The organism is Exiguobacterium sp. SH3S1 (assembly GCF_004337105.1).
In the GTDB taxonomy this organism is placed as follows: domain Bacteria; phylum Bacillota; class Bacilli; order Exiguobacteriales; family Exiguobacteriaceae; genus Exiguobacterium; species Exiguobacterium aurantiacum_A.
In genome coordinates this window covers 1-114133 of record NZ_SJUW01000008.1, presented here as the reverse complement: position 1 = coordinate 114133, position 114133 = coordinate 1, and the positions used below count along the sequence as shown (strand labels likewise).

General features: G+C 52.0%; 121 protein-coding genes, 3 tRNA genes and 1 other annotated feature (1 of these 125 cut by a window edge). Of the genes, 75 read left to right on the top strand and 49 right to left on the bottom strand.

Annotated elements, in window-relative coordinates; all coding sequences use genetic code 11:
- Both EVJ26_RS10595 and EVJ26_RS10590 read right to left on the bottom strand, forming a co-directional pair.
- Window positions 1-67, bottom strand: partial view of a YitT family protein gene (locus EVJ26_RS10595; protein WP_131456755.1) — the beginning only. The gene continues 800 nt to the left of window position 1, outside the view; the window shows 67 of its 867 coding nt (coding positions 1-67); the start codon lies at window positions 65-67; the stop codon falls past the left edge of the window.
- 86 nt (window positions 68-153) lie between these two features.
- The gene (locus EVJ26_RS10590; protein ID WP_131456757.1) at window positions 154-561 is read right to left on the bottom strand and encodes a YkvA family protein; all 408 of its coding nucleotides are present in this window, start codon (window positions 559-561) and stop codon (window positions 154-156) included.
- 114 nt (window positions 562-675) lie between these two features.
- On the opposite strand from EVJ26_RS10590, the gene EVJ26_RS10585 reads away from it, so the two are divergent.
- On the top strand, window positions 676-1914 hold the full coding sequence (locus EVJ26_RS10585) for an aminopeptidase (protein WP_131456759.1): 1239 nt from the start codon (window positions 676-678) through the stop codon (window positions 1912-1914).
- A gap of 52 nt (window positions 1915-1966) precedes the next feature.
- On the opposite strand, the gene EVJ26_RS10580 is transcribed toward EVJ26_RS10585, so the two are convergent.
- A complete protein-coding gene (locus tag EVJ26_RS10580) occupies window positions 1967-2749 on the bottom strand; it encodes an alpha/beta hydrolase (RefSeq protein WP_131456761.1) in 783 nt (260 codons plus the stop codon).
- Window positions 2750-2880: 131 nt separating this feature from the next.
- Between EVJ26_RS10580 and EVJ26_RS10575 the strand changes: the two genes are divergently transcribed.
- The 6 genes from EVJ26_RS10575 (at window position 2881) to EVJ26_RS10550 (ending at window position 5758) form a co-directional block, all read left to right on the top strand.
- Entirely contained in the window at window positions 2881-3459 is a 579-nt protein-coding gene (locus EVJ26_RS10575) for a TetR/AcrR family transcriptional regulator (protein WP_131456763.1), read from the top strand.
- An 11-nt stretch (window positions 3460-3470) separates the two neighbouring features.
- Window positions 3471-3800 (top strand): DMT family transporter, encoded by a 330-nt coding sequence (locus EVJ26_RS10570; RefSeq protein WP_236634113.1) that lies wholly within the window; start codon window positions 3471-3473, stop codon window positions 3798-3800.
- Window positions 3797-4111: a DMT family transporter gene (locus EVJ26_RS10565; protein WP_131456767.1), complete on the top strand. Its 315-nt coding sequence runs from the start codon at window positions 3797-3799 to the stop codon at window positions 4109-4111. The genes EVJ26_RS10570 and EVJ26_RS10565 overlap by 4 nt, the downstream gene beginning before the upstream one ends.
- A 67-nt stretch (window positions 4112-4178) precedes the next feature.
- Window positions 4179-4736: a GNAT family N-acetyltransferase gene (locus tag EVJ26_RS10560; protein WP_131456769.1), complete on the top strand. Its 558-nt coding sequence runs from the start codon at window positions 4179-4181 to the stop codon at window positions 4734-4736.
- An 86-nt stretch (window positions 4737-4822) separates the two neighbouring features.
- A tRNA-Val gene (locus tag EVJ26_RS10555) sits at window positions 4823-4895 on the top strand.
- A gap of 158 nt (window positions 4896-5053) precedes the next feature.
- Window positions 5054-5758, top strand: a complete 705-nt coding sequence (locus tag EVJ26_RS10550) for a DUF554 domain-containing protein (protein WP_131456771.1) — start codon at window positions 5054-5056, stop codon at window positions 5756-5758.
- Between the two features lie 39 nt (window positions 5759-5797).
- On the opposite strand, the gene EVJ26_RS10545 is transcribed toward EVJ26_RS10550, so the two are convergent.
- From EVJ26_RS10545 to EVJ26_RS10530, 4 genes are all read right to left on the bottom strand, one after another.
- A complete protein-coding gene (locus EVJ26_RS10545) occupies window positions 5798-6001 on the bottom strand; it encodes a FeoB-associated Cys-rich membrane protein (protein WP_070328860.1) in 204 nt (67 codons plus the stop codon).
- A gap of 15 nt (window positions 6002-6016) precedes the next feature.
- Complete coding sequence (gene feoB / locus EVJ26_RS10540; RefSeq protein WP_131456774.1) at window positions 6017-7993, bottom strand: ferrous iron transport protein B; 1977 nt, start codon at window positions 7991-7993, stop codon at window positions 6017-6019.
- Window positions 7990-8226: a FeoA family protein gene (locus EVJ26_RS10535; protein WP_070328862.1), complete on the bottom strand. Its 237-nt coding sequence runs from the start codon at window positions 8224-8226 to the stop codon at window positions 7990-7992. The genes feoB and EVJ26_RS10535 overlap by 4 nt, the downstream gene beginning before the upstream one ends.
- 186 nt (window positions 8227-8412) lie before the next feature.
- Entirely contained in the window at window positions 8413-9210 is a 798-nt protein-coding gene (locus EVJ26_RS10530) for a pyrroline-5-carboxylate reductase family protein (RefSeq protein WP_236635554.1), read from the bottom strand.
- Window positions 9211-9418: 208 nt separating this feature from the next.
- On the opposite strand from EVJ26_RS10530, the gene yidD reads away from it, so the two are divergent.
- Window positions 9419-9688, top strand: a complete 270-nt coding sequence (gene yidD / locus EVJ26_RS10525) for a membrane protein insertion efficiency factor YidD (RefSeq protein WP_083274114.1) — start codon at window positions 9419-9421, stop codon at window positions 9686-9688.
- A gap of 132 nt (window positions 9689-9820) precedes the next feature.
- Complete coding sequence (locus EVJ26_RS10520) at window positions 9821-11179, top strand: alanine/glycine:cation symporter family protein (protein ID WP_131456777.1); 1359 nt, start codon at window positions 9821-9823, stop codon at window positions 11177-11179.
- A gap of 15 nt (window positions 11180-11194) precedes the next feature.
- Here EVJ26_RS10520 and EVJ26_RS10515 read toward each other — a convergent pair whose 3' ends face one another.
- Entirely contained in the window at window positions 11195-11557 is a 363-nt protein-coding gene (locus EVJ26_RS10515) for a potassium channel family protein (RefSeq protein WP_070328865.1), read from the bottom strand.
- An 89-nt stretch (window positions 11558-11646) separates the two neighbouring features.
- Complete coding sequence (locus tag EVJ26_RS10510; RefSeq protein ID WP_131470390.1) at window positions 11647-12396, bottom strand: sugar nucleotide-binding protein; 750 nt, start codon at window positions 12394-12396, stop codon at window positions 11647-11649.
- A 100-nt stretch (window positions 12397-12496) separates the two neighbouring features.
- On the opposite strand from EVJ26_RS10510, the gene EVJ26_RS10505 reads away from it, so the two are divergent.
- Window positions 12497-13051, top strand: a complete 555-nt coding sequence (locus EVJ26_RS10505; protein ID WP_236635553.1) for a GNAT family N-acetyltransferase — start codon at window positions 12497-12499, stop codon at window positions 13049-13051.
- 106 nt (window positions 13052-13157) lie between these two features.
- Window positions 13158-13967: a DUF368 domain-containing protein gene (locus EVJ26_RS10500; protein WP_070328868.1), complete on the top strand. Its 810-nt coding sequence runs from the start codon at window positions 13158-13160 to the stop codon at window positions 13965-13967.
- Window positions 13968-14047: 80 nt separating this feature from the next.
- On the opposite strand, the gene EVJ26_RS10495 is transcribed toward EVJ26_RS10500, so the two are convergent.
- Together EVJ26_RS10495 and EVJ26_RS10490 are read right to left on the bottom strand one after the other, a co-directional pair.
- On the bottom strand, window positions 14048-14602 hold the full coding sequence (locus EVJ26_RS10495) for a methyltransferase family protein (protein WP_131470388.1): 555 nt from the start codon (window positions 14600-14602) through the stop codon (window positions 14048-14050).
- A 96-nt stretch (window positions 14603-14698) separates the two neighbouring features.
- Window positions 14699-15544, bottom strand: coding sequence for an ABC transporter ATP-binding protein (locus EVJ26_RS10490; RefSeq protein ID WP_131470387.1), 846 nt, complete (start codon window positions 15542-15544; stop codon window positions 14699-14701).
- 190 nt (window positions 15545-15734) lie between these two features.
- Between EVJ26_RS10490 and EVJ26_RS10485 the strand changes: the two genes are divergently transcribed.
- Window positions 15735-16784, top strand: coding sequence for an NAD(P)/FAD-dependent oxidoreductase (locus EVJ26_RS10485; RefSeq protein ID WP_070328870.1), 1050 nt, complete (start codon window positions 15735-15737; stop codon window positions 16782-16784).
- 10 nt (window positions 16785-16794) lie between these two features.
- Here the strand turns inward: EVJ26_RS10485 and EVJ26_RS10480 are convergent, their stop codons facing one another.
- Entirely contained in the window at window positions 16795-17208 is a 414-nt protein-coding gene (locus EVJ26_RS10480) for a VOC family protein (protein ID WP_131456791.1), read from the bottom strand.
- A 102-nt stretch (window positions 17209-17310) separates the two neighbouring features.
- On the opposite strand from EVJ26_RS10480, the gene EVJ26_RS10475 reads away from it, so the two are divergent.
- The gene (locus EVJ26_RS10475) at window positions 17311-17682 is read left to right on the top strand and encodes a hypothetical protein (RefSeq protein ID WP_070328872.1); all 372 of its coding nucleotides are present in this window, start codon (window positions 17311-17313) and stop codon (window positions 17680-17682) included.
- Between the two features lie 62 nt (window positions 17683-17744).
- Here EVJ26_RS10475 and EVJ26_RS10470 read toward each other — a convergent pair whose 3' ends face one another.
- On the bottom strand, window positions 17745-18626 hold the full coding sequence (locus tag EVJ26_RS10470; protein ID WP_131470386.1) for a hypothetical protein: 882 nt from the start codon (window positions 18624-18626) through the stop codon (window positions 17745-17747).
- 331 nt (window positions 18627-18957) lie between these two features.
- Between EVJ26_RS10470 and EVJ26_RS10465 the strand changes: the two genes are divergently transcribed.
- The gene (locus EVJ26_RS10465; RefSeq protein ID WP_035385937.1) at window positions 18958-19179 is read left to right on the top strand and encodes a hypothetical protein; all 222 of its coding nucleotides are present in this window, start codon (window positions 18958-18960) and stop codon (window positions 19177-19179) included.
- 176 nt (window positions 19180-19355) lie between these two features.
- On the opposite strand, the gene EVJ26_RS10460 is transcribed toward EVJ26_RS10465, so the two are convergent.
- Window positions 19356-20270, bottom strand: a complete 915-nt coding sequence (locus EVJ26_RS10460; protein WP_070328874.1) for a hypothetical protein — start codon at window positions 20268-20270, stop codon at window positions 19356-19358.
- A gap of 201 nt (window positions 20271-20471) precedes the next feature.
- Here EVJ26_RS10460 and EVJ26_RS10455 point away from each other — a divergent pair, with 201 nt between their 5' ends.
- From EVJ26_RS10455 to EVJ26_RS10445, 3 genes are all read left to right on the top strand, one after another.
- Window positions 20472-21686 (top strand): LCP family protein, encoded by a 1215-nt coding sequence (locus tag EVJ26_RS10455; protein ID WP_131470385.1) that lies wholly within the window; start codon window positions 20472-20474, stop codon window positions 21684-21686.
- A gap of 79 nt (window positions 21687-21765) precedes the next feature.
- Window positions 21766-22470: an SDR family oxidoreductase gene (locus EVJ26_RS10450; RefSeq protein WP_131456800.1), complete on the top strand. Its 705-nt coding sequence runs from the start codon at window positions 21766-21768 to the stop codon at window positions 22468-22470.
- A 28-nt stretch (window positions 22471-22498) separates the two neighbouring features.
- Window positions 22499-22717 (top strand): PspC domain-containing protein, encoded by a 219-nt coding sequence (locus EVJ26_RS10445; protein WP_016508377.1) that lies wholly within the window; start codon window positions 22499-22501, stop codon window positions 22715-22717.
- Between the two features lie 36 nt (window positions 22718-22753).
- Here the strand turns inward: EVJ26_RS10445 and EVJ26_RS10440 are convergent, their stop codons facing one another.
- On the bottom strand, window positions 22754-23605 hold the full coding sequence (locus EVJ26_RS10440; RefSeq protein ID WP_236635552.1) for an aldose 1-epimerase family protein: 852 nt from the start codon (window positions 23603-23605) through the stop codon (window positions 22754-22756).
- A gap of 75 nt (window positions 23606-23680) precedes the next feature.
- On the opposite strand from EVJ26_RS10440, the gene EVJ26_RS10435 reads away from it, so the two are divergent.
- Window positions 23681-24235, top strand: a complete 555-nt coding sequence (locus EVJ26_RS10435) for a TlpA family protein disulfide reductase (protein ID WP_131470383.1) — start codon at window positions 23681-23683, stop codon at window positions 24233-24235.
- Window positions 24236-24276: 41 nt separating this feature from the next.
- Here the strand turns inward: EVJ26_RS10435 and EVJ26_RS10430 are convergent, their stop codons facing one another.
- The 4 genes from EVJ26_RS10430 to EVJ26_RS10415 all read right to left on the bottom strand — a co-directional run bounded on the left by EVJ26_RS10430 (window position 24277) and on the right by EVJ26_RS10415 (window position 26012).
- Window positions 24277-24483 (bottom strand): DUF3006 domain-containing protein, encoded by a 207-nt coding sequence (locus EVJ26_RS10430; RefSeq protein WP_016508383.1) that lies wholly within the window; start codon window positions 24481-24483, stop codon window positions 24277-24279.
- A gap of 392 nt (window positions 24484-24875) precedes the next feature.
- On the bottom strand, window positions 24876-25676 hold the full coding sequence (locus EVJ26_RS10425; protein WP_131470382.1) for an MBL fold metallo-hydrolase: 801 nt from the start codon (window positions 25674-25676) through the stop codon (window positions 24876-24878).
- Window positions 25677-25839: 163 nt separating this feature from the next.
- Window positions 25840-25913 (bottom strand) — tRNA-Gly (locus tag EVJ26_RS10420).
- Window positions 25914-25938: 25 nt separating this feature from the next.
- A tRNA-Gly gene (locus EVJ26_RS10415) sits at window positions 25939-26012 on the bottom strand.
- A 128-nt stretch (window positions 26013-26140) separates the two neighbouring features.
- Between EVJ26_RS10415 and EVJ26_RS10410 the strand changes: the two genes are divergently transcribed.
- From EVJ26_RS10410 to EVJ26_RS10400, 3 genes are read left to right on the top strand one after another with little or no spacing between them, the layout of a single operon-like run.
- Entirely contained in the window at window positions 26141-26500 is a 360-nt protein-coding gene (locus EVJ26_RS10410) for a hypothetical protein (protein ID WP_131467994.1), read from the top strand.
- A 2-nt stretch (window positions 26501-26502) separates the two neighbouring features.
- Window positions 26503-27057, top strand: a complete 555-nt coding sequence (locus EVJ26_RS10405; RefSeq protein ID WP_070328879.1) for a hypothetical protein — start codon at window positions 26503-26505, stop codon at window positions 27055-27057.
- Window positions 27054-27467 carry a hypothetical protein gene (locus EVJ26_RS10400; RefSeq protein ID WP_070328880.1) on the top strand — a complete coding sequence of 138 codons (414 nt, stop codon included), beginning with the start codon at window positions 27054-27056 and terminating at the stop codon, window positions 27465-27467. Before EVJ26_RS10405 ends, EVJ26_RS10400 begins: the two co-directional genes overlap by 4 nt.
- A 40-nt stretch (window positions 27468-27507) precedes the next feature.
- On the opposite strand, the gene EVJ26_RS10395 is transcribed toward EVJ26_RS10400, so the two are convergent.
- The 3 genes from EVJ26_RS10395 to EVJ26_RS10385 all read right to left on the bottom strand — a co-directional run bounded on the left by EVJ26_RS10395 (window position 27508) and on the right by EVJ26_RS10385 (window position 32879).
- Entirely contained in the window at window positions 27508-30072 is a 2565-nt protein-coding gene (locus EVJ26_RS10395; protein ID WP_131467996.1) for an SH3 domain-containing protein, read from the bottom strand.
- Between the two features lie 193 nt (window positions 30073-30265).
- On the bottom strand, window positions 30266-31168 hold the full coding sequence (locus tag EVJ26_RS10390) for an alpha/beta fold hydrolase (RefSeq protein WP_131470381.1): 903 nt from the start codon (window positions 31166-31168) through the stop codon (window positions 30266-30268).
- Between the two features lie 25 nt (window positions 31169-31193).
- Entirely contained in the window at window positions 31194-32879 is a 1686-nt protein-coding gene (locus EVJ26_RS10385) for a formate--tetrahydrofolate ligase (RefSeq protein ID WP_070328882.1), read from the bottom strand.
- Window positions 32880-33122: 243 nt separating this feature from the next.
- Here EVJ26_RS10385 and EVJ26_RS10380 point away from each other — a divergent pair, with 243 nt between their 5' ends.
- From EVJ26_RS10380 to EVJ26_RS10275, 21 genes are all read left to right on the top strand, one after another.
- On the top strand, window positions 33123-34028 hold the full coding sequence (locus EVJ26_RS10380) for a carbohydrate ABC transporter permease (RefSeq protein ID WP_201738361.1): 906 nt from the start codon (window positions 33123-33125) through the stop codon (window positions 34026-34028).
- The gene (locus EVJ26_RS10375; protein ID WP_083274118.1) at window positions 34025-34930 is read left to right on the top strand and encodes a carbohydrate ABC transporter permease; all 906 of its coding nucleotides are present in this window, start codon (window positions 34025-34027) and stop codon (window positions 34928-34930) included. Before EVJ26_RS10380 ends, EVJ26_RS10375 begins: the two co-directional genes overlap by 4 nt.
- Before the next feature lie 105 nt (window positions 34931-35035).
- Window positions 35036-35277 (top strand) — a binding site (T-box leader).
- A gap of 65 nt (window positions 35278-35342) precedes the next feature.
- Window positions 35343-36326, top strand: coding sequence for an aspartate--ammonia ligase (asnA, locus tag EVJ26_RS10370; RefSeq protein ID WP_131470380.1), 984 nt, complete (start codon window positions 35343-35345; stop codon window positions 36324-36326).
- Window positions 36327-36506: 180 nt separating this feature from the next.
- Window positions 36507-37802 carry an ABC transporter substrate-binding protein gene (locus tag EVJ26_RS10365; protein ID WP_070328885.1) on the top strand — a complete coding sequence of 432 codons (1296 nt, stop codon included), beginning with the start codon at window positions 36507-36509 and terminating at the stop codon, window positions 37800-37802.
- 147 nt (window positions 37803-37949) lie between these two features.
- A complete protein-coding gene (locus tag EVJ26_RS10360; protein WP_131443902.1) occupies window positions 37950-39140 on the top strand; it encodes a right-handed parallel beta-helix repeat-containing protein in 1191 nt (396 codons plus the stop codon).
- Window positions 39127-39693: a nitrous oxide reductase accessory protein NosL gene (locus tag EVJ26_RS10355; protein ID WP_201738360.1), complete on the top strand. Its 567-nt coding sequence runs from the start codon at window positions 39127-39129 to the stop codon at window positions 39691-39693. Before EVJ26_RS10360 ends, EVJ26_RS10355 begins: the two co-directional genes overlap by 14 nt.
- Window positions 39694-39696: 3 nt before the next feature.
- Entirely contained in the window at window positions 39697-40497 is an 801-nt protein-coding gene (locus tag EVJ26_RS10350) for an ABC-2 transporter permease (protein ID WP_131470379.1), read from the top strand.
- On the top strand, window positions 40484-41203 hold the full coding sequence (locus EVJ26_RS10345; RefSeq protein WP_131470378.1) for an ABC transporter ATP-binding protein: 720 nt from the start codon (window positions 40484-40486) through the stop codon (window positions 41201-41203). Before EVJ26_RS10350 ends, EVJ26_RS10345 begins: the two co-directional genes overlap by 14 nt.
- A 63-nt stretch (window positions 41204-41266) precedes the next feature.
- On the top strand, window positions 41267-42727 hold the full coding sequence (locus EVJ26_RS10340; RefSeq protein ID WP_131470377.1) for an MDR family MFS transporter: 1461 nt from the start codon (window positions 41267-41269) through the stop codon (window positions 42725-42727).
- A 35-nt stretch (window positions 42728-42762) separates the two neighbouring features.
- Window positions 42763-43851 carry a PQQ-dependent sugar dehydrogenase gene (locus EVJ26_RS10335; RefSeq protein WP_236635551.1) on the top strand — a complete coding sequence of 363 codons (1089 nt, stop codon included), beginning with the start codon at window positions 42763-42765 and terminating at the stop codon, window positions 43849-43851.
- Between the two features lie 95 nt (window positions 43852-43946).
- Window positions 43947-45155 carry a M48 family metallopeptidase gene (locus tag EVJ26_RS10330; RefSeq protein WP_131470376.1) on the top strand — a complete coding sequence of 403 codons (1209 nt, stop codon included), beginning with the start codon at window positions 43947-43949 and terminating at the stop codon, window positions 45153-45155.
- Window positions 45156-45258: 103 nt separating this feature from the next.
- The gene (locus EVJ26_RS10325) at window positions 45259-47010 is read left to right on the top strand and encodes a sensor histidine kinase (RefSeq protein WP_236634102.1); all 1752 of its coding nucleotides are present in this window, start codon (window positions 45259-45261) and stop codon (window positions 47008-47010) included.
- The gene (locus tag EVJ26_RS10320) at window positions 47007-47714 is read left to right on the top strand and encodes a response regulator transcription factor (protein ID WP_070328894.1); all 708 of its coding nucleotides are present in this window, start codon (window positions 47007-47009) and stop codon (window positions 47712-47714) included. Before EVJ26_RS10325 ends, EVJ26_RS10320 begins: the two co-directional genes overlap by 4 nt.
- 15 nt (window positions 47715-47729) lie before the next feature.
- Window positions 47730-48443, top strand: coding sequence for a purine-nucleoside phosphorylase (deoD, locus tag EVJ26_RS10315; RefSeq protein ID WP_016508372.1), 714 nt, complete (start codon window positions 47730-47732; stop codon window positions 48441-48443).
- Between the two features lie 142 nt (window positions 48444-48585).
- On the top strand, window positions 48586-49752 hold the full coding sequence (locus EVJ26_RS10310) for an MFS transporter (protein WP_131456828.1): 1167 nt from the start codon (window positions 48586-48588) through the stop codon (window positions 49750-49752).
- 105 nt (window positions 49753-49857) lie between these two features.
- Window positions 49858-51243, top strand: a complete 1386-nt coding sequence (locus tag EVJ26_RS10305; RefSeq protein ID WP_131470375.1) for an aldehyde dehydrogenase — start codon at window positions 49858-49860, stop codon at window positions 51241-51243.
- A gap of 181 nt (window positions 51244-51424) precedes the next feature.
- Window positions 51425-52135: a Crp/Fnr family transcriptional regulator gene (locus EVJ26_RS10300; protein ID WP_131456832.1), complete on the top strand. Its 711-nt coding sequence runs from the start codon at window positions 51425-51427 to the stop codon at window positions 52133-52135.
- A gap of 184 nt (window positions 52136-52319) precedes the next feature.
- Window positions 52320-52439, top strand: a complete 120-nt coding sequence (locus EVJ26_RS10295) for a cytochrome c oxidase subunit 2A (protein ID WP_233589685.1) — start codon at window positions 52320-52322, stop codon at window positions 52437-52439.
- A gap of 21 nt (window positions 52440-52460) precedes the next feature.
- Window positions 52461-52931, top strand: coding sequence for a cytochrome c oxidase subunit II (locus tag EVJ26_RS10290; RefSeq protein ID WP_131456835.1), 471 nt, complete (start codon window positions 52461-52463; stop codon window positions 52929-52931).
- Window positions 52932-54617 carry a b(o/a)3-type cytochrome-c oxidase subunit 1 gene (locus EVJ26_RS10285; RefSeq protein WP_070328899.1) on the top strand — a complete coding sequence of 562 codons (1686 nt, stop codon included), beginning with the start codon at window positions 52932-52934 and terminating at the stop codon, window positions 54615-54617.
- 320 nt (window positions 54618-54937) lie between these two features.
- Window positions 54938-55285, top strand: coding sequence for a hypothetical protein (locus tag EVJ26_RS10275; protein WP_161567617.1), 348 nt, complete (start codon window positions 54938-54940; stop codon window positions 55283-55285).
- 30 nt (window positions 55286-55315) lie between these two features.
- Here the strand turns inward: EVJ26_RS10275 and EVJ26_RS10270 are convergent, their stop codons facing one another.
- From EVJ26_RS10270 to EVJ26_RS10260, 3 genes are read right to left on the bottom strand one after another with little or no spacing between them, the layout of a single operon-like run.
- A complete protein-coding gene (locus EVJ26_RS10270) occupies window positions 55316-55957 on the bottom strand; it encodes a hypothetical protein (protein ID WP_131456839.1) in 642 nt (213 codons plus the stop codon).
- Complete coding sequence (locus EVJ26_RS10265) at window positions 55954-57120, bottom strand: DEAD/DEAH box helicase (protein ID WP_070328906.1); 1167 nt, start codon at window positions 57118-57120, stop codon at window positions 55954-55956. Before EVJ26_RS10265 ends, EVJ26_RS10270 begins: the two co-directional genes overlap by 4 nt.
- A 54-nt stretch (window positions 57121-57174) precedes the next feature.
- Entirely contained in the window at window positions 57175-57597 is a 423-nt protein-coding gene (locus tag EVJ26_RS10260; protein ID WP_070328907.1) for a hypothetical protein, read from the bottom strand.
- 360 nt (window positions 57598-57957) lie between these two features.
- Between EVJ26_RS10260 and pflB the strand changes: the two genes are divergently transcribed.
- Together pflB and pflA are read left to right on the top strand one after the other, a co-directional pair.
- Window positions 57958-60204: a formate C-acetyltransferase gene (gene pflB / locus EVJ26_RS10255; protein ID WP_131456841.1), complete on the top strand. Its 2247-nt coding sequence runs from the start codon at window positions 57958-57960 to the stop codon at window positions 60202-60204.
- Between the two features lie 56 nt (window positions 60205-60260).
- Window positions 60261-60977 (top strand): pyruvate formate-lyase-activating protein, encoded by a 717-nt coding sequence (gene pflA / locus EVJ26_RS10250; protein ID WP_131456843.1) that lies wholly within the window; start codon window positions 60261-60263, stop codon window positions 60975-60977.
- Between the two features lie 41 nt (window positions 60978-61018).
- On the opposite strand, the gene EVJ26_RS10245 is transcribed toward pflA, so the two are convergent.
- Window positions 61019-62245, bottom strand: a complete 1227-nt coding sequence (locus EVJ26_RS10245) for an NAD(P)-dependent malic enzyme (RefSeq protein ID WP_131456845.1) — start codon at window positions 62243-62245, stop codon at window positions 61019-61021.
- Between the two features lie 295 nt (window positions 62246-62540).
- Here EVJ26_RS10245 and EVJ26_RS10240 point away from each other — a divergent pair, with 295 nt between their 5' ends.
- The 6 genes from EVJ26_RS10240 (at window position 62541) to EVJ26_RS10215 (ending at window position 66605) form a co-directional block, all read left to right on the top strand.
- The gene (locus EVJ26_RS10240; RefSeq protein WP_016508398.1) at window positions 62541-62924 is read left to right on the top strand and encodes a lmo0954 family membrane protein; all 384 of its coding nucleotides are present in this window, start codon (window positions 62541-62543) and stop codon (window positions 62922-62924) included.
- Window positions 62925-62947: 23 nt separating this feature from the next.
- Entirely contained in the window at window positions 62948-63604 is a 657-nt protein-coding gene (locus EVJ26_RS10235; RefSeq protein ID WP_131456847.1) for a PspA/IM30 family protein, read from the top strand.
- Between the two features lie 86 nt (window positions 63605-63690).
- Window positions 63691-64383 (top strand): cell wall-active antibiotics response protein LiaF, encoded by a 693-nt coding sequence (gene liaF / locus EVJ26_RS10230; RefSeq protein WP_131456849.1) that lies wholly within the window; start codon window positions 63691-63693, stop codon window positions 64381-64383.
- Complete coding sequence (locus EVJ26_RS10225; protein ID WP_131456851.1) at window positions 64380-65408, top strand: sensor histidine kinase; 1029 nt, start codon at window positions 64380-64382, stop codon at window positions 65406-65408. The genes liaF and EVJ26_RS10225 overlap by 4 nt, the downstream gene beginning before the upstream one ends.
- Window positions 65405-66037: a response regulator gene (locus tag EVJ26_RS10220; protein WP_070328913.1), complete on the top strand. Its 633-nt coding sequence runs from the start codon at window positions 65405-65407 to the stop codon at window positions 66035-66037. Before EVJ26_RS10225 ends, EVJ26_RS10220 begins: the two co-directional genes overlap by 4 nt.
- A gap of 22 nt (window positions 66038-66059) precedes the next feature.
- Entirely contained in the window at window positions 66060-66605 is a 546-nt protein-coding gene (locus tag EVJ26_RS10215) for a GNAT family N-acetyltransferase (RefSeq protein WP_131456855.1), read from the top strand.
- Between the two features lie 18 nt (window positions 66606-66623).
- Here the strand turns inward: EVJ26_RS10215 and EVJ26_RS10210 are convergent, their stop codons facing one another.
- From EVJ26_RS10210 to EVJ26_RS10195, 4 genes are all read right to left on the bottom strand, one after another.
- Window positions 66624-68513, bottom strand: a complete 1890-nt coding sequence (locus EVJ26_RS10210; RefSeq protein ID WP_131470373.1) for an ABC-F family ATP-binding cassette domain-containing protein — start codon at window positions 68511-68513, stop codon at window positions 66624-66626.
- Window positions 68510-69211 carry a lysophospholipid acyltransferase family protein gene (locus tag EVJ26_RS10205; RefSeq protein ID WP_131456859.1) on the bottom strand — a complete coding sequence of 234 codons (702 nt, stop codon included), beginning with the start codon at window positions 69209-69211 and terminating at the stop codon, window positions 68510-68512. Before EVJ26_RS10205 ends, EVJ26_RS10210 begins: the two co-directional genes overlap by 4 nt.
- Before the next feature lie 87 nt (window positions 69212-69298).
- Window positions 69299-69559, bottom strand: a complete 261-nt coding sequence (locus EVJ26_RS10200; protein ID WP_016508370.1) for a hypothetical protein — start codon at window positions 69557-69559, stop codon at window positions 69299-69301.
- 84 nt (window positions 69560-69643) lie between these two features.
- Window positions 69644-69886 (bottom strand): hypothetical protein, encoded by a 243-nt coding sequence (locus tag EVJ26_RS10195; RefSeq protein WP_070328917.1) that lies wholly within the window; start codon window positions 69884-69886, stop codon window positions 69644-69646.
- Window positions 69887-70453: 567 nt separating this feature from the next.
- Between EVJ26_RS10195 and EVJ26_RS10190 the strand changes: the two genes are divergently transcribed.
- The 5 genes from EVJ26_RS10190 to map all read left to right on the top strand — a co-directional run bounded on the left by EVJ26_RS10190 (window position 70454) and on the right by map (window position 75349).
- Window positions 70454-71305: a CvfB family protein gene (locus EVJ26_RS10190; protein WP_131456861.1), complete on the top strand. Its 852-nt coding sequence runs from the start codon at window positions 70454-70456 to the stop codon at window positions 71303-71305.
- Window positions 71306-71467: 162 nt separating this feature from the next.
- Complete coding sequence (cshA, locus tag EVJ26_RS10185; protein WP_070328919.1) at window positions 71468-72997, top strand: degradosome RNA helicase CshA; 1530 nt, start codon at window positions 71468-71470, stop codon at window positions 72995-72997.
- A 102-nt stretch (window positions 72998-73099) separates the two neighbouring features.
- Window positions 73100-73351 (top strand): hypothetical protein, encoded by a 252-nt coding sequence (locus EVJ26_RS10180; protein ID WP_035385950.1) that lies wholly within the window; start codon window positions 73100-73102, stop codon window positions 73349-73351.
- A 37-nt stretch (window positions 73352-73388) separates the two neighbouring features.
- The gene (locus tag EVJ26_RS10175; RefSeq protein WP_236635550.1) at window positions 73389-74582 is read left to right on the top strand and encodes an EAL-associated domain-containing protein; all 1194 of its coding nucleotides are present in this window, start codon (window positions 73389-73391) and stop codon (window positions 74580-74582) included.
- An 11-nt stretch (window positions 74583-74593) separates the two neighbouring features.
- Window positions 74594-75349 carry a type I methionyl aminopeptidase gene (gene map, locus EVJ26_RS10170; protein ID WP_131456863.1) on the top strand — a complete coding sequence of 252 codons (756 nt, stop codon included), beginning with the start codon at window positions 74594-74596 and terminating at the stop codon, window positions 75347-75349.
- A gap of 41 nt (window positions 75350-75390) precedes the next feature.
- Here the strand turns inward: map and menC are convergent, their stop codons facing one another.
- The 6 genes from menC to EVJ26_RS10140 are packed head-to-tail and all read right to left on the bottom strand — an operon-like array spanning window position 75391 to window position 82491.
- On the bottom strand, window positions 75391-76458 hold the full coding sequence (menC, locus tag EVJ26_RS10165; protein WP_131470372.1) for an o-succinylbenzoate synthase: 1068 nt from the start codon (window positions 76456-76458) through the stop codon (window positions 75391-75393).
- Complete coding sequence (gene menE, locus EVJ26_RS10160) at window positions 76442-77812, bottom strand: o-succinylbenzoate--CoA ligase (protein WP_131470371.1); 1371 nt, start codon at window positions 77810-77812, stop codon at window positions 76442-76444. The genes menC and menE overlap by 17 nt, the downstream gene beginning before the upstream one ends.
- A 49-nt stretch (window positions 77813-77861) precedes the next feature.
- Entirely contained in the window at window positions 77862-78686 is an 825-nt protein-coding gene (gene menB / locus EVJ26_RS10155) for a 1,4-dihydroxy-2-naphthoyl-CoA synthase (RefSeq protein WP_016508405.1), read from the bottom strand.
- On the bottom strand, window positions 78687-79463 hold the full coding sequence (locus tag EVJ26_RS10150; RefSeq protein ID WP_201738359.1) for an alpha/beta fold hydrolase: 777 nt from the start codon (window positions 79461-79463) through the stop codon (window positions 78687-78689).
- Window positions 79460-81109: a 2-succinyl-5-enolpyruvyl-6-hydroxy-3-cyclohexene-1-carboxylic-acid synthase gene (gene menD / locus EVJ26_RS10145; RefSeq protein WP_131470370.1), complete on the bottom strand. Its 1650-nt coding sequence runs from the start codon at window positions 81107-81109 to the stop codon at window positions 79460-79462. The genes EVJ26_RS10150 and menD overlap by 4 nt, the downstream gene beginning before the upstream one ends.
- A complete protein-coding gene (locus EVJ26_RS10140; RefSeq protein WP_131441103.1) occupies window positions 81106-82491 on the bottom strand; it encodes an isochorismate synthase in 1386 nt (461 codons plus the stop codon). Before EVJ26_RS10140 ends, menD begins: the two co-directional genes overlap by 4 nt.
- A 167-nt stretch (window positions 82492-82658) precedes the next feature.
- Between EVJ26_RS10140 and EVJ26_RS10135 the strand changes: the two genes are divergently transcribed.
- On the top strand, window positions 82659-83558 hold the full coding sequence (locus EVJ26_RS10135) for a 1,4-dihydroxy-2-naphthoate polyprenyltransferase (RefSeq protein WP_131456871.1): 900 nt from the start codon (window positions 82659-82661) through the stop codon (window positions 83556-83558).
- A gap of 20 nt (window positions 83559-83578) precedes the next feature.
- The gene (locus EVJ26_RS10130) at window positions 83579-84130 is read left to right on the top strand and encodes a beta-class carbonic anhydrase (protein WP_131456873.1); all 552 of its coding nucleotides are present in this window, start codon (window positions 83579-83581) and stop codon (window positions 84128-84130) included.
- A gap of 53 nt (window positions 84131-84183) precedes the next feature.
- Here EVJ26_RS10130 and EVJ26_RS10125 read toward each other — a convergent pair whose 3' ends face one another.
- The 4 genes from EVJ26_RS10125 to EVJ26_RS10110 all read right to left on the bottom strand — a co-directional run bounded on the left by EVJ26_RS10125 (window position 84184) and on the right by EVJ26_RS10110 (window position 88659).
- Window positions 84184-85131, bottom strand: a complete 948-nt coding sequence (locus EVJ26_RS10125) for a YihY/virulence factor BrkB family protein (protein WP_131456875.1) — start codon at window positions 85129-85131, stop codon at window positions 84184-84186.
- Between the two features lie 69 nt (window positions 85132-85200).
- Window positions 85201-85638, bottom strand: a complete 438-nt coding sequence (locus tag EVJ26_RS10120; RefSeq protein WP_201738358.1) for an NUDIX hydrolase — start codon at window positions 85636-85638, stop codon at window positions 85201-85203.
- Between the two features lie 65 nt (window positions 85639-85703).
- Window positions 85704-86630, bottom strand: a complete 927-nt coding sequence (locus tag EVJ26_RS10115; protein WP_131468012.1) for a carbohydrate kinase family protein — start codon at window positions 86628-86630, stop codon at window positions 85704-85706.
- 118 nt (window positions 86631-86748) lie between these two features.
- Window positions 86749-88659 carry a heavy metal translocating P-type ATPase gene (locus EVJ26_RS10110; RefSeq protein WP_131470368.1) on the bottom strand — a complete coding sequence of 637 codons (1911 nt, stop codon included), beginning with the start codon at window positions 88657-88659 and terminating at the stop codon, window positions 86749-86751.
- Between the two features lie 199 nt (window positions 88660-88858).
- Here EVJ26_RS10110 and EVJ26_RS10105 point away from each other — a divergent pair, with 199 nt between their 5' ends.
- Window positions 88859-89803 carry a DMT family transporter gene (locus tag EVJ26_RS10105; RefSeq protein ID WP_131456883.1) on the top strand — a complete coding sequence of 315 codons (945 nt, stop codon included), beginning with the start codon at window positions 88859-88861 and terminating at the stop codon, window positions 89801-89803.
- A gap of 134 nt (window positions 89804-89937) precedes the next feature.
- Entirely contained in the window at window positions 89938-90240 is a 303-nt protein-coding gene (locus EVJ26_RS10100) for a hypothetical protein (RefSeq protein ID WP_016510464.1), read from the top strand.
- A gap of 41 nt (window positions 90241-90281) precedes the next feature.
- Here the strand turns inward: EVJ26_RS10100 and EVJ26_RS10095 are convergent, their stop codons facing one another.
- The 3 genes from EVJ26_RS10095 to yfkAB are packed head-to-tail and all read right to left on the bottom strand — an operon-like array spanning window position 90282 to window position 92817.
- Window positions 90282-91424: an MFS transporter gene (locus EVJ26_RS10095; RefSeq protein WP_131456885.1), complete on the bottom strand. Its 1143-nt coding sequence runs from the start codon at window positions 91422-91424 to the stop codon at window positions 90282-90284.
- Window positions 91425-91462: 38 nt separating this feature from the next.
- The gene (locus tag EVJ26_RS10090; protein WP_236635549.1) at window positions 91463-91657 is read right to left on the bottom strand and encodes a hypothetical protein; all 195 of its coding nucleotides are present in this window, start codon (window positions 91655-91657) and stop codon (window positions 91463-91465) included.
- Window positions 91658-91710: 53 nt separating this feature from the next.
- Window positions 91711-92817: a radical SAM/CxCxxxxC motif protein YfkAB gene (gene yfkAB, locus EVJ26_RS10085; protein ID WP_131470366.1), complete on the bottom strand. Its 1107-nt coding sequence runs from the start codon at window positions 92815-92817 to the stop codon at window positions 91711-91713.
- An 85-nt stretch (window positions 92818-92902) separates the two neighbouring features.
- Between yfkAB and EVJ26_RS10080 the strand changes: the two genes are divergently transcribed.
- The 3 genes from EVJ26_RS10080 to cdd all read left to right on the top strand — a co-directional run bounded on the left by EVJ26_RS10080 (window position 92903) and on the right by cdd (window position 94987).
- A complete protein-coding gene (locus EVJ26_RS10080; protein WP_016510454.1) occupies window positions 92903-93112 on the top strand; it encodes a hypothetical protein in 210 nt (69 codons plus the stop codon).
- Window positions 93109-94485, top strand: coding sequence for a 23S rRNA (uracil(1939)-C(5))-methyltransferase RlmD (gene rlmD / locus EVJ26_RS10075; protein ID WP_131456889.1), 1377 nt, complete (start codon window positions 93109-93111; stop codon window positions 94483-94485). The genes EVJ26_RS10080 and rlmD overlap by 4 nt, the downstream gene beginning before the upstream one ends.
- Window positions 94486-94579: 94 nt before the next feature.
- Window positions 94580-94987: a cytidine deaminase gene (gene cdd, locus EVJ26_RS10070; RefSeq protein ID WP_016510463.1), complete on the top strand. Its 408-nt coding sequence runs from the start codon at window positions 94580-94582 to the stop codon at window positions 94985-94987.
- A 32-nt stretch (window positions 94988-95019) separates the two neighbouring features.
- On the opposite strand, the gene EVJ26_RS10065 is transcribed toward cdd, so the two are convergent.
- Window positions 95020-95229, bottom strand: a complete 210-nt coding sequence (locus EVJ26_RS10065; RefSeq protein ID WP_071399172.1) for a hypothetical protein — start codon at window positions 95227-95229, stop codon at window positions 95020-95022.
- Between the two features lie 124 nt (window positions 95230-95353).
- Here EVJ26_RS10065 and EVJ26_RS10060 point away from each other — a divergent pair, with 124 nt between their 5' ends.
- Window positions 95354-95641, top strand: coding sequence for a hypothetical protein (locus EVJ26_RS10060; RefSeq protein ID WP_131456891.1), 288 nt, complete (start codon window positions 95354-95356; stop codon window positions 95639-95641).
- Between the two features lie 25 nt (window positions 95642-95666).
- On the opposite strand, the gene EVJ26_RS10055 is transcribed toward EVJ26_RS10060, so the two are convergent.
- From EVJ26_RS10055 to EVJ26_RS10035, 5 genes are all read right to left on the bottom strand, one after another.
- Window positions 95667-97055, bottom strand: a complete 1389-nt coding sequence (locus tag EVJ26_RS10055) for a sensor histidine kinase (protein WP_131456893.1) — start codon at window positions 97053-97055, stop codon at window positions 95667-95669.
- Complete coding sequence (locus EVJ26_RS10050; RefSeq protein WP_131469463.1) at window positions 97052-97741, bottom strand: response regulator transcription factor; 690 nt, start codon at window positions 97739-97741, stop codon at window positions 97052-97054. The genes EVJ26_RS10055 and EVJ26_RS10050 overlap by 4 nt, the downstream gene beginning before the upstream one ends.
- Before the next feature lie 168 nt (window positions 97742-97909).
- Window positions 97910-98476 (bottom strand): GNAT family N-acetyltransferase, encoded by a 567-nt coding sequence (locus EVJ26_RS10045; RefSeq protein ID WP_131456897.1) that lies wholly within the window; start codon window positions 98474-98476, stop codon window positions 97910-97912.
- 199 nt (window positions 98477-98675) lie between these two features.
- The gene (locus EVJ26_RS10040) at window positions 98676-99827 is read right to left on the bottom strand and encodes an amidohydrolase (RefSeq protein WP_131456899.1); all 1152 of its coding nucleotides are present in this window, start codon (window positions 99825-99827) and stop codon (window positions 98676-98678) included.
- A 13-nt stretch (window positions 99828-99840) separates the two neighbouring features.
- Entirely contained in the window at window positions 99841-100749 is a 909-nt protein-coding gene (locus EVJ26_RS10035) for a TIGR01777 family oxidoreductase (RefSeq protein WP_131456901.1), read from the bottom strand.
- Window positions 100750-100905: 156 nt separating this feature from the next.
- On the opposite strand from EVJ26_RS10035, the gene recX reads away from it, so the two are divergent.
- The 12 genes from recX (at window position 100906) to EVJ26_RS09975 (ending at window position 113851) form a co-directional block, all read left to right on the top strand.
- Window positions 100906-101718 carry a recombination regulator RecX gene (recX, locus tag EVJ26_RS10030; RefSeq protein ID WP_236634170.1) on the top strand — a complete coding sequence of 271 codons (813 nt, stop codon included), beginning with the start codon at window positions 100906-100908 and terminating at the stop codon, window positions 101716-101718.
- A 51-nt stretch (window positions 101719-101769) separates the two neighbouring features.
- Window positions 101770-103410: an L-lactate permease gene (locus tag EVJ26_RS10025; RefSeq protein ID WP_131456905.1), complete on the top strand. Its 1641-nt coding sequence runs from the start codon at window positions 101770-101772 to the stop codon at window positions 103408-103410.
- A gap of 315 nt (window positions 103411-103725) precedes the next feature.
- Window positions 103726-105450: an ABC transporter ATP-binding protein gene (locus EVJ26_RS10020; protein ID WP_131456907.1), complete on the top strand. Its 1725-nt coding sequence runs from the start codon at window positions 103726-103728 to the stop codon at window positions 105448-105450.
- Window positions 105451-105474: 24 nt separating this feature from the next.
- Window positions 105475-107520 carry an ABC transporter ATP-binding protein gene (locus tag EVJ26_RS10015; RefSeq protein ID WP_131456909.1) on the top strand — a complete coding sequence of 682 codons (2046 nt, stop codon included), beginning with the start codon at window positions 105475-105477 and terminating at the stop codon, window positions 107518-107520.
- Between the two features lie 13 nt (window positions 107521-107533).
- Complete coding sequence (locus EVJ26_RS10010) at window positions 107534-108712, top strand: RtcB family protein (protein ID WP_131456911.1); 1179 nt, start codon at window positions 107534-107536, stop codon at window positions 108710-108712.
- 67 nt (window positions 108713-108779) lie between these two features.
- On the top strand, window positions 108780-109094 hold the full coding sequence (locus EVJ26_RS10005; RefSeq protein WP_016509407.1) for a YfhH family protein: 315 nt from the start codon (window positions 108780-108782) through the stop codon (window positions 109092-109094).
- The gene (locus EVJ26_RS10000; RefSeq protein WP_070328950.1) at window positions 109091-109360 is read left to right on the top strand and encodes a YfhJ family protein; all 270 of its coding nucleotides are present in this window, start codon (window positions 109091-109093) and stop codon (window positions 109358-109360) included. The genes EVJ26_RS10005 and EVJ26_RS10000 overlap by 4 nt, the downstream gene beginning before the upstream one ends.
- 162 nt (window positions 109361-109522) lie before the next feature.
- Window positions 109523-110062, top strand: coding sequence for a helix-turn-helix domain-containing protein (locus EVJ26_RS09995; RefSeq protein WP_131456913.1), 540 nt, complete (start codon window positions 109523-109525; stop codon window positions 110060-110062).
- Window positions 110063-110078: 16 nt separating this feature from the next.
- Window positions 110079-111185: an ABC transporter ATP-binding protein gene (locus tag EVJ26_RS09990; protein WP_131456915.1), complete on the top strand. Its 1107-nt coding sequence runs from the start codon at window positions 110079-110081 to the stop codon at window positions 111183-111185.
- Complete coding sequence (locus tag EVJ26_RS09985) at window positions 111172-111993, top strand: ABC transporter permease (protein WP_131456917.1); 822 nt, start codon at window positions 111172-111174, stop codon at window positions 111991-111993. Before EVJ26_RS09990 ends, EVJ26_RS09985 begins: the two co-directional genes overlap by 14 nt.
- Window positions 111990-112784 (top strand): ABC transporter permease, encoded by a 795-nt coding sequence (locus EVJ26_RS09980; RefSeq protein WP_131456919.1) that lies wholly within the window; start codon window positions 111990-111992, stop codon window positions 112782-112784. Before EVJ26_RS09985 ends, EVJ26_RS09980 begins: the two co-directional genes overlap by 4 nt.
- Window positions 112781-113851: an ABC transporter substrate-binding protein gene (locus tag EVJ26_RS09975; RefSeq protein ID WP_131470365.1), complete on the top strand. Its 1071-nt coding sequence runs from the start codon at window positions 112781-112783 to the stop codon at window positions 113849-113851. Before EVJ26_RS09980 ends, EVJ26_RS09975 begins: the two co-directional genes overlap by 4 nt.
- The last annotated feature ends 282 nt before the right edge of the window (window positions 113852-114133 follow it).

Here is a 114133-nt window from a genome sequence, read left to right as displayed (position 1 = left end):
GAATCGTTCCGGCGATGATAAAAAGGACTGTCTCGACAGCGATCCGTTTACGTGATTTTGCGTACATATGAGTGGCTAAGGCGCCATACGCCTCCTTTGCATGAACTCATGCAAGCGTACTCCGATGAAGTCTTAATTTCAAGTCTTGAAAGATTATAACTCGTTATGAAAGCGGTCGATATCACTTGCTAGCTGTTCGTGGACGTAGTCGATGACTTGAGCGTCGTCAAACAGTCCGAGCGGGGCGTCGTCCGGGATTGCGTCGAACGGTGAGACGAAATAGAGCACGGCCGCGACGAGGGCGTGTTGCTTGTCGGGCTGCATCTCGAACTGGGCGTTGTAGACGGCGCGTAGCATGTTGAGCAGTTGTTTCATTTGGAAGTACAGTGTGAGCTCCTCTTCCCGTTCGATGTCGCTAATTTCGTTTGAAGCGACGTCGACCGTGACTTTTGCTAGGGCGAGTTCTCCTTGGACTAATAAGTCACCTAGCTGTTCGTTCTCGGTGAAGTCGGTTTGGGCGTTGTTTAAAAAGTGTGAATAAGTCGTTTTCCAATCTGACATGTTTTTCTCCTCCTTCTCTCTACATCTACTAATATGCCCGTTTTTGCGATTTGGTTGCAACTTTTCCGAAAATTTAAGAAGATAGGTGTAAGTGAAAAAGGAGGAACTGTACATATGTCTACTGTAACTTTACCGACCGAGGCAGAATTTGCCCGTTATGCTGAGCTTGCCGTCAAAAAAGGTGTCAACATTCAACCGGGTCAACAGCTCGAAGTCCGAGCCGATATTAGCCAAGCACCGCTCGTCCGTCAAATCGTGAAAGCGGCCTACGCGGCCGGGGCGAAACAAGTGTACGTCAACTGGAGCGATGAAGAGACGACGAAAGTGCGTTACTTCAACGCACCGAATGAAGCGTTCAAGGAGTTCCCGGAGTGGCTCAAAGCACGATTCGAGCAACTCGCGGAAGAGAAGACGGCGTTCTTGTCGATCGTCAGCGACGATCCCGACGCGCTAAACGGTGTCGAATCATCACGCATCGCCGACTCGAACCGGGCGTCTGGTGTCGCGCTCGCGAAATGGCGTAAGTATGTCATGAGTGATAATGTCAGCTGGTCAATCGTGGCCGGTGCTTCTGAAGCGTGGGCGAAAAAAGTATTCCCAGACCGTGAAGATGCGGTTCCAGCCCTGTGGAGAGCGATTTTCGCAGCGACACGAATGGACCAAGACGATGTCGTTGCCGCCTGGGACGAACACGATCAAGCGTTGCGCTCGCGGGCGCAGCTGTTGACGGACAAGAAATACGCGAAACTTCACTACAAAGCACCAGGCACGGAATTGACGATCGGTCTTCCGAAGAAGCACGTCTTCCTCGGCGGCGGCGGTCCGAACCTGGACGGCGTCGACTTCATCGCCAACATGCCGACGGAGGAAGTGTTTACGCTCGCCGATAAAGATGCGGTCGAAGGACACGTGTCGAGCACGAAGCCGCTCAGCTACAGCGGAAACTTGATCGACGGGTTCACGCTTTGGTTCGAAGGCGGAAAAGTCGTGAAAGCGGAAGCGAAACAAGGGCAGGCGGCACTCGATGAACTGTTGAACCTTGATGAAGGGGCACGCCGCATCGGAGAAGTCGCACTCGTGCCGGACGATTCGCCGATCTCAAACTCAGGACTCCTCTTCTACAACACGTTGTTCGATGAGAACGCCTCGTGCCACTTGGCGCTCGGTCGTGCCTACTCGACGTGCCTCGAAGGCGGACCGGCGATGTCGGCCGAAGAACTCGCTGAGAATGGTGCGAACGACTCGATGACACACGTCGACTTCATGATCGGCTCGGCCGAAATGAATATCGACGGTGAGCTCGAGGACGGGACACGCGAAGCCATCATGCGTGATGGGAACTGGGTCATCTAATAGAAAACAATAAGTAAAGACGCAAAGGCGACCGCCTTTGCGTCTTTTCATGTCATGAGAGTTCATACAGAAATGCGAGCGCGTTCGGCAACCGACGTCGCCATGCAATCTCGTTGTGGACCGCCCCAGGCTCGACTTCATAGCGGAAGGCGATGCCGGTCCGAGCGATCGTCTCGACGAGTTTCGCATTCGTGTATAAGTAGTCCTCGGGCGTGATCGGTCCGCTCGTTTCGTTCGTGCCGATATCCATATAGAGCCGGGCGGACAGGTCAGTTTGTTTCAGTTCACGAATGAGCGAGTCGAGGTTGGCCCAGGCGGCCGTCGACAGTGAACCGACACGACGGATTGCCGGATACGTCGCCATCATATAGAGCGAGATGACGCCGCCCATCGAGCTACCTATCACGCCGACGTCATCCGGGTTGGTCGCGTAGCGTGCGTCAATCCACGGCTTCAGCTCCAACATGAGCCAGTCGGCATAGAGACGCCCCTTGCCGCCAAGTGTCGGCCGGGTCTTAGCGAGCTCGGGCCCGATGCGTTTATAAAGCATCTCGTCTTCATAGAACGAGTACTCGTCATAGCGGTCGAGCCAATCGGGGGCGCTTGCGATGGCGACGACCATGAGCGGTAGTTGCAAATCGTCGAGATGGCGGTCAATCGCCCAACCTTCCCCGATTGTCGCGGTCTTGCCGTCGAAGACGTTTTGGCCGTCATGCATATAGAGCACGGGCAACGCCTCGTCGGTACGAGCGAAGTCAGGGCGGTAGACGCGGACGATTCGTTTTCGGCCGCGCATCGTCTCGGTCGGCAAGGTGAAACTAAACTGTTCGATCATACAATCATTCCTCCCTTCCTCTGACGGTCTCTTCTCATTTTGGCGTTGTCCGTACAAAAACTCAATCCGGAAGTTTGACTACCTACCGTTCGTTAGTTAAAGTGAGGGGAGATGAAAGGGGTAGATCGCACATGACCACGAAACAGCGAATTGAACAGGCTGCCAGACGCCGGTTTGCGCTTGAAGGATATGAAGGACTGTCTTTGGCGGCGCTCGCCGAAGATGTCGGGATTAAGAAGCCGTCTTTATATGCGCACATCGAAGGAAAAGAACAGCTGTTCAAACAAGTCGTCGAACAGATGGCCGAGCGTTACCAGCGAGCTTGGGAACAAGCACGGGACGCGTCTGACGGGGCGGCACCTCTCGAACGGATCGAGGCGATCGTTGAAGCGTTGATTCATTTCTTCGAAGAAGAAGAGACATGGATGCTGACGAAACGAATGCTGCTCGTACCGCCGCCTGAGCTGCGCGCCTTCATCGAGTCGACGATCGGGTCGGTCGAGACCGAGCTCCAAACGTTTGAGAAAGAGCAGTTCCGTTTGGCGATGGAGCGGGGCGATTTACCGGAACAATCGCTCGACGACGTATATGATGCGTACTATTGCTTTTTGGACGGGGCGTTGCTTTCACTCTTTTCGTTTGCAACGAATCGAGCGCAACGACAGCATGCAGCATTTAAAATTTTCAAGAAAGGAGTCGGGTGGACATGAAAAAGGAACAAATGGCTTGGTTGTGGCTCGTGCTCGCCGGACTTCTTGAAATTGTTTGGGCGACGACGATGAAATTGTCGAACGGGTTCACCGTGTTAGGGCCGACCGTCGTGACCATCGCGTTATTGATTGTCAGTTTTGGCTTGTTGGCGATGTCGTTCCGTGTGTTGCCAGCCGGCACTGGGTACGCCGTTTTTACGGGTATTGGCGCCGTCGGGACGGTCATCGTTGGAAATGTTTTGTTCGATGAGACGATGACGGGAATGAAGCTGTTGTTTATCGCGATACTCCTTGTCGGGGTGGTCGGTTTGAAGCAAGTGACAGGAGGTGAGTCGGCATGAGTTGGATTTTTTTAATTGGGGCTGGGCTCGCTGAGATGCTTGCTGTTTTCTTCATGGGAAAATCAAAAGGCTATCAGATTTTAAAATGGTCGCTTCTTTCGATCACGACGTTCGCACTAAGTTTTTATTTGTTGTCGCGTTCGCTCGAGACGCTGCCGCTCGGGCTCGCTTACTCGATTTGGGTCGGGATTGGCGCGGCGGGTGGAGTGATTCTCGGTATGCTGTACTTGAACGAGTCGAGCGACCGGTGGCGTATCTTCTTCTTGGCGCTCATTATCGGGAGCGTCGTCGGGTTGAAAGTCGTGGCGTAAATAGGATTGAAACGAGCTGAAAACGGGAATTGAATAGTTCAGATTGTGAACGAAAGGGGCGGGAAAGATGAATCTTGTAGAGTTGCAATCAGAACGTCTACGGCTTGAACCTTACACGATCTCCGATTTCTATTTCGTAAAATCGCTACTCCAAGATCCGCGGGTGATGCGCTTTATCAGTCCGGACGGCAAGCCATATACGGATGAACAGACAATCGAATGGTTCGAGAGACAATTGGCCCGATATACGACGGGCCGACAGACCGGACTCCTCAAACTGATGACACATCACAGTGATGAGCCGATCGGCCATGCCGGGACGCTCTTGCATGAACTTGATGGCAAAATCGAGCTCGAGGTCGGTTATTGGCTAGCACCAAAGCACTGGCACATGGGCTACGGCCGTGAAGCGGCCGCGCGTCTCATGCAACATGCGTTCGAGGAAGGCGAGAAAGACATCATTTCGCTCATCCACCCGGACAACGTGCCGTCACAATGCGTCGCGAAATCGAACGGCTTGCGTTGGGACCGTGACACCGAACACGGAGGCATGATCGTGTCCGTTTATGTCGGCGATTTGGAGCGTCTATGCCGTCACATGAAGCGGGAAGAAATGACGCGGTGAAAAAAATAAAAAAAGTTTTAAAAAACAGTTGCCAAGGCATTAGTTTCTTGATATATTAATAGTGTCCTAAAGAGAGGACACGACCTGATTCTGTAGCTCAGCTGGGAGAGCGCTACCTTGACAGGGTAGAGGTCGCTGGTTCGAGCCCAGTCAGAATCACTTGGGTGCCAAACCCGATGCGAAACCCATAGGAACGTGGGTTTCCGCGCAGCCACTTCTTACGAGAAGTGGCTTTTTTTGTGTATTCTTTTAATTGACAGCCCACATAAACAGTTGGTATATTCCTCTCAATACATACAGAAACGGGGAATTATACGATGGTATTAACCGGAACAATCGTCAATGCGGCCTTGATCGTGGTCGGCACATTACTCGGGCTGCTGTTTCACCGAATCCCCGAGCGGATGAAAGAGACGGTCACGGCTGCCATCGGTCTCGCCGTCGTCTTGCTTGGCGTGCAGATGGGCATGAAGAGTGAGAACTTTTTAATCGTCATCGGCAGTCTCGTTATCGGAGCCGCACTTGGCGAATGGTGGAAGCTCGACGAGAAGTTGAACGAGATCGGCTATCAGTTGGAACGGCGTCTCGGTGGAAAAAGTAAGTCGAGCATCGCGGAAGGCTTCATCACGGCGACGCTCATCTTTGTGATCGGGGCGATGGCCGTCATCGGGGCGCTCGACAGCGGCCTGCGCGGGGACCATGACGTCCTCTATACAAAAGGGTTGATTGACGGTTTCACGGCGCTTGTGCTCAGTTCGACGCTAGGCATCGGCGTCATGTTCTCGGCCGTACCGGTCTTGTTGTACCAAGGAGCGATCGCGTTGCTCGCCATCCAGATCATGAAGTTCATTCCGGAGTCGCTCATGGATGACTTTATTTTGGAGATGACGGCGACCGGGGGCGTCATGATCGTCGCCATCGGGTTGAACCTGGTCGGGATCACCCGGATTCGTGTCGCCAACTTACTGCCCGGTATTTTGATGGTCGCGATCATTGTCACCGCATTACATATCTTCCAATGAAAAAACGGACTAGCGCGAAACAATGCGCTAGTCCGTTTTTCATTGATGATAACTTTTTTTATCAGCGTGTAAGGCTTCCGCAATGATTTTATCCCAGTCAGCGGCATCACAGGATGTCGTGCAAGTCGGTGCGATTTCGCAAGTGGCGCATTTACCGGCTTTTGCTTTGCGGGTGTAGCGATAGAGCGAATAGGCGGCGTACCCGAATACGGCAAGACCGATCAGTAAATCAAATAAGAACATATGATTCCCTCCTTGTTAAGACAATCCGAACAGACGACCGATTTGATAGATCATCAGTGATACGACGTACGCAACACCAAGCCCATAAAGGCTAGCGACCCACGTCAATTTGGCACTTCCCACCTCGCGCCGAATGACGGCGACGGTCGCTAGACAAGGGACGTACAAGAGGACGAACGCCATGAAACTATATGCGCTCAACGGCGTAAACACGGGAAGCAACGAAGCGGACAAGTCAGATTCGCTGACCGCATAAATGATCGCCATCGTCGATACGACGACTTCTTTCGCCAAAAAACCTGTGATGAGCGAAGCGCCGGCCTGCCACGTCCCGAAACCGAGTGGAATCAGCAACGTCGCAACGACTCCACCAATCATAGCGAGAAAACTCTCATTCATCGGGACGTCCATTCCGGCTGGACCGGAATAGGCGAGTAACCAAATGAAGACGGAACCGCCAAAGATGAACGTACCTGCTTTTCGGACGAACCCTTTCGCCTTTTGCCATGTGCTGCGCCAAAGCGTCAACCCTTGGGGGACACGGTATGGAGGCTGTTCGACGATAAAGAGGCTGTTCCGATCTTCCGCCGCCAATACGGACGTGAATATTTTCGCGGCAATCAACGCCAGGACGATCCCGAGCATATAGAGCGATAAGACGACGAGCGCTTGGTTTGATGCGAAAAAACTGGCAGCGAAGACGGCATAGATCGGCAGACGCGCCGAGCACGACATGAACGGTGAAATGAAAATCGTGACGAGCCGCTCCCGCTCTTCCTCGACCGTCCGTGCCGCCATAATACCTGGGACGTTACAACCAAATCCAATGATCATCGGAATAAAACTTTTCCCGTTCAGTCCGACGAGTTGCATAAATCGGTCCATGACAATGGCGACACGCGCCATATAGCCAGAGTCCTCTAAAAACGAGATAAAGAAAAAGAGCACGAAAATCTGTGGGACGAAGACGAGGACACCGCCGACACCGGCGATCACCCCGTCAATCAGCAACGCCTGGATGAAAGAGGAGGTCCCGAGGAGTTGTAACAACGAGCTTGTTCCGGATGTGACCGGACCCGACAGAAATCCATCCAACAGATCGGACAACGGGGCACCGATCCAGTTGAACGTGATGTGGAACAAGGCGTAAAGTACTGTAAAGAAAATGGGTAAGCCCCAGATCGGATGTGTCACGACGGCATCGATGCGGTCGGTGACCGTGGCTTGTTGTGCGTTATGCTGATCGACGACGTGATGGCGAACGTCTTTTGTCCAGTCGCGTCTGCGTTCTGTAATGTGGGCGTGGGCGAAGCGTCCGAGTTTCACTTCCAACGCTTTACGAATTTCATTGACGGTTGGCGTCGAAGACTCGAGCTGTTCTGAAATGACGCGATTTCCGGCCAAGTATTGAATGGCGACCCAGCGATCGCGCTCACTGAGTCCCGTCGCTTCAAGAATTTGTTGAAGCGCCTGTTCGGTCTCTTCCCCGTAATCGAGTACGAAAGGTTCGCGAGGGGTCGTTCGCAGGGAGGACAGGAGGACTTCACAGCCGGCACCTGTTCGTGCTGTAATCGGAAACACGTCCACGTCCAAACGTTCTCTCAAACGCTTTAAATTGATGTGGATGCCTCGTCCTTCAGCGACATCGACCATGTTCAGACCGATTTGAAGCGGACGGCCCATTTCGAGCAGTTGGAGCGTTAATTGTAAGTTACGTTCGAACTGCGAGGCATCGATGATGTTGAACATCCCATCGAACGGTTCATGCAACAGGAATCGCGAGACGATTGCTTCGTCAGCCGATAGCGGGTCTAAATCATAGACACCGGGCAAGTCGATCAACTGTCCGATGTTTCCATGCAACTGTCCGATTTTCTGTTCAATTGTGACACCGGCCCAGTTACCGACGTGGGCGAAGGAGCCTGTTAATCGGTTAAATAAAGACGTTTTTCCGGTGTTCGGGTTTCCGATTAGGGCAATCCGTTGCGTCACGGGACGATCACCCCAATCTGTTCAGCGTCACAGCGACGGATGGCAATCATTTGTTGATGTTCGATTTGTTCAATCGTGAGCGGTCCGGAAAAGATGGCCCGACGTTTAATTCGTACGGAACAGCCCTCATAAAATCCTAAGGCAATCATGCGACGCCGCAAGCGGTCATCGATTCTCGTTAAATCGGATATGAGCACTGGTTGATGTAGCGGCATGGCAAGTAATGAACTCATTAAGATCTCTCCATTTTAGTCAAATGATAATTCTTCTCATTTGGTAGCATAACACGTTCTTTACTATCGGGAAGCAAGATTATTTGTGGATTTTATGACTTCTAAAAAATAGTAGTGCGAGAATTAAAAAACCGCCCGATAGAAGTCAGAACTTAACGTTCGACTTCTATCGGGCGGTTCAAGTACTTACGTTCTTTCAATCGTTGCGTCGATAGGATCATGATCCTCTTTCGCGCTCTCACGCAGGGCGGACGACATCACGTCAGACAAGTCACGTGAGCGGAGCACGCCGACACCGCGGTCGGTCGGTCCATCAGGTGCGGCGACGTCGGCGATCAGCTCGTCGGTCGGACGTGTCTCATGCAACAATAACTCGGCTGATCCTTTCATCGCTTGAGCGACGATTTGGCGGGCCGTGTCTTCATCAAACCCGGCTTCTGTCAGCACCGGGGTCATCGAACCGACGATCTCGTAAAAGAACGCAGGACTGCATCCGGCTGCCGCCATGAAAGCTGACATCGTTTTCGCGTCCGTGACGGCTGTCCGACCGACCCGGTTGAACAGTGCCGCCGCCGTCTCGCGGGCGGTTGCATCTGTCTCAGGTCCGAACCAGAGTCCAGTCATCCCGGTTTGATAGGCGACCGGGGTGTTCGGCATCGCACAGATGGCTGGGATGCCGGATGCTTCTTCAAGCTCGCTCGGCTCGATATGCGCCGCGACGGATATGAGCAGCGGTGTTTTCCACGTCTGTGATTGAGCGTAAGTCAAGACGCCATCTGGTTGCATCGCGAGCACGACGATTGTATAGGCGTTGACGTCTTCTGTTTCGACGATCTGTACGCCGAGCTCATCTCGCAACTGCTCTAGACGTGTCTGGTCGCTCCGGTTCGTCATCGTAATCTGTTCAGGGGAGAGCCCGGAAGCGATCCAGCCTCGGACGAGTGCCTCGCTCATCGATCCTGCTCCTACCATTAATATGTTCATTTCCGTCACCTCTTCATTCATTTGATTCGGTCGTATATATGTTGCCTATCATAACAAATGTTCGAGCAATTATCGCCTGCCACGCTCGAATTGTAAAATAAAGGAAAAAACTCGTCGTTTTGTAACAGGAATCGACGAAGCGCTGCAGATGACAATTCACGCAGTCCGGGCTATCATTGCAGTAATCTGACTGAGCGAGGCGATTGAAATGAAACGAGTATTAGTACGTGGGATTCAAGGATACCAGCGCTTTATTTCTCCTTTAAAGCCCCCGACGTGCCGATTTTATCCGAGCTGTTCGCACTACGGGATTGAGGCGATTGAGAAGCATGGCGCTGTCAAAGGCGGGTATTTGACGACGCGGCGCCTGTTGCGGTGCCAACCGTTCCATTCGGGCGGACTTGACTATGTGCCGGACGATTTTGATTGGAAAGCCCCCCTGCAACGCGAAAAGCCACCGTCACAGCGAGACGTCTAACTGACGGCTCGCTGTTTTAGATACAGGGCGTTTATCCCCTTCTTTGTTTTAGCACAATACTTTTGACAACGTTCCGAGTATTCTGAAAAAATAGAGTTGTATTTATTACATACGGGGAAAGGGGATTACAGCATGAGTCAATCGTTCAGCGAACTAATCGGTACGATTTCAGACTTTGTGTGGGGACCGCCGCTGTTAATTTTGCTTGTGGGGACAGGCGTTTATTTGACGGTGCGTCTCGGGGGGCTCCAAATCACGAAGTTGCCTTACGCGTTGAAACTCGCATTCTCTAAAAATCAAGACAAGACGTCACGAGGAGATATTAGTCACTTCCAAGCGCTCATGACAGCGCTCGCGGCGACCGTCGGTACGGGGAATATCGTCGGTGTCGCGACTGCGGTCGTCCTCGGGGGACCAGGCGCGATCGTTTGGATGTGGGTATCGGGCTTCTTCGGGATGGCAACAAAGTACGCCGAAGCCGTGCTCGCCGTCAAGTACCGGGTGACGGACGAACGTGGTCAAATGGCCGGAGGACCGATGTATTATTTGGAACGGGGCTTGAAGCAACGCTGGCTCGCGGTCGCGTTTGCAGCGTTCGCCTCACTGGCCGCGTTCGGGATCGGGAACGGGGTTCAAACGAACTCAGTCGCGTTGGCGCTCAACTCGACGTTCGACGTCCCGCTTTACGTATCGGGTATCTTGATGATGATTTTTACGGGCGCCGTCATTCTCGGTGGTGTCAAATCAATTGGTCGTGTCGTCAGTTACTTCGTCCCGGTCATGATCGTCTTTTATTTAGGGAGTGGTCTCTTGATCATGATCATGAACTACACACTCATCCCCGATGCGATCGCGCTCATCTTCAGCAGCACGTTCAGCGCCGAAGCGATTGGCGGCGGGGCCATCGGGGCAGCCATCCGGTATGGGGTTGCGCGAGGCGTCTTCTCGAACGAAGCCGGTCTTGGCTCGGCTCCGATCGCAGCGGCCGCGGCCAAGACGGACATGCCAGGTCGTCAAGGCCTTGTCTCGATGACGCAGGTGTTTCTTGATACGTTGATCGTCTGTTCGGTCACCGGGATCACGCTCGTCATGGGCGGTCAAATCGGATCTGGACTCGAAGGGGTCGAGTTGACGACGGCGACGTTCGAGCAGTTCCTCGGGCCGTTCGGCGGTTATGTCGTCACGATCGGTCTCGTCATGTTTGCCTACTCGACGGTGCTCGGCTGGTCGTATTACGGTGAGCGGTCGATTCATTACTTGTTCGGTCAAAAGTCGATCATCCCGTATCGGATCGCGTTCGTGCTCGTCGCCGGACTCGGGGCGATGACGACGAACTTGAACATGGTATGGGCACTGTCTGACGTCTTCAACGGCTTGATGGCCATTCCGAACTTGATTGGGCTCTTGTTCTTGTCGGGTGTCGTCATCGCTGAGACGAAGCGCTTTAATCAGCGGTTAGCGATCGAGAATCGAAGTCGAAAAGCATCGTAACGAACGCCGCTATCCTTAATCGGATGGCGGCATTTTTCGTTTGTTCTTGATCTCCTCGAGTCGTGCCTGCTGCAAGTGATTGAATACTTGGGTGATGAATCCGACCATGATGCCGACGCCGGTGATGACGTAACCGATCGTGAACACTTTGCCAATATCGGTCGTCGGGACGAAATCACCGTAGCCGATCGTCGTGAGCGTGATGACGCTGAAATAGAGGGCGTCTAACCAACGCATATCTTCGAAGCGGGTATAAAACAGCGTTCCCGACAATATGGTAAGGGACGCTAGACTGAACAGAACTTGAAATTCAGGTTCTTTCAACCCACGCCAAATCCCACGGAACATGCGACGGAACGTCAATATGAATGAGAGCATACGGCCCCCTCCCTTCCTATGTAAGTTTGTTCGGTAGAAGCGAGGTAACATCCTTTGTAGCCAAAAGATGAGTCGACGAATTCGTCGACTCATTTTGTATGAAGTGTCAATCGTTTCGTGATCGGTTGGATCGTGATGTTCATGTCGACCATCCGATTGTCGCGTTTTGGTTCATCCGTTCGCTCGACGCGCCACGCGAGGTCATGCAACTCGTTTAACGCAGTGGCGATGTCATAGAACGACAGGCTCGGATTGCCGTTCAATTGATATAGACCCGGACCGCGCTTCGTCAATATCTCGAACAATGCGTCGGCCGTGTCTTCTAAAAAGGAGCACGATGGATACCAGTGTGCGCTCGCAGTGATGACACCGTGCTGGTTCATTTCATTCGTGAAATAGTCCATCATATTGTTCGAACCGGCAGCTTCGCCGATTTGCCAGCCGAGTCGGACGATTTGTGCCCCGGGGTTGGTCCGGGCGATCGTTTCTTCGCAGGCACGTTTATAGGCACCATATTCGTCTGATGCGTCAGGTGGTGTGTCCGGCGTGATTGGACCGGTCACATTGTCTGAGAATACCGAGACCGTGCTCGTAAACAAGAACGGGATGTTGTATTCTCCACAAAGGCGGGCCAACGTTTCCGCCCATTCAACCGATCCCATACCGATATGAAGAAAATAATCAGGACGCACCGATTCGATAAATTCACGCATCGCCGCCTCGTCTGACGTCGAGACTTTTGATCTGTCCCAAGCGACAGGTTCGATCCCATGTCGTTGTATCGTTTTGGCGACGACCGGTGCGACTGTACCGTTCATGCCCGTTAAAATAGCTTTCATAAAAATTCCTCCCTTCTGTTTCTATCATCCCACACTTCTAGATGTGACAAACCAACAGTTTCTAGCTTTATGCTAGACTAATTGGTGGAGGAGATAAATGATGAACATTCGACAGGCACAGTCAAACGAGAGTGTAGCGATCGCGCCGCTCGTTTACGCAGCGATTCATGACATCGCGTATTCATTGACAGGGACGGCAGACCAGAAGCAAGTGCTTGAGCGCTTAGCGATGTGGATCGGTCGGCCGAACAACCGGTTGAGTTATGAAAACATTTGGGTGGCAGACATAGACGGCGTCATCGCAGGCGTTATTATCGCCTATGAGGGCAAGCGCGCGATTGAGTTGGATGAGCCGATTAAGCAATGGCTCATCGAGCATGGGCAGCCTGGACATCTTGACGTGGAGACGGAAGGAGACGTTTTGTATATCGATTCCGTGGCCGTCGACTCAGAATTTGGAGGACGCGGCATCGGCACGAAATTGATCCAGCGAGTGGTCGAACATGCTCGCGAAACGAACATCCCGGCCGTCACACTCAACGTCGACCAGGGCAATCCGGCAGCGGTTCGTCTTTACGAACGTCTTGGTTTCCGCAAACATAAAGAGCTTGAGATTTCAGGAGGGCGTTTCGATTATATGATGCTCGACTTGTGAAATATGGGCCGAAGTCTGAGTCTCAGTCTTGAAACCGATGCAAAACCCGAGCTTCTCGGATATACTAAGTGCTTGAAACGAATCAGATGTAAAAAGGAGATCGATTATGGAGTGGAAAAATATCCTGCGCGGTATCGCGATGGGGACGAGTGACTTAATTCCTGGCGTCAGCGGGGGGACAATCGCAGTCATTTTAGGGATTTACGATCGATTGATCGAAGCGATCAGCGGTGTGTTCAGTCGGCAGTGGAAAAAGCATATTGGGTTTCTAATTCCGTTAGCAATCGGAATGGGAACCGCAATTTTAGGACTGAGCCGTCTGATTGAATTTTTATTATTAGAATACTATGCACCGACACAGTTCTTTTTCATCGGCTTGATTCTTGGGATTATCCCGCTGTTGATGTTTGAATTTAAATCGCGTGCGACGATGCGTCCCGTGCACATCGTGGCGATGGTGATCGGAGCGATTCTAGTAGCAAGTATGGCAATCATCAAACCGGCCGACACGGCCATTATTACTGAACTGTCGACCGGCACGGCGCTGTTGTTGTTCTTCTCGGGTTGGCTCGGCAGTATGGCGATGTTGCTCCCGGGGATCAGCGGCTCGTTCGTCTTGCTCTTGATCGGCGTGTACCCGACGGTCATCAGCGCCTTGTCGAACTTGAACGTGCTCATTATCGGGATCGTCGGACTCGGTGTAGCCGTCGGGTTTATCGTCAGCAGTAAAGTGATCCGTTATTTGCTCGGGAATTTCCCGGGCATGACGTTCTCGGTCATCTTAGGACTCGTCATCGGGTCCCTCGCCGTCGTCTTCCCGGGTCTTCCGGAGACGGCGACGATGTGGGTCTTGAGCGTTGTTTCGTTCGTTGCCGGTTTTTTGATCGTCCGACTGCTCGGTCGATTTTCCGTATAAAAAATGCGATCCTGTCATTTGCTGACAGGATCGCATTTTTGTTGGGTCGAGGTTATCAATTCGTGTTTTTCGACGCTTGTTCAATAAATGAACGGAATCAATCGTTTTCGTGATTTCGCCCAAGTTTGATAGGCGCTGCCGAAGTGTGACGTCAACATCTGTTCTTCGATATGGATGCGCCAAAGCAAGGCGATCCCCATGGCGAACGTACCGACGAGCGCGACGCCCCAATGACTGAAATAGAGCGAAAATCCGAACGTGATAAATAATAGCCCGGTATAGAGCGGATGGCGCAAAAAGCGGTACGGTCCAGAGCTGACGATCTCATCAGCAGGACGGACGACGACGTGACGGGTGAATTGATGACGCAAATGCGCGATTCCCCAGTAACGAAGTGAAACACCGGCTATGTAACACCCGAGCCCGAGCCAGCGGACTAGGAGCGGTTGGCGTGCTTCAGTAAAAATAGATAAACCGATCGAGACGGCGAACACGGTGACCATAATGAGTGAGACGATGTAAAAGCTCATATGCTCACTGTTGCCATCGGTCGGTTCATCACGATTGCGGTATCGCCTCATCTCATACAGCCATGCGGTCGAGACGAGAATGAATAAACCATCGAGCCAATCCATAGTGTTTCCCCCTTTCTTCAATATGTTCCACTCATTACCCGTCTCTTCCTGCTGAAAAACGCCTCACAATGTGCGAGGCGCTCCGTTTGCTTCATACTAACGAGAACTAGCAACGAGATCAGCACTCGAAGAGTCGAGCGCTTCACGTTGAATCTCGTCTTTTATAAGTTGGTAGGTGAGGCACATCGGTTTTTCGGTCCGTGGGTCTCGTCCGATGATGGCATCGATATGAAAGACTTGTCTAAGGACGAGTGGACAAATGACTTCCTCGGCGGAGCCCGTCGCAAGCACTGCTCCGTCTTTCATGGCAACGATATGGTCGGCAAATCGGGCGGCCTGATTCAAGTCGTGGAGAACCATGACAATCGTCCGGCCCTGCTCGCGGTTCAACGTCTCGAGTAGTTCGAGCACTTCGAGCTGATGCGCGAGATCGAGATACGTCGTCGGCTCATCTAAAAAAATTAAGTCCGTCTCTTGGGCCAGCGCCATCGCGATCCAAACCCGTTGGCGTTGTCCGCCTGAAAGGGCGTCGACGCTTCGGTCTTTGAACTCGAGCGTGCCGGTCACGTCAAGCGCCCAATCAATCACTTCATGGTCATGTTTCGATAAACGACCAAACCCGGATTGATAAGGAAAGCGACCGTACGAGACGAGTTCTCCCACGGTCAAGCCGCCAGCGCCTTCAGGCGTTTGCGACAAAATCGCCATCTTTTGGGCGATTTCTTTCGTATTGCATTTGGCGATGTCCGCTCCGTCTAAATGGACCGAACCGTTAGACGGGGACAGAATCCGAGTCATGGCTTTCAAGAGTGTCGATTTCCCACAACCGTTCGGGCCGATGATGGTTGTGATTTGACGGTCCGGGATCGACAAACTCAATTGCTTCACAATTGTTTTGCCGCCGTAACCGACCTCGATGTCTGCCGTATGGATCCGTGACATATGGATTCCCCTCTCCTCGTAACAGTAGTTTTGATAATGATTCTCAATGTAACGTCAACTATAGCAGTCTAAATGAAAAGCTGTCAACGAATGTTTTGATATCAAAATAGATTGTCTGAACTAAAATTTCGATGTATATTAAATGAGAATGATAATCAGTGGCGGTGGATGTTTAAGGAGGATGGAACGGATGAGCGAACAGGACGTGTACGACGTAACGATCATTGGTGGCGGTCCGGCGGGATTGTATGCCGCTTTTTATAGCGGGTTGCGCGGGATGAAGACGAAGTTGATCGAATTTCAACCGCATCTCGGTGGTAAGATCCATGTGTATCCGGAGAAGATGATTTGGGACATCGGTGGCGTCACCCCGACGACAGGTGCCCGCCTCATCGAACAATTGATCGAGCAAGGTCTCACGTTCGATCCGACCGTCGTGCTCGGCGAGAAAGTAGAATCGATGGCGAAAGATCACACTGGTCATTTCGTGCTCGATACGACGAACGGCCGGCACGTGTCAAAGACGGTCATCGTCGCGACGGGGAGCGGTATTTTACAACCTCAAAAAATTGAGATCAGCGGGGCGGAGCGGTTCGAAGTCTCGAACCTTCACTATACGGTTAAGTCGTTGATGCGTTTTAAAGGGAAGACGGTATTGATTTCCGGTGGTGGCAACAGCGCCATCGATTGGGCGAACGAACTTGAGCCGATTGCGGAGCGCGTGATTTTGACGTATCGAAAAGAAGCGCTCAAAGGGCATGAATCGCAAGTCGACAAGCTCCTCTGTGGCCGAGTCGACTGCCGACTTCATACAACGATCGAGGACTTGATTTCCAATGATGGCACGACGATCCATGCCGTCAAGCTCATCGATTGCGGGACCGGGGCAAGTGAATTGGTCGAGGTCGATGAAGTGGTCATCAACCACGGCTACGAACAGGACTCGGCTCTCCTTAACGACAGCGAGTTAAAAGTCGAGATGGTGGATGGGTTCTATGTGAACGGGAACGCGAGCAGTGAATCGTCAGTACCTGGACTTTATGCGGCGGGCGATATTTTGACGCATGAAGGCAAGGTGCATCTGATTGCGGGAGCGTTCCAAGATGCGGCTAACGCGGTCAACCGGGCCAAGACGTTCATCGATCCGGACGCGACGAAGTCGGCGATGGTGTCGTCGCACAACGAACGGTTGAAAGCGAAAAATCGTGATATCATCGAGCGGACAATAATGAAGCAGTGAGGGATATCCCTCACTGCTTCATTGTCGGATAATCGCATAGTTCGACGATGACCCCGCCCGAGTGGCGTGGGTCCATATAGATGAGGCGTCGGCCTTTTGCCGTCGTTCGGAGCGTATCTTCTAAAAACGTTATGCCGTCGCGTTTCAAAGCGGCAATCGATGCTTCTAAATCATCGACCCGATAGGCGATGTGGTGAACGCCTTTGCCGCGTGCTTTCATGAATCGGGCGATCGGGCTCGTCGAACTTGTCGGCAAGAGCAACTCGATCACGTCTTCACCGACGTGAATCACGGCGAGCTCGGTTTCGACACCGGCTGCCGTATTCGTATAACGGTCGACAAGTTTTCCTTGTAACACGTTCGTGTAAAACGAGATTGCTTCGTCTAAGTCGCGAACAGCGATCCCGGTGTGGTCAATTTGCATACTAATCCCTCCTCTTGCTCTAGTTTGCCGAAACTTGAACAAAATGTCACTTCACAACGTTTTAGCAAAATCCGATATAGTAGAAGAGGGAGGGACGGCGACATGAACGGAAAGATCACTCTTGGATTGATCAGCGCGTTCGCGCTGGTATCATTTGTGTTTGGACTCTCACTTGCGACGTTTGTCGATTATCAGATCAATGAGGAGCAAGTCGTTCTCGAACGACTGACGACCCACAAAAAAATCGGCCCGGCAGAAATCCTTTCGACCGAAGTGGATTTTCATTTGAACGGTTCGAATTATGCGCTTCGCTTCACGGATGAACCTCACATCACGTATTGGTTCAGTGTCGCGGACCGTGAAATTCAATTCGATCGGATTGAATCGTTGGACCGACGTGATATCGGGCTTCGAACCGTGCTGTTCGAAGAGATGCCACCCTTAGCAATCGAATCGGCAAACGCTGCTGAATGAAGAAAAGACGCCAAACGAACGAATCCTTTCCGTGAAAAGGACGTGACGTTTAGCGTCTTTTTCTAATTGAGTGGAAACGATGGCGCGGAAGGCGCCACTTCTTTAATCATCGTGTAGGTTCCTGCTTGGGTTGGCGATCCGCCTTGTCGGATCAAAGCGTATCGCAGCTCTGGTTGGAGCGAAGTCAACGTGACCCGAATTTGTTCAAGCGACCTGAACCGGAAATAAAATTCTTGCTGAATAAAAGACACGGCCTCTTGAATCAATTCATCGCTACCTGACACATGGAGTTCATATACGTCCAGTCGTCCAGATCCAATTCGAGATCGCATGATGCCGACGATTTTCCCTTTCAATTTAAGGGAATGGAAGACTTCCTGACGACGTTCATGCTCGAGCAGTCGTGATGCAGTCAGCGGCAACACATCAGTCAGCATATGCGCATATTGATTTCGGTAGGCGAGCCAGCTAGCGTGTGTCGCAAAATAATCAACGTGAAGCGACCAGTTCTCGTATGTATATTTTTGGAAAGGGATGAGCGGCAATGTGTAAGTGACGGTCTCGTGATACGGATCAAAACCGAGCACTTCAAACATTCGACGCTTATCTTGGTCGCGGTCTTGTTTGACGTGTAACAGCAACGTTGTGTCATGTATACTGTTTCGACGTATCTCACGGATCAGTCGGTCGAGCAAACCTCGGAAGACATAGCGGTCTCGATACGCCTCGTGCGTGAGCCGGATTATCTGATCCGTTGCATAATCGCTATAGTCGGAGGCGATTGCTGCGACGGGAACATCTCCTTGCCAGGCCGTATGGACATATTGGTGTGGTCGGATGGCGAGGATGTGGGGCGACTCGCCCGGGTTGTACAATTGGTGAAGCAGTGAACGTTTTTTAGGTTGGATTTGGCGACACTCCGCGAATATAAGCGTCCGTTTCATGAGGAATCCTTCTTTCTTCTAAAATAATCACTACCCTTAAATTGTAAGGGCTACCAATTGAAAAATGTCGTGTTCATTTTATGAACATTCATCATGTTTGATTACTGTTTTGACACGTGGAAAGTCAGATTTTTAAAGGGGAATGGTGAGGGAAATGGCTTTGGAATGAGCATTTTATCGAAGTGTGATCCGTGTCGGAACGAGGAAGTTTAGAGCAACGAAGGGGCTGTGAGATTTGTTAAACTTTTCCGGTGGGAAGAGGAGAAACGAATGGGTCGAAGCGAGAGAGACGTGCTATACTGTCAGTGAGAAAAAACGACAGGAGTATGATATGCGATACGTAATAAGTTTATGGTTGGCGCTGCTATTGGTCGGTGTCCCGGCCACGGCTCTTGCCGAGACTGAACCGATTGTAGTCCATGACAATGTCATCGTTGAAGAACAGGTCGAGTTATACGAAGGCTTCCGGTCACCAAATGAGATGGTGTTTATTTTCGTTTTAATTGTTCTGTTGTCAGTGATCGGGTTGGGCATTATTAACGCGATTGAATAACGTGAAAACGTTCACAAAAATGCAATAACTATCCCGGAAGCGGTTTCAAATATCTTTTATACTAGGTATGTAGGAAGGAAGTTCTGCACCAACTTCCACTCCTCTTTTCAGATGAACACCCCTCGTTCATATCATGTTTTGGAGTCAACCGACGCCGTCGGTTGACTCCCTTTTTTTTAAAATTGGATGCGTTTCTCTTTGGCTAGCCGGCGAAGTCGTTTCGTCTCATCAGAATGTCCGCGGCTCTCGAGCATATTGACATACACTTTGAACGGTTCTGAACGGTGTGAGAAGAAGGGGATGTACTCAGAAAACAACTTCCGTTCAGCTTCTGACAATTGTCCGCGCTCAACGAGGAGTTCGAGTTCAAGCATTTTAAGTGCTTGATAGTCCTCAAGTGCACTGTCATCGGACGGGGCTTTGGCAAGTGTCCGTTCACAAAGTGTGATGATGCGTTGATGGAATAAATTCCACTCAAACGAAGTGTAGGGTTGCTCGAGAAGTGTAGAGAGTAAGTCGACCCGTGTCGAGTCAACATCTTTTGGGACGTGGAGCGCCGTGTACAAAGAACGATCGATCCACACGTCGGAGGTGGGGGCGTCGAGTTGATAGTAATGAATCAATTGAGTGAGCATCGTGGTTTGCGAGAGTTTCAGCAGTCGAAACGGGTCACTTGTTGAAAATAGGGGCTCTTCCCCTGCCGAAGAGGACAAGAGTAAAAACATTTCCTCATACATCGTCCGTGCCTCTGCTTCATCTTCGGCGTAATACGATAAGTCACGAATGATTTTCTTGGCGTGTATATACCAATTCTTTTGATCGCGTTCGCTCATGATTTGATTTGGCAGCAAGTAGAGGTGATCGTAAGCCAATTCTACGAAGCGTTCAGCGAGGATTACTGTCTGCGAGAGCGAATGTCGCTCGTCTGATGATTTTTGTTCTTTGTAACGAGTGAACTGACTGATCATGTAATCCATATCTTTTTCTTCGATAACGGCTTTAGGGGTGTTTCGGTACATTTCGACGACTAAATCGCGAAGAGTCGTCTCTCCGTACTGTTCAAGTAACATGCGGAGCTTCCCGATGCGCATTAGCTCTCCCTCCCTTCAAAGGACATCGAACGGGCTGCCATGTCTCGTTTATAGGCAGACACCGATTATTATTCCTTTCCCGCTTTTCATTTAAAACAATCCTCGCGTCTCATGCTTAAGACGGATTTTTGCGCTAACCGTTGTCAGAATAGAGTTTGTCGATGATAATGTAGGAAAATCTAAACTATAGAGGTACATCATATGAATGACGATCAACAACTCTCACGAGTCGAACGACGCAGACGTGAATTAGAACGCGAGCGGCTAGAAGAACTGTCTCGCGATGAACAAGTGAATCCGGGTGAGGCGGAAGACGAAGTGATTCGCCCTTCACCAGAGTCGAAGCAAGCGGAAGGACAAGACCATCCATTTTTAGATCGTTCCGATGAAAAACGGACCGAGACGAATAATAATCGAAAACGGAAGGTTCAAGCACCTAAACTGAAGATGCCGTTCGGGAAAAAAGCGAAGCGCCAAAAGCGTGAGGACAAGCGAGAACCTCGCTCTCATGACACGAAAGAGCGTGTTCCGAAGCAGCAAAGCAGCGTACCGCCGAAACAAAAGCCGCAAAAAGACAAGCGCAAGCGCCGAAGTTGGAAAGGAAAGCTCTTGCTCGTCTTGTTGCTCCTCGTGATCGGGGTCGGTTATATGGCGTCAAACCCAGTTACGTTCTTAGTCATGGGCAGTGACGCCCGTGTCGGCGAATCGGTGTCCGGTTCACGAACCGATTCGCTTCAGTTGATGGAGTTCGTCCCGCGTTCGCGGACCGTTCAAAACGTATCGATTCCACGAGATACGTATACGGCGATCCCTTGTGAACCTGAGCGCGAAGGCGATAAGATTACCCATGCCTTCGCTTATGGAGGCGCGGAGTGTACGGTCGGTGCAGTCGAAGGATTGACCGAGACTTCGGTCGACGGTCAAGTCGTCATCACGTTCGAGACGTTCATGGAATTGATCGACGTCGTCGGCGGAGTGAACATCACGGCCACCCATTCGTTCAGCGAAAAGGGGTTTAATCAAACGTATGAATACACGGAAGGTGTATCGTATTCGATGGACGGGGATATGGCGCTCGCCTACGCGCGACATCGTAAATCGGATACAGACGGTGCCCGTTCAAGTCGCCAAACTGAGGTCATGTCGGCAGTGGCCGACAAGTTGGTAAGCCCGGCCGGATGGTCGAAGATCCCGGCCACGTACAGTTTTATGAAAGATGAGATGGGGCTCGAAATGAATCCGCTGCAAATGGCGTCGGTTGGCCTCACGATGATGCTTCAACCCGAAGTGAACAAACTTCAAGTCGACGGACAAGATGCTTACATTGACAACATCTACTATTACCAACCGAATGAAGAGAGCGTCCAATCGATTCGTGACGCGCTCGACTTAACGATGTGGGGAACTGTGAGATAATTTTGCGAAACGGGTTTGATTCCGTACGGAAAGAGGAATTTTAATCAAATGAACTACTCTTTTGAGGAGGGAAATTTGAATGAAAGTTTTAGTCATTGGAGCAACAGGAAAGATCGGTAGACGTGTCTTGAAAAGTTTAGCGAAAACGCATCACGTGACCGCTTTAATTCGTTATCCTGAACTGCAAGCAGAGTACGAAAAAATGGGTGCGCGCGTGCTCACCGTCGATGTTGAAAAAGAGCTTGATAAAAAGATTCACGAGGCGACCGCTGGCCAAGACGCCGTCATCGTCGCTGCGACAGCAGGTGCTGAAGGCACGAGCAAAGAGATTGAACTGCTTGACCGGAACGTCGCGATGAAAGCGATTGACGCCGCTAAAAAAGAGCGCGTCCGTCACGTGGTCTTACTAAGCGCATACGGTGCCGATCGACCAGACGCGGGCCCGAAAGAACATTACAACTTCTTGTCTGCGAATAATGCGGCCGATGAGTATATCGAACATAGCGGCTTGAACTACACGATCATTTGCCCAGTGGCAATTATAGATGGACCTGGAAAAGGGTCGATCGAAGCTTCAGAAGACTTAAGTGACGCCTCAGGCGCCACGATTTCCGAGACGGACGTCGCGACAGTCATTGCTGCCTCGCTCGATAATCGGGGCTTGTACGGACGTCGGATTGAAATTAGATCAGGAAGTACACCGATCAATGATGCACTCGATTTTGATAGTCGAGGTGAAGCCGCGACAGCTGGAAGAACGACACTTCGTCGACCACAGCGATGACCGAAAAAATGAAGGAGAAGGTGTCTTGATGGAACGAAAACTGTACAAAGATCCGTCTGACCAAATGATAGCAGGCGTTTGCTCGGGGCTCGGGAAGTACCTCGGAGTAGACGTGACGTTGATGCGGATCATCTTCGTCGTACTCGCCTTATTCGGCGGACCGGGCTTGTTAATTTATATCGTGCTCGCGATTGTCATGAAAAAACCGCCTTCAGAGTATGAGGCGGAACAAGAAAGCCGCTTCTAACGAAAACGTGCTGACCAATGCGGTCAGCACGTTTTTTCATTCCGTATAGAGCGTGTAAGTCGCTTCGAACGTTTCGTTCGGTGCGAGCAACTGCATATCTTCTTTTTGACGGATGTCTTTACGATGTCCTTTATAATCGGCATGACCGAACCAAGGTTCGAGGCAGGCGAACGGGGCGTCAGACTGAGGCGGTGACCAAATCCCGAAATGGGTGAATGTCGGGCACTCCATGACGATGGCGCGACCGCTCGGTTGGTGGCGCAGTGCAGCATACTCGACATTTTCGAAAATTAAAGCGTCTTGGTCGAACAAGTGATGCGAGAGCGGGATGTAGCGGCGTTCGCCGAGCGGTTGATAGGCGCCGGTCAAATAAGGACCCTCTAACAATAAGCGATCAAGTGAGCGCGTCTCACCGAAATCGATTGTATACTCTTCGAACACCCCGCCCGCGAACGGGATATTGAAGGCAGGGTGTCCGCCGATGCTGAACGGTAACACCTCGTCGCCGTTGTTTCGGACGCGGTATGTCACGTTCAATTCCTCGCCGATCAGTCGATAGTCCACCTGAAGTTCGAACGGGAACGGATAGTGTTTCCGTGTCTCGACCGAGTCACGGAGAACGAAGCGGACGTGTGTATCAGACGATTCTGCGACTTCGAACGTCTCATCGCGAGCGAATCCGTGTTGGCTCATCGTATACGTCAAGCCATCATATAAGTAACGGTCATCCAACAACCGTCCGACGAACGGGAATAAAATCGGGGCTTGTCGTCCCCAATACGTAGGGTCGCCTTGCCAGAGTAGCTCGGTCCCGTCGACTTTCCAACTCGTCATTTCCGCGCCTTGCGCTTTCAAAGTGACACTGACTTTTTCATTGTGAAGTTGCACGATAGTTCCGCTCCTTTGAGTGAATGTGATAAGTTAAGTTTAGAAATGAATAGGACAGAGAACAAGGGGTAAATAATGCGATTTCATAAACTGGCTATTGGATTGATTATGGCGGGACTCATCGCCGGTCTGGGCTATAAAGGGTATGACGAATACAAGGCGAGTCAAGCGAGCGAACAGACTGAACGTGTCGCGACGGACGACACGGTTCTCGGTGGTCTCGAGATCGGTCAACGCGCGCCCGCCTTCGAACTGGAGACAATCGAAGGGGAAACGTTGGCACTTGATGCGTACGCAGGACAGCAAGTCGTCTTAAACTTCTGGGCATCGTGGTGCCCACCTTGCCGAGAAGAACTGCCGGAATTGATCGAGTTCGGCGAAGAAACCGGGATTCCGGTGCTCGGGGTGAACGTCACGAAAAATGAGCGACGCGGCAGGCAAGACGTCGAGGCGTTTTTGAAAGAAGTCCCGGTCAGCTTCCCGGTATTATTGGACGAAGCAGGGATGGTGGAGAAGACGTACCGCGTCGTCGCTTTGCCGACAACGTATGTCGTCGGTCCGAACGGTGTGATTACAGCCAAACAAGTCGGTCCGGTCGACTTTAACTGGTTACGCGAACAGACAAAATGAACGTACAAAGACAGACTGGAAGAGAACCGGTCTGTCTTTGTTTACTTTTTATAATGTTGTTTGATGAGCGCATCGAAATTCGGTGTCATGTCTTCTTCAAGATAATAATGGTGGTTATCTCGAATGATCGTATCGCCAACCCGTGCTTCTGATGGCAAGAATCGTCGTGGGATAAAACTTGAGCCGTTGTTCCAACGTAACACGGCGTATTTCCCTTCGACTCGCACCAACGTGCCGTATTTGATCATGCCTCTTCCTCCTCAGCGAACAGCTTTCTGTCTCTTTTATTCTTATAGAGTGTATTCCCACATTCCATAAAACCTACACATATTTGAATGTTGCTACACAAACGAAGGAGAAGTAAACAACGAGCAGCAATTGTGAAGAAAGTTTGAAGAAAACGCTTTCTTTTTGAAATGTTTTCTTCTATAATGAAGGCACGGGGTGATTATGACGAATTTGTGAACAATGGGGGTATGGTCAATGTTTTCATCAGCTATGATCGGATTGCTCGCTCTTACCGGAGTGACGATTTATGGGATTGACCGTATGTTCACGGTCCGTTCAGAACGCATCACAAAGAAATAGGTTTACATAGGGGGATCGCAACGTCTTGGGGAGACGTTGCGATTTTTTTGCGTCAATAGTCGCGTTGGCGTGCCTCGCGCTCATGCTCTTTTTGTTCGACATGTTTTCGATTGCGTTCGTGAACCCGGTTAAAAAAGGCGTGCTCAGGCCAAAGCGAGGACCAGACGCGTTCTTCAGGCAAAGCGAGGATATATTCTTCGGCAGCGCTGAGTCGCTCGATCATCTTACTGCGGTCATCACATAGGTCGCCGTGGCCGGGGATGAGCCAACGGATCTCGTGTTCGTAGACGGCGGATTGAAGTTTTTGAAGCGATTCGAGATACGCTTCCGCGTCGTGCTCGATGAACGGTGGTTCGATGTTCGATCCGTAATCACCGCACACGAGTAGACGCAACGGTTCGACAATGAGTGACATATGGGTCGCTTCATGTCCTGGCGTCAAGTAGAACGTGATCGGGGTAGCACCGAGCTCGACCGTACTGTCTTCGGAGATGATGATGTCGACGACCGGCTTTTGAATCGGGCGGTCGATGTAATACTGTTCGTAGAACGTTTTAATCTCTTCGAGTTGGGCGCTGGCGTCTGTTTCGACGAACGCTTTTGAAGCAATCACGGTCGCATCAGGGAAAGCGTAAGCGCCGATGATATGGTCATAGTGCTGGTGCGTATAAATGACGTACAATTTCTTACCTTGTCGCTTCAACTCGATGTCGCGACGGATGGTCGCAACTTCTTCTGGCAACCAGTTCGGGTCGATTAAGATGAGGCTGTCTTCAGTGTTGATCAAAGTCGATGTGGTTCGCATTAAAGCACTCTCATAAACGGTAAATGGCTGTAGGCGGACTTGAATCATGGTGATCCCTCCTTCATATCTCCAATTCTTTTCCCGAATCGGTCTCATTTAAGCGTGACGTCAAAAAACAAAAGAGCAGGAAGTCGAATGACCTCCTGCTCGTTACATGGTGTGCACCATGTGGTTATGTGTGCGAGTTAAGCCTCGCGAATATGTCGGAAATTGGAGCGGGTGAAGAGAATCGAACTCTCGTCATCAGCTTGGAAGGCTGAGGTTTTACCATTAAACTACACCCGCACATTCAAGTATACGATTTTAAAATTGGAGCGGGTGAAGAGAATCGAACTCTCGTCATCAGCTTGGAAGGCTGAGGTTTTACCATTAAACTACACCCGCGAAACGCTTAACGTTACGGTAATATAATAGCACACGATTTAACCTTTGCAAACCCTTTTTCGAAAAAACATTAGTTGTGGCGGATAGGTGGTCTTGCTAAGATAATAGAAGAGGGGAGTGGGACGGGCATGAGCGAACGAAAATCTTATTTGAAGATGATGAGTGAAGGGTTTCGCATGATGAGCCAGGCGAAGCAAGTCGAACAAACTGTAACGCTCCGTCAATGGACGTTCTCGGTGCGGCATGAGTCGATGTGGCATGTGATTTTACGGACTGACCGGCTAAAATGGGTCAGTTCACCGACCGAGACGTTGGTCATCGAGCCGATGTTCGTTCAAATCGGAGCGTTGCATCTCACGCGCCACGTTGAAACGAACGAGGTACGTTTGAAAATCGAGGAAGAATGGGGAATTGAAAGTAAGATCGTCTGCGACGATCAAGAGTGGGAACGATTCGTCGAAGCGCTCAAACAATTGAAGGGGGAGTAGTCGTGAGTCGAGAACGACTGTATCGGATTGAAGCGGAAGCCCGTGGCAGCGCTTGGCGGGCCCGTGTATTGACCGGCATCCAACGGTTCCGCTTTTTTAAAGGGGAACTGCTCGCACCGACTGAACGACCCTATGTCGTCTTGAGCATCTCCCAAGACGCGGGGGCGTTACCCGATTTGATTGAGACGGATATGGGCGTCTTGCTCATCCACGAACGAATCGGACCCATCTTTATGAACCTATGTCCGTACGACATCCAGCTCGTCCGGGTTGAACTGCATACGAGTACCGGCAAGACCGACCACTATTGCGCGCTCAACGTCTTACGCCGATTTGAGATCGAGCACCTCGAGGATTCCGGTGAATATCGGCCGTTAAGCGAGGATCGTCTCTACTTTCTGTCCCGACAAACCGTTCGGATGGATTTATGCGGACATATGATCGCCCAAGATCGAAACAGCCAACGCCTTTACGTGACGGAGCGGCTCAAATATGCGCTGCAAGCCAAAATGGTCACCGGCCTGACATTCAAGAAAACGAAGGAGCAATTAGCATGAAAGAATACGAAATCGACGGGTGGCTTCGTTTATCCTACCCAGAGCACTATGAATACAATGAAGAAGAGGATCACGTCAGCTTCTATTCGGTGGAGGAAGATGCGCAAGGGACGCTTCAAATGTCTATCTATGAAGCAGAGGAGGCCCAGGCCCCTGAAGATGCGGCGCTGCAAGAACTGAACACCTTTTTAGGGGAGTTCCCAATCGACATTAAAGTCGCACCGAGCGTGACGGATCAATCGGGCGGCATGACGACGGCTTACGCGAGCGGGATTGAAGACGACATGTATTTGGACGTCTGGTCGCTCACGGACGGGAAGCGCCTGTTGTTTTTGACGTACGTCGCCGACAAGAAGACGGATGAAAAGTTAGAGATCGAAGCGATCGTCGATTCCATCGAATGGACATGAAAAGAGACACGAAGCCAAGTTGGCTCGTGTCTCTTGTTCGTTATTGGAACTTTGGTACGTCGAAATGGAGTGTGTATGAATCGAGGTTTTGATAGATCTGGAAGATACGTGTCGTTTGTTTCGTCGCCCAACCGATATCCGTTGCGTACTGATGGTTGCCAGGAGCGGCCGGGTTGAAGCGCATCTTATAGAGTGTATTTTGTTTATGTGTCGGATGATTGATATAACTTGCTCCGATCCAGTAAGCGCCCCCGACAATGGCAGCTTCCGGCGTGAACCATTTCTGTTCGAAAGCGAATTTGGCACCGGTCGTTAATGGACTGCTGTCGACTGCTTGGATGCCGTACATATTGTATACTTTCGCAACTTCTTCGCGATCTGGATAAATGCGTGTCCCATTCGAGTTAATCAACGCATTCCCGTCTTTATCGACCGGGACCCCTTGAGCGAGGACTGACTTACCATGTCCTGTTTCGTGGACAGCATGCGCAAGTAAGTAGATTTCGTTGACGCCATACTGATTGGCTGCATTGATGAACGCTTGTCCTTGTCCCGTGAGTGTGCCGCTGTTCGTCAAAACGCTATTCAACGTCGTCGCGGTCGTTCCGGCACTCTTCGACAAGTCAAGGAATTGATAGAAGGCCTGCGAGTCTTGGGCCATATTGCTCGGATTGACGTACGGTTCAATGTCCGCCACTGAGGCGCGGCGCCATGTGTTATCAAAAATACGAATGTTATGGCCAGACGGTCTACGGTAAGACACGGTGTAGTAATTTCCATCTTGTCCTGTGATCGTCACAGTTTCGCCTGGATTGATTTGACCATACGCGTGTGACGTGAGACTAGCACGACTTAAAATATTGGCTTCTCCAACGACCGAGCTTGGTGTTACGTACCCAGTCATCGTCCCGTAGTTGACGCGGTACCAAATGGTTGTACCGACCGTTTGCCGGCTCACATATTCAAGCGTCGTCCCGTTCGGAATCGTGGCGAGTGTCGCCGCACTAGAAGAAGCAGTCGTTTTAAGAGCGGCCCCAACACCTGAGATGACCCGGATGTTATTATTGACGATCGTCCCGGTACTTCCGTCAACTTTTACCCATGAACGTGGCAAATAAGCTTTGGCATAGCGATGCGCATCGGTCTGGCCGAATTGCGCCATTTGTCGTTCTGCCATTGTGCGAACAGAGATTGGATAGCTTGTGTAGGATACGACGCGCTGGATCCCGTTCGCTGGTGGTGGTGTCGTGACGGCCGTCGTATATGCAAGGTGAATATAGCTCCCGGCAAATCCACCGTTCGTTATCAGTCCCCAATCGGTATTCAAGACGGGCTTCACTTTCACGATCGTGCCGCTTGGAAGTTCGCCAACTTTATCACTGCTTGTCGTCGCTTCTTCGCGGACGTTCAACGGTCCGTTGTTCTCGACAGAGATTCTGACCTCGCGTTCGGTCCCATATTGTTCGGTTGAAGTCGACGGGGCTGTGAGCGAGAAGTTACGTGCTGCGACATACCCGGTCGTGTTCGCGTAACGGACTTTGAACCATGAACCCGTCGCGCCGTGCGCCGACAGTTGATCGACTTTTGCACCGACCGGGATCGTTTGAAGGACGTTTCCGCGCGTCGAAGTCGAAGAGTACATCGTCGCCGTCTGTTTAGCGTAGTAAGGTGTGACCTGTTCTGCGACTTGTGACTCAGATAAGTTTCGCATCGGTACGTAACCTGTCAAAGAGCCGGCTGCGACTTTCGCCCAAGACCCGGTCGTACCGTGTGTCGAGATCAATTTAACGCTTGTCGCGATTTGAAGTGTGCCGACTACTTTTCTTGAAGTCGACATCGAATTGAAAATACTTGATGTCGATTTGACGTACATCGTTGTCGGTTCGACTGTCACGAGCGGCTGCAAGTTCCGTTTCGCGACATAGCCCGTCTTCCCGCTGTATGTCACTTTGGCCCACGATCCGGTCGCGCCGTGCTCCGAGAGGAACGTTACTTTCGCACCTTTCGGGATCGCAATCAGGGTTGGGGACGTTGAAATCATCGAGCTATGCATCGTCGTGTTTGTTGTCGTACTATGCGTCGGGTTCGCTTGGGGTGCCACGGTTTCGCCTCCTACTTGAGAGAAGTAGCGTTGAGCCACATAGCCAGTTTTCCCGCCGTATGTGACTTTGAACCATGATCCCGTCGCGCCGTGCGTCGATATGTAAGTGACGGTCGCACCTTTTGGAATCGTTGTAACGATTGAAGCGCTCGTTGTCATCGCCGAGCGCATATTGACGGTCGCATTAGCTGTATACGTTTTGGTTGTTGCCGCTTTCGTGACGGTAGACTTCAACGTTAAGTACGAGGAAGAAACGTATCGCTTTTGACCTTGAAACTCGATTTGGGCCCAGTTGTTGCTTGTCGAATAAACTTGTACAGCAGTTCCTTTCGTCAACTTGCCGACAATCGCTGACGAAGTCGACGTAGACGACCGGACGTTCAAAATGGAGGTATTCACCGTGCCTTCGTATGTTGCTGCATATGACTCGGTCGGTCCGATCATGCTCAATACTGTGCTAGAGATGAGGACGGCCGCGCTCAGTCGTGTAAGTGTTGGTTTCAATGTGTTACCCCTTTCATTCCATATACTTCAATCTATAAGTGTTCTTCGTAGTGCGCGGTCTAAGTATAGCGCACTTAAAAAATGGAAAGAAGATGAAAAATTTCAAAAAAGGTAAATGAATTAGAAAGTCGTTGGTTTAAAATGTAAAAATAAAAAAACCTCCATTTAATAGGAGGTTTTTCCATGTCTTAGCTTAAAGGTTGCGCAAGAGCCAACCGCTTATATCGGTCCACACTTCGTCGCGTTGCCGTTCGCGGAGCACTTCGTGACGCGCGTTGTCGTAAGACAACACCGTCAGTTCGACTTCCGCTGCCTGATAGTTTCGAACAATCCCTTTCAACCCTTCCCCGTCGTGTACGACCGGGTCGTCCGTTCCGGCGACGAAGAGGATCGGGAGCGTCTTCGGATGTTCATGGATACGGGCGAGGGATGTGACCTCTAGCGAAGCGCTAGCTACTTCATATAAGTAACCGAGTGTCGGGATACCGCCGCAGTCCGGGTCGCTGCGGTAAGAGGCCACTTCTTCCGGGACGCTAGAAATCCAATCGTTCTCCGTCTTGGTTGGGAAGAATTTTAAATTGTAGCGCCCGAACAAGAGGCGTTCGAACAGGCGAGAGTGGTAATCGCTCCCTTTCATACGAATTGCCGACCCGATGGCGTAAAGCCCGAGCCGGCCGACGAAACCAGAGCCGGGAGGCGGCGAAATGGCGACGATGCCGGATAGGTTATGACCCATGATTTGACCGAGACGACGGACGAGCAAAGAACCGAAACTATGTCCGATTACAAACGTCGGCAAATCATTTTGATAGTGACCGATCAATGCGACAGCGTCTTCGACCATTTGGTCAAATCCTTCTTTTGGAAGTAAGTGAGCGTATGTGGATTGAGCACGCGCTGATTTTCCAGCTCCGCGAAGGTCGCAAACAAAAACGTTAAATCCAGTTGTTGCCATAAAGTCGGCGAACTCGACATACCTGCCGTGGTGCTCGAGCATGCCGTGAAACAAGAAACAATTTCCAATCGGGTTCGTTGCCGGGACGTGCAATACATGCGTGCGGTACCCGTCTGCGTACGTGTGCTCAATGACGTCCAAAGTCATCCCTCCGTTGTCGTGTGGATTAAAACAATCCGATGGCCTTACCTGTCTCGTCGATGCCCATGTTGAGAGCGGCTGGATGTTTTGGCAGTCCTGGCATCGTCAAGACGTTACCCGTCAAGGCGACGAGGAAGCCGGCACCGACCGACGGTTTCAACTCTCGTACGGTTACCGTGAATCCTTGAACGTATCCGAGTTTTGTCGGATCGTCGGATAGTGAGAACGGTGTTTTGGCCATACAGATCGGCAAATCGTCCCATCCGTTCGCTTTAATTTGAGCCATTTGCTTTTTCGCCGTAGCGGTGAACGTGACGCCGGCCGCTCCGTAAACTTCTCGGGCAATCGTCGTAATCTTCTGTTCGATCGAATCAGTCAGCTCGTAAAGTGGTGTGAGCATGGCTTCGTTCGACTCGACTGTCTCGATGACGGCCTCGGCAAGTGCTTGTCCGCCTTGTCCGCCGCTCGCCCAAACTTCGCTGAGGGCGACGCGGATTTGATGCGTTTCGCACCAGTCGAGCACAGTGTCGAGCTCTGCGATCGAATCTGAATTAAAGCGGTTCAAGGCAACGATGGTTGGCAAACCGAGCTTTGTCATCGTGTCGACATGTTTGGCGAGCAACTCCATGCCTTTTGTGACGGCCTCGACGTTTTCGATGTGGAGTTGGTCTTTGGCGACACCACCATGCATCTTCAACGCGCGGACTGTCGCCACGAGGACGACCGCATCAGGACTTAAGTTGCCGATACGCGATTTAATATGACAGAACTTCTCGGCGCCAAGATCAGCTCCGAAGCCGGCCTCGGTGACGACGTATTCGCCGAGCTTCAAGGCAGTCTTTGTCGCGATGAGCGAGTTACAGCCGTGAGCGATGTTCGCGAACGGGCCGCCGTGGACGAGAGCCGGGGTCTGTTCAAGTGTTTGGACCAAGTTTGGCTTGAACGCCTCTTTCAGTAAGAGTGTGGCCGCACCGGCCGCACCAATCTGTTCAGCCGTGACGGGTTCATTATCGAAGTCGTAGGCGACGACGATCCGCTTAATACGCGCCTCTAAATCGGCGAGCGAATCGGCGAGGCAAAGGATCGCCATAATTTCTGAGGCGACGGTGATGTCAAAACCGTCTTCGCGCGGGACACCGTGTGCGGCTCCGCCAAGTCCGACCGTCACGTGGCGAAGGGCACGGTCGTTCAAGTCGAGGACGCGCTTCCAGACGATTTTCCGAACGTCGATTTTTAGGTCGTTGCCTTGATGAAGGTGGTTGTCGAGCATGGCGCTGATCGTGTTGTGGGCTGACGTGATGGCGTGCATGTCACCCGTGAAGTGGAGGTTGATGTCTTCCATCGGCAAGACTTGGCTGAATCCGCCGCCGGCCGCTCCGCCTTTTAGCCCCATCGTCGGGCCGAGTGACGGCTCGCGGAGACAGACGATCGCTTGTTTATCGAGTCGGTTCAACGCTTGACCGAGTCCGACGGTGACCGTCGATTTTCCTTCTCCGGCGGGCGTCGGATTGATGGCTGTGACGAGGACGAGCTTGCCGTCTGCTCGGGTCTTCACTTGTTCGAGCAAATCGAACGACAGTTTTGCTTTGTATTTCCCGTATAGGTCGAGATCATCTTCTTGTAGGCCGAGCTTTTCAGCGATTTGCTTGATTGGGAGCATGTCCGCTTGTTGGGCGATTGCTAAGTCAGATAACGGTTTGATTGTCGTCATGTATAAATTCCCTCCACTTTCGAACGTTTTACTAGTATTATGTTTGGTTCATTCGTGATTCGAGCCATAATTCACATCGTTTCTCTAATATAAACTGGCTCGTTCGTATTGTCATTGACTTTATCATAACGCATCAGTTCTGCAAATTCACTAATTGAGTTCAATATATTCCACCCATTTCGTCAAATGTATCCGTTTTCATTTTATTTCATTGCAGGTAAATTGATAGTGGAGGCGATGAAGATGATTGAAACAACGAAGCGAAGCAAACATAGACGGAATTGGAAGAAGCCGGCAAGCTTTATCGCATTTGTCGGTCCGGCCTTTTTGGCGTTCGTGGCCATTGTACTCATCCCATTCTTGAACGGGATCTATTACAGTTTTACGGACTGGAACGGGGTGACCGGTCAGTTGAACTTTGTCGGGTTGGATAACTATCATCGACTTTTGTTCGAGGACGTCCAGTTCCGTTCGTCGTTTTGGATCACGACGAAATACACGATCGTGGCCGTCATCATGACGAACATCGTCGGCTTTTCATTGGCGCTGTTGTTGACGATGAATATTAAGACGCGAAACATATTGCGAACGGTCTTCTTTATGCCGAACTTGATCGGCGGACTCATCCTTGGTTTCATCTGGCAATTCATTTACGTGAAAGGATTCGAGTCAATCGGATCATTGACCGGTTGGAGCCTGTTCGAGCTGCCGTGGCTCGGCGACGCCCAGACAGCGTTTTGGGGAATCGTCATCGTCGCGATCTGGCAAGGCGGTGGCTACGTGATGGTCATCTATATCGCGGCGCTGCAAAACGTACCGACGGATTTGCTCGAAGCGGCCCGGATCGACGGGGCGAACCGGTTGAAAATGTTGCGTCATATCACGCTCCCGATGATCATGCCATCGATTACGATCTGTCTGTTCTTGACGATCTCCTGGTCGTTCAAAGTATTCGATACGAACTTGTCGCTCACGAACGGAGGACCGTTCAAATCGACCGAGATGCTCGCCTTGAACATTTATACAGAGTCGTTCGTGAACAACAATTACGGTCTCGGCTCGGCGAAAGCGGTCATCTTCTTCCTCGTCGTCGCGGCGATCACCGTCACCCAAGTGTATTTGACGAAAAAACGGGAGGTGCAGGCATGACGACGGAAAAAATTGAACAGTTCGAACCAAAAATAGATCAGACGCCGAGACGGCAGTTGCCGCAAAAGCCGCTGCGGACGAGCGGATATACGACCGGCCTTGGCCTCATCGAATTGGTCGCTATTTTACTAGGACTTTTATATCTCGTCCCGTTTTATTACGTCATCGTCAACTCGTTCAAGTCGATTGCTGAGATTTATACGAACACGTCCGCACTCCCGAACGTCTGGCTCGGATCGAACTATACGGAAGCTTGGGAAGCGATGAACTATGGCCGCGTCTTTTTGAACTCGCTTTTGATCACGGCCGGCGCGAACATCGTCATCGTCATCTTCACGTCGATGGCGGCATGGAAGCTCGTCCGGACGAAACATTGGATCTCGACCGTCATCTTCTTCTTGTTCGTCGCGGCGATGGTCATCCCGTTCCAATCGATCATGATTCCGCTCGTAAAAGTATCGAGCGTGCTCGGTCTATTGAACAGTCATTGGGGACTGATGGTCATGTATCTCGGGTTCGGGTCAGGTATTTCGGTGTTCTTATATCATGGCTTCATGAAATCGATCCCGGAAGAGATCGAAGAGGCGGCCATTATCGACGGTTGCTCGACATGGGGGCTGTTCTGGCGGATCGTGTTCCCGCTCTTGAAACCGATCACGGTGACGATCGTCATCTTGAACAGCCTATGGATTTGGAACGATTTTCTGTTACCTTCGCTTGTCCTCCGAGACATTGAACTGCGGACGATCCCGCTCGCGACGTTCTATTTCTTCGGACAATATACGAAACAATGGGATTTGGCACTCGCTGGTTTAGTTCTTGGGATCGTTCCGCTTCTCATCTTCTTCTTCGGTATGCAACAGCATATCATCAAAGGGATTACGAGCGGCTCGATCAAATAACCCTTCCCAAGGGATCTCCCTCGTCCGCTACACGGGGGAGAATTTTTTTTAGAAAAGCTGTTGACATTCGTCTGAATATTTATAATAATGAGTTCAATTCAATTGTGAACGACATTGAAAGGACGAGTACACAGAAGACGTAAGCAAAGCGAGCCGGGGAAGGTGAGAGCCCGGACTGAAATCTCTGTCGAAGAACCTCCTGGAGTCGCTACCCGAACGCTTTGCAAGTAGACGTAGCCGGACCGTTCCCCGTTATCGGAACTACGAGATGTTCGTCTCGAAAAAGTGAGTAGATTCGTCTACTAATTTGGGTGGCACCGCGGAGCTTGAAGCCTTCCGTCCCATAGTCCATGGGATTGGAGGGCTTTTTTCTATTGCTCCGTCCCAAATCCCACAATTGGAGGAAGACAAAATGACAACGACAGCAACAAGCATGATGAAGGAAAAACAACAGGCAATCACGGCGGTAAAGGCAATGTTCGAGGACAAGTTCAGCACGGCGCTAGGTCTCACGCAAGTACAGGCACCGCTATTCGTCACATCGGCGAGCGGAGTCAACGATCACTTGAACGGCGTCGAGCGTATCATTCAGTTCGACACACAATATCCGGGACATGAGCTTGAGATCGTCCAGTCGCTTGCGAAATGGAAACGCGAAGCGCTCGGCCGGTACGGGTTCAAAGTTGGCGAAGGGTTGTATACACAGATGCGTGCGATCCGCCGCGACGAAGAACTCGACGCGACACACTCGCTTCATGTCGATCAATGGGACTGGGAACGCGTCATCGCCCGGGAACACCGGACGACCGACTATTTGAAAGCGACCGTCGAATCGATTTATGCGGCCTTGCTTGAAACGGAACGGTCGGTCGAGTCGGCATACGCGATCGAAGCGATTCTCCCTGAGTCGATTCACTTCTTGACGAGCCAAGAGCTAGAAGACCTGTATCCGACGCTGACGCCAAAAGAACGGGAACATGCGATTTGTAAAGAGCATGGCGCGGTCTTCCTCTCACAAATCGGAGGCGCACTCGCCTCAGGAGAGAAACATGATGGCCGAGCGGCTGACTATGACGACTGGGCGCTCAACGGCGATATTCTCGTCTGGCATCCAGAACTCGAGACGGCGTTCGAACTGTCGTCGATGGGGATCCGTGTCGATGAGACAGCGCTCGCTGAACAGTTGGTGACAGCTGGCGCGGAAGAGAAGCGGAAGTATCCGTTCCATCAAGCCGTGCTCGAAGGACGTCTCCCACTTACGGTCGGAGGCGGAATTGGCCAGTCACGTGTCGCCATGTATCTGCTCCGGGCCCGTCATATCGGTGAAGTCCAATCGTCGGTCTGGCCGAGCGAGATGGTCGCGGCGTGCGAAGAAGCTGGAATTAGCCTGTTGTAATTATATAGAAGCAAATGAGCCAGGACTTTCTTACGAGAAAGTCCTGGTTTTCTGTACAACATTTTCCACCCTACACGTCAATTTTGACACCTACATAATGGAAGCGTTTTCATTTAAAGTAAGGGTGTACTGATTGGATCGATTATTTTAGTCGACTTACACACCGAGGGAGGAAGCAAGATGAAACGCAAATGGAGATTATCGACAGCTGTGATGACGGCTGGCATGGTATTGACGCTCGCTGCCTGCGGGGGCGGATCGCTCACAGAAGGGGAAGGGTCGGCTGACGGGAACGCGGATAGCGGTGACTCAAAAGATGTGACGTTGAACGTCTTCCAATTTAAAGCCGAAATCGCTAAAGACCTCGAGGCGATGGCGAAAGAATATGAAGAAGAGACGGGCGTCAAAGTGACCGTTCAAACGGTCGGCGGCGGAGCCGACTACGGTGCCGCGCTCAAATCGCAATTCGCATCTGGCAATGAACCGGATATCTTTAACAACGGTGGCTTCACGGAAGCACAGACGTGGAAAGATAAGTTGGAAGATTTGTCGGATGAAAAGTGGGTCGGTGATTTGACGGAAGTGGCCAAAGAACCGATGACGATGGACGGGAAACTGTACGGTATGCCGATGAACCTTGAAGGCTACGGTTTCATCTACAATAAGGAGCTGTTTGAGAAAGCGGGCATCAGTGAACTGCCGAAGACGCTGTCTGAATTGACGGATGCGGCTGAAAAGTTGGACAAGGCGGGCATCACCCCGTTCTCGGTCGGTTACGCGGAGTTTTGGATTCTCGGCATCCACTTGCTCAACATCCCGATGGCACAACAAGATGATCCCGATGCGTTCATCCAAGCGCTCAACGACAACAAAGAGAAGTTCGAAGACAATGAGCAGTTCCAACAGTTCTTGAAACTGTTCGACCTGACCATCAAATACGGTAACAAGAACCCGCTCACGACGGACTACAACACGCAAGTCACACAGTTCGCCCAAGGCGAGACAGCGATGCTCCAGCAGGGCAACTGGGCCCAACAGATGATTCTCGACGTGAATCCGGACATCGAGATGGGCTTCGTACCGATTCCAATCAATGATGATAAAGAGAAGATGGACCGCTTGCCGGTCGGCGTCCCGAATAACTGGGTCGTCAACAAAAACTCACAATATAAAGAAGAAGCGAAAGACTTCCTCGAGTGGATGGCGACGTCAGACACAGGGAAAGACTACATGGTCAACAAGTTCAAGTTCATCCCGGCGTTCAAGTCGATCGAAGCGAACGACCTCGGACCACTCGCTGACGATATCCTTGCCTATTCGAACGAAGGCAAGACGATCTCATGGAACTGGTTCAAGTATCCGGACGGCGCGGTCAACGAGTATGGTGCTTTGATGCAAGCGTACGTCGGCGGTCAGAAGACCGGTGACGAGATGCTCCAAGACTTCACAAAAGTATGGATGGATAAAGCTAAATAAAGAAAACACAAGCAGCGAACTGACCCCTTCGCCGCTTGTGTTTTTTTTATGAAGAAACTGTCACAGGAATCCCATAAAAAGCACACACATACCCCCCTAGGTTTGCGTACAATATGTTTTGTAAGCGATTGATCAAGAGGAGGGGTTATGAGACAACTAAAACTTGGATTGCTCATCGGCTTGTTGTTCGCAGCCCCGTCTGTCCACGCGGAGTCCGATTTAGTGACGCTTGACGAACCGATCGTGGTCCGTTCGAATGAGACGTTTGACGGTGCTGGGAAACGCTTCGTCAGCTGCAATGAACCGGCGTTTCGGTTAGAAGGGACCGGGGCGGTGCTCGAGAATGTTTTGGTCGAACAGTGCCGGCAGACGGATGTGGCTGCCATACAAGTCTCAGGGCTTGGCCATCAGTTGATCGATGTGACCGTCGAAGCGTCCGGGACCGGTATCGTAGTGGAAGACAGCTACGGGGTAAGGCTCGTCCGTCCCGTCATCTCGGGGTCTAATCAACACGAGGGCATCTCGCTATTGAACAGCGAAGCGGCTTTGATCAAAGGGGCGGTCATCGACCGAGTCCGTGACGGGATCTACATCGAGAACGGGTCGGGTCACCAGCTGATTCGACCGAGCGTTGCCGATGCTAGATACGGTGTCCATCTCATGTTTCCGACAGACGTGTCGATCAATTTGCCGAACCTCCGGCGCAACGGAGCAGGTGCGATGATCATGGGGACAGAGCGCGTCGTCATCGAGAACGGACAAATCCATGACCAAGTCGGCGCGACGGCGACCGGGATCATGTTGTTTGAAGCAGTCGAGACGACGTTGCGTGCCAACGCGATCTTCGGCAATCGGATCGGGATTTATGCGGAAAAATCGGAGTGGACGACGATTCATGACAATGGTGTGAACGGCAATGATGTAGGACTGCGCTTGAAGTCGGCGAACGGGATGACGATGGCAGGGAATGACTTGACCGGCAATCGGTATCCGGTCGTCTCGTTTGAGTCGGCAGACAATGTGATTCAAGGAAACGATTGGGGCGGACAGACGCTCGATTTGACACGCGACGGGTTCAGTGAGATCCCGTTTCGGGCCGACCCGTACTTGTTTTTATTGGCCGATTCATATGAAGCGTTCGAGTTGCTGTACGGTGCCCCGGGGCTAACCGTGCTTGAACGTGTGCTCCGTAGCCCGGACGAGGTCACACTCACGGACGCAGGGCCAATTGTGTCCGCGTTTCGCATTGAGTGGAACGGGTCGTTCGGAGCGGTCGCTTTAACCGGAATGATGGTTTTACTATGGATATTTGGGAGGAAACGATATGACTACGTATAAGAAAATGGCAGGACTATTCGCCGCATCAAGTTTGACGCTCGCACTTGGGGCGTGTTCGAGCGCTGCGGCGGAACCTTTCGATATCGAATGGGGCGAGACCGAGTGTGAAGTGTGCAAGATGAAAGTGATGGATAAACAATTCGCTGCCGAAGCGATTATGGACAACGGGAAAGGCTATGCGTTCGACGATATCGGTTGTTTGATGCGTGACTGGTACCCTGAGCAAACAGAAGAGGACATCGCGGCGATGTATGTGAAAGACTACAACACGATGGACTGGGTCGATTTAGATGAAGGTACGTTTGTCTATAATAAAGAAGCGAAAACGCCGATGGCTTATAACATCGTCTCGTTCGCAAAAGCAGCGGACGCGGAGACGTATGCCGAAGAGAATGGCGGCATGGTGATGGATTTAGACGACTTGAAAGAACACACGTGGGAACGCGGCGAGATGAACGGTCATAAAAAAATGAACTCGGACGACGATGGCGAAGCGAGCGACATGAGTGACGCGCACGATTCGGATGAGTCATCTGACGGTCACGGGCACTAAGCGATGTTATGGCGGATCGAATGGTCCCGTACGCTGCGTCAGAAAGAAAGTTACGTCTTCTTGCTTGCTTGGGTACTGACACTCGTCTTGCTGGGTGGTCTCGGCCAAGCGATCTCGGTGGCGACGGCGTATACGAACGTCAGCGCGACACTCGTCACGGTGATTGGGCTCGTATTACCGCTCCTCGTCATGTTGACGACGGCACTGCAGTGGGGCAATGAGCGTGAATCAAAGCGGATGCGACTCGTCTCGACGTTCACGGTGTCGATGCGCCGCGTGGTCTGGATGCGTTACAGCGCATTCCTGGCGACGCAAGGACTCATCATCACGCTTGCGTTCGCGCTCGCCTCGTTCCTTGTTTCGATGCCGCTCGAGACGTGGTTCGTCCTATGGATGTATGCGTTCGGCCTCACCGCGTACGGTGCCGCGATCGGCACGTTCATCGGCGTCGTCGGACGGACGAGGCTTCGAGCCGTGCTCCTCTCGTTCATCGTCTGGGTCGTCCTCGTCTTACTTTGGCCGACGCTCCTCGTGGCAACGATTGCTTGGCTGCCTTACGGGTCGCAAGCGAGTGCGATGGTCGGGCTTCTGTTTTTGAACGGATTTGAGCTACTGCGCGTCTGGGTGAGCTCGGTCTTGTCGGCACCTGACCTGTTCGGGGCCGTCTATGAAACGTTTATCGGCTGGCTCGGCGACCCACTCGGTAGTTTGACCGTCAGCATCGCGATCTTGAGTGTCGTGTTTGTGTTGTGGTTCGGGACAGCTTGGTTACTTCGACAGGAGGGACGACATGATTCAGCTTGAACAGGTCGGTAAACGCTATGGCGATGTATGGTCGCTCCATCCGCTTGACGGAGCGATTGCCGACGGTCGGGTCGTCGCCTTATGCGGAAGCAACGGGGCTGGGAAATCGACGCTACTGAACATGATGAACGGTACGCTCGAACCGAGTGTCGGTCATATCTCGTTGAACGGGGAGACGCGTGACCGTCGAAAATCGTATAATCAATCGTTTGGTTATATGCCTGATGATTTCGCATTCGATCCGTCGTGGACCGTCGGTGAGACGTTTGCGTATTACGCGTTGCTTCAAGGAGTCAAACCGGATGCGTCTCTATTGAACCGTGTCGGGCTTGACGCCAAGACCCGGCAACAGGTCGGGATGTTGTCGAAAGGGATGCGGCAACGTCTCCTGCTCGCTCAAGCGTTGGTCACGAAACCTGACATTTTACTGCTAGACGAGCCGACGAACGGTCTCGACCCGACGTGGATGCATGTATTGGGCCGACTGTTGCGGGAAGAGGCCGACCGCGGGACGACGATCGTGTTCTCGACACACCAGCTCGATGTGGCGGCGAGGCTTGCTGACGAAGTCTGGATGCTTGATGCCGGCCGGCTGGCCGGACGTGTCCTCGTTCAAGATGAACAGTCCGCTTACGCCGAAATTAAAAACTTCTTTTTCGAACCGGAAGTTGAGGCTTGTCAAACAGACGCCGCTCGCACAAAATAATAGACAGTTGAAGTGGTGGTCGGAGCCTTCCGGCGCCACTATTTTTGTGGGGAGATGGAACAGATGAGAAAGAATGTTACGGTCGCACTACTGCTTGCGACTTTTTTGGCGGCGATCGAAGGGACGGTCGTCTCGGTCGCGACGCCGGTCATTGCGAGCGAGTTGAACGGCGCGGCGCTCGTTAGTTGGGTATTTGCCGCCTTCTTACTATTTACCGCGGTGTCGACACCGATTTACGGGAAAGTCGCCGACTTGTTCGGGCGTAAGCGCGTCCTCTTGTTTGGGATCGGGCTGTTTACACTTGCCTCGCTCTTATGCGGTTTAGCGACATCGATGGAGCAGTTGATCGTGTTTCGGGCGCTGCAAGGTCTTGGTGCCGGTGCGGTCCTGCCGATCTCGATGACGATTATCGGGGACTTGTATAAGTATGAAGAGCGCGGCAAGATCCAAGGGATTTTAAGCGCGGTGTGGGGCGTGTCCGGTGTACTCGGACCGGTCATCGGAGGATTTTTGGTCGAGACGTTGTCTTGGCGCTACGTGTTCTTGTTGAACGTTCCGTTTGCGCTCTTATCGTTCATCATGATCGTCACATTTTATAAAGAGACGGTCGCTGAGACGACCGAACGGATCGATATAAAAGGGGCACTCCTGTTCGCTGGGGGGACGACCGCATTCTTGTACGCCTTGATCACGTTCAGTGAAACGAACATCTTGACGCTACCGGTCGTCGTCAGCGCTGTGCTCAGTCTTATCTTGCTCGTCAGCTTCTTCATGTCAGAGCGCCGGGCCAAGACACCACTCCTACCGCTCGAGCTGTTGAAGCAGCCGATTATCGCGTCCATCAACGGGGCCGTCTTCTTTGCTGCTTGGGTGCTCGTCTCGATGTCAGCCTACATCCCGATTTGGGCACAGGCTGTACTTGGTAAATCGGCGACGGAGGCGGGCTTCATGCTCATGCCGCTCTCGGTCGCATGGACGTTCACGTCGATTATCGGCGGACGGACGCTCGGAGCGGCATCACCGCGACGACGGGCTGTCTTCGGGATGGGCCTGCTCTTGGTCGGGACGGTCATCTTGACGCTGATGACTCCATCGAGTTCGGACGTCTGGGTGTACCTCGCCGTCGCCATCATCGGCGTCGGATTCGGTTTGTCACAACCGATGTTCATCGTCGTGTTGCAGACGGTCGTGTCGTACCGAGAGCGTGGTACAGCGACAGCGGCGAACTCGTTTTTAAGTACGGTCGGACAGACGCTCGGCGTCGCGGTGTTCGGGGCGATGTTCAACTTTATCGTCTTGAGCGGATTCCGGAACGACGAAACGTTGAGTGGTGCCTCGCTCGAATCGTTCTTCAACCGGGCGGCGAGTGCCACGCTTGACGAGAGCGTCCGTCTGCAAGGTGAGCAGTTGATCGCCTCGGGACTGAACAGTGTCTTCGTCGGAGCGGCGCTCGCGGCGTTCATCGCTTTGCTCATCGCGCTTCGGTTACCGGCCCGCCCACCCGAACCTTCACGCGACGCCTGAAAGCGCGGTATGATGGGGGAAAGGAGGCGGTCACGTTGAAACGATGGTTACTCATGTTGTCACTCGTCTTTGTTGCCGGTTGTGCGTCTGATCCGGCGGACGATGCGGTCCAAGAAGAGGAAACCCCGATCGAACAACCGGCTGAATCGACGGAAGGGGCGCCGAACGAAGATGACGCGTTATCGGTTGGGGCGAACGAATCGATTGCGCGACAGCTCGACGTCCCATGGTCGATTGCACGAACCGAGGACGGTTGGCTCGTTTCAGAGCGCGGGGGAACGATTGCAGTCATTGATGCTGACGGTAACGTCTCGCGTCAACCGGTCGAACTGGCTGAAGATGTGCTTGAAATCGGGGAAGGCGGACTACTCGGTCTTGCTCTCGCGGATGACTTTGCGACGTCGCGGCATCTGTACGCCTATCATACGTACGGGACACCTGGGGATGTGCGGAACCGGGTCGTCGAATTGACGTGGGACGGAGAACGATTTGAAGAGACGGACATCGTCTTGGAAGACATACCCGGAGCGCAGTTTCATAACGGCGGACGCTTATTACTCGACGGTGACGTGATTTGGGTCACGACCGGAGACGCACTCGTCCCAGACCTCGCTCAAGATGAGACATCGATTGCCGGGAAAATCCTGCGCGTGCCGTTGTCCGGCGAAGGGGACCCGGTCGATTGGATTTATTCGTCCGGCCATCGGAATCCGCAAGGGTTGACCGTCATCGAAGACGTGCTCTATGCGAGCGAACACGGGGCGTCCGGTCATGACGAAGTGAACATCATCGAGCCAGGCAACAACTACGGGTGGCCGATGATCGAGGCCGATGAGACGAAAGACGGTCTCGAGACGCCTTGGTTTGAGGTCGGAGGAACGTCATGGGCGCCATCTGGCATCGTTGCCGACGAACAGTACGTCTATATGGCGACGTTGCGTGGGAATCGTTTGGTCGCCATCGACCGCGAGACGCGCGAAGTCGTTCCGCTCGTCGAGGATCAAGGACGCATCCGGGACGTCTGGTTAGAAGACGACCGTCTGTATTACATCACGAACAATACGGACGGCCGGGGAAATCCGGGAGCGGAAGACGATCAACTGTTCATGTTGGAATTACGTTAGAAACTGACATCTCGTCAGTTTCTATTTTTTTGTTGTGTTACTTGTGAGATTACGTATAATAAAGACGTTAATTGGAAAATGAAGGAGTTAATGACATGGATCATTCGAAATTGGTACATAAACACGAAAAATTGTATTTCGGACTGCTCGTCGCGATGAGCATCCTGACGATCATTGTCGGCATCGTCTTGACGATTGCCTCACTCGGTATCTTCCTGTGGATTATCGGGCTAATCGTCTCGCTGTCGATGTTCGCGCACTGGATTCAAATCGGCTATATTCGGACGAACGGGGTCAAAGTGACGGAGCGACAATTCGCCGACCTGCATGAGATGTATCAGCGCGTCGGACAAGGGATGGGCATCCGTTTGTTGCCAGATGTCTATATTTTACAGGCGGGCGGGGTCTTGAACGCGTTCGCGACCCGATTCTTCCAAAAGAATATGATCATCTTGTATTCGGACGTCGTGGAACTGTCGCGGAACGGTCAGACGAAAGAAGTCGAGTTCGTCATCGCACATGAACTCGCCCACATCCGCCGCAATCATGTCCAAAAACAGTGGCTCGTCTTGCTCGGGAATATCGTTCCATTTTTAGGGACAGCGTATTCACGCGCTTGCGAATATACGTGCGACCGGATGGCCGCGCATTACATTCAAGACGAAGCGGCTTCAAAACGGGCGCTCACTATCCTCGCCGTCGGCGGAAGGCTCGCCAAAGAAGTGAACGAGTTTGAATATTTATATGAAGCGAGCCGTGAGAACGGGTTCATCGCCAAATATAGCGAACTGATCTCGACACATCCGACATTGCCGAAACGGATCGCTGCTATCGCCACGCATGCCGGTGAGGCGAACGTGCCGATGTTCAAGACGGCGGGTTATGTCAAAGCCTCGATCATCGGAACGATTGTCGTCACCGTGCTCGTCAACGGGGCCATCATCGCGTGGCTCGTCATGAGTGATGGGTTCACGAGCCTCGCCGCTTCACCGTTCAGCGAAGGGTTCGCCGGTGAAATGACGGAAGAACCGCTTCAAGAATTGGCGTACGACAATGCAGGTGCGGATGCGATTCGGGAGGAACTGGCGAATGGGGCGGATGTTAACATGCAAGACAGTTACGGCGATACTCCGCTCCATAACTTGCTGTACAATGATGGAATGGACTACGATTCATTAGTGCTCTTGCTCGAAAGCGGGGCAGATGTCACCATAGAAAATGACGATGGTATGACACCGATCGATGTGGCGAAAGATTGGAGCCACGAATTTGGGATTATAGAACTGCTACGTTCTTATGAATGAACAGCTGGCTCGTCTCTCGGGAAACTGAGGGACGAGTTTTTTAACGATGGTATTGCAAACGCTTGCATGACCCGTGATATAATCTTCAAGAGGAGGGGTGTCGGTGAGGAGCATCCGTACGAAATTGACCGGGATGATCGCATTGACGATCATCGTTCCGGTTATTTTAGCGACAGTCATATCATTTTGGTACGTCAAAGACCGGGAACGAGAGCGCGGTCTCGAGCTCACGGACTGGTCGCTCGAGCGCGGGACGTTGCAGATCGAACGCTACATCTCTGACTTGAGCCGCCTGCCGACGAGCCTATACGCCAATCGGGACGTCCTCGACATTCTTGAATACGGTCCCGGGCTGTCACTCGAGCAGACGGAGCTTGAAGTTCGGCGGGCACTCCTTGGTATGTACTTATCACGGGAGGATGTCGCACAGATTCAATTGCTCATGCTCGAAGACATGGACTCGTTCGCCGCTTATAAAATGAAAGTGTCACCACGTTCGAAAAAACAACCGAGTGCGATTCAACAACAATTGCTGAAGTATGAAGAGAGCCGTGTCTTGCTCGAGGCGTCGCATCCGCTCGTCCCGTACCACGACTTTGGACCGATCATCTCGGCAGAAGAGGTTGTGACGCTTCATTTCCGGCTCGACAAGATCGAGACGGATAAACCGCTCGCGATCCTCTCGATCGATATACCGGAAGACGTGTTTGTCGGACAACTCGCGTCGCTGCAAAACAATCCGGAGGAAAGCCTTTGGTTTATTGGCGGGAACAATCAAGTGTTTGCCAAGCTTGGGGACGAGGACATCCCGGACACGGTGGCGGCGAAGTCGATGTCGGTCGACGGGAAACATCATCGGATCATTAAATCGTTCGAGTTTGAGAATCAAACGTTTTATGTCGGGAAATCGATTCCGGATCGGTTGTTGATTGAACCGGCATCCCGGACGTCATTCATCATCTTCGTCGTCGGGATGGTTTCGCTCGTACTAGCGTTGATCGGGGCGACGTACGCATCGATGCGTTTGACGACGCCGATTAAAACGCTCACGTCAAACATTTGGAGAATCGAGCAAGGGGACATGACCGTCTCGTTCGATTCCCTGGGAAATGACGAGTTCGGTGTGCTCGGCCGCCAATTTAAACGGATGATCGAACGGATCGATGACTTGATTCAGCGCGAATATCGGTTGGCGCTCGAAAATCGGACGAACGAACTGCGCGCCCTGCAGGCGCAAACGAACCCGCACTTTTTATTCAATGCGCTGCAGTCGATCGGGACGCTCGCCCTAAAAGGGGACGGTAAAACGGTTTATCGCTTAATCACACAGTTATCCTCGATGATGCGGTACACGATGCACCCGGACGAGTCGATGGTGACGCTCAAGCGCGAAGTCGAGCATCTCAATTCGTACGTTCGGCTCCAACAGGTCCGCTTCCCCGATCAGTTCGACGTCGAGGTCGACGTCCCGGACGCGTTGCTCGACTTGATCGTTCCGAAGATGATCCTCCAACCGCTCGCTGAGAACTTTTTCAAACATGGGTTTGAGCGGGACGGGGCGACTTCGGCCAATCGGTTCTGCTTAAACATCCGTCAAACGGGAGCCGACCTCATCATCCGTTGTGAGAACAGCGGGCGAGCGATCTCGGACTTTGAGCTGAACGCCCTGCAACAACGGATCGAACGGTCGATAGGACCGATTCATGGTGCGGAAGGCACCGGTTTAAAGAACATTCGCGATCGACTCATGTTAAACTATAATCGGGAGGCTGAGTTTATGTTGGCTACACCAGAGACCGGCGGATTCCGCATCGTCATGCGTTTCCCGGCCGTGAAGGAGGCGGGTGCGTCATGACGAAAGTATTGATCGTCGACGATGAGTCGCCGGTACGGGAAGCGGTCAAATTACTTGGGGAGTGGGAACGTCTCGGCGTCACGAAAGTGTTCGAAGCGAGCGACGGCGAGGAAGCGAAACGGATTATCACGAAAGAGCGCCCAGCCTTGGTTTTATCGGATATTCAAATGCCGCGCTGCAACGGGATTGAGTTGATGGAATGGGTGCATCAAGAGGTGGAGTCGGTAAAGCTGATCGTGTTGACCGGGTACGATGAGTATTCGTATATGCGGCGCGCGATTCAGCTCGGCAGCTTCGATTACTTGCTGAAACCGATTGATCCGGACGTGTTGAACGATACGCTCGAACGTGCCCTCGCGGACGTCTGTCCAGCCGAGGAGGATCCAATCTTCCAAATTGGTGCGTTTATCGAGCGTCATTATGCGGAAGAGCTCAGCTTGCAAGGGATGAGCGAGCGCTTTTACTTGAGCCGCGAATACATATCGCGTCGTTTTAAGCAGCAGTATGGCGTCAACTTATCCGAGTACTTGCTGTCGATCCGCATGCTCGAGGCCAAGCGTCTCCTTGAAACAAGTAGACAACGTATTTATGAAGTCGCCCAAGCGGTTGGTTTTTCGGACGACAAATACTTCCGAAAAGTCTTTAAAAAACAAGTTGGTGTTACCCCGAACGAATATCGGGAAGACTACCAACGACAACTTTAAAGGAGGAATTTTATCATGAGTGTACACATTGGGGCAAAAGAAGGACAAATCGCAGAAACGGTATTACTTCCAGGAGATCCGTTGCGCGCGAAATACATCGCCGAGACGTTCTTAGAGGATGTCGAACTGTATAACGAAGTGCGTGGCATGTACGGTTTCACAGGTACGTATAAAGGCAAACGCATCTCTGTTCAAGGGACAGGTATGGGTGTGCCGTCGATGTCGATTTACGTCAACGAATTGATCATGTCGTACGGTGCTAAAAACTTGATTCGTGTCGGTACAGCCGGCGGGATTCAAGAAGACGTCAAAGTGCGTGACGTTGTCATCGCGATGAGCGCATCGAGTGAGATGGGACAAAACCGTGTCCGGTTCGACGGCATGGACTACGCACCGACAGCGACGTTCGACCTCCTACATCGTGCGTATATGAACGCAGAGAAAGCGGGCATCCCGGTCAAAGTCGGTCAAATCTTCACGGCCGACCAGTTCTACCAAGATGACTTCCACCACTTCAAAAAGTGGGCGGACTTCGGTTGCCTTGCAATCGAAATGGAAGCAGCCGGCCTTTACACGCTCGCGGCGAAACATAAAGTCAACGCCTTGACGATCCTCACGATCTCTGACCACTTGTTAACGGGTGAAGAGACGACATCAGAAGAACGTCAATCGACGTTCGACGAGATGATTCGCGTCGCCCTCGACACAGCAGTCGAAGTGACGAACTAAATCATAAGTCCCTACAGACGCAACGTTTGTAGGGACTTTTTGTGTCAGTGTGCCAACGTATCTATACAAAGCGGAACCGGCAAGCTAGACTGAAGCTGAAAACTCAGTGTCCGTGGAGGCGCTGAGCTAAGGAGAGAATTCCGTGAATAAACCATCCGCTTTTGTGATTTATAGTATCGTCTTTTTTGCGTTTTTCGATCTGTTTGCCCAACTTCCCGTCATGAGCACGTTCGCGACCTCGGTCGGTGCGACGCCGTTCATCGCCGGTGTCGTCATTGCCATCTACTCACTGTCGAACACGTTCGGGAACATTTTGTCTGGCGTTTGGACGGACAAGTTCGGCCCGTTCCGAATCTTACTCGTCGGTCTAGTGTTATCAAGTGCGAGTCTGCTCATGTATCGCCTTGTCGATGATGCTTCGATGTTACTGGTGGTGCGTGTCGTTCACGGATTCGTGGCCGGCTTGATTGTACCGGCTGCGTTTACGCTATCCGCGAACTTGACCGCGGCGAATCGACAAGGGAAAAAAGTGGCGCTCACCGGGAGCTTCGTCGGGTTGGCGGCGATTCTAGGACCAGCGTTCAGCGGCATCATGGCCAGTCGGACATCGGTCCCGGTCGTATTTACGTACGTGGCGGCGTATGGCGTGCTTGTGGCTTTGCTTGCCCTCGTCGTGTTAAAGCGGTTGCGATTCGCTGTTAAACATGAGGACCGGCGCGAAGTGGTTGGCTCGAAAACGCTAGAACGCGACGTCGTCAAAGCATATATCGGGGCGTTTTTATTGATGTTCTCGCAAGGAGCGCTCGCTTATTTATTACCGCTTTACGTACAAGCGCTCGGTTATGACTCACGGCTCAGCGGGACGTTGCTCAGCACGTTTGGCGTTGCTGCCGTCCTCGTGTTCGTCTTGCCGACGAACCGTATCTTCGACCGGTTCGAGCCGGCGCGCTTGGCTGCGCTCGGGATCGGCATCCTTGGGGTTAGTCAAATTCTGATCGGTTTGTCAGGTAGCGCAAATCTGCTCTATCTCGTGCTCGGCTGTTATGGCGTCGGCTTCGCAATTTTGTTCCCGGCCATCAACACGATGTTGATCAAAGCGACGAACAGTGCCAATCGCGGCAAATCGTATGGCTACTTCTATGCGTTCTTCTCGCTCGGTACGGTCGTAGGTTCGGCTCTCTTAGGGTGGCTGTCCGTCTCGTTAACGCAGAAATTCACGCTGACCGGGATTGTTTTGCTGCTAGCGGGTCTGCTTTTGATTGTGATCGAGCAGACAAGGAAACGTGTCGTTTCAAACAAGACCGGGTGAGATGGGCACGTATCAAGCAGCAACGGCTGAACGTTCAAAATGGTCGGGTCTGATTGGATAGTGATAAGATGAAGACAGCGTTATCACTCAAAGGGAGGCAGATTTATGCTCGCACCAATCGAACAGTTGACGATCGAAGAGCTCATCAGTAAGCAACGTCGTTTCTTTAAGACGCAAGCGACCAAATCGCTCGCATTCCGTCTCAGTATGTTGACGTTTTTGAAAGAATCGATCAAACATCACGAAACGGAAATTATTGAAGCGTTAAAAACAGATTTAAATAAATCAGAGCTCGATGCGTTCACGACGGAGATCGGCTTTATTTACGACGAGATCAGTCGGACGAATCGAGAGTTGAAGCGTTGGATGCGACCAAAACGGGTCCGCGGCGCGGCGATCCACCTCGGGACAAAAAGTGAGGTCATGTATGAACCGTACGGCACCGTTCTCATCATCGCGCCTTGGAATTATCCGTTCCAATTGGCAATCGCACCGCTCATCGGAGCAATCGCGGCCGGGAACACGGCTGTCGTGAAACCGTCCGAATTGACGCCGAACGTGGCCCAAGTAATGACGAAAGTGCTCGAACGGGCGTTCACCGATCGCTACGTCGTCAGCGTCGAAGGGGATAAAGACGTCGCTCAAGCTTTGCTCGCGCAAAAATGGGATCATATCTTCTTTACCGGTTCGACCCAAGTCGGAAAAATCGTCATGGAGGCTGCGGCCAAGCAATTGACGCCGGTCACGCTTGAACTAGGTGGGAAGTCACCAGCCATCGTCCATGAAGATGCCAATATTAACATTGCGGCGAAACGGATTGCGTGGGGGAAATGGATGAACGCCGGGCAGACGTGTGTCGCCCCGGACTACGTGCTCGTCCACGAGTCGAAACGTGATGCGTTTCTTGAAGCGATCAAGCGGGAAGCGTTCCTGATGTTTGGGAACGGAATCGGGACAGAACGGTTCACCCGGATCGTCAGCGAGTCTCATTTTGATCGGTTGACGAGTTATTTGAGTCAAGGGGACGTCTTCTTCGGGGGAGCGACGGAGCGGGACAGCTTGAAAATCGCCCCGACCGTCATGACGGATATTCATGATGGGGCTGCTGTCATGAAAGACGAGATTTTCGGACCGATTTTGCCGGTGCTGACGTATCGTCAACTCGATGAGGCGATCGAGTTCGTGTCCGACCGTCCGCATCCGCTCGCGCTCTATCTGTTCACGGAAACGAAAGCTGTCGAACATACGGTGCTCAAACATCTGACATTCGGCGGCGGTTGTGTCAACGATGTCCTCATGCATTTGACGAACCCGAACTTGCCATTTGGCGGTGTCGGGGAGAGTGGGATGGGAGCTTATCACGGACGCTATAGCTTTGAGGCGTTCAGCCATGCCAAATCAATCTTACGCAACACGACAAAATTTGATGTGCCGATCCGTTATCCAAACTTTAAAGGTGCGGAGAAGCTGATTCGTCTCGTCTATCGCTGAGACTGATCTGAGACTGTAGACTTTCTACAGTCTTTTCTTATGGAAGCACTTAAAAAAGAAGATTGTTTGAAATGTCACATACTTTTGTGATTAGGGTGCTCGCGCTACTGTATAATAAAGCCATAAATGAAACGTACGAGACATTCCAGGCACGAATGAATTGTGGAGGGAGCAGACGAACATGTCTACGAAATGTGGGACAACCGAACCGAACAGCTTTATCTTTTCAGCGGAGACGAAACAGTTATTGCTCGAAATGATGACACCTCAAGACTACCCGAAGGCCAGCATCGTCTGTTGGGAAGGTGAGAAGTGTGATAAATTCTTTTATTTGAAGAGCGGATCTGTCAAATTCACAAAGATCACGAAAAAAGGTAATCCAATCGTCATGTTCTTATATGGCGCCGACGATTTTTTTGGTGAGTTTGATATCGTCGACACGTTCCCGAGTTCTTACAGCATCGAGACGACGGAAGAAAGTGTCATTGGCATTATTTCAAAGAAAGACATCGAGACCATCATGCAGCACGACGCCAAATTTGCCGGTGACGTGCTACGCTGGACGTCGATGATGCGTAAGCATTCAGAGATGAAACTGCGTGATTTGCTATTGTACGGAAAGCCGGGAGCGCTCGCTTCGACGCTGCTTCGGATGGCGGCCATGCACGGAGTAGAAGAAGATGATGCGGTCGTCATCTCACGACATCCTTCCGACGGGGAGCTCGGTCAACTGATCGGGGCACCGCGTGAGACCGTCAACCGGATGATGAACCAGTGGCGAAAAGAAGGCGTCCTGACAACGACGGGAAACTCAATCGTCTTGCATGATATCGATTTCTTAAAAGAGCTGTGCCACTGTGAAGGATGTCCGGTCGGGATTTGCCGATTATAACGAGGAACCGTCTCTTAGTGAGGCGGTTTTTTTGTCGTCTTGATTTGGCTAATTGTGAATTTTATGTGTGGAAACTACGCAAATTTGATGTGATTGTCACTTTTGGAGTGATAAAAGTCACATATTAAGTCGGGGTGAATTTCATACAATGAAAGAGGAAATTATAGCGAAAGGGGTCCTTCACGTGGATAAGAACGGTGGGCAAGAACCGAATCTGAAAGGCACGTTCACATCGGTCATGATTGTCGCGGGTGTCATCATCGCCATGTGGTCGTCGGTCTTTTATTTATTTGTTACACGATAACGTCAAAAGGAGAGAACAAACATGCATATTCATAAGCTTGAAAAATATTGGCTGATCTTTGGCATCGTTCTATTAGGCGTGTTTTTGGCAGTGCTCGGCATTTCGGCGTTTGCGGCCGGAAACCAGCCCGCATCGGACGCCGATTTGATCGACCCGGCAAAAGTGCATCAGACGGCGCCGTTCGATAAACCTGGACTTAATAAAATTGGTGATAACGAGTATGAACTCGTCATGGTCGCGCAGGCGTTCACGTTCACACCGGGGAACGTTGAAATCCCGAAAGGTGCGAAAGTGACGTTTCTCGTCACGTCACCGGACGTCGTCCACGGTTTCCAGTTGACGGGGACACCGGTCAACATGATGGTCGTGCCGGGACATATCAACTCGCTCACGTATACGTTTGAAGAAACAGGCGAATTTTTAATTCTCTGTAACGAATATTGCGGGACGGGCCATCACATGATGGCGACAAAAATTAAGGTGGTGGACTAAATGAACGACGTAGCCTCAAAACTGAAACAGTGGGAAATGGAGCGCGGTGTGCCGGTGCCGAGCATCGGTGTGAAAGAAGCGCGCCTCGCCTATGCCCACGTTGTCGTCTCGGTACTCGCCGTCTTGATTGGAGCGATCGCGGGACTCATGCAGACGCTCATCCGTACAGGAATCATTCCGGAAGTATTCGGTTACTATCAACTGTTGACGGCTCACGGTATCATGCTTGGTCTCGTCTTTACGACGATGTTTATCATCGGCTTACTTTACGCGCTGCTCGCCAAGTCGTTCGGACGGTTTGAATCGTTCCCGACACGTGTCGCTTGGCTCGGTTTTTGGATGATCATCGCTGGGGCGGTACTCGTGACGATCATGGTGCTCGCCAATAAAGCGACTGTACTTTACACGTTCTACGCTCCGCTCATGGCCGACCCGATCTTCTATGTCGGTCTCGTCCTGTTCGTCGTCGGTACATGGTTCTCGGCGTTCGCGATGTTCCGCATGTATGCGGACTATAAACGGGAACACCCTGGCGTTCACCCGCCACTCCCAGCGTACATGAGTATCATGACGATGTTGCTCTGGGTCATCGCGACACTCGGTGTTGCCGGGACGATTTTGTTCCAACTGCTCCCGCTCTCGCTCGGATGGAAAGACACGGTCGGGATTGAACTGAGTCGGACGTTGTTCTGGTACTTCGGTCACCCGCTCGTTTACTTCTGGCTCATGCCGGCCTATATCGTCTGGTATACGGTCGTGCCGAAAGTCATCGGTGGGAAGATCTTCTCGGACGCGCTCGCGCGGATGGCGTTCTTGTTGTTCCTCTTGTTCTCGTTCCCGGTCGGTTTCCACCACCAGTTGACAGAGCCGGGGATCGATCCGTTTTGGAAGTTCGTCCAAGTCATCTTGACGTTCCTCGTCGTCATCCCGTCGTTCATGACGGCGTTCTCGCTGTTCGCGACGTTCGAGCTGCGGGGACGCGCGCTCGGCGCACGCGGCTTATTCGGTTGGGTCAAAAAGATGCCGTATGGCGATGTGCGTTTCCTCGCCCCGTTCGTCGGAATGTTGTTCTTCATTCCGGCTGGTGCCGGTGGTATCATCAACGCGTCGCACCAATTGAACGCGATGGTCCACAACACGCTTTGGGTCACCGGTCACTTCCATATCACGGTCGGGACGGCCGTCGCCTTGACGTTCTTTGGAACCGCCTATTGGCTCGTGCCGGTACTACGCGGACGGACACTCACGAAATCGATGAACCGTCTCGGTTTGATTCAGACGGGGACGTGGGCGTTCGGGATGTCGATCATGTCGTATGCGATGCACATCTCAGGCCTTCAAGGTAACCCGCGTCGGACCGGTCCGGCGACGTATTTCTCAGACGCGTTGACGCGTGAATGGATCCCGTACCATATGGCGATGGCAATCGGCGGGACGATCCTTCTCGTCTCGGTGCTCATCTTCGTCTATTCGATGTTCAACTTGTCATTCCTCGCACCAAAAGGTGAGGAAGAGTTCCCACTCGCGGAAACGGAAGAGGCGGCAATGGAGACGCCACGGTTCTTCGAGAACTGGAAGCTCTGGATCACGGTCACGTTCGTCTTGATCGCATTCGCCTACACGGTTCCGATTTGGCACTTGATTGAAAGCGCGCCTCCGGGAGCGAAAGGTTGGGTGCTCTGGTAAACTGAAGTCAGCCCTTTGCTAGGGGCATCAAAACGATCAATCCGTTAATACAAGCCGACTATATCGTCCGCTCATCAAACTGACGCATCCTAATCAATGAGGATGCGTCTTTTGTTTTGGATTGTTTCGGGAAATGATGCCGTCGCGGCGAGAGCTCGACGTCACGATGGACGAGCTCGTCAGCAAAATCAAACGGCAATACGGGGAAGGGAATCCGAAGTTAAGAAGCGTTATCGTAGCAAGCAAGTCATCGAAGACGTTTGTCACTCAAAAAATCGACCGTTCAAAGACATTGATCGGAGTGGTCATGGTATTCGACTATGCATCAAGAACAAGTATCAATGGGCAATCGCTATATTCCGATTCAAGCAATGACACTTGAGACGTTAAAAGAAGATACGGGAGATGAATATCGTGCGATGCGATCTGACGGAACAGAATTGATTATTGATTTAAACTCGTTAGAGCAGACGACTCGCCAAGTCATTCAAGGTGCAGTCGGGTCAATCACTTATATCGATCAGTTAGTCTATCATGTGCTTCCTAAAAAAGAAGGAGCCATGTTAGAAGTATATGATGAAGGGGAAATGGTTTCGCGCGCTTCCATAAAAGCAGAAGGAGACAGCGGACAGACGGCGAATCGACCCGTCCATTACTATGTTTACTAATAGAAAAACCGAGAGGCGGCTGCCTCTCGGTTATTTCGTTGGTTTCGGGATGATGACCCCTTCTTCTAAATCAAGCAACATATCGATCAGTTCTGCACAGAATTCTGGGAACTGGTCGAGGAACGCACCTGGACCGACCTCATCCATGAAGTCGATGTACAGATCTGCTACGTTGCCAGCCATCTTCGCTGGAAGTGCGAGGAAGGCCGACCCGAAGCGCCAGCTGCCACGGATATCGAGCAGTTTGCCGAGCATGACGTCGCCCGGTTCACGAACCTCCGGCAACGTCACTTTATACGATTCTTTCGTCTCCCAATCGCGGAGACCGTCCTCGGTCACTTCAAAGACAGAGCACCGGGGGACGGCGAGACCGCGCAAGGCGTGATAGAGGGCGGGTGACATATCGGCTTTATGGTCCGCCAAATAGCGGCCATGCGGTGTCATCCCGTCCTCGTCCGTCTCAAAGAAGACGGCCCAATCGATGAACAAATCGCGGAACAGTTCGGCGTCTTTCAAGTGCCACGTGCCTTCCGAAGCGATCTCTTGGATATAGTTCGTCCACTGCGTGCTGCGTGCGAGTGCCGCTTGCTCGTATAACTTTTTCAGTTCGGCCAGCAATTCGGACTCTTCGACGAGCAAAGGGAAGGGAATTACTTTCCGGTCTTTTTTCATCGCCGTGGTCCTCGCTTGTCTGCAGGACGTTTGACGACCGGCGGTTTGTCTTCGATCCGTTTCTCGATGACTTCGCCACGGTAAATCTCAAGCTCTTTCAATTCGACACCGAGCTGGCGGGCGAACGATTTCAAGTGCGTCAAATCTTCCGGCGTCACGATCGAGAGGACCGTCCCGGCCGCGCTACCGCGAGCGGTCCGTCCTGAGCGGTGGATGAAGTCATCGGTCGATTCAGGTAAATCGAAATGGACGACGTGCGTCACTTCATCGATGTCGAGTCCGCGCGCTGCGAGACCCGTCGTGATGAGGAGCGGATATTCGCCTTTACGGAATTCGCGGAGCGTCTCGACGCGGGCACGTTTCCCTTTCAAGCTATCGAGCATACGGTAGTTCACTTTCATCTTATCGAGCTCACCTTTGAGCGGCGGTAAGAACGAGCGGTTGTTGATAAACGCGAGCACTTTGACGCCGTCGACGTGTGACAGGCGGCGAAGCAGTTCTGGCTTATAGCGACGTGTCGTCAACATATAGCCGTACGTCACTTGAGCACTGACAGTCCGTTCGACCTTCACGTGAACCGGTTCTTTCAAGAATGGGGCAGCCCATGCTTGGAGCGTGTCCGTCAACGTCGCCGAAACGAGTGAGATTTGATGCTCGTGCGCCGTATGGTTGATGATGCGCTCGGCTGCTTCCGTCAATCCGCTGTCGATGATTTGATCGGCTTCATCGAGCACGATCGTATGCGTTTCGTGCAGTTTAAGTTTTTTCTTCTCGATCAATTCAACGAGACGTCCTGGTGTCCCGACGATTAAATGCGGTTTTTTCTTCAAGCGATCGATTTGGCGCTTCAGTTCGACGCCGCCGATGAACGAGGCAATCCGGACGTCACCTTTTTCGGTGAAACGTTGCGCCACCGTTTGGATCTGCATGACGAGTTCGCGCGTCGGTGCGACGATGACGACTTGGATCCGGTCGTTCGAGGCATCGATTTTTTCAATAGCGGGTAAAAGATAAGCGAGTGTCTTACCTGTCCCTGTCGGTGCTTCGATCGTGACGTCTTTTCCTTCTAAAAGGGGCGGGAACGCTTCCGCTTGGACCGGCATCGGTTCGTTAAAGCCAAGGCGTTCCCAGGCTTCGTTAATGAATGGTTTTGTAAAGTTCATATCAGTTCTCCTTATCGTTGGGCAAAAACAAAGGAAGCATAAGCGCTCCCTGGTTCAAATATAGCGAACATGTTCAGTGTCTTGGTCAATCGATGAACGGAGCGTCTGTGTGTACACTTGCCCGTCCTCGACGAGTTTGATGTGCACGTCGATGTGCTCAGGTGAGGCTTCGACACCTTCGACCGTGAAGCCTTGATACACGCGGTATTCCAATTCCTTAAGCAATTTTGCATAGGCGTTTAGTTCTGGATACGTCGTCGCGACGTCGATTGGGCGCGACACGAGTGCGACCATTAAATGGTCACGGAAATCGATGAAATCCTCATTCTCGATATCGTCATCAAAGCGAATCCAAAAGCCTTTTTCTTCAAATTCTGTGATAAATCCGTCGCGCTTGTCTCCAGCCTCTTCGACTTTAAGGGAGATGCGGTCACCGGCTTTTAAGTTATGCTCGGCTGTTAATGGTTCATACGTCATGGGAAGAACCCCTTCCTCTTCTACAATGTTCTGCTTCCATTGTGCTCGATATAAGGCAAAAATTCAAGTTCTATCCCGAACCTGTGAGTTAAGTCACTACAAAAACTGTATGATTTTTCACAACTCCTTAAAGATAATACAGGATTCACAAGAACGTGAACGGACAGGGATTCGTCTGTTTCTATGTAAGTTGAAAAACTACTATAACAGATAAAATAGCGCTTACAAAAACGGCATAACACCAATGTTCATGAGATTGTTACAACTTTCACAAGAATGTAAAACATATTGTTGGCGTTTTCACGTACACTCATATTATAAGGAATCAGGCAGTTATCTCAACTATGAGGAGTGACCATAATGGCAACTGAAATTAAATCAGCCTGGTCAGGATTTGTTCCTGGACAGTGGACGAACGAAGTGAATGTCGGTGAATTTATCCGCTTGAACCGCCACGAGTATACAGGGGATGACCGTTTCTTAGTCGGACCGACAGAGGCGACGAATCGTCTTTGGGGACAAGTGATGGAATTGACGAAAGAAGAACGGGAACGCGGGGGCGTTTGGGATGTCGATCAAAACACGCCGTCGACAATTATCTCACACGGACCTGGGTACTTAAATAAAGACCTTGAAAAAGTCGTCGGTGTCCAAACGGACGAACCGTTCAAACGCTCGATTCATCCGAACGGCGGCATCCGCATGGTCGACGCCGCGCTCGAGTCATACGGCTTCGAACCAAATCCTGAAATCACAAAAATCTATTCAGACATTCGTAAAACACACAACCAAGGTGTTTTCGATGCCTACACACCAGAGATGCGGGCGGCACGGAAGTCAGGGATCATCACAGGTCTCCCAGACGCATACGGACGTGGCCGGATCATCGGTGACTACCGTCGCGTTGCCTTATACGGTTTAGATTTCTTGATTGCCGAGCGTAAAAAAGATTTGGCGAACAATGGCGGTTTCCTCTCAGAAGCAGACATTCGGACGCGGGAAGAGATGTCTGAACAGCTTCGTGCCCTTCAAGAATTGAAACAACTCGGCGCTGCTTACGGATTCGACCTCGGTCGCCCGGCTGAAACGACGCAAGAAGCCTATCAATGGGTATATCTCGCTTACCTTGCAGCTGTCAAAGAACAAAACGGTGCGGCGATGTCTCTCGGACGCGTATCGACATTCCTTGACGTGTACGCTGAGCGTGACATGGCGGCGGGCCGTTTGACAGAGTCAGACGTCCAAGAAATCGTCGATCACTTCATCATGAAACTCCGCATCGTCAAATTCTTGCGGACGCCTGACTATAACGAATTGTTCTCTGGAGATCCAACTTGGGTCACGGAATCAATCGGTGGGATGAGTGAGGATGGCCGTTCGAACGTCACGAAGAGTTCGTTCCGTTTCCTTCACTCGCTCACAAACCTCGGCCCGGCACCAGAACCGAACTTGACGGTGCTTTGGTCGACGAAATTACCGGAAGGATTCAAACAATATTGCGCGAAGATGTCAATTGAGACGTCGGCGATCCAATACGAAAACGACGACCTCATGCTTCCAGAGTTTGGTGACGATTACGGCATCGCCTGCTGTGTGTCACCGATGAAAATCGGCAAACAGATGCAGTTCTTCGGTGCCCGTGCCAATATGGCGAAAGCACTCCTCTACAGCATGAACGGTGGACGCGATGAGAAGAGCGGCGATCAAATCGCTCCGGCTTGGGACATGAACACAGAAGACGTCCTCACGTACGACAAAGTGTACGCTGATTTCGACCGGACGCTCGACTGGCTCGCGGAGCTTTACGTCAACACACTCAACGTCATTCACTTCATGCACGATAAATATGCGTACGAACGGATCGAAATGGCGCTCCACGATCCTGAAATCTTACGGACGATGGCTTGTGGTATCGCTGGCCTTTCGGTGACGGCGGACAGCTTGTCAGCAATCAAATATGCGACGGTCAAACCGGTCCGGAATGAATTCGGCATCGCTGTCGACTTTGAAACAGAAGGCGACTTCCCGAAATTCGGAAACAACGATGACCGTGTCGACGCGATCGCCGTCGAACTCGTCGGATCGTTCATGGAAAAAGTCCGGAAACATAAAACGTACCGCGACGCGCTTCATACGCAGTCGGTCTTGACGATCACGTCGAACGTCGTCTACGGCAAGAAAACAGGTAATACGCCGGACGGCCGTCGTTCTGGTGAGCCGTTCGCACCAGGTGCGAACCCGATGCACGGCCGCGATACGAAAGGAGCGGCAGCGTCGCTCTCGTCAGTCGCCAAACTTCCGTTCGAACACGCGCAAGACGGCATTTCGTACACGTTCTCGATCGTACCGAAAGCACTCGGTAAAGAAGACGTCGCACGTGAACTTAACTTGGCGGCACTTCTTGACGGCTATATGGGTGGCGAGCACAAAGGTCACCACTTGAACGTCAACGTCTTCAATCGTGAGACGCTGCTCGACGCTATGGAACATCCAGAAGAGTACCCGCAGCTCACGATCCGCGTATCAGGTTACGCCGTCAACTTCATCAAGTTGACACGCGAGCAACAGATCGACGTCATCAACCGGACGTTCCACGGTTCATTATAAGTAAAGGCTTGGCGGCCTTCGCTTGAAGGCCGCTCATTCGTTAGGAGGTCATCTCGATGACAATGGGATATGTACACTCGGTCGAATCGTTTGGAACCGTTGACGGCCCGGGAATTCGTTTTATCGTCTTTTTGCAAGGTTGTGCGCTTCGCTGCTTGTATTGCCACAACGCTGATACGTGGGATTTTAAAAAGAATAACCATCGTTCGGCCGAGGACGTCATTCAAGAAGCGCTCAACTATCGTCCGTTCATGGAAGCATCAAAAGGCGGCATCACAATTTCAGGGGGCGATCCGCTCGCGCAGCCAGAGTTTTTAGAAGCGCTGTTGCGTGAAGCGAAAAAACACGGGCTCCACACGACGCTCGATACGTCGGGTGCACTCCGTCCTCCTAACCTTGACGCCATCTTAGACCACACCGACCTCGTCTTACTCGATATTAAACACATCGATGACGACATGTGCAAGAAACTGACAGGACGGAGCAACGCCAACACGCTCGCGCTTGCTGAACATTTATCCGAGCGCGGAACGAAAATGTGGATTCGCCACGTTCTTGTCCCGGAATGGACGCTTGATGAAGGGGCGCTCCGGCGCACGGCGGCGTTCATTCAAAAACTCGACCACGTCGAGAAAGTTGAAATCTTGCCGTATCACGAGATGGGCGTCTATAAATGGGAGGCGCTCGGCCTCGACTATCCATTAAAAGGCATCAAACCACCGACGACGGAAGAAGTCGAGTGGGCGGAAGGGATCTTGCAAGGTACAGTCTAAAAAAACTGCGCAGACCGTTATGGTCTGCGCAGTTTTTCGTGTTATAGCCGTTTATCACGCACGTGGCGGCGAATAGCGTCCTCATCGAGCGGACGGTTGGCGACACCGGTCTCGACAGCCGTCTTCGCGACGGCGATTGCGACGGCCGGTGCGACCCGCTCGTCGAACGGGCTCGGGATGACGATGCCGTTCGCGAGGTCGTCCTCTGTTAATAAGTCAGCGATCGCATGGACGGCCGCTTCTTTCATCTCTTCGTTGATCTCTGACGCCCGGACGTCGAGCGCCCCACGGAAAATACCGGGGAAAGCGAGGACGTTGTTCACTTGGTTGGCGAAGTCCGAGCGACCGGTCGCGACGATGCGGGCCCCTGCGGAAGTCGCGAGATCCGGCATAATCTCTGGAATTGGGTTCGCGAGGGCGAAGATGATCGGATCCGTGGCCATCGTGCGGACCATGTCCTCGGTGACGGCGCCGGCGGCTGAGACGCCGATGAAGACGTCGGCCCCCTCGAGCACGTCGGCGAGCGTACCGATGTGGAGCTTCCGGTTCGTCGCCTTGGCGATTTGGTCTTTGAACGGGTTCATGCCGTCGGCGCGTCCTTCATAAATCGCACCTTTCGTATCACAGATGACGAGGTCCTCGACGCCGAAGCGCTTGAGCAGTTTGGCGATGGCGATTCCGGCGGCCCCGGCCCCATTCATGACGACACGCAGTTCAGGCATCGTCTTGTCGACCAAACGGAGTGCATTGACGAGGCCGGCCAAGACGACGATCGCCGTCCCGTGTTGATCGTCATGGAAGACCGGGATTGGGAGCGTCTGCTTCAACCGGGCCTCGATCTCAAAACATTCGGGTGCCTTGATGTCTTCTAAGTTGACGGCGCCGAACGTCGGGGCCAGTAGTTCGACCGTCCGCACGATCTCATCGACGTTGTGTGTGTCTAAACAAATCGGGAACGCATCGACCCCGGCGAAACTTTTGAACAGGACGGCCTTGCCTTCCATGACCGGCAACGCCGCTTCCGGACCGATGTTGCCGAGCCCGAGTACGGCGCTTCCGTCCGAGACGACGGCGACCGTGTTGGCGCGCAACGTATATTCATAGGACAGCTCTTTATTGTCGGCGATGCGGCGGCACGGTTCGGCGACGCCCGGTGAGTAGGCGAGGCTGAGCGCTTCTGTCGTGTCGACGTCGACTTTTGGCGTCGTTTCTAATTTACCGTGGTGCAAAGCATGCATCTCGAGTGCGCGTTCGTTCAATGTTTTCATAACTCTCTCCCTGTGTGCGTAGGATTTTTTGTCTGTCACAATCGACTACATTGTATCGAAGAAACCGCTTACTTTCGAGCGTTTTACCTGCTATGGACGCAATTATTTCTGAACGATTGTTCATATATGTAGAATTGGTCCTGACAATTCATTGTTCGATACATTCGATGTACCAGATTTTCTGATACCGCTATCATCTCAGTCTACAGACCGAGGAAAAACAAGCCTTCCGCTCGTCGCCATCTTTTAAATGGCGTATTATGATAAGAGTGTACTTAATGAGGAGGGATGACAGATGAATCGCCAAGTGAAGCAAGTGTTGTTCATCGTGGCGGCAATCTCTCTAGTTCTCGTCCTAATCGGCTTTTTACCAAATATGATCATGTTTGGTTTGGGGGCGCTCTTAGCACTTTGGGCTGGAGTCAGATTCATGGCCGTGACGCATGTCGGCGCAAAAATCGGTTACGGCTTGCTCGCCGTGATCGGGATCATCACGATTTTGTCGAATATTTGGGCGTTAATCGGAATTGTGGTGGCATGGATGTTGTTTAAAGGGTATATGATGTATGCCAACCAAAAGCGGGACGTTGAGATCTTAAATGCGGACGGGTCGCGTGCTAGTCGTAGCAGCTTCCAATCGTTCGATCAAGTCTGGCAAAAGTTTGTAAACCGTCGCTAAGTTTTTAGAAGGAGGATTTTATGATGAAGACACCATTTGATCAGTTTCGTGATTTAGCTAACGAGTTGACGAAAGAATTTTCAAAAGAAATGAAAAAGTATCAAGATAAAGAGGCGCCACGCTCGAGTGGGGAAGCCGAATTGAACCGCCACATCCGCGGCGCTGAAAAAGAGGCGTTGTCGGTCGAACGTCTCGTCGAGCGTCAGAAGGCGTTGCTCGGCGAACTCGCGACGAAGCGTGACGATGCCAAATTGATGGCTGACAAGCGCTACGAACAGACAGAGCTCGCGAAACAAGCCGGCGAAGAGAAACTGGCTGAACGCGCTGCTCTCGAGTCAAAACATTACGGTGAACAGTATCGCTACTTCGAAGGCTTGTTAGACGAAGGCGGTCGTGAACTTGATGCCCTTGAGCGCCGTGCCCTTGAGATGCGCCTCAAACTCGACGAGATGCAAAACAAGCGTTACGAGTTCGCGATGCGTGAGAACCTTGATTTGTTGAAAGGTGCGCTCGATCAAATCTTCGGAGCGGACACATCGAAGTCGCATCCGTTCACAGAAGAAGAGAAGAAAGACGCAACGAAAGAAGAACCTGAGGTCGACGAAAAAATCGACGCGATGGACGAAGATGATTTCGAAGCAAAATTAAAAGAACTTGAGCGTCGCTTTAAACAAGACTGACGTACTGGTTCAGCGATGGTCCAGAATATTTTCGGGCCATCGCTTCTTTGCTTCATTGTACATATCGATAGGGAGGGGGGATCAGAGTGGAACGTTGGAACACACGCCAAATCATCGGCTTCATGATTATTTTATTTGCCATCGGACTATTTATCGACATCTTGACGGGTGGGAACAGCGTCCTCTTCAGCATGATTGTGCCGCTCTTATTGCTTTATATCGGGCGTCGCTTCAGCCGGAAAGGAAATCAGCCGGTCAGTTATATCTTTTATGGGATTGGCGGCGTGATGCTCGTCGGACTCATCTTTTCTTCGGCCGCGTTCGGGTTCGTCTTATCAGGATTATTGCTCATGTTCGGGTACCGTTTGTATAAAAATCGACCGCTTGAGTCGAGTCGGTTCCGGTCGCATATTCGTCAAGAACAGGCGTTTTCGTTCGGGACGAAAGAGTCGGGCCATTACGTCTTGCAAGACACGAATGAATTCTTTTTGCTGCGCGACGTCGAGATGGATTTATCGCGCGCCATCATTCCGGAAGGGGAGACGTTCTTGCTCTTGAACGGACTCGCTGGGGATATCCGCATCCTCATCCCGGCCGGTTACGATTATTCGATCGACGCCTCGATCGGTTTTGGCAAGATCCAAGTCGATGAATCGAACTATTCACCGGTGTTTAACCGCCGTTTTTATACGGCGTCCGATGAGTATCAAGCAGCGAACCGGAAAGTCCGGATTCATATCGTGCTCATGAGCGGAAGCGTCGAGGTGATGACCGTATGAAGAAGGATTCTTACCCAAGGACGGTCGTCTGGCACCAATTATTCAGTAGTCTACTGACGGCGCTATTCGTGACGATTGCATTTCTAATAGGTGACTCGACTTCACTCCGAGATTTATTTACACGTGAAGAAGGGTTGCCTTTCGGTGTGTCTATCATTGTCATCGCCGTCTTGATCGGCAGCATATTTGGAGTTGGCTCTTATTTTTATTTACGCCGGGATTTCCGTGAAGTGGCGATTGCCCTATGGAAGCTCGAGAATCAAAAAGAGATCGTGTTCCGGCCGTTATCGCCGTACCGCGACACGCTTGAACGGATTGTCCGTATCAGCAAACAACGTACGGAGATGATCGAGGTCGCCAAACGGGTCGGCGATCGGCCGGTCAGTGTCGAAGAGGCACGTAGCGAGGCGGTCGTCGAAGAACGTCGTCGCGTCGCCCGTGAGCTGCACGACTCGGTCAGCCAACAGCTCTACGCGATCTCGATGATGACGACAGCGGTCAAGCAGACGATCGAATCGAAACCGGAACTCGCCGCTAAACAGATCGGTCAAGTCGAAGTCATGGCACAGACCGCTCAGGCCGAGATGCGTTCGCTCTTGTTGCAGCTTCGTCCCGTCGAGTTAGAAGGGATGACCTTGAAGACGGGGATTGAACGTCTGTTAGAAGAACTGTCCCGCAAACAATCGACCGAGCTCATCTGGCGTCTCGAGGAAGTGAAATTGTCACGCCATGCGGAAAATGAGTTGTTCCGCATCGTTCAAGAAGCGATCAGCAATACGCTCAGGCATGCCAAGGCGAAGCGGCTCGAAATTGAAATGCGGACCGTCCAACAGACGGTCATCTTGAAAATAAATGACGACGGGATCGGTTTTAATGTCGAGGATACACAAGTCGCCTCATATGGCTTACAATCGATAAGAGAGAGAACGGCCGAAGTCGGCGGGACGTTACGTCTCGTCAGCGTGCCTGGAGTCGGTACACAAATCGAAGTGCGTGTGAAACAACAAGTGGAGGGGTTAGAATGATTCGAGTCGTATTGATTGATGATCATGAGATGGTCCGGGCTGGTGTCTCGGCATTTCTGTCGACACAGCCGGACATTGAAGTAGTCGGGGAAGCGTCGGACGGGGCGACCGGAGCGGAACTCGCCATCGCTGAAAAACCGGACGTCGTCTTGATGGACCTCGTGATGGAGCCTGTGGACGGAGTCGAGTCGACGAAGCGTATCAAAGCGAGCTGGAAAGATGCGAAAATTTTAGTCGTGACGAGTTTTTTGGACGATGAAAAAGTGTATCCGGTCATCGAGGCCGGTGCGATGAGTTATGTCTTGAAGACGGCGAACGCGAATGAAATCGCCGACGCGATCCGTCAGACGGCAGCCGGTAATCCGGTCATGGCCGCACAAGTGACCGGCAAGATGCTCGAACGTCTGCGGCATCCGGAGACGACCCTTCATGAAAGTTTGACGGCGCGGGAACGCGAGATTTTGCAACTGATGGCCGAAGGCAAGGCGAACCAAGTCATCGCCGATGAATTATACATTTCGTTGAAGACGGTGAAGACGCACGTCTCGAATATTTTGACGAAGCTTGACGTCTATGACCGGACGCAAGCGGTCGTCTATGCGTTTCAACATAATTTAGTGGACAAATAATCACTCGGACGGGGGAAACGGGATGATTCCAACGATTGAAACGGAACGACTGCAGTTACGGCAGTTACAACCGACCGATGCGGAGCGTCTATTCACGATTTTTTCAAACGTCGACGTGTTGCGCCATTATGGGATGGAGCCGCATCAATCGCTTGGACAGACGGAACAAATGCTATTCGGGATGCTAGAAGGGATTGCCGACGGGTCGATCATGCGTTGGGGCATTATGAGGAAAGGTAATCCCGAGTTGATGGGGACGATCGGCTTCCACAATCGCGCCCCGCGCCATCGACGTGCCGAGATCGGTTATGAGATCCATCCGCATTATTGGCGGAACGGCTACGCGACAGAGGCGTTGCAGGCGGTATTGACGTTTGCTGCGTGTTCCGCAGATATCGAGCGAGTCGGGGCTATCGTCTATCCTGAAAATATCCCTTCGCAGCAACTGTTAGAACGCAATGGTTTTATTCGTGAAGGAACACTGCGCCACTATATGCGCCAAGGTAATCAAACATACGACGTGTACGTATACGGCTACATAGCGAAAAAAGACGGACCACAATGTTAAATTGTGATCCGTCTTTTTTTATTTTTTCTGAGCTTGAATTTGTTCATCGATTTCAGACAAGTACTCCCAGCGCTCCATTTTTTCTTCGAGTGTTTGCTTGAGGGTACTGATTTCAGCGTAAAGATCGTTCACTTTTCCGAGATCGCTACCGGCATCGGCGAGTCGCGCTTCTGCAGCTTCGATTTTCTGTTCGGTTAGAGCGATCTCTTCCTCGATCGTCTCCCACTCTTTTTGTTCTTTAAAAGTGAATTTGACGACGTCGACTTTGGCGCGCTCTTTCTTGTCTTTCGGTTCTTTTTTAAGTTGACGTGCCTCGTCTTGAAGCTCGGCCAGATAATCGCTATATTCGGCGTGGTAGACGTTGATTGTCCCCTCTTCGAAGGCGATGAGTTGCTCGGCGATACGGTCAAGGAAGTAACGGTCGTGACTGACGGCGATGACGGTTCCTGGGAACGACTCTAAGTAGTCCTCTAAAACCGACAACGTTTCCGTATCGAGATCGTTCGTCGGCTCATCTAAGAACAAGACGTTCGGCTCATCCATCAAAATCCGCAGCAACACAAGGCGCCGCTTCTCGCCACCGGACAGTTTACTGATCGGTTTATATTGGGCGTCCGGTGTGAACAAGAAACGCTCGAGCATTTGACCGGCGGTGATCGTCTCGCCGTCCGGTGTGTAGATGACTTGGGCGATCCGTTCGATCTCGTCGATGACCCGTCGCGTCGTATCGTCAAATTCGACTTGTTGACCGTAGTAACCGATGTGAACCGTCTCACCGTGGACGACCGTGCCTGACGTCGGTTCGATGCGACCGGCGAGTAAGTTCATGAGCGTCGTCTTGCCGCTCCCGTTCGGTCCAACGATGCCGTACCGTTCCCGGCGTCCGAACAGCCAACTGAAATCGTGAATGAGCGGCGTGTCCGCATACTGGAACGACAACTGTTCGACTTCGATGACTTTTTTACCGAGCCGGCGTGAACCGACCGATACGTCGAGCGCATCGTCTTCGGCGAGTGCCTCTTGCTGCTTTAAGCCCTCGACACGTTGAATCCGGGCTTTCTGTTTCGTCGTCCGAGCTTTGGCACCGCGGCGTAGCCAAGCGAGCTCGCGTCGCAAGATGTTTTGCCGCTTTTGTTCCATCGACTGGGAGCGGGCTTTGCGTTCGGCCCGTTTCTCGAGAAACAGTTCATAGTTCCCGTCATAAAAGTAAGACGTGCCGTCGGCAATCTCGAGAATATGGTTCGTCACACGGTTCAAGAAATAACGGTCGTGGGTGATGAGCAAGATCGCGCCTCGGTAGTCCGCGAGAACCGTCTCGAGCCAAGCGATCGTATCGGCGTCAAGTTCGTTCGTCGGCTCGTCAAGTAAGAGCAAGTCGGCTTCGTCGAGCAAGGCCGCAGCGAGCGCGACCCGTTTTTGTTGGCCCCCGGAGAGGGAACTGATCTCGGCCGACACGTCGGGTAACCCGAGCCGATTCAAGATCGACTTCAGCTTCGCTTCCGTTTCCCAAGCGTCAGTGGCATCGACCGCTTGCTGTGCTTTCATGAAACGTTCGAGCCATTGCTCGCTCGATGGGTTCGCCTCGAGTGCTTGGCGAGCGAGCTCGTATTGTTTTAACGCCAAGACGGATGGGGTGTTGCTCGTGAACAAGGCGTCTAAAATTGTCTGACCGGGAGCGAAATCGACGGTTTGCGTCAAATAACGAATCCGATAGTCGTTCGGATGTTGCATCGTGCCTTTGTCTGCTGTTTCGACGCCGGCAATGATTTTTAAGAACGTCGATTTCCCAGAACCGTTGACGCCGATGACACCAATCCGGTTACCGGGATGAATCGTCATCGTGACGTCGTCAAACAAGACTTTATCGGCGAACTCTTTACGGATGCCTTCGATTGTTAATAAACTCATTTGGAACCTCCTTCAACGACTTGGCGAATCATCGCTTCTACTTTCGCTGTCAAATCTTTATTCGAGACGTCAGCCGGGTCGATAGCCGGTAAAAACGTCACATCGACGATACCCGGTCTAATCCGGTTTTTCATTTCGAGCAGGTGATGGCTGCCGTTGATCGCCACCGGAACGATTTTTGCTCCGCTCGACGTGGCGAGCGTCAGGCTGCCGGCTTTAAACTCTTTCATCGGCCCACCTTTTGAACGAGTGCCTTCCGGGAAGATGATGATTGACTGTCCGGATTGGATTGTCTCGACACCGGCGCGGATCGCTTTGACGGATTGGCGGCGGTCGCTGCGATCGATAAAGATGCAACCCATCAATTCCATCCAACCCGCGATCATCGGAATTTTTTTGACTTCGATTTTTGAGATGAACGCTTTCGGATGGTTCGTCGCCGTGATCATGATCGGGATGTCGAAGTTTCCTTGGTGGTTGGCGACGTAGACGACCGGTTCGTTCGGAATATGTTCTTGTCCGTGCACACGGACTCGGGCTCCGGCCACTTTCAATAAGAAGCCGGCCCAGTTGTAGGCGATTTTTTGAACGTAATCGTATCGTGCCGGTACGTCGAGTCGTTTTGCTTTCGGATAAAACGGAAGCAAGACGGGCAAGACGGCGAAGAACGAGAAAAACCAAATGGCGGTGCGTAACATAGTATCAATCTCCTTTTCAAAATAGAGCCAAACAGCAAGAAAGAGTCTTCTTCTCACACAGAGAATCTGACTCTTAGACATGAATCTTTATTCCCAGAAGCGAGAATCGGTTTCCTCTTCTTCTTCCTCGAGTTCGAACGTAATTCGTTTATTCACCGGGTCAACGACAAAGTAGGCACCGTCTTGCTCGATGCTCTTAAACTGCATCACGTGATCACTGCCAATTTCTAAGGTGAGGCGGATTCGGTTGTCGTCATCGACGAGCAAAATGCCGTCTTCTTTCAGCCACAGCTCCATGACGGGTGAATAGCGTAACAGCCATTCGTTCGATAAAGGGATTTCATTCATTCGTGTTTGTGCCTCCTACGGTCCAAGTCCGTTGTGCTCTTCTATCTAGAATAGAATACCAAAAGTGGCGTGGGAACACGAGCGTTATGTAGAGCGTTTGCGTGAACTGGAGTGCATGCGAGCAACGATGCGGTCGATGCGCTTTTGATTGCGCCGTTCTTTCAGGAGCACGTTCATTTGTGCGATAAGCTGTTTAAATGAAGATAGACCCATGGCGAGCAGCGCCGCGAACAAGAATGTGCCGATTGGATCTTTGAAAAAACCGGTTTGGAGCGAGACGGACAAACCGACGACTGAAAGAATCGTGGTGAGAAAATAAAATAGCATGAGTGACTCTCCCTTCCCAGATGATTCAATTGAAAAAACCGAACGTATTTCTCGTTCGACAAGTGAGTAAAAAATTCCTTTTTTTGTCGAACAAAACAAAAAAACGCCTTCTGACGAGCGAGAGGGCGCTTACTCTTGAACCATCGTGACGGAAGACGATACGTTCGTATCGACACCGTTTGAGAATATGAAACTCAGCGAAGCAAGAAGAGCGAAGAATGCAATCAAAAGGCCCTTCATGAAGCGTTTCGCAAATGAGCGAGATTGAACATCAAACATTTTATTTCCCCCGTTCGGACATTGCTGAAACCTGATTTATAAACAACACTTCTTTAATAATAACGTTTTCAAAAAGTGGATACTAGATGGAAAAACATTGTTCACAAAATTGTCACAAAATTCCGTCTGATACTCGGTCGATTTAGAAGCTTGACGGTTGGGTGGTTCATTGTCTCGTTCACAAATTGGACACAATTGACCTGAAGCAGGAAAAGGAACGTGATATGATTAAGAACGTGTGTAGGTAGGTATACTGACAGTAATAAGATGAAAAAGGATGTGTATAGAATGGTATTACGTGCAGGAGATGTAGTCGATCTAGTTGCGGAACGTTCAGCCGATTTTGGCGTATTTATTGGGAACGGCCGTGAAGAGGTATTACTTCATCGGAAAGAACAAACAGAAGAAGTCACAGTCGGTCAAACGGTGCGTGTCTTCCTATATCATGACTCGGAAGGCCGTCTCGCTTCGACGATGACGATTCCGAACGTATCGTTTGAAGAATATGAATGGTTCGATGTGACAGGCGTTCGCTACAATACGGGCGTGTTCGTCAACATCGGCATTCAAAAGGATGTGCTCGTCTCGCTCGACGACCTTCCTGAAAACCGGACATATTGGCCGAAAGAAGGCGATAAGCTATGCGTCCGTCTCAAGTACGATCAAAAAGGCCGTCTTCTCGGAGAACCGGCTCATTATGCGTATTTGAACTTGCTTGCCCGTCCCGCCAAAGAAGAGTGGGGCAATCAAGACGTTCAAGCGATCGTCGTCAACAAACGTGACGTCGGTGTCAACGTCTGGGTCGAGAATGAATCACTCGGTTTCTTACATGAAGCAGAGATGACGCGGTGGCCGCGTCTCGGCGAACAGTTAGCAGTACGTGTGACGCAAGTGAAGCAAGACGGTACCGTTCTTGTATCGATGAAACCGCGAGCGTATGAAGCGATCGACCCGGATGCGGAAAGCATTCGTTCTTACATCGAAGAACGCGGTGGTGAAATGCCTTACGGCGACAAGACAGCCCCAGACGTGATCGACCGTGAGTTTGGCATGAGCAAGGCGGCCTTCAAACGGGCGCTCGGGAAGCTCTTGAAAGAAAAGCAGGTTGAAAAACTCGACAACGGGTATAAATTGAAATAAGATTACTCATGTCCAGGTGGCTAAAAAAAGTTTTAGAATGTATTTCTTTCATTTTAGAAACAAATGCGGTATAGTAATAAGAGTTGACTACGAGGAAACATTTAAAGAACGTCTGCAGAACTAACCTCAGACGTTTTTTGCATGAACAAAGGAGAATATAATTTGACAAAATTTCAAGATTTACAGTTAAGTGAAGCATTAGTAAAAGGTGTACTCAAAATGGGCTTCGAGGAAGCGACACCGATCCAAGCTGAAACAATTCCAATCGCACTTACAGGAGCGGATGTATTAGGCCAAGCACAAACAGGTACAGGGAAAACAGCAGCTTTCGGTATTCCGACAATTGAGCGAATCGACACAAAGGCGCGTCAAGTCCAAGCACTTGTTCTTGCACCGACACGTGAACTTGCGATTCAAGTTGCAGAAGAGTTAAACAAAATCGGGGAAACGAAGCGTGTATACGCACTTCCTGTATACGGTGGTCAGCAAATCGACCGCCAAATCCGCGGCTTGAAAAAGAACCCGCAAATCGTCGTTGCGACACCTGGACGTCTCATGGACCACATGAAACGCAAGACGATCAAACTCGACGAGATCCAAACAGTGATTTTGGATGAGGCGGATGAAATGCTCAACATGGGCTTCGTTGAAGATATCGAGATGATTTTGAAAGGCCTTCCGGCTGAACGTCAAACGCTTCTCTTCTCAGCGACAATGCCACCACAAATCAAGAAGATCGCTGAGCGCTTCATGAAGTCGCCAACAATCATCAAAGTGAAATCGAAGGAAATGACAGTTGAAAACATCAACCAACAGTTCCTCGAATTGCGTGAAGGTCAAAAATTCGATACACTTTGCCGTTTGATCGACATCGACTCACCAGAACTCAGCATCATCTTCGCTCGTACGAAGAAACGTGTTGACGAAGTTACAGAAGCACTCATCAAACGTGGTTACACGGCTGATGGCCTTCACGGTGACTTGACGCAATCAAAACGTGACCAAGTCATCCGTCGTTTCAAAAACGGCACGATCGACATCTTGGTCGCAACAGATGTAGCGGCGCGTGGACTTGATATCACAGGTGTCACACACGTTTACAACTTTGACGTCCCACAAGATCCGGAAAGCTACGTGCACCGTATCGGACGTACAGGCCGTGCTGGTAAAACAGGTACTGCCCTTACGTTCATCACGCCACGTGAATTCGGCCAAGTGAAGTCAATCGAACGTGTGACGAACAAGAAAATGAACCGTCGTCACGTACCGACGATCGCAGAAGTACTTGAAGGAAACCAAAAGCAATCAGCTGAAGATTTGATCGAACGCGTTCAAGCGGGCGATTTCAAAGCTTACACGCAACTTGCGACTGAGCTCCTTGAAGAGTACGAAGCAGTCGAGCTTCTCGCAGCAGCACTTCGTGGTTTGACGAAAGAGCCAGATTCAACACCTGTTGAAATCTCTTACGCAGAACCAGTCCGTGTGAAACGTCAAGGTGGACGCAACGACCGCGGTGGATACCGTGGCGGCGCACGCAGTGGTGGCGGAGACCGTCGCACTGGCGGCGGAGACCGTGGCGGACGCTCAGGCGAACGTAGCGGTGGCGGTGGATACCGTGGAAAACGCACTGGTGGGACTGACGATCGTCGTCGCTCATCAGAAGACCGTGGCCCACGTCGTCCGCGTGACTAATCGATAAAACGAAAACCGCATTTCCTTAAGTGGATTTGCGGTTTTTTTATTTATCTCATGCTACACTGAACGAGTAGAGATTGAAGGATGAGGTGTCAACGGATGGTAGAACTAGGTTTAGGTCTCGTCATATTATTGGCGTGCATCCTAGCATTGAAGCCGATTGTTATGCGGACAGTACGTCCGAATTTCCGATATATTCCGGTCGCCACACTTTTGTTTGGCGCGATGATTTGGTTAGTCATGGCCATCGGCGTCGGCGGGAAGATGGGAATCGGATACGGTGTGATGAGTATCGTGTATTTTATTGCTTGTTTCGGTGCCTATATGTATGTGCATACACGAGCGAGCTGAAACCGGCTCGCTTTCTTGTTTCGAAAATGAGGATGAGGTGATCCAATTGGATGCAGTGGATGTGATGATGAATCCAAATGAAGTCGAAGTGACGTATGAACCGATTTTCGGGGCGGCCACGTTTCAAGTGGAAGGCTACATGGTACACGGCCATTTCAGGGGCGAGTCGCTCACCCCGTTCTTTTATGATGACGACGTACCGGTCGAGTATCAACTCGACATCGCCAAGCGGATGGAACGGTTGGCCGCCGAAGCGTTGCGTGACGAAAAGCAGTTCGTCACGTTCCGCTGCCGGTCGGAATGGATCCTTGAAGAAGGGGGCGAAGCATTTTTAGCACCGTTACGGGAATTGAACTTCCCGCTCCACCGGATATTTGTGACACTTCAAGGGACCGAGCTCGTCGATGTGTCTCGTCTGTCCCGCGTCGTCCAATATTATCGATCTTCTGGTGTGAGAGTCGCGCTCGACTTCGCGGAGTCGACGAGTATCGAGGACATCATGACGATTGCACCGGAGTTGTTGCTTGTCGATTTAGCAACGATGGTCGAGAAGAAGACGTTGTCGGTGACTTACCCCCAAATGCTCCAGACGATGGAATACATTGCTTCGAAACTCGGGGCCCCGCTGCTCTATAAGTCAATCGATCATCTCGGTCAGTTGCGTTACGCCTGGCAGCACGGTGGAAGTTACTACATGGGTGGCTTGTTAGGTCGTCAAGAGGATTTCCCGCCGCGTGAAGCAAAAGGAATGAGTGTGCTCACGCAAGAAGTTCCAGCGTTCTTCCTGCACGACCAAGAGCGATTGAAGCGGTTGTATGAGCTAGAATTCGAACTTCACGGAAAAGTCGCGGAGCTCGTCCAAACCGGGAAATGGTCACGGGATAAGAAGGATGAATGGCTGCTCCATATCGCCCCTAAATTAGAAGGGATGCTCGTCCGCTACTACTTGACCGACCAAACGGGCTTCCAGACGAGTGCGAACGTCTACCAAGAGCAACACGTTTGGAAAGTCGATAACACGTACCGAGGCTATAACTGGAGTTTTCGACCGTACTTTATCCGGACGATGGCGGCGATGAGTGTTCGCGGGCGGGGCTATTTGTCGGAAGACTATCGCGACTTCAGCTCCAACGAAGTGACACGTACGTTCAGCTATCCGTTACCGGACGGCATGTTTTTGTTCGCCGATTTATCAGAAGAGTACTTATACCAAAACCGATTATTAGATTGAGAGGGATTATGATGTTTGATTACGATTATGATGCGTTGCGTGAGATTGGGAGAATCGTCGCCCGGGCAAGGGATGAAATGGCACGGGCCGTCACGCCAGGGATGACGACGAAAGAGCTCGATGCGATCGGGCAACGTATTCTTGAAGAAGAAGGAGCGGCCTCGGCGCCGATTACGATGTATGAGTTTCCGGGCTATACGTGTATCTCCATCAATGAAGTGGCTGCCCACGGAATTCCGGGTAAAGAAGTCATTAAAGACGGGGACATCGTCAATGTCGATGTGTCTGCCGTGAAAGATGGCTATTATGCAGACACGGGACGAACGGTGATCGCCGGCACACCGAAATCGCCAGAGCATGTCCGCTTAGTCGAGGTCTCGCTCACGTCGCTCGAAGCGGGCCTCAGCAAAGTGAAGGCCGGTACGAAAGTGAACCAGATCGGAAAAGCGATTTACGCGGATGTCCGCAAAAATGGCTTCACCGTCATTCGAAACTTGGCGGGTCATGGACTCGGCCGCACGCTCCACGGCGAACCGGAGACGATCTCCAACTATTATAGCCGGGAAGAGAATGACATCTTGAAAGTCGGTCAAGTCATCGCAGTCGAGACGTTCGTCTCGACGAAAGACGAGATCGTCTACCAGTCAGAAGAGGATGGCTGGGCGTTGTTCACACCGAACGACAGCCCCGTCTCGCAGTTTGAGCACACGGTCATCGTGACCGAGGACGGCTATGAAGTGTTGACAGGAACGTTCCGAGAAGAATGACGCAATCAAACAAGGATACAGACCGCGGTCTGTATCCTTGTTTACGTTAACTGGATGATTTGTTCGCTTAACTGATGAATCTTTTTCCAATCCGGAGTGACGACGTCAGGGATCAAGAGCTGACCGTTTTCGACATCGAGCGGCGCATCGAGCAGGTCGGTCTCGAAATAGGCGCTCGTTCCGGCCATGTCGGCCGGATAGGCGGCACCCGTCAACGAGGCGAATAAGAGTGTATGATAACGGCCGATCGATGATTCGTACATACCACCGACCCAATACGGGGTACCGCTGTCACGGATCGCGAGCGCCTCGGTCAATCCCCCGACGCGGGCAGGTTTGATGTTGACGATGCGTCCGGCCCGAAGCCGATTCATCGTCTCGACGTCTTGCCGTGAGATGATGGACTCGTCAAGACAGATTGGCGTCTTGAGTTTTGTTTGCAGGTCGGCCGAGTCGACCCAGCAGTCGCTCGGATAAGGCTGTTCGATCATCAAGAGGCGATGGGCGTCGAGTTGTTTGAACCAGTCGAGCGGCTGCTCGTGCGCACTGCCGTTCAAGTCGATCATGAGCGGAGCGTCCGGGAAAAAAGTCCGCACTTCCGCGAGCGCCGTCAATAGCTCATGAGGCGAAGCTTTCAACTTGATCCGTTCGAACCCGGAATGGAGCGCCTGTTCGATCGCGTTCAACGTTTCGGTGAGCAAGCCAATCCCAATCGTCCGCCCGCAAGCGACGTGATGTCCGGCTTGCAAAAATTGTTTTAGCGTCACGCCAGCACGGGCGGCCTCGATTTCCCAGATTGCACTTTCCCACATCGCTTTTGCCATCGGGTGCCCGATGATCGAACGGACATGGTCTGGAAATGTGGTCGCGCTGATCGTCTGTCCTTTCAGTAATTGATAGATCAGTTCAGACGTGTCGACGGTCGAGCGGACCGTCTCCGCCGTATACCACGGCGTCTCAAAGGCGACACCTTCCCCGTATCCGACTGCTCCGTCGGTCGTTTCGAGACGGAGGATGACCGTCCGTCTCGTCGTCAAGACGGCATGGGCTGTCACAAGCGGGTGTTTGAACGTGAGCGGGACGATGTAAAGGTCAGCTCGTTGAATCATAATCGGTCTCCTTTAAGCGGTGTCGCATCAATTTTCCGTTGGCGTTTCGTGGGAGCTGAGTGACCGTGATCAACGCCTTCGGGTGCTTATACTTAGCGAGGTGGTCGTTTAAAATTTGCGTAAGTTCGTGAGGGTCGTATGTCCCGACGATATAGGCGATCGGGACGGCGCCCCATGTCGGGTCAGGCTTCCCGGTGACCCCGGCGTCCTCGATACCGGGGCATCGCAACAGGACGCTCTCGATCTCCGCGGGATAGATGTTTTCTCCACCCGAGATGATCAAGTCGCTCCGGCGATCGAGTACATAGAGATAGCCGTCTTGGATCGTTCCGAGGTCGCCGGTTCGCCAGTACCCGTCCTCGGTCCAAGCGTTCGCTTCCGATTCGTTATAATAGCCTGGCGTGACGGTCGGGCCATTGACTTCGATCTCGCCATCGCGACTGATGCGGATGCGGGTCGGTGCGATCGCTTGACCGCTTGAACCGATATGGTCGAGTGCTTCGGACGGCAACAACGTCGCGACTTGGGAGCAAGTCTCCGTCATCCCGTACGTCTGCGCGATCGGCAAGTGGCGGCGGTCTGCTTCTTCGAGCAACGGCCGTGGCACCGGTCCGCCTCCGACGAGGATGACGCGGAGATGGTGACTGGTCAATCCTGCGTCGAGCAGTCGCCCGAGCATGATGGCGACGAGGGAAAGATGGGTGATCCGTTCGGACGCGATCAATCGGATCGTACGCAAGACGTCGAACTTCGGTTCAACGTATAATGTCGAGCCGAACAGGGCGCAACGGTACACTTGGGCGAGTCCGCTCATGTGGAACAATGGCGTGACGACGAGCATGCGGTCGGTCGGCTCGTATCCGAGATGTTTTTTGGCGGCCTCGGCGCTCGCGCGATGATTTCCGTACGTCTGTTGCACCGCTTTGGCGTGTCCGGTCGTTCCGGACGTAAACATGAGCGACATGACCTCGTCACGCCCCCAGCGATGATGTCGGCGCAACGGCTCTTGATCGCGTACGCTCACGTCGATTTGAGGGACGTTGAGGTCGATTTCCTGATCGACGAGTAAGATGTCGATGTGGGCCTTGTCGAGTTGCATCGCGAGTTCGCTTGTGGTCAGCCGTGTATTCAACGGGACGAGTACTTTTCCGAGCAAATGGACGGCGTGGACTGCGACGACATAGTCTTTACTATTTGACGCATACAGTCCGATGTGACGAGCGTCCGGAACGGTCCGGCCTAAAAAGTGTGCCAAGCGCGAGCTCTCATCGATCAATTCGCCCCACGTCAGACGTTCCGTTGCGGTGACGAGGGCGATCGTGTCGACAGGATGTTGCTTCAAATCATAATCCATTACAATTACCTCCAAAAAAAGAGTAGCGAATTCGCTACTCTCTTACGATTTACGGGAAACGCGGGAATTGACCGAAGTCAGGGTCACGTTTTTCTTTGAAGGCGTCACGGCCTTCTTTTGCTTCATCTGTCGTGTAGTAAAGAAGCGTCGCGTCACCGGCGAGCTGTTGGATCCCGGCCAAGCCGTCCGTATCAGCGTTCATCGCAGCTTTCAAGAAGCGGAGTGCTGTCGGCGAGTGTTGCAAGATCTCTTGGCACCATTGGACCGTCTCGGCTTCAAGCTGTTCGAGCGGGACGAACGTGTTGATGAGTCCCATGTCGAGCGCTTGCTGTGCGTCATATTGACGGCACAAGTACCAAATCTCACGAGCCTTTTTATGTCCGACGATACGTGCCAAGTAGCCTGAACCGTAACCGGCATCGAATGAACCGACTTTCGGTCCAGTTTGACCGAAACGAGCGTTGTCGGCCGCAATCGTCAAGTCACAGACGAGGTGCAAGACGTGTCCGCCACCGATGGCGTATCCAGCGACCATGGCGATGACCGGTTTAGGGATGACTCGGATCAAGCGCTGAAGATCAAGGACGTTCAAGCGCGGGATATCATCGTCACCGACGTAGCCGCCGTGACCGCGAACTTTTTGGTCGCCACCTGAGCAGAAGGCTTGATCGCCTTCACCTGTCAAGATGATGACACCGACTTCTTTATCGTCACGGGCGCGCGCGAACGCGTCAATCAATTCGTTGACCGTGAGCGGACGGAACGCGTTCCGAACTTCCGGGCGGTTGATCGTGATTTTTGCGATCCCGTTCCACTTCTCATATTTAATGTCTTCATACGTACGGACCGATGTCCAGTTTGCTACTGATTCCATTTAAATTCCCCCTAAAATCAATTTCTCTATCATTGTACCAAATTGTTGGGTGTTCTCGATATGGGGAGCGTGGGCCGCACCCGAAATTTCGTGTATCCGAATGTCTGGACGACGTTCACGCATATCGCGAGCAATCGTTTGAAACTTCACATCGTGCGCACCGACGATCAAATCGGTTCGAGGCAGGCGGTCAAGATGCGTCCATAGCGACGGCATACTGCCGGTCCCGATGGCGCGCAAACTGTTCGCGAGCGCTGACGGGTCTTGAGCGAGCCGCTCATGTCGAAGTGAGGCCCGCATCTCGTCCGTTTGACGCCAAAGCGGGAGCATCTCCCATGCGGCGACGAACGCTTCGATTCCGTCCGTCTCGATCCGTCGCGCGAGCCGTTCATCGGCGTCGCGTCGCGCTCGTCGCTCTGAAGCGGTGAGACCGGGCGTCGTACTAATCCCGATGAAGTGGTCCACGCGCTCGTCACAGGCTGCGAGTGTCATCCCGATGCGGCCGCCGAGCGAATAGCCGATGACCGTCCACGGCCTTTCGTCCGTGTCGAGCAGCGTCGACAAATCCTTCACTTGTTGGCTCATCTTCGCGCGGGCGACCGAGCAACTGCCGGTCTGTCCATGTTGAAGCAGGGACGGGGCGACGAGGCGCACCGGCAAGTCAGGGAAATACGAGAGCCATCCGGCGTTGCTCGTGAAGCCGTGCAACAAGAGGACCGGTCTTCCGGACCCGTGCTCGAGCACTTCATACGATACGTCACGGACAGTACGTCTCATGTCCCGTTCTCCAACGTGAGACGCGTGCAAATCGATTCCGTCCAGTTCCGGTGGGATAAGACGTTGTCGGCACGGTCAGATGGGAATTCGATCAACTGAATCCCTGCCTCGATCGCTGCTGTCACGTCTTCTGGACGTTCGAGCAGTTGATAGCTAAGCCCGTATGTGTCGGCGAAGCCACGGATGTTCAAGTCGAGCGGTGTACCGAACAAGTCTTCGAACATCTGTGGCTCGATGGATGCTTGCGGTAAGAAGGAGAAGATGCCCCCGCCGTTGTTGTTGGCGACGATGATCGAGAACGAGCCAGGATGCGTCTTTAGTAATTGCAGGGCGTTGCTGTCATGATAGAACGCCAAGTCACCGATCAGTAACGCGGCTCGTTCTGTGTCGTGGCAAGCGCCGAGCGCACTCGAGATGATTCCGTCGATCCCGTTCGCGCCTCGGTTGGCGAAGACGGATACGGCTTGTCCGGCACCGAGCGTCGTGTCGACGTCACGGATCGGCATGCTGTTGCTGACGAACAAGCGGTCGATCTGAGCGTTCAAGACGTGACTAGTCAAGGCGCTCTCACCGCTCAGACTTGGTTTGGCCGATTCGGCGACTTGTTCGAATAAGGAAAAGCGAGCCGAGTAGACGTCGTCAAACGGGACGTCGATGACCTCCAAATAGTCATTCGCGTCGCCGTAGACGACAGTCGCACGACTCGATGGGTCGCGAAACGAGCCGGGCTGTTCAATCAAGATTTGGTGGGTCTGTTTGAGCCATTCATTCAACCGTTTCGATACAGGAGCCGCACCGAAGCGAACGACCGCATTCGGCGTCCATTCTGGGCTATGCTCACTTGCGAGCCACGTGTCATAATTCGTCAAAACGCCGTCAAAGCAACGCATGCCACTGAGCGGATCGGCAAACACCGGAATTCGGTGAGTGTTTGCTACGTTGTAGATGGTTTCGAGCCAAGACGTCGGCGTGCCAGGTCCGACGACGAAAGCGAGCCGTTCGACGGCCGTCTCTTGTTTGAAGCGAGCCAAGTCGTCGGTGACGGGACGAATGTACGAGGTCTCGCTCCGTCTCGAAGTGGCGGTCAATTGTGACTTCAGACTTTCGATATCGGGCAGTAACGGTTCTCGGAACGGGATGTTAATATGGACCGGTCCGAGCGGGGCCTGCGCACTCAAGCGGACGAGCCGTCCGACGGCTTGTTCCATATAGTGCAGACTCTCTGGCTCGGGCACCGGTAGATCGAGGCTCGTCTTCACATGTTCACCGTAGAGGCGGACTTGATCGATTGCTTGCGGGGCCCCGACGTTACGCAACTCATGCGGCCGATCTGTCGTCAATACGACGAGCGGGAGCTGGGAAATCGTTGCTTCGGCGACAGCTGAAAAATAGTTGGTAGCGGCTGTGCCGCTCGTACAAATTAATGCGACCGGCCGAACGTCTTCGCCAGCGCGGGTTAGTCCGAGCGCGAAGAAAGCGGCTGAACGCTCATCGACGACGACGTGATGGCGTATATTCGGGTGCAAATACGCGGCCATCGCCAGCGGTGTCGAACGCGAACCGGGACTGATGACGACGTCATAAATCCCAGTTTCGACGAGTCGATTCATCATATGGGATACCCAATTCGTTAACATATCGTTCATTCGTGATTGCCTCCTGAAATGACTTGGTCTAACCCGAGCGCTTGCTTGATCGGGCTCAACTTGACTTCTGTCTCGGCTAGCTCTGATTCGAGTTCAGACTCTTGGACGATTCCACAGCCTGCGTATAATGCCACGAACTGATGCTGGACGAGGGCCGAACGGATAGAGACGACAAATTCACCTTCTCCGTCGGTGTTCAACCAGCCGAACGGTGAGCCGTACCAGCCGCGATCGAACCGTTCGATGTCGCGCAGCAAGCGGACGGCCGTCCGCTTCGGAGAACCGCCGAGTGCGGGTGTCGGGTGCAACGACTCAATGATGGAGAGGAGAGACGCGTTCGTGTCCAAAGTTGCTTTGATCGGTGTGTGTAAATGAAACACCGAGCGGTTCTCTAAAATCGTCGGGGACGGCGCGACATGAATGGTCGCTGCATAAGGTGTGAGAGCGTTTTGAATATCTTTGACGACGATTTGGTGCTCCTCTAAATTTTTACGGTCATGCAACAACTGCTGTTTCGCCGTCTCGGTTTCCGCGTCCGTATCCGGGCGTTTGATCGTGCCGGCGATGGCCGCGGTCTCGATATGCGGACCTTGCTTACGGACGAGCCGCTCCGGTGTGGCCCCGAAAAATCCGATTTCCCGTTTCGGTTGATATAAGAACACGTAACTGCCTTCTTGATGTTCAGACAAGTGCCGTAGCGTCTTCGCGAACGGGAACGCTTCATCTGACGTCTGGTAAATCTCTTCCCGGGCGATGACGAGTTTCTCGACTTTTTCTTCGGCGATATATCCTTTCGCCTGTTGAAAACTTGATTTAAAGTGATCGACGCCGTCTTTTACTTTCGAATACGTCGGTGTCGACTCATCGGGCGCGTGCAGGGCGTTGAACTGGGCCAATTGGTCGGCTAGTTGGATTAAATATTGTTCAACGGTCTGGTTTGAAGAAACAAGGGTCGACACCGTCAACGTGTGCTTGTCACCGGAACGACGGTATAAAAATTTAGGGACGACTAAAGCCGCCTCGCCGAATGAGTCCCACATGTTTTTTTGAGGTCGGACGAACGTATCGAACGAAAATCCTGAGAACGCATAGATGACGGCATCGACATCCCGGCGATGCAGGCTCCAGTCGTACTGCAGACGTTGGAACCGTTCGGGTCCGGACGCCGTCAAGACGAGCGCGTCGGCACAACCGAGCATTTCAAGTGAGCGATCGGGTGTCGAAAAATAATAGTGTGATGTTTCTGTATTTTGAATGATATGAAACGCGTCGAACGAAGGGATCTCCCACGTGTATGAGGCAAGGACAGGTCGTTGCCATGCGCGTGCGCGTTTATGCGCTTGTTCGATTCGTTGTTTAATGTGTGTTTGAGTATCTGGCATATAAGAAAAGCCTCCTCAATCCGATGGAATATTCATCTTTTAGTGTATCATGACTTAACGGCTGGGCTGCCCGTCGAATGCTCGAGAAACATGAGTTGAGACGATTGAGGGACGGGCATTGACAGATTTTTTTGTGGAGACGTAAACTAACGAAGGGAGGGAAGTAGATGAAGAAGAGAGAGAAAGGTGCTTATTGGCGCATGATTCGTCCGCACACACTGACGGCGAGCTTTATTCCGGTGCTGTTAGGAACGTTTATCGTCGCCGGTCAAACCGATTTGAAATGGGGTCTGTTCTTGGCGATGCTCTTCGCCTCGATCTTGATTCAAATCGCGACGAATTTATTTAATGAATATTACGACTACAAACGCGGACTCGACCACGAAGGCTCGATTGGAATCGGCGGCTCGATCGTACGAGACGGGTTCACGCCGGGTCAAGTGCTCGGCATCGCGCTCGGGATGTATGGTGTCGCGTGTGTTCTCGGTCTGTTTCTTGCCGCTTCGACGAGCTGGCATTTGCTTTGGATCGGAGCGTTGTCGATGGTCGTCGGCTATCTGTATACGGGTGGTCCGCTTCCGATTGCGTATACGCCGTTCGGTGAACTTGTCGCCGGATTGTTCATGGGCTACGTCATCATCGGGATTTCAGGATATATCCAAATCGGTACGGTGACGACTGAGTTGTTGCTCGTGTCATTCCCGATGGCGCTCTTGATCGGAGCGATTTTACTAGCCAACAATATTCGGGACTTGGATAACGACAAGGTGAACGGACGACGCACGATTGCGTGTCTCGTCGGACATCGCCGGGCCGTGCTCGTTTTGGCCGGATTCTTTATCGTTGCGCTGATTGGTATCCTCGTCGCCGTATTCGTTTACGGGGTCACGCCTTGGGTATTGCTTTCGTTAATGACCGTTCCGATTATGATTCGTGCGGTGAAGCGTTTCTGGGTGAAACGTGAGCCGGCCGACCTGATGCCGGCGATGGCGATGACGGCGAAGGTCAACACGTTATTCGGGGCCTGGATGGTCATCGGATTAATCGTCGCACGCGTTATCGCATAAACATAGAGGAGGGGAACGATATGTCAGTCGTCAAAGACATGCTTGCGTTCAATGAACGGTTCGTGACAGAGAAGCAGTATGAGCAGTACGTGTCAGATAAATTTCCTGATAAGAAAATTGTCATTTTAACTTGTATGGACACACGGTTGACGTCGTTATTGCCACATGCGCTCGGTTTGAAGAACGGCGACGCGAAAATCATCAAAAACGCGGGCGCGGTATTGTCGCATCCGTTCGGATCGGTCATGCGTTCGATTCTCGTCGCCTTATACGCTCTCGGTGCGGAAGAGGTGATCGTTATTGGACATTACGATTGCGGCATGGCCGCTATCGACCCGAACGCGGTCATCGGCGAGATGGAGCGGCGCGGAATTGATCCGCAGACGTTACAGACGCTCAAAGCCTCAGGCATGGACTTGGAGAAGTGGTTGCACGGCTTTGACTCGGTCGAGGCGAACGTCGTCAACTCGGTCAGCCTGATCAAAAACCATCCGCTCCTGCCCCCGGGTACGGACGTCCACGGATTTGTCATCGATCCAGGAACGGGGCGACTCGATGTCGTAGAGGCATAATCATCCAATCTATGCAAAAAGGCGAGCTCCGTTTTGAGAGAGCTCGCCTTTTGTCATCCGTACGTGTTGACCGGAATATCTTTGTAGTCATCTTCGTCCGAGTCTTTCGACTTGGATTTTTTGTTTTTCTTATAGTTCTTCTCATACTCTTGCTCGCTCGGTGTTTTGAAGAAGCGTTGCCACGTGGCGTTGATCTCAGAGCCGATCAAGATGATCATGCCGGTCAACTGCAGCCAAAGCAACGTGACGATGATGCCTCCGAGTGATCCGTACGTCGAATCGTAGTTACCGAAGTTCGAGACGTATAGGCTAAAACCGAGTGAGACGAGCTGCCAAGCGATGACGCCGAAGATGGCGCCGGGGACGGTGCTTTTCCAAAACACGTGTTGTTGCGGTGCGATCTTATAAAAGATCGACAGCGTCAAGATTAAGATGACCGTCGTCAGCACGTAACGGAACACGTTGATCAAGACGACTTCGGCACCGGAAATCGGGATGTAGTCTGAAATGAATTCGATGATTTGTGAACCGAACACGTTCGAGATGATGAGTAGCAAGACGCCGACGCCGAGGAGGAACGTCAAGCCGAGGGCGATGCCTTTACTGACGAAGAAGTTGCGTTCGTTGTCCTCGCCATAGGCGTGGATTGCCATATTGATCAATCGTTCGACTCCTTTAGAGGCCGACCAAATCGCTAAAATCGCACCAATCGAGAGCAGTCCGCCTCGTGGCTCGCCGATCGCCTCAAAGATCCCTGATAAAAACTCGGTCGCCGCCGAACCTGGCGCCAGGTTATTTAACTGTTCTTGAAACGACGCTTGCGTGATGTCGAAGAACGAGAGCAACGCTAAAATAAAAATGATTCCCGGGAAAATGGATAAGAACCAAAAAAAAGCGAGCGTTGCCCCGTAATCTTGAACGTCATGCTCTTTAAAGCGACGAAACAACTCTTTCCCGAAGGTGAGCCAATTCTTTTTTTCTTTCACTTCTGTAGTGTCCATGCGCATATCCTCCTGAACGTTATCGTTAGAAACTATCTTTCCCGATTTGTCAGTAGGTTACACATTGATTCAGTCTTCGGCTAACGTTTTGTCAAAGAATCGTTCTGGATTGGTGGTGAGCAGCTCGGCTAAAGAAGGGGGTCTGACTGGCAGGCGGCTCAATGCGCTCCGCTTCACCCAAATCGGTGTGTACGAGCCGTTCGTCTGTTCAGCTTGGAACTCTTCGCCTGTACCGGTGCCGAATTCGCCATTTGTGACGCGGGCCCAAAAATAAGGATTCAATTCACCGTTGAAAGCGACGTAGGCGGCGACTCCTTCAAGCTCGACGTGGACACCGAGTTCTTCATAAGCTTCACGGACGGCAGTTTCTTCAGCCGTATGGCCAAATTCGACACCGCCGCCAGGGAAGACGTAATAGAGTGCGTTTTCTTTTTCGCGTCGAATGAGCGCGACCTCATCGTGTTCGTTCGTGAGGATGATGGCGCTGCGTAATTTTGTTCTGACCAATGGGATCGTTCCTTTCGGTAGCTTATAGTGAACAAAACGCATCGACTCACCGTCGATGCGCTTTGTTAATCTGTCGTTGTTTGTTCTAACGATTCGTACATATCAGAAGTCAAACCGTTCTCATGAGAACCGATAACTTTTGCGGCGACGCGCATGCCGAGGCGGAGCGCGTCTTCAATCGAATGATGCTTCATCAATTCAGAGATGACGGCCGAGAAGAAAGAATCACCGGCGCCTGTTGAATCAGCGACTTTGACTTTTGTCGTCGGTACGTGTCCTTGCTCGTTCGTCCGGAGATCGACGTAGACGGCACCGAGCTCGCTCATCGTGACGATCGTGAGCGGCGCACCTTTCATCGCGAGCACTTCGGCGACGCGCAATGCGTCATCGACGGTGACGATTGACATATCAGACAGGATTTCGGCTTCTTCACGGCTACAGATGAAGCCGGTGAAGCCTTGAAGCAAGTGGCGATTTCGTTCTATGACGGACAAATGACCGCACACCCCGTAAAGCGGAAGCTTCATCTCGCGACAAAGTTCGATCGTCTCATTCAAGACGTTGACCGACAAATCGAGGTCGATGGCGACGGCTTCGCTTTCGGCGAACACCGTATCGATTCGGCGGAGGATACATTGTTCCATCATCGCTTCATCTGGTTGTTTCGAGATCGAGGTCTGGAGGTCGCCGTTATTGTCCATGACGGCGAGCCACATGCCCATTCCGTTATCCTCAAGCAGGTCGACGTGGTCGACGTTGACGTTTAAGTCGCGAAGCTCTTGAAGGACACCCATCCCGATTTGGTCGTTTGTGACGGTTGACACGAACCGGACGTCGTTACCGAGGACACCTAAGTTTTGCGCGACGTTACGGCCGGTTCCGCCGTTTGAGAACGCGATGTCCCCGACGTTTTTCGCATCTTTATGAAGCGGGGCGAACGATGTTCCTTTAATATCGACAAATACTTTGCCGATTACTGCAATCGTATTCATATGCTGTACCACCTTTAGCCAATCATCTATCTGTTATCGGTCTGTTAGACACATTATTCCCATTATAGCGAAATCGTCATTCGCTTTCAATGACGGTTTCAAACGCTGTCGAAATTTGTCAATCCCATGAAGAACTGAGCAAGCGCAGTCCGTTCAAAATGACGAGAATCGTTGACCCTTCATGACCGACGACGGCGAACGGCATGACGAGCAGCTCGAAGATGTTCGTCGCGATCAAAACGAGGATGACGCCGAGGGCGAACACGACGTTCTGCAAGACGATCCGGTTCAATTTACGGGATTGCTCGATCGCTGAACTCAAGCGGACGAGATCGTTTTTCATGAGGACGACGTCAGCCGTCTCGAGTGCGGCGTCGGTTCCTTCGCCCATGGCGATCCCGACGTCTGCTGTCGCGAGTGCCGGTGCGTCGTTGATGCCGTCTCCAATCATCCCGATCGTGCCGTACTCTTGTTTTAACAGCTTGATTTGTTCGACTTTCTCTTCCGGGAGGCATTCGGCGATGTAGCGGGTCAAGCCCGCCTCCGTCGCGATGGCGCGTGCGGTCGCTTCATTGTCGCCTGTGATCATGATCGTCGCGATCCCGAGATGGTTCAAGCGCTCGATCGCTTGTTTGGCTTCCGGGCGCAACGTGTCACGCAGTGCGAATGCACCGATCGTCTGTTCATCGTCACTGACGAAGACGAGTGTGTGTCCGGCGGCTTTTAACCGTTCGACATCTTCGCGGTAGAAGTCACCGCTCCGGTCGGCGAACTTTTGTTTACCGACCCGGTAGGAAGTGCCGTCAATCGTCGCTTCGATGCCTGAACCGGTAATGTCTTTAAAGTGGTCCATGTCTCCCGTATGTTTACCCGTGAACTTGACGAGCGCCTCGGCGAGCGGGTGCATCGAATGTTCTTCGATCAGACTGACGACGCGATAAACGTCTTCTGCTGCCATGTCAGGATGAACTAACGCCGTTTGGACGACCGGCTTACCGATTGTGAGTGTTCCGGTCTTATCGAAAGCAATCGCTTTGAGGCGTCCCATGTTTTCGATGTGGACACCGCCTTTGAACAAAATCCCGTGTTTAGCGGACGAGGCGATGGCGGCGAGCGCGGCCGGTGTGATCGCCGCGACGAGGGCGCACGGTGAGGCGACGACGAGCAGGATCATCCCGCGGTATATGCTCGTCTCGAGCGACCACGAAGTGAGGACGGGGCCGAGCAAGATGATGGCCGTGACCGAGATGAGCACGATCTGGACGTATCGTCCCTCATAGCGGTCGATGAACTGGGCCGACGGTGATTTTTCTTCTTGGGCTTGCTGCACCATCTGAATGATTTTTTGGAACAATGTCTCGGTGGCGAGTTTCGTCACGGATAACGTGAGCACCCCGTTCAAGTTAACACTTGAACCGAACACTTCGTCGCCGACGGTCCGATCGACCGGAATCGATTCCCCGGTGATGGCGGCTTCTTCGACGGAGGCGGTCCCGCTCAAAATGCGTCCGTCGACCGGGATGCGTTCACCCGGCCGGACGTAAATCCGGTCGCCGACTTTTAAGTCATCGATGTGGACGACTTCGAGACCGCCGGCTGCATCGAAACGGGTCGCTTGTTCCGGTTGGAGTTCCATTAACGATTCGAGCGCACGCTCGTTTTTGTTCAGCGTGTAAGTCTCGAGCGCGCCGGATAAGGCGAAGATGAAGATGAGGATCGCGCCCTCCATCCAATAGCCGATCGAGGCGGCGCCGATCGCCGCGATGATCATGAGTAGCTCGACGTTCAATGAACGGGTTTCCCACGTATCGGTCAGTCCTTCTTTGGCTTTGGCATAACCGCCGATCAAGAAGGCGCTCAAGTAGAGCGTGACGTATATCCAAGGGGTTCCGCCTTGTCTTTCTGTGAAATATGCGAGTACAATCAATACACCGCTGATGAGCGCCATGATGAGCTCGATATGTTCGAACCAGTTTGCCCGTTTGAAGACGTGGCTTTTTTCTTGTGCAGTAGTTGCGTGTACGTTCATAGTAGGCACCTCTCTCTAATTGAGAATATATATCATTTAAATGATAATGACTGAGGATGATTATCATTATCTTTTGTTGTTTTAAAGGGTTTTACATCCGTTTTCTTCATGTCTCTTATTTATAATGATTATCATGTGAGTCTATTTTATCATCATTCATAACAACTCACAAACTAAAAGATTAAGGAGATTTCGTGTCATGCAAAATATTTTTCAACGCTCTTGGAGCGTCACGCTGTTGGCGTTGTTCAACACGTTTTTATGGGGCAGTGCTTTCCCGTTCATTAAATTAAGTTATGAGGCGTTAGACATCGGAGCAGGCGAGTACGGCCAACAACTGTTCTTTGCCGGCGAACGGTTTTTACTGGCCGGTATTCTGTTGCTCGTGATCAGCCGGCTCGTCTTCAAGCGGCCGATCCGATTGAATGCGGAAAAATTGAAGGCATATGCACACTTAGGGGCGTTCTTGACGTTTTTGCAATATCTGTTCTTCTATATCGGATTGTCCATCTCGACCGGGGTGCAAGGGTCGATCATCGCCGGCTCGACATCGTTCTTTCAAATGGCACTCGCACATTTCCGCTATGAAGATGATCGGTTGAACCGGTTGAAAGGCATCGCGCTCACTCTCGGCTTCTCAGGGATCGTCATCGCGAACTGGCCGACAGCAAGCTCGGAAATCGGTTTTGGAATCGGTGAAATCCTCCTCATCTTGGCGATGGTGTCTGGCGCGTTCGGGAACCTGGTCGCGAAAGATTACTCGCGACATCATGACGTCGCCCCGATGACCGCTTGGGCGATGGTGATCGGTTCGCTCGGTCTGTTGATCGTCGGATTTATCCTTGACCCGGGAGGCGTATTCTTGCCTTACACGGTCAAGACGCTATTGTTCCTGTTATACCTCGCATTGTTATCAGCGGTCGGTTTCACGTTGTGGAACACGCTCATGAAGCACAACCCGGTGAGCCGGGTGTCGCTCTATATGTTCTTTGTTCCCTTGTTCGGTGTCCTATTATCGAGTTTACTGCTCGGTGAGACGATTCCTTGGAACGCGCTCGTCGGGTTGCTATTCGTCATCGCCGGCATCTACTTGTCAACGTATTTTCAAGGTCGTCGTCGGCCGGGCGGCTCTGTTGCGAAATGAGTTCGAGGTACAGTTGACGGAAGTTTATTTTCATGACAAAATATATTAAAAATTCTGAAAATTTTTCAGTTATGAATCGGTCTTCGTTGTAAAGACTTGCGTACGACAAGTTAACAGAAGGGAGGGTTTGTGCCATGACGAGAAATTTGATTGTCCGAAACATCCTCGTGTCGCGCCAGCCGCGAGACGAGTACGTCAAGTACGTGATGAAGTGCGTGAGTCGCGGATTGAAAGAACATCACGACCAAGTCGATGTGCGCGCCGTCAGGCAAGGCGATGACATCCAGACGAAGTGGCAAATCAACGATCGTGTCATCGAGGTGACGCTCAAGTCCGACGTATTGGCATCGCTCGATACGGAGCCGTTCGCTCTCGATGAGGTGTTCATCCGGGCATTCGAACGAAACGATGTCAGAGTCGGGCCGCCAAACGAATGACAAACGAAAAGGATGAATCTCCGCGGAGACTCATCCTTTACTTATGCTTCGATCGGTTTGGCTTTTGACGTGAACAGGCTGATCGACAGGATGCCGAGGATCAAGGCGTACATGAGGAAATATACTTCTTTAGGCAACGCGACCCAAAACGCACCGATCATCGGACCGCTGATCGACCCGACACTGAACGAGATGCTGTACAGCATGTTGCCGGTCGGTAAGAGTGAGCGGGGCAACACTTCCGTCATATGGGCGAGGCCGAGCGAATAAGTGGAACCGAGTCCGGCACCGGCCAAGGCAAACAAAACGAGCAACCACAAATAGTTGTCGACGGCGAGGTTCGCGAGTGCGAACAAGAGCGTACCGAGCGTCAAGACAATTTGAAGGACGCGTTTCTTCCCGAAGTGATCGGCGAGCCGTCCGAGCGGCAACTGGACGATGATGGACGCGACGATGAACGTCGTGATGAGCGTGCTCGTCTGTGCGAGCCCGATGTCGTTACGGACGGTGAAGATCGGCAAGTTCGCATTCAGGCTCGCTTCAAGAAAGCCGTATGTAAAAGCCGGGAGCAGCGTGTACCCGGCGCCGATCAAGACGAGGCGGATGCGTCCGGTCGAATCCGTCTTCACTTTCTCCGCTTCGGGGTACTCGTTGTCGACCTTGAAGATAAGGAAGAGTGATCCGAGACAGAAGAAGATCAAGATGAGGAACGGGAGCCAAAAGTGAATATCGACGAGCGGGGCGATCAACGGACCGACCGCGAACCCGAGACTGAACGACATCCCGTAATACGCCATCGCCCGGCCAAGACTCCGTTTTTCACTCACGGACGTGACCCACACTTGCGAGCCGTAGTGAAGCGCTGAGTCCCCGAATCCGATGACGAAGCGCATGACGGCCCACATGAGCAGTGACGGCCAGAGCGGTAAAAAGAACGTGGCGAGCGCCGTCAACACGATGCCGAGCACGATTGTCGGGCGGAATCCGTATTTGCGAACGAACCGTTCGAGTAGCGGCGCCGAGACGATGATGCCCAAATAGAGCATCGTCGCGTTCAGTCCGTTCAGCCAGGCCGGGTTGCCGTCACGTTCGATTAATGTGGATAGTAAAGGGATGAGCGCCCCTTGAATCAAGCCCGAAATAAAAACGACGAGCAATAAGATCGAAAAACGAAACCGTTCCATAGTTCACCTCATATACAAAAATAAAAAGCTGAGAGGTCTCAGCTTTTTGGTTCATCAATCGGTTGAGGAGTATGATTTATTTGCAGTAACTCATCGTCCCAACTGCCTTGACTGAATACTTCATCATGGTCTACTTTGTCCGAAACGAATGCGGCTGTCAATAAGATGCTGAGCACGCCTCCGAAAATGATGATTCCCATGATGGTAATGATGAACACATAGATCGCTGTCATCATCGAACACCTCGATTCGTTTTATATACTGAATATTTCCCTAATCGAAATAATTAAAACGAGTGAGCGACACGTTGTCTAAAGTCGACCGTCGGATAGTACGCTTGTTTGACGAGTGCGTTCGGTCCGAGGCATTTGACGGCGGGACAATGGCACGACAGTGTGGCGTTCAACGCGCTGTTCGTCCATTGATCGTACGCGTCTTGGAACGACGTATCGTACAATGTGCCGAGTGTGCCGAGTTCGTCGCCGAAGTCGGTGACGATGATCTGACCGTCAAAAATGTTCGTGTTCAACCGGGAGCGTCCGTCCGGATCGTTGCGGACCGTCACGTTTTTTGCGGTCGAGAGTCGCCGCAGTAAGGCGCGGTCGGCTTCTGAGTCCGAGCAGGCGTAAAACGGCAACGTTCCAAACAGCATCCAGACGTTCTCGTCCCGAATGTCGAGTACGTCATGGATAGCTTGACGGATCTCGTCGAGAGAGGCCGACTCGAGCGCGCTAGCGAAGTCTGCGGGGTACATTGGATGCAATTCGTGGCGTTGACAACCGAGCGAGACGATTTCCTCGTGAATCTCTTTTAAATGGGGGATCGTCCGCTTGTTGATCATCGTCTCGGCCGATACGATGACCCCTTCGGCCGTGAGGGCTCGGGCATTGTCCTTCATCGTCTGAAGCATCTTGAGCCGAGCGGATTCGCTCGGCTTGCGGTCCATCATCGCGAAACCGCCCTCTAAGAAATCGTCGTCCGTTCCCCAATTATGAGAAATGTGCAAAACGTCGAGGTAAGGGGTAATAAGATGATAGCGAGATAGCGGCAACGTCAAGTTCGAGTTAATCTGTGTGCGGGCACCGCGCTCCTTAGCGTAGCGTAGAAGCGGGACGACATAGTTTCGAACTGACTTCATCGACAGCATCGGCTCACCGCCCGTGATCGAGAACGCGCGCAAGTGCTCGATCTCGTCGAGGCGCGAGATCAACAGCTCGAGCGGGACCTCGGGTTCTTCCGTTTGATCGAGCATATAGCCGACCGCACAATGCTCGCAGCGCATATTGCATAGTTTCGTCGTCGTCACTTCGACGTTCGAGAGGACGAGTCGACCGAACTCGGTTTGATCGAGATACGCTTCCCACGGATCGAACGTCGTCGAGATGTTTTGCATGTGGATTCCACCTTTTTGTCAAGTTACACGAAATAGTATGCTATAATAACAACTCTTTGTCACTAAGCGAAGGAGCGATCATGAGATGGGTAAATCACGAACAGATACGGCAGGAAAAATGAACGTGTTAAAATCGAGAACGGAGTTACTGTGCTTATCAGTCAACACGTTAGACGAATTCACGACGCCAGAGGATTTGCATCGATTGTTAGCTGATATTGATTCCTTACGTGCGAAAGTCGTACGTTACGCCAAAGATTTAGAACAAGTATCTCGAAAGGATGAAACACATTGAAATTGATCGTAGGAGAACGTGCAAGCACGAAAGCAGAACGGTTAGGCATTAACGGGGAGGGCATCGCGATGATCAATCGGATGGTCATCTTTATCCCGAACCTGTTACCAGGGGAACGAGCCGACATTGAAATCACGCGCATCGAACGAAACTATGCCGAGGCGCGGGTCACGAAGCGACACAACGACTCGCCGGACCGGGTCAAACCGCCGTGTCCGATTTATGACGAATGTGGCGGTTGCCAGATTCAACATATGAGTTCACGTCTGCAAATGGACTATAAAGAAGACATCGTCCGCAACGCGTTCCGTCAGAAGACGAAGTTGAACGTCGATAAGTCCGATATCCGTCCGACGAAAGGGATGGAGAACCCTTGGTACTATCGCAATAAGTCCCAATTCCCGTTGTCAGTCCAACGCGGCGAAATCGTCTCAGGCCTCTACAAGCCGAACTCGAACGACCTCGTGCCGATCGAGCACTGCATGGTGCAACAACGTGATACGACGAACGTCAACAACGCCATCGTCCGTATTTTGAACGAGCTCGACATCCCGGTCTATGACGCGAGACGTGACGTCGGTTTTGCCCGGACGATCGTCGTCCGTTCAGGTTACAAGACGAACGACGTTCAAGTCGTTCTCGTCGTCGGGAGTGAGGACGTACCGAACTTGGATACGCTCAGCGACCGCATCATGGAATTGCCGAACGTCGTCTCGTTCCATATCAACATCAACTCGAACCGGTCGGGCGTCATCTTCGGTTACCGAACGGTCCACATCGCCGGTCAAGACAAGATGGACGAGCAGCTAGACGATGTGCATTACCACTTGTCGCCACGTGCTTTCTTCCAACTAAATCCGGCCCAAACCGAAGTCATGTACCGTGAAGTCGTCGAGGCAGCTGGTCTGACTGGTGAAGAACGCGTCATCGATGCGTACGCCGGTGTCGGTTCAATCGGACTTTGGCTCGCACCGCACGCGAAAGAGATTCGCGGGATGGAAGTCGTGCCTGAAGCGGTTGAAGACGCGAACGCCCATATGCGCGAGAACGGCTACAGTCATGCGACATACGTCGAGGGGCGCGCTGAACATTGGATTCCACGCTGGGTGAAAGACGGTTGGATTCCTGACGTGATCGTCGTCGATCCACCGCGGACCGGTGTGGACCACCAGCTCCTAAACGCGATGATTTCTTCGAAAGCGAAACGGATCGTCTACGTATCATGTAACCCGCAGACGCTCGTGCGCGACGCGGATCAGCTCATGAAAGCTGATTATAAGATCAACTACGTCCAACCGTACGATATGTTCCCGCAAACGGCTCACGTCGAATCGATTGTCGTCTTCGAGAAAAAGAAGAAGAAAAAATATTGACGGGACCGTGAAAACGCTTGTCAAGAAAACGTTTTCACGTTATAGTTCAGATGTCAGACTTCTTTTTTAAATTCAAGAAGCGGAGGAACATTCAATGATTCCACATGAAAAAGTTCAAGAGCTCGTTCATAAGGCGATTGACGCGCGGTCGCGCGCATATACACCTTACTCGAAGTTCAACGTCGGTGCCGTCGTCATCGATGAGACGGGTAAGGAAATCTTAGGTTGTAACGTCGAGAACGCGTCGTACGGTTTGTCGATGTGTGCGGAACGGACTGCCATCTTCAAGGCGGTGTCGGAAGGCAGCAAGTCGATCGACACGGTCGTCGTCGTCGGAGACACGGAAGGCCCGATCTCGCCATGCGGCGCTTGTCGTCAAGTCATCGCCGAGTTTGCGAGTGACGACTTCACGTTGATCTTGGCCAACATGGCCGGTGAGACGAAAGTGATGACAAAAGAAGAGATGCTGCCATACGGCTTCTCGCCAAAAGACTTAACATGAAAATAAGGATGCGGACAACTTTGTCCGCATCCTTATTTGTTGCCGTCATATTTTTTCTCGCTGACCGAGTCGTCTTTTGAGTGGCGCTTTCGTTTCTCGTCTTTCACTTTTTGATTTAGCTCTTCGACCGGGATCGGGTCGACCGTCTCCATGCCTTCTTGGTCAAAGATGCTCTCTTTGTCCGTATCGACGGCGTCCGGATTATCGAACGGTCGTTTTGACGGTTGTTCATGCTTCTTCATCTCCATCGCCTCCTTCTTTGAGTGTTATTCCACTTCCTGATTTTGTGTAAACGCTTTAGAAAAGTGTTTCAAGTTTCGGGAACAGTGGAATTATCTGTGCATAGTGACTAAGGAGGGGTATTGGATGGATAAGAAAGTATTGATGGGGATCGTGCTCGGTGTGGCTGGTGCTGCACTCGTCGCGCCGAAAGTCGCGGCGCTGTTGACGCAAGACCGCAAGGATAACATGTGGAGCAAGATGGACAAGATGGAGAGTGTCGATTCCGATAAAGACGAGGCGGAAGCAGGGCTGACACAACTCGATTCGAACAACCGGGCCGAGTGGCAAGCGAACGGGTTCCCGCAGACACACGCCGAACGCGATCGGCTCATGAACGAATCAGATGATGCCTATAAAGGCAAAGATATTTAAAAAGAGGCAGCCGCGGCTGCCTCTTTTATATGTCTTCATCGTCTGGCAAGAGCGGCAAAGCAAGCGACACGGTCGTGCCGCTGCCGACTTCGGACGTGAAATGCATCGAGCCGCCATGGCGTTCCATGATGTGCTTGGCGATGGCGAGCCCGAGTCCGGTACCGCCGTCTTCACGCGTCCGCGATTTGTTGACGCGGTAAAAACGTTTCGTCAATTGATCGAGATCTTCTTTCGGGATGCCCCGGCCTTCATCGCGAATCTCGGTGATGGCATAGTTCTCTTCCGCGAACGTCCTCACATGGATCGACTTGCCGGCATCCGTATAACGAAGGGCGTTATCAAGTAAGTTTCCGACGACTTGCTCGAGGCGATCGTGATCCCCGAGAATGATGAGGTCAAAGTCGAGATCCGCTTTGATGGTGACGCCTTTCGCGCGCGCGATCGGTTCAAACCGGTATAACACGTCTTCGAGCACTTGTGAGTACACGACCGGTTCTTTCGTCATCGGATACGAATCGCGTTCGAGCTGGGCGAGGTCGAGCAGGTCGTTGACGAGTCGTTGCAACCGCTCCGTCTCGTTCTCGATGATGTCGTAATACTGGGCTTGCGTCTTCTCGTCGAGCGTCGGGTCTTGCAGCATCTCGGTATACCCGCGAATGTAAGATAGCGGGGTCCGGAGCTCATGGCTGACGTTCGCCAAAAATTCTTTGCGCTGCTCCTCGACGAGTCCGAGCGACTCGGCCATCCGGTTGAGCGTCTCGGCCAAGTCACCGATCTCGTCATCGGAATCGATCGGGATGCGGTGCGTGAAGTCACCTTTGGCATACACTTGGGAAGCGCGCTTCATTTGGATGAGCGGTTGAATGATCGTGTCGATGATTTGCGTCCCGAAAATGAGCAAGTTGACAATCATCAAGATGAGCAAGAACGTGATCATCAGCCGGATCGGCTGGAACGGCTCACTGATTTTACTCAGCTCCATATAGAGGATGAGGGCATTATCGAGTTCGCCGTCACGGATGAGCGGGAACGCCGACATGAGAATGTCGACATCCTCGGTCGGGTGCTTGCGCGTGACCGAGATGGCGTACCCGTCTTGCAAACGAGCGAGATCTTGTTCGCGTAAAAACGTCTTCCCGGAGCCGAGACTATCTTCCCGTACGGACGAGAGGAACACTTTCGTTTCGGTCAGTTCGTTCGTGTACGTCATGCTGTCGGCGAACGCGTCGGAGAAGCCGTCCGCCTTATAGATGGTGACGAGTTTCTCTCCGCGGTTGATCAGCAGTTCTTCTTGCGTCTGAATGTAAAACTTGTCGTACAAGTAAAACGTCATGATGATGAACACGAACGCAGAGAAGAGGCTGGCCGTCCAGATGGTGATCCAAATCCGCTTCCGGATCGTGTATTGCTTCATACGTTCGCCTCGAACTTGTAGCCGATCCCCCAGACGGTCTGGATGTAGCCACCGGCTTCGCCGAGCTTGAGACGGAGCGTCTTAATGTGCGTGTCGACCGTCCGGAGATTGCCGTGGTATTCGGTACCCCAAATCTGGTCGAGGAGCTGTTCCCGAGAGAACACTTTGTCTTCGTTCGTGATGAACAAGTAGAGGAGATCGAACTCCTTGCGTGTCAAGTTGACAGTTTTGCCTTTCACGCTGACGGCGCGGCCTTCGATATCGATCGATAAGACACCGGCGTCGAACGTGGCTTCTTGCTCTTTTGAGAAGTTGTGCGTGCGCCGGAGTGTCGCTTCGATTCGGGCGAGCAGTTCGCGCGGGCTGAACGGTTTTGTGATGTAGTCGTCCGCGCCGATCTTCAATCCGTGAATCCGGTCGAGTTCTTCAGACCGGGCCGTCAGCATGATGATCGGGACGTTCGAAAACTCACGGATGCGCATGCAGGCGGTCAGACCGTCGAGCTCGGGCATCATGACGTCGAGCAAGACGAGGTGGAACGACTTTTCTTTTAACAAGTCGATCGCCTCAAGGCCGTTCGTGGCGGTGACCGTCTCATAGCCTTCTTTTGCTAAATTGGAAACGAGCAAATCTCGCATCTGCTCCTCATCGTCGGTTACTAAGATTCGAAATACTGGTTCTATCATCTGGCATTCTCCTTTACAAACCGGTTAACGAAGGATGTGATAATTCCCTCATACTTCTATCATACCTATCTCTTCGAATTAGAACAGAATTATTCATTCTCGTAAAGTTGTCCTCAACAAATCCACACAAAAACGCCACAAAAAAGCCAATTCTTTGTCAGAATTGGCTTATGCTTCGAGTTGGGCTTCGTACGAATGATCGAACTCAGGCGCATGAAGTGAATGCAAGTACAGCTGGAAGCTCGACTTCGACACTTCATACAAGACGTATTCGACGTCACCGCTATTAACTTCTGCTAACAAATCGGGCCGGATCTCATCGGCGCAAAACGCATAAGGAAGTTTTGCCGCCGCCGCGATCGAACGCTCATTTGCCTTACGAATCTTTAAAAATACACTCTCAATATCAAGGTCGAAGAACAGCTCTGAGAAGAACGTTTCTTTCGCGACTTGATTGTAACCTTTCCCATGGTACGGTTTGCCAAGCCACGTACCGAGGAAGCCGTAACCGGTTTCCACATCGAACAAGCTGATCGTCCCGATCGGGGTACCGAACTCGTTCGTAATTGTACGTGAGATGATGTTTCCTTGCTCTTCTAGCTCGATGATTTGCTTCGTGCTAAATAAAAACTCGTCAAAGTGGACCGTCTTTTGACGGACATATGGAAAGACATCTGGGTGTTGCATCAGTTCGAACAACTCCGCGCAGTCGGTAAGCTCACGAAATTTGAGCACCAAACATTCCTCCTCCTAGTTCAGACCGCTGAAGAATAGTTGTAACGAAAGCATACTTCTGGCTACGTTGTTCGAACTTGCCTTGGCTGCTCTCTTTTATGAGTTACAAGATTATTTTATAGACTTTTTTTGAAAAAGCAAGCAAATAAAATGTAACTTCACAAAAAAAATAAAAGAGCGCTTTCACGGCTGGGGTTACTCACATTTCATGATGGGTTTTCGAGCGATCCGTCGAGTAGACGATGCGGCCGTCGACGATGGTCATGATCGGCTTCGACATGTAGTCGAGCGGGAAGTGACTCCACAAGACGAGGTCGGCGTCTTTGCCGACTTCGAGTGACCCGACGCGGTCATCAACCCCGAGTGACTGGGCCGGATGAATCGTGATAGCGCGCAGGGCGACGTCGACTGGAAGGCCTTCACGGGCGGCAAGACCGGCGCATAGATTCAAATATTGGACCGGGGTATATGGATGGTCGGTCGTGATCGAGACGATCATATCGTGTTCATGCAAGATACGGTACGTCTCCCACGTTTTGTTTTGAAGTTCGATTTTAGATTTACGGGTGAACGTCGGTCCGACGGTGACATGTTTGACGCCGAGTTCACGTAACTTCTCCGCGACGAGGTGACCTTCCGTACAGTGCTCAATCCGGTAATCGAGATCGAACTCTTGAGCGAAACGGACGACCGAAAGAATGTCGTCGGCACGGTGGGCGTGGACACGGACCGGCATCTTCCGGTCGAGCGCGAGTTGGATCATCTGACTCCCGAACGTACCGATCGTCTTCGTCGAATCGACGGTCCGGAACGCCTCTCGCAATAGTCCCATGATGCCCATGCGGGTCAACTCACCGGATTTCCCCATACTGTGGACGCGTTTCGGGTTTTCGCCGAGAGCAAGTTTCAAGCCGGCATACCGGCGTAACACCATATCCTCGATAAAGCGACCGTGCGTTTTAATGACGCTCGTCACTCCGCCGATGACGTTCATGCTACCCGGCATGACTTGGACCGCCGTGACACCGGCCATGAGCGCTTCACGGAAGCCTTCATCGAGCGGATAAACCCCGTCGATGGCCCGGGCGTGCGGTGTCATCGCTTCGACCGTCTCATTGGCGTCATTCCCGACGGAACCCGTCCCTTCGTCATACAGTCCGAGATGGGTGTGGGCATCGATGAAACCGGGGAACAGGAAGTTGCCTTCCGCCTCGATGACGGTCTCGCCGTGCGTTGGATCTAACAAGTCCGCCATTTCGACAATTTTTCCATCTTTTATGCGAATGTCCCCGTAAAAGTTTGGCGCGGTGATCGGGTAAATATGAGCGTTACGAATTAATAGATTACTCACGAGCTGTCTCCTTTCAAGTCAAATGCAGTAGTTGTTTTAGTGCGGGTTCTAACGTCTCATAGCGAAAACGGAAGCCGTGATTGAGCGCTTTTGTCGGAACGACTTTGGCACCTTCAAGTACGATCACGCTCTTTTCGCCGAGTGCGAGTTTGAGGATCGGGGCCGGAGCCGGGGCCCAGTGCGGCCGATGCATCACTTGTCCGAGCGTCTTTCCGAACTCGTCCATCGTCACTGGTGTCGGCGCCGTCCCGTTGACCGGTCCGTGTATCGAATCGGTCTCGATGATGTAGACGAATAAGCGGACGAGATCGTCTATGTGGATCCAAGGGACCCACTGTTTTCCGGAACCGAGCCGTCCGCCGGCACCGAGCGTGTAGGGCAGCTTCATGAGCGGGAACGCGCCGCCGTCGTTTGACAAGACGACACCAGTTCGCATCGTGGCGAGACGAATGTCCATATCGGCGACAGGCGCGATTTCTTTCTCCCACAAGACGCAGACGTTTCCTAAGAAGTTGGTCCGGTCCGGGAGCGGTGTCGATTCCGAGTAAGTGATCGACCGGTCTTCGCCGTAAATGCCGATCGCTGACCCGCTGATGACGACGTCCGGTTTCTGCTTCATGTTTTTGATGATGCGAACGACTTCTTTCGTCCCATCGATACGGCTTTGGAGGATGGCTTGTTTTTGTTTGTGCGTCCAGCGTCCGTCGTTAATGGAGGCGCCTGCCAAGTGGATAAAGGCGTCGACATCTTGGAGTTCGGTCTCGGGACGGCTGTCTGGCGTCAACCATTCGACGAACGAGATGCCTCCTTGACGTGGGCGCGGATGGCGCGTCAAGACGACGACTTGATGACCGGCCTCGGCTAGCGCCCGAACGAGCGGCCGACCGATCAATCCGGTACCACCGGTGATTGCAATTTTCATGTGAATCCCTCCATTATTCTTGAAGCGTTTTCAAATCGGGTATGATAACGGTAAATACAATAGCTAATTAAATAAATACCCTTTCTTTTAATTTATCAAAAATCCTTCTGAAAAGGGGAACGTGATATGTTAGAAGCAGGAAAAGGAGGGGGTTTCATGAAAATCAGCAAGTTTACGGCTCAAAAGAAAAATAAGGACCGCTTGAACGTCTTCATCGAGAAAGACGGGCAAGAAGAGTTCGCGTTCGCCATCGATTTAGACGTCTTCATTAAATATGGATTGACGAAAGGGATGGAACTTGAAGACGATTTTGTCCGTGACGTCCTTCAAGCCGAAGAAGAACAGAAAGCATACAAAGCAGCCGTCAATTATTTATCGTACCGAATGCGTGCCGTTTCAGAGGTCCGTGACTATCTCGTGAAGAAAGAGATAGATGAGGCGGCCATCAAGCGCGTGATTGACAGATTGATTGAACAACGCTACTTGAACGATGCCGAATTCGCCAAAGCCTACACCCAAACGAAGTTTAACACGAGTCCGAGCGGGCCGATCAAAATCAAGCGGGAACTGGTCCAGCTTCGAATCACACCTGAAATCATCGAAGAGGTCATCGCTGCGATCTCGCACGAAGACCAACTTGAGAAAGCCGGAAAGTTCGTAAATAGGAAACAACTGGAAACGAATCGCCGTTCCGCCACAGAAGTGCAACAAAGAATTCAACAAACCCTGGTGCAAAGAGGATTTACGTTTGATATCATTTCAGAGGCGATCCTTACGTTTTGGGAAAACGAGGATGAGGACGTCGAGCTTTCGGCTTGCTTGAAGCAGGCTGAAAAACTGAGTCGGAAGTACAACGGGTATGCCCCATATGAGCGGAAACAGCGCGTGAAGATGCAGCTTCGGAGCAAAGGATTTCCGTATGAGGTGATTGACCGGACTTTAGAACGACTCGCTGAACAAGAGACATAACGGGAAATTCATTTACGGCAGGGGAAAAAAATCTGAAAAGGTGGGTCTACATTGACGATTTTTGAATGGATTACAGCACTTGTGCCAATTTTGGCTGTGCTTGTATTATTGGTTATTATGCGTTTACCAGCATCGGTTGCGATGCCACTCTCGCTCCTATTGACAGCGCTACTTGCGTTCTTCGTCTGGGAACTTGATGCAACCCGCATTACAGCGGCGGTGTTACAAGGAATCGTCATCGCGATCACGGCAGCATGGATCGTGTATGGCGCGATCGGGATGATGAATACGATGAAAGAGGGCGGCGGTATGAACGCCATCCGTTCCGGTTTTGTCACCATCACACCGGATCCGCGGATTCAAGTCCTCATCGTCGGCTGGTTGTTCGTTTCGTTCATTGAAGGTGCTTCAGGCTTTGGGACACCGGCGACGGTGGCGGCCCCGCTATTGATCGCACTAGGTTTCCCGCCAATCGCGGCTGTTGTAATCGCCTTGTCGGCCGACGTATCGGCCGTCACGTTCGGTGCAGTCGGGACACCGGCTTTGATCGGGATTGGTAACGGACTCTCGCTCGATGTGAGCAAGCCGGAATCAATCGAATTTTTGACAAGTGTCGTCTTACAGACGGTATTGATCGATATGCTCGTTGGTCTTTTTATCCCGTTCATTTTGATTTTGATGCTGACTCGATTCTTTAGTAAAGCGAAGTCGGTCAAACCTGCATTCGAAGTACTGCCGATTGCCCTCGTGGCGGCGCTCGTCTACAGCGTTCCGGCTTATATTTGGACGCTCATCCTCGGATTTGAATTTGGGGGCATGCTCGGTGGCTTGACTGGTCTTGTGATTCTCGTCGCGATGGCACGAAAAGGTATTCTCATGCCAAAACGGATTTGGACGTTTGACGGTTACGCCGACGAGCTCGACGAACCGGTTGAACAGCCGACAGTTGGGAAAGGGAAACGTGAACTTCCGCAGTGGAAAGCATGGGCACCTTACTTGATTTTGACGATCTTCCTCATCTTGACACGGACGGTCCCGTTCTTGAACGAGTTGACGCGCAGTGTCCGGATTGACCTCCCGAACATTTTAGGGGTAGAAGGAATCTCGACGTCGTGGGAGCCGTTCTATTCACCAGGGTTCATGTTCATCTTGACGATGATTGCGACGTTCTTCTTGCACAATATGAGTTGGTCGCAAGTGACGTCGGTCTTTAAAGCGACGACACTCGGCATCGGCGGAACGTTAATCACGCTTGCGGCGTCAGTTCCAATGGTTCGAATCTTTATCCATTCAGAGAATGGCGGAGCTGGACTCGCATCGATGCCAGTCGAACTCGCGACGGCTGCAGCGGACACGTTTGGTGGTGTTTGGCCGCTTGTCGCACCGTGGATCGGGGCGCTCGGAGCGTTCGTATCGGGATCGGCCACGTTCTCGAACATGATGTTCTCGAGCTTGACGACGAATGTCGCCGATTCGGTCGGGATGAGTGAGACGCTCGCCTTGTCGATGCAGATGGCCGGCGCGAACGCTGGTAACATGATCTGTGTGCTGAACGTCGTCGCGGTCGCTTCGGTAGCGGGTCTGCTCGGTAAAGAAGGAACGATCATTCGCTACACGCTCATGCCGATGATCTATTACGTGACGGCAACAGGGATCGTCGGGATGATTCTCGCGACGTTCTTCTTAAACTGAAACAAGTTACAATATTTTTACAAAAAAATATTGACAATTTTCTGAACAGTCTGCTAAGGTTTTAGTAGATTTTCAAACTATGAAGAGAGAGGAGCCAACATGATGAAGTACATCACTACACTACAACGCACACACACAACATCATATGGCTACTCGTATTTGACTGCGTAAAATGGCAGCTGGATAGGGGTAGTGTCTTTTCCCTGACCATGCAAATGACTGAAGACTTTCAAGCGTACTTCATCCGATTGGTTGCACAATCAGGTGGAGTGCGCTTTTTTGCGTGCTCGGAAAGGACGGAAGGGGGAATCAGTCGTGAAACTGATTAAACAATTGGATTGGTTTATTAAGAGGCAGAAACGGACGTATGTCATTGCGATCATTTTGCTCATCATTACCGGGGTCATCGATATGCTCCCGCCATGGATTATCGGGCAAGCGATCGATGCGATCCGCGAAGGAAGTTTGACGACGGAACGGCTCATCACAATCGTCGGCTCACTGCTAGGCATCATGGTGTTATCGTACGTTTTATCGTACTTGTGGATCGCGCGTCTATTCGGGACGGCGTTCCTGCTCGAGAAAAAACTGCGGGCCCGATTCTTCGGGTATTTGCTCAAACAGACGCCACGGTTTTATCAACAGCACCGCACCGGGGACTTGATGGCGCTCGCGACAAATGATTTGAAAGCGGTTGAACGGACGGCCGGCTTTGGTGTCATGACGCTCGTCGATTCGTTCAACATGACGCTGATCGCATTGACGATCATGGGGGTGTTCATCGATTGGAAATTGACGCTCGCGGCACTGTTGCCGATGCCGTTACTCGCCTGGTCGATGAATAAGCTCGGCCGTCAAATTCACGCCCGCTTCACGGCGGCCCAAGATTCGTTCGGCGTTATGAACGACCAAGTCGTCGAATCGATTTCAGGACTTCGCGTCATCCGTTCGTTCGTGCAAGAAGAGGCAGATACGAAGAAGTTCGATACGATCACCGACGACGTCATGGCGAAAAACATGCACGTCGCTAAAATTGACGTCTTATTCGAACCGGTCATCAAACTGCTCGTCGGTTTGAGTTACTTGATCGGCTTGTCGTTCGGGACGTACCTCGTCTTTACGAATGACATCACGCTCGGTCAACTCGTCTCGTTCAACATTTATCTCGGGATGCTCATCTGGCCGATGTACGCGTTCGGTGAGTTGATCAACGTCGTCCAACGCGGGACGGCGAGCTTAGAGCGGATCGAAGCGACGATGAACGAAGCGCCGGACGTCGTCTCGAACGGTACGGTGCAAGTCGACGTGCCAGAGAAGATCACCTTCAAATCGTTATCGTTCCGCTATCCGGGTGCGAGCCGCCCGTCGCTCGAAGACATCGTGCTCCACGTATCACGCGGAGAAACGATCGGAATCGTCGGACCGACCGGGGCCGGCAAAACGACGCTCCTGCGTCAGCTGATCCGCGAATATCCGATCGACGACTCGTTGCTCGTCAACGGGATCCCGGTTCACCAAATTAAACTCGACACGGTACGAGGTTGGAGCGGTTACGTGTCACAAGAACATCTATTGTTCTCGAAGACGGTCCGCGACAACATCTTGTTCGGGGCCGATGACGCGACCGAAGCCGACCTCGAGACGGCGATTCGGCTTGCGGCGTTTGATACCGATATCGAGCATTTAGAGAACGGGCTCGATACGGTCGTCGGCGAGCAAGGGGTCATGCTGTCAGGCGGACAGAAACAACGTCTGTCGATTGCGCGTGCGCTCTTGAAAGACCCAGAGATTTTATTGCTCGACGATTCGCTCTCGGCGGTCGATGCGAAAACGGAAGCCCGAATCATCGATTCGGTCCGGACGAGCCGTGCCGAACAGACGACGTTCATCGTCGCGCACCGCTTGTCTGCCGTTTCCCACGCTGATCAAATCCTTGTCTTGCAAGACGGTCGCGTCACGGAACGCGGCACACATGACCAACTGATGAAACAGCACGGTTGGTATTTCGAACAGTTCAATCGACAAGGAGAGACGGAGTAATCCGTACGAAAGGGGGAATCTCTTATGATCGATCAACACGAATTAGATCCGGTCCGTAGGAAAAAGACGATTCGCTCACTCGTTGGCTATGCCAAACAAGTGAAGCGCTCGATTTTCCTCGGGTTGATCCTACTCTTTTTAGCGGTCGGCGCAGAACTTGCGGGACCGTATATCGCAAAAATCATCATCGATGACCATATCGTCGCCATCGAGCGCGACTGGGTTCAAGTCGAGGCCGGGGGCAGTGTCTCGTTTGACGGCAATAACTATGAGAAAGAGACGCGGTTGGACGGGCAAGACGTCGTCCGTCCCGTCTCGATCGTTCAGACGACCGAAGGCTACTATCTCGTACCGGACGCCGTCATGAGCGGTGGGGTCAGAGAAGTCGATAACGGCGCCTTGACCATCACGCGGAGTGAGGAGACAGCGACGTACGACAACATCGTGCCGTTGTCTTCGACCGACGTCTTCCAGTTTTATGAGACGGATCTTCGGGCCGTTTTCGTCTTATCTGCCATCTACGTCGTCCTGTTGTTCATCGCGGCAGGTCTCAACTGGGGGCAACAGATGCTCTTACAACGTTCGGCGCATACAATCGTCAAGACGATGCGCCTTGACGTCATGAGGCATTTGCAGACGATTCCAGTCCGTTACTTTGACCAGACGCCGATCGGGAAAATCGTCAGCCGGGTCACGAACGATACGGAGACGATTCGTGATTTGTATTTGGGCGTTCTCGCCCGCGTCTTCCAAAGCGTCGTCATGATGATCGGTGTTTTGATCGCCATGTTCTTCCTAGACGTCCGCCTCGGACTCGTCTCGCTCATCATCATCCCGGTCGTCATCGTCTGGGTGAAGTTGTTCCAGCGTCTCTCGACCCGGAACAACTTTAAAGTCCGGGCGCTCGTCGCCGATATGAACGCACAATTGAACGAGAGCATCCAAACGATGCCAATCATTCAATCGTATGTGCGGGAAGATCTCGTCTATGATGAGTTCGACGTCAAGAACAGCGACAACTTCCAGACACGCCGGAAACTGTTGAAGCTCGACGCTCTTATGTCGCACAACTTGGTCAACTTCTTCCGCAACATGGCACTCGCGCTCCTCATTTGGGTCGTCGGTGCGCAAACGCTCGGAACGGGCAGTGTGCTCACGCTCGGGATACTTTACGCCTACATCGATTATGTGTCCCGTATTTTTGAGCCGGTGACGCAAATTATGAACCAGTTGTCACCGCTCCAGCAAGCGCTCGTTTCGGCGGATCGAATGTTCCAACTGCTCGATGAGACAGGCGAAAACGTATCGTCTGAGCGCATTCCGCGCTTTAAAGGCGAAGTCGTGTTCGACGACGTGTCGTTCAGCTATGAGGCTGGGAAACCAGTGTTGAAACACATCGACATTCAAGCGGCACCTGGTGAGACGATCGCGCTCGTCGGTCATACCGGTAGCGGCAAGAGTTCGATCATGAACTTGCTCATGCGCTTTTACGACCCGTCGTCAGGAAAACTTTGCATCGATGGTATGGACGTGACGAAACTTCCGACGCAAGCCGTTCGGGACCATCTCGGTATCGTGCTGCAAGACCCGTTCTTGTTCACGGGCTCGATTCGGACGAACGTGACGCTCGGTGACGAGACCATTCCCGATGAACGGATTTGGCAAGCGTTGACGGCGGTCGGTGCCGATCGGTTCGTCAAGCAGCTGCCGCAAGGACTCGACGAGCCTGTCATCGAGCGCGGCGCTTCACTCTCGAGCGGAGAGCGGCAATTGATTAGTTTCGCCCGGGCGCTCGTGTTTGACCCGGCCATCCTCGTCCTTGACGAGGCGACGGCTAGTGTCGACTCAGAGACAGAGGCGCTCATCCAAGACGCGCTGAAGACGCTCACGTACGGACGCACAACGTTCGTCATCGCGCACCGATTGTCGACGATTCGTGAGGCCAATCAAATCCTCGTCCTCGACCACGGTCAAATCATCGAGCGCGGGAATCATCAGTCACTCATCGCTGACGGTGGTGTTTACGCCCGGATGCATGAGTTGCAAAGTAAACAGCAAGTGATCAGCTGAGAAAGGAAACGTTATGGAGATCATCGGCAAATATAATCAAGCTAAAGTGTTCAATGAACGGATTGATGATATGACGCGCGCACAGATTCAAACGCTCGTCGACCAACCGTTCACGGAAGGGGCAGCGATTCGAATCATGCCCGACATGCATGCCGGCAAAGGTTCGGTCGTCGGGACGACGATGACGATTCACGACAAAATCGTACCGAACCTCGTCGGTGTCGATCTCGGGTGTGGCATGCTTTGCACCGAGATCAATGTGAAGCGGATCGATTTTCAAAAACTTGACGATGTGATTCGTCAATTCGTTCCGAGTGGGATGAACATCCGGGAGTCGGCGCATTCGTACGCGTCAAAGGTTCCACTAGAAGACGTTCGCGCCCCGTATAAGCTAGACCGGGCGTTACGCTCGGTCGGGACACTTGGCTCGGGCAATCATTTCATCGAGGTGAACCGTGATGATCATGGACGGACGTTTCTCGTCATCCATTCGGGTTCACGCCACCTCGGTGTCCAAATTGCTGAACACTATCAGCAGCGAGCGATCCGTCATATGATGGATACGACAGAAGTACAGAATGAGATCGAGCGTTTGAAAGAAACTGGACGCGAAGGTGAGATTCAAGCTTATCTCGAGTACGCGAAGACGGCGAAACAAGGATTGCGAGATCTCGCCTATGTCGAAGGGGCAGATATGGACGACTACATGCATGACGTTCGGATTGCCCAACAATACGCGGCAAGTAACCGACTGGCGATGACCGATGTCATCGTCGAAGCGATGAACTGGAACGTCGTCGATCAGTTCGATACGGTGCATAACTATATCGATCACGACGACATGATCCTCAGAAAAGGGGCGATTTCCGCAAAAGCCGGAGAGCGCGTCATCATCCCGATGAACATGCGTGACGGGTCGCTCATCTGTACCGGAAAAGGCAACCCGGACTGGAACTTCTCAGGTCCGCATGGCGCCGGGCGCATCATGTCGCGCTCAGCGGCACGAAAACGCGTCGACTTTAACGAATTCAAAAAGTCGATGGAAGGCGTCTGGTCGAGTTCGGTTCGGAAGTCGACAATCGATGAATCGCCGTTCGTCTATAAATCGATGAAAGAGATTGTGCGCTATATTGAACCGGCCGTCACGATTGATCAACTGATTAAACCGCTTTATAACTTCAAGGCGAACTGAACATTATTCAGTTTCGCCTTTTTCTTTTACTCGAAAAATCTGATACGCTACAAGTGAGGTGAACGAAATGGAAAAACGGTTGAGTGCGTTATCAAAGTATGAGCTCGAGCAAGAAATTCGTGACTTGCATGAGCGGAAACGAAAAGCCGAACAGATGGGTATGGTGAGTGAGATTGAGGTCGTGCTTCGCCGCATCGCCATCGCGGAGAGTTATTTGATTGATCCGGCATCGTTCAAGCCAGGTACGACGTATATCGTCAACTACAATAATCGTCCGTTCCGATTAAAGTTTGTCAACGGCGTCATGGGTTGGGGAACGTTTGAAGGAGAAGCGATGGAACATGCGATCCCGCTCTCTGAGTTATCGGAGGTGCGCGTATGAACCGATCAGACCAATACAAGCGGTTGGCAGAAATCTTAAGAGATAAGAACGACTTGTTGAATGAAGACGAGGCGTTAACGTGGGTCGAGGTGTTGTGGGAAGATTTTGAGACGACGCTCGCCCGCGCTGGTGAACCGTACCCAGGGGAAGCGAAGTCATTCCAATACGTCGTTCAACAAATCGATGCGTACGGGGCGCAATTGCACTTATTTCAAACGAAAAACGAAAAATTCAAACACCTGATTTCAAAACGAGATCTCCACTAAAAAATCACGCGATCCTCGCGTGATTTTTTGCTTGCAAACGTGGTACAGTTGGTTATAATAAGGTCGCTATTTGTTTGCTTTAGAGTTGAGTATTTATAAACTTTCTTTAGTGAGTATCATGTATCACTAAACTTTCCTTAGAAAGGGAAGGAGGAACACAGTTTGGAAGTCGGTCAAAACATTAAACGACTCCGCGTCAAAAAAGGGTTGACCCAAGAAGAGTTGGCGGAACGTACCGATTTGAGTAAAGGCTACATTTCTCAAATCGAGCGTGATTTGAGTTCCCCTTCGCTAGAAACGCTGTTCGACTTATTAGAAGTGCTTGGATGCTCGCCAAAAGAGTTCTTTGATGAGGAGATCAATCAAAAAGTCGTCTATACGGAAGGCGACCGCACGGTATATGTCGACGAGAATCGGCTATACCGGACGGAGTGGCTCATCCCGGAATCCAATGAGAAAGAGATGGAACCGATTTTGCTCACGTTCTCAAAACAAGGGGAGTTCAAACGGTACGAGCCGTCGCGCGCGGAAACGTTCGTTTACGTACTGTCTGGCCGCGTCGCCCTCAAACTCGGGAACCATACGTATTTCGCCAAATCGGGCGAGACGTTGTACTATGTCGCCTCAGACGCGCATCAGCTCGTCAACGATTTTGATGGCGCAAGCGAGTGTCTCGTCGTCGCCACACATTCGTATTTATAACAAGGGAGGAAACCAAATGAACCCAGAAACGATCATTCGTTTTGACAACGTGTCGAAGCGGTACGACGATACTGTCGTCTTAGAGAATATTAACTTTGAAATCGAGCGTGGAAAATTCTACACGCTGCTCGGTCCTTCGGGATGCGGAAAGACAACGATTCTGCGGATCATCGCCGGATTCACCGATGCGACAGAAGGTGATATCGAGTTCAACGGGAAGCGAATCAACGACGTGCCGGCAAACAAACGTCAAGTCAACACGGTCTTTCAAGATTACGCCTTGTTCCCGCACTTGAACGTATACGAGAACGTCGCTTTCGGCTTGCGCATCAAGAAGATGAAAGAGGGGGACGTCAAGACGAAAGTCGAACAAGCGCTCAAATTCGTCAACTTGGAAGGCTACGAATCACGTGAAATCGATGAGATGTCAGGCGGACAACGTCAACGCGTCGCCATCGCCCGTGCCATCGTCAACGAACCGGAAGTCATCTTGCTCGATGAACCGCTTTCAGCGCTCGACCTTAAACTTCGGACCGAGATGCAGTACGAGTTGCGCGAACTTCAACAGCGTCTCGGCATCACGTTCATCTTCGTTACCCACGACCAAGAAGAAGCACTCGCCATGTCTGACGAGATTTTCGTCATGAACAACGGGGAGATTGTTCAAAGCGGGACACCGACAGACATTTATGACGAGCCGATCAACCGCTTCGTCGCTGACTTTATCGGGGAGTCGAACATTGTTCCTGGTGTGATGCCGGAAGATCACCTCGTCACGTTTGCCGGGAAGACGTTCGATTGTGTCGACCAAGGGTTTGACCGCAATGAAAAAGTCGAAGTCATCATTCGTCCAGAAGACTTGGAGATGACGTCGGTCGACGCGGCGAAACTCGTCGTCGATGTCGACTCGCAACTATTCCGTGGCGTCCATTACGAGATTTGCTGTTACGACCAAGAAGGCAACGAGTGGCTCGTCCATTCGACGAAGAAATCAGTCGTCGGGTCGAAAATCGGGCTCACGTTCGATGACGAGGCGGTTCACGTCATGCGCCTAGGCGAGACCGAAGAAGAGTTTGACCGTCGTCTCGAATCGTATGAGGAGGTCGCCCATGAATCAAACTAGTCAAACCGCCAAGACGGTCTATTTGACGACGTACTGGATATGGATTGTGCTGTTCGTCATCGCGCCGCTCCTCCTCGTCGTCTACTACTCATTTTTTGATATCGAAGGAAACTTGAGTTTAGAGAACTATCAGATGTTCTTCACATCGACTTACTTGACGATGACACTGTCTTCGTTCTGGTATGCGTTTCTCATCACGTCCTTCTCGCTTCTCATCGGGTATCCGACCGCGTATTTATTGACGAGAACGAAACATAAGCAGCTCTGGCTGTTGCTCATTATTTTGCCATCATGGATCAACTTATTGCTGAAAGCGTACGCGTTCCTTGGGATTTTTGGAACGTACGGCATCACGAACCAATTTTTAGAGGCGATCGGCATCGGGACGAAACAAATTTTGTTCACGGACTTCAGTTTCGTATTCGTTTCGGTTTACATCTTCATCCCGTTCATGATTTTGCCGATCTACAACGCCATCGAGAAGTTACCGCCGTCGCTCGTCTACGCGTCGCGTGACCTCGGTGCCTCGAACTGGACGACGTTCCGTCGCGTCATCTTCCCATTGACGCTCGACGGGGTGAAGTCAGGGATTCAAATCGTCTTCATTCCGGCGTTGTCGCTCTTCATGATCACGCGCCTCATTGCCGGAAACCGTGTCATCACGCTCGGGACGGCGATCGAACAACAATTTCTCGTCACGCAAAACTGGGGCATGGGGTCAACAATCGCTGTGTTCTTGATTTTGGCGATGGTACTCGTCATGGTCATCACACGTGACTGGGGCGCGAAAGGAGCGGTGCGTCGATGAAGAAGAAAAAATTCAAGTTAGCGAATCTGTATTTGATTGCGGTGTTCTTTATCCTGTACGCACCGATCCTCTATCTAGTGTTTTACTCGTTTAACAGTGGGGGAACGATGAGTAACTTTGAAGGGTTCACCCTCGAGTGGTATAAATCACTGTTCACAGATACCCGTCTGCTCGTCATCGTCTTGAACACGATCATCATTGCTCTCTTGTCGGCGACCATCTCGACCGTGCTCGGTGTCATCGGGGCGCTTGCCATTTATACGGCGCGGCAACGGTTCACGAAGACGTCGCTCTTATCGCTCAACAACGTCTTGATCGTCAGCCCGGACGTCATCATCGGAGCGTCGTTCCTCATTTTGTTCACGATGCTCGGCATTCAACTCGGGTTCTATTCGGTTCTCTTGGCGCACATCGCGTTCTCGGTTCCGATCGTGGTCATTTTAGTGTTACCGAAGCTTCAAGAGATGAGCCCGACACTGATCGATGCGTCGCGTGACCTTGGAGCGAGCTCGTGGGACGTGCTCACAAAAGTCATCTTGCCGTATATCACGCCAGGTATCTTCGCAGGGTTCTTCACGGCGCTGACGTATTCACTCGATGACTTTGCGGTGACGTTCTTCGTCACGGGTAACGGCTTCACGACGCTTGCCGTCGAGGTCTACTCACGGGCACGCCAAGGGATCTCACTTGAGATCAACGCCTTGTCGACACTCTTGTTCGTGTTCACGCTCATACTCGTCCTCGGGTATTACGTACTCGCACAACGGAGTGCGAAGGAGGTAAGACGATGAAAAAACTAGTCATCATGTTGACGGTGCCGCTCCTCGTCAGTTTCGGTTTGCTGGTTTGGGTGTATCAAATCAACATGGCCCAAGGGTTTGGCGGCGATAACACACTTGTCGTCTACAACTGGGGCGATTACATCGATGAAGATTTGATCGGCGAATTCGAAGAAGAGACCGGACTTAAAGTCATCTACCAGACGTTCGACTCGAACGAGGCGATGCTGACGAAGATTCAGCAAGGCGGTACCGCGTTTGATATCGCCGTCCCGTCCGATTATGCGATCAGTAAGATGATCGAAGACGATCTGCTCTTGCCGATCGATTACGACAAACTCGAAAATTTCGATAACATCGACCCACGCTTCCTCGACAAGTCGTTCGACCCTGACAACACGTACTCGGTCCCTTACTTCTGGGGTACGGTCGGGATCGTCTACAATCCTGAACTCGTCGACGGTGACATCACATCATGGAACGACTTGTGGGACATGCCGCTCGAGAATGATATTTTGCTAGCGGACGGGACACGAGAAGTGATGGGCTTCGGTCTCAACTCGCTAGGCTATTCGCTCAACACGACGGACCGTGATGAACTGCTCGAGGCAGAAGCGAAGCTTGAAACGCTTTGGCCGAACATTAAAGCGATTGTCGGCGATGAGATCAAAATGCTCATGGCCAATCGTGAAGCAGCCGCAGCCGTCGTCTGGTCGGGTGACGCTTCTGAGATCATGTACGAGAACGACGAGTTGACGTACGTGATCCCGGAAGAGGGGACGAATCTTTGGTTCGATAACCTCGTCATCCCGAGCACGTCGAAAAACATTGAAGGGGCACATCAATTTATCGACTTCATGCTCGATGCTGAAATCGCGGCACGAAATACCGATTACGTCGGGTATTCGACACCGAACGAAGCAGCACTTGAATTTTTAGATGAAGAAGTCACATCGGACGAACGGTTCTATCCGTCTAAAGACGTGACAGATGAGCTTGAAGTGTACGAAAACTTAGGCAAACGCATGAACGCGTATTACAACGAGTTGTACTTGCGCTTCAAAATGCAGAGTAAATAAAGTAAGTCCCGCTCAAACGTGAGGGCACTGAAAAACTTCAAATAATTTTGAGCAGAGGAGCGTCATCCCGGATGGGATGGCGCTCCTCTGCTTTCATTGCCCTTCAAGCCGCCCTGTCCGGCACGCCGCTTTCCTGGGGGCGGTCAGCGAGCCGCATCGCGACGATGTCGCTGCTGGGTCTCGCCTTGCCCGCTGTTCCCCCGGGAGTCGGCGTGCCCTCGGGGCGACGCTGTACGTCCTTGCCGTTTCGGACTAAACTGGCTATAACTACACATCCTGGAG

Coding starts and splice junctions, on each gene's coding strand:
- EVJ26_RS10590 (WP_131456757.1), bottom strand. CDS start 561: ATGTCAGATTGGAAAACGACTTATTCACACTTTTTAAACAACGCCCAA.
- EVJ26_RS10585 (WP_131456759.1), top strand. CDS start 676: ATGTCTACTGTAACTTTACCGACCGAGGCAGAATTTGCCCGTTATGCT.
- EVJ26_RS10580 (WP_131456761.1), bottom strand. CDS start 2,749: ATGATCGAACAGTTTAGTTTCACCTTGCCGACCGAGACGATGCGCGGC.
- EVJ26_RS10575 (WP_131456763.1), top strand. CDS start 2,881: ATGACCACGAAACAGCGAATTGAACAGGCTGCCAGACGCCGGTTTGCG.
- EVJ26_RS10570 (WP_236634113.1), top strand. CDS start 3,471: ATGGCTTGGTTGTGGCTCGTGCTCGCCGGACTTCTTGAAATTGTTTGG.
- EVJ26_RS10565 (WP_131456767.1), top strand. CDS start 3,797: ATGAGTTGGATTTTTTTAATTGGGGCTGGGCTCGCTGAGATGCTTGCT.
- EVJ26_RS10560 (WP_131456769.1), top strand. CDS start 4,179: ATGAATCTTGTAGAGTTGCAATCAGAACGTCTACGGCTTGAACCTTAC.
- EVJ26_RS10550 (WP_131456771.1), top strand. CDS start 5,054: ATGGTATTAACCGGAACAATCGTCAATGCGGCCTTGATCGTGGTCGGC.
- EVJ26_RS10545 (WP_070328860.1), bottom strand. CDS start 6,001: ATGTTCTTATTTGATTTACTGATCGGTCTTGCCGTATTCGGGTACGCC.
- EVJ26_RS10535 (WP_070328862.1), bottom strand. CDS start 8,226: ATGAGTTCATTACTTGCCATGCCGCTACATCAACCAGTGCTCATATCC.
- EVJ26_RS10530 (WP_236635554.1), bottom strand. CDS start 9,210: ATGAACATATTAATGGTAGGAGCAGGATCGATGAGCGAGGCACTCGTC.
- yidD (WP_083274114.1), top strand. CDS start 9,419: ATGAAACGAGTATTAGTACGTGGGATTCAAGGATACCAGCGCTTTATT.
- EVJ26_RS10520 (WP_131456777.1), top strand. CDS start 9,821: ATGAGTCAATCGTTCAGCGAACTAATCGGTACGATTTCAGACTTTGTG.
- EVJ26_RS10515 (WP_070328865.1), bottom strand. CDS start 11,557: ATGCTCTCATTCATATTGACGTTCCGTCGCATGTTCCGTGGGATTTGG.
- EVJ26_RS10510 (WP_131470390.1), bottom strand. CDS start 12,396: ATGAAAGCTATTTTAACGGGCATGAACGGTACAGTCGCACCGGTCGTC.
- EVJ26_RS10505 (WP_236635553.1), top strand. CDS start 12,497: ATGAACATTCGACAGGCACAGTCAAACGAGAGTGTAGCGATCGCGCCG.
- EVJ26_RS10500 (WP_070328868.1), top strand. CDS start 13,158: ATGGAGTGGAAAAATATCCTGCGCGGTATCGCGATGGGGACGAGTGAC.
- EVJ26_RS10495 (WP_131470388.1), bottom strand. CDS start 14,602: ATGGATTGGCTCGATGGTTTATTCATTCTCGTCTCGACCGCATGGCTG.
- EVJ26_RS10490 (WP_131470387.1), bottom strand. CDS start 15,544: ATGTCACGGATCCATACGGCAGACATCGAGGTCGGTTACGGCGGCAAA.
- EVJ26_RS10485 (WP_070328870.1), top strand. CDS start 15,735: ATGAGCGAACAGGACGTGTACGACGTAACGATCATTGGTGGCGGTCCG.
- EVJ26_RS10480 (WP_131456791.1), bottom strand. CDS start 17,208: ATGCAAATTGACCACACCGGGATCGCTGTTCGCGACTTAGACGAAGCA.
- EVJ26_RS10475 (WP_070328872.1), top strand. CDS start 17,311: ATGAACGGAAAGATCACTCTTGGATTGATCAGCGCGTTCGCGCTGGTA.
- EVJ26_RS10470 (WP_131470386.1), bottom strand. CDS start 18,626: ATGAAACGGACGCTTATATTCGCGGAGTGTCGCCAAATCCAACCTAAA.
- EVJ26_RS10465 (WP_035385937.1), top strand. CDS start 18,958: ATGCGATACGTAATAAGTTTATGGTTGGCGCTGCTATTGGTCGGTGTC.
- EVJ26_RS10460 (WP_070328874.1), bottom strand. CDS start 20,270: ATGCGCATCGGGAAGCTCCGCATGTTACTTGAACAGTACGGAGAGACG.
- EVJ26_RS10455 (WP_131470385.1), top strand. CDS start 20,472: ATGAATGACGATCAACAACTCTCACGAGTCGAACGACGCAGACGTGAA.
- EVJ26_RS10450 (WP_131456800.1), top strand. CDS start 21,766: ATGAAAGTTTTAGTCATTGGAGCAACAGGAAAGATCGGTAGACGTGTC.
- EVJ26_RS10445 (WP_016508377.1), top strand. CDS start 22,499: ATGGAACGAAAACTGTACAAAGATCCGTCTGACCAAATGATAGCAGGC.
- EVJ26_RS10435 (WP_131470383.1), top strand. CDS start 23,681: ATGCGATTTCATAAACTGGCTATTGGATTGATTATGGCGGGACTCATC.
- EVJ26_RS10430 (WP_016508383.1), bottom strand. CDS start 24,483: ATGATCAAATACGGCACGTTGGTGCGAGTCGAAGGGAAATACGCCGTG.
- EVJ26_RS10425 (WP_131470382.1), bottom strand. CDS start 25,676: ATGATTCAAGTCCGCCTACAGCCATTTACCGTTTATGAGAGTGCTTTA.
- EVJ26_RS10410 (WP_131467994.1), top strand. CDS start 26,141: ATGAGCGAACGAAAATCTTATTTGAAGATGATGAGTGAAGGGTTTCGC.
- EVJ26_RS10400 (WP_070328880.1), top strand. CDS start 27,054: ATGAAAGAATACGAAATCGACGGGTGGCTTCGTTTATCCTACCCAGAG.
- EVJ26_RS10385 (WP_070328882.1), bottom strand. CDS start 32,879: ATGACGACAATCAAACCGTTATCTGACTTAGCAATCGCCCAACAAGCG.
- EVJ26_RS10380 (WP_201738361.1), top strand. CDS start 33,123: ATGATTGAAACAACGAAGCGAAGCAAACATAGACGGAATTGGAAGAAG.
- EVJ26_RS10375 (WP_083274118.1), top strand. CDS start 34,025: ATGACGACGGAAAAAATTGAACAGTTCGAACCAAAAATAGATCAGACG.
- asnA (WP_131470380.1), top strand. CDS start 35,343: ATGACAACGACAGCAACAAGCATGATGAAGGAAAAACAACAGGCAATC.
- EVJ26_RS10365 (WP_070328885.1), top strand. CDS start 36,507: ATGAAACGCAAATGGAGATTATCGACAGCTGTGATGACGGCTGGCATG.
- EVJ26_RS10360 (WP_131443902.1), top strand. CDS start 37,950: ATGAGACAACTAAAACTTGGATTGCTCATCGGCTTGTTGTTCGCAGCC.
- EVJ26_RS10355 (WP_201738360.1), top strand. CDS start 39,127: ATGACTACGTATAAGAAAATGGCAGGACTATTCGCCGCATCAAGTTTG.
- EVJ26_RS10350 (WP_131470379.1), top strand. CDS start 39,697: ATGTTATGGCGGATCGAATGGTCCCGTACGCTGCGTCAGAAAGAAAGT.
- EVJ26_RS10345 (WP_131470378.1), top strand. CDS start 40,484: ATGATTCAGCTTGAACAGGTCGGTAAACGCTATGGCGATGTATGGTCG.
- EVJ26_RS10340 (WP_131470377.1), top strand. CDS start 41,267: ATGAGAAAGAATGTTACGGTCGCACTACTGCTTGCGACTTTTTTGGCG.
- EVJ26_RS10330 (WP_131470376.1), top strand. CDS start 43,947: ATGGATCATTCGAAATTGGTACATAAACACGAAAAATTGTATTTCGGA.
- EVJ26_RS10320 (WP_070328894.1), top strand. CDS start 47,007: ATGACGAAAGTATTGATCGTCGACGATGAGTCGCCGGTACGGGAAGCG.
- deoD (WP_016508372.1), top strand. CDS start 47,730: ATGAGTGTACACATTGGGGCAAAAGAAGGACAAATCGCAGAAACGGTA.
- EVJ26_RS10305 (WP_131470375.1), top strand. CDS start 49,858: ATGCTCGCACCAATCGAACAGTTGACGATCGAAGAGCTCATCAGTAAG.
- EVJ26_RS10300 (WP_131456832.1), top strand. CDS start 51,425: ATGTCTACGAAATGTGGGACAACCGAACCGAACAGCTTTATCTTTTCA.
- EVJ26_RS10290 (WP_131456835.1), top strand. CDS start 52,461: ATGCATATTCATAAGCTTGAAAAATATTGGCTGATCTTTGGCATCGTT.
- EVJ26_RS10285 (WP_070328899.1), top strand. CDS start 52,932: ATGAACGACGTAGCCTCAAAACTGAAACAGTGGGAAATGGAGCGCGGT.
- EVJ26_RS10275 (WP_161567617.1), top strand. CDS start 54,938: ATGCATCAAGAACAAGTATCAATGGGCAATCGCTATATTCCGATTCAA.
- EVJ26_RS10270 (WP_131456839.1), bottom strand. CDS start 55,957: ATGAAAAAAGACCGGAAAGTAATTCCCTTCCCTTTGCTCGTCGAAGAG.
- EVJ26_RS10265 (WP_070328906.1), bottom strand. CDS start 57,120: ATGAACTTTACAAAACCATTCATTAACGAAGCCTGGGAACGCCTTGGC.
- EVJ26_RS10260 (WP_070328907.1), bottom strand. CDS start 57,597: ATGACGTATGAACCATTAACAGCCGAGCATAACTTAAAAGCCGGTGAC.
- pflB (WP_131456841.1), top strand. CDS start 57,958: ATGGCAACTGAAATTAAATCAGCCTGGTCAGGATTTGTTCCTGGACAG.
- pflA (WP_131456843.1), top strand. CDS start 60,261: ATGACAATGGGATATGTACACTCGGTCGAATCGTTTGGAACCGTTGAC.
- EVJ26_RS10245 (WP_131456845.1), bottom strand. CDS start 62,245: ATGAAAACATTGAACGAACGCGCACTCGAGATGCATGCTTTGCACCAC.
- EVJ26_RS10240 (WP_016508398.1), top strand. CDS start 62,541: ATGAATCGCCAAGTGAAGCAAGTGTTGTTCATCGTGGCGGCAATCTCT.
- EVJ26_RS10235 (WP_131456847.1), top strand. CDS start 62,948: ATGAAGACACCATTTGATCAGTTTCGTGATTTAGCTAACGAGTTGACG.
- EVJ26_RS10225 (WP_131456851.1), top strand. CDS start 64,380: ATGAAGAAGGATTCTTACCCAAGGACGGTCGTCTGGCACCAATTATTC.
- EVJ26_RS10220 (WP_070328913.1), top strand. CDS start 65,405: ATGATTCGAGTCGTATTGATTGATGATCATGAGATGGTCCGGGCTGGT.
- EVJ26_RS10215 (WP_131456855.1), top strand. CDS start 66,060: ATGATTCCAACGATTGAAACGGAACGACTGCAGTTACGGCAGTTACAA.
- EVJ26_RS10210 (WP_131470373.1), bottom strand. CDS start 68,513: ATGAGTTTATTAACAATCGAAGGCATCCGTAAAGAGTTCGCCGATAAA.
- EVJ26_RS10205 (WP_131456859.1), bottom strand. CDS start 69,211: ATGTTACGCACCGCCATTTGGTTTTTCTCGTTCTTCGCCGTCTTGCCC.
- EVJ26_RS10200 (WP_016508370.1), bottom strand. CDS start 69,559: ATGAATGAAATCCCTTTATCGAACGAATGGCTGTTACGCTATTCACCC.
- EVJ26_RS10195 (WP_070328917.1), bottom strand. CDS start 69,886: ATGCTATTTTATTTTCTCACCACGATTCTTTCAGTCGTCGGTTTGTCC.
- EVJ26_RS10190 (WP_131456861.1), top strand. CDS start 70,454: ATGGTATTACGTGCAGGAGATGTAGTCGATCTAGTTGCGGAACGTTCA.
- EVJ26_RS10180 (WP_035385950.1), top strand. CDS start 73,100: ATGGTAGAACTAGGTTTAGGTCTCGTCATATTATTGGCGTGCATCCTA.
- map (WP_131456863.1), top strand. CDS start 74,594: ATGTTTGATTACGATTATGATGCGTTGCGTGAGATTGGGAGAATCGTC.
- menC (WP_131470372.1), bottom strand. CDS start 76,458: ATGATTCAACGAGCTGACCTTTACATCGTCCCGCTCACGTTCAAACAC.
- menE (WP_131470371.1), bottom strand. CDS start 77,812: ATGGATTATGATTTGAAGCAACATCCTGTCGACACGATCGCCCTCGTC.
- menB (WP_016508405.1), bottom strand. CDS start 78,686: ATGGAATCAGTAGCAAACTGGACATCGGTCCGTACGTATGAAGACATT.
- EVJ26_RS10150 (WP_201738359.1), bottom strand. CDS start 79,463: ATGAGACGTACTGTCCGTGACGTATCGTATGAAGTGCTCGAGCACGGG.
- menD (WP_131470370.1), bottom strand. CDS start 81,109: ATGAACGATATGTTAACGAATTGGGTATCCCATATGATGAATCGACTC.
- EVJ26_RS10140 (WP_131441103.1), bottom strand. CDS start 82,491: ATGCCAGATACTCAAACACACATTAAACAACGAATCGAACAAGCGCAT.
- EVJ26_RS10135 (WP_131456871.1), top strand. CDS start 82,659: ATGAAGAAGAGAGAGAAAGGTGCTTATTGGCGCATGATTCGTCCGCAC.
- EVJ26_RS10130 (WP_131456873.1), top strand. CDS start 83,579: ATGTCAGTCGTCAAAGACATGCTTGCGTTCAATGAACGGTTCGTGACA.
- EVJ26_RS10125 (WP_131456875.1), bottom strand. CDS start 85,131: ATGGACACTACAGAAGTGAAAGAAAAAAAGAATTGGCTCACCTTCGGG.
- EVJ26_RS10115 (WP_131468012.1), bottom strand. CDS start 86,630: ATGAATACGATTGCAGTAATCGGCAAAGTATTTGTCGATATTAAAGGA.
- EVJ26_RS10110 (WP_131470368.1), bottom strand. CDS start 88,659: ATGAACGTACACGCAACTACTGCACAAGAAAAAAGCCACGTCTTCAAA.
- EVJ26_RS10105 (WP_131456883.1), top strand. CDS start 88,859: ATGCAAAATATTTTTCAACGCTCTTGGAGCGTCACGCTGTTGGCGTTG.
- EVJ26_RS10100 (WP_016510464.1), top strand. CDS start 89,938: ATGACGAGAAATTTGATTGTCCGAAACATCCTCGTGTCGCGCCAGCCG.
- EVJ26_RS10095 (WP_131456885.1), bottom strand. CDS start 91,424: ATGGAACGGTTTCGTTTTTCGATCTTATTGCTCGTCGTTTTTATTTCG.
- EVJ26_RS10090 (WP_236635549.1), bottom strand. CDS start 91,657: ATGACAGCGATCTATGTGTTCATCATTACCATCATGGGAATCATCATT.
- yfkAB (WP_131470366.1), bottom strand. CDS start 92,817: ATGCAAAACATCTCGACGACGTTCGATCCGTGGGAAGCGTATCTCGAT.
- EVJ26_RS10080 (WP_016510454.1), top strand. CDS start 92,903: ATGGGTAAATCACGAACAGATACGGCAGGAAAAATGAACGTGTTAAAA.
- cdd (WP_016510463.1), top strand. CDS start 94,580: ATGATTCCACATGAAAAAGTTCAAGAGCTCGTTCATAAGGCGATTGAC.
- EVJ26_RS10065 (WP_071399172.1), bottom strand. CDS start 95,229: ATGAAGAAGCATGAACAACCGTCAAAACGACCGTTCGATAATCCGGAC.
- EVJ26_RS10060 (WP_131456891.1), top strand. CDS start 95,354: ATGGATAAGAAAGTATTGATGGGGATCGTGCTCGGTGTGGCTGGTGCT.
- EVJ26_RS10055 (WP_131456893.1), bottom strand. CDS start 97,055: ATGAAGCAATACACGATCCGGAAGCGGATTTGGATCACCATCTGGACG.
- EVJ26_RS10050 (WP_131469463.1), bottom strand. CDS start 97,741: ATGATAGAACCAGTATTTCGAATCTTAGTAACCGACGATGAGGAGCAG.
- EVJ26_RS10035 (WP_131456901.1), bottom strand. CDS start 100,749: ATGAAAATTGCAATCACCGGTGGTACCGGATTGATCGGTCGGCCGCTC.
- recX (WP_236634170.1), top strand. CDS start 100,906: ATGAAAATCAGCAAGTTTACGGCTCAAAAGAAAAATAAGGACCGCTTG.
- EVJ26_RS10015 (WP_131456909.1), top strand. CDS start 105,475: ATGATCGATCAACACGAATTAGATCCGGTCCGTAGGAAAAAGACGATT.
- EVJ26_RS10010 (WP_131456911.1), top strand. CDS start 107,534: ATGGAGATCATCGGCAAATATAATCAAGCTAAAGTGTTCAATGAACGG.
- EVJ26_RS10005 (WP_016509407.1), top strand. CDS start 108,780: ATGGAAAAACGGTTGAGTGCGTTATCAAAGTATGAGCTCGAGCAAGAA.
- EVJ26_RS10000 (WP_070328950.1), top strand. CDS start 109,091: ATGAACCGATCAGACCAATACAAGCGGTTGGCAGAAATCTTAAGAGAT.
- EVJ26_RS09990 (WP_131456915.1), top strand. CDS start 110,079: ATGAACCCAGAAACGATCATTCGTTTTGACAACGTGTCGAAGCGGTAC.
- EVJ26_RS09985 (WP_131456917.1), top strand. CDS start 111,172: ATGAATCAAACTAGTCAAACCGCCAAGACGGTCTATTTGACGACGTAC.
- EVJ26_RS09980 (WP_131456919.1), top strand. CDS start 111,990: ATGAAGAAGAAAAAATTCAAGTTAGCGAATCTGTATTTGATTGCGGTG.
- EVJ26_RS09975 (WP_131470365.1), top strand. CDS start 112,781: ATGAAAAAACTAGTCATCATGTTGACGGTGCCGCTCCTCGTCAGTTTC.